Source organism: Bradyrhizobium sp. AZCC 2176 (genome assembly GCF_036924645.1).
Classification (GTDB): domain Bacteria; phylum Pseudomonadota; class Alphaproteobacteria; order Rhizobiales; family Xanthobacteraceae; genus Bradyrhizobium.
The window spans coordinates 2,689,525-2,803,299 of sequence record NZ_JAZHRX010000001.1; the positions used below are offsets into that span (position 1 = coordinate 2,689,525).

Annotated in this window: 100 protein-coding genes, 1 tRNA gene and 2 pseudogenes (2 of these 103 cut by a window edge); 49 read left to right on the plus strand and 54 right to left on the minus strand. The window is 63.5% G+C overall.

Features of this window, described 5'->3' with window-relative positions; translation table 11 throughout:
- A protein-coding gene (gene rimP / locus V1288_RS12440; RefSeq protein ID WP_334357313.1) for a ribosome maturation factor RimP crosses the window boundary here: on the minus strand, window positions 1-178 show its 5' end (the start). 611 nt of this gene lie to the left of the window's left edge; the window shows 178 of its 789 coding nt (coding positions 1-178); it begins with the start codon at window positions 176-178; its stop codon lies off the left edge, out of view.
- A gap of 335 nt (window positions 179-513) precedes the next feature.
- On the opposite strand from rimP, the gene V1288_RS12445 reads away from it, so the two are divergent.
- Entirely contained in the window at window positions 514-1,584 is a 1,071-nt protein-coding gene (locus tag V1288_RS12445) for a DUF2336 domain-containing protein (RefSeq protein ID WP_334357314.1), read from the plus strand.
- 1 nt (window position 1,585) lies between these two features.
- On the opposite strand, the gene trmB is transcribed toward V1288_RS12445, so the two are convergent.
- From trmB to murJ, 16 genes are all read right to left on the minus strand, one after another.
- A complete protein-coding gene (gene trmB / locus V1288_RS12450; RefSeq protein ID WP_442894023.1) occupies window positions 1,586-2,326 on the minus strand; it encodes a tRNA (guanosine(46)-N7)-methyltransferase TrmB in 741 nt (246 codons plus the stop codon).
- The gene (locus V1288_RS12455; RefSeq protein WP_334357316.1) at window positions 2,326-3,453 is read right to left on the minus strand and encodes a M20 family metallopeptidase; all 1,128 of its coding nucleotides are present in this window, start codon (window positions 3,451-3,453) and stop codon (window positions 2,326-2,328) included. The genes trmB and V1288_RS12455 overlap by 1 nt, the downstream gene beginning before the upstream one ends.
- 146 nt (window positions 3,454-3,599) lie before the next feature.
- Window positions 3,600-4,016 carry a helix-turn-helix domain-containing protein gene (locus V1288_RS12460; RefSeq protein ID WP_334357317.1) on the minus strand — a complete coding sequence of 139 codons (417 nt, stop codon included), beginning with the start codon at window positions 4,014-4,016 and terminating at the stop codon, window positions 3,600-3,602.
- 246 nt (window positions 4,017-4,262) lie between these two features.
- Window positions 4,263-5,873, minus strand: coding sequence for an apolipoprotein N-acyltransferase (gene lnt, locus V1288_RS12465; RefSeq protein ID WP_334357318.1), 1,611 nt, complete (start codon window positions 5,871-5,873; stop codon window positions 4,263-4,265).
- Window positions 5,870-6,988, minus strand: coding sequence for a hemolysin family protein (locus V1288_RS12470; RefSeq protein WP_334357319.1), 1,119 nt, complete (start codon window positions 6,986-6,988; stop codon window positions 5,870-5,872). Before V1288_RS12470 ends, lnt begins: the two co-directional genes overlap by 4 nt.
- 1 nt (window position 6,989) lies before the next feature.
- The gene (gene ybeY, locus V1288_RS12475; protein ID WP_334357320.1) at window positions 6,990-7,511 is read right to left on the minus strand and encodes an rRNA maturation RNase YbeY; all 522 of its coding nucleotides are present in this window, start codon (window positions 7,509-7,511) and stop codon (window positions 6,990-6,992) included.
- Between the two features lie 83 nt (window positions 7,512-7,594).
- The gene (locus tag V1288_RS12480; protein ID WP_334357321.1) at window positions 7,595-8,650 is read right to left on the minus strand and encodes a PhoH family protein; all 1,056 of its coding nucleotides are present in this window, start codon (window positions 8,648-8,650) and stop codon (window positions 7,595-7,597) included.
- 4 nt (window positions 8,651-8,654) lie between these two features.
- On the minus strand, window positions 8,655-10,085 hold the full coding sequence (gene miaB / locus V1288_RS12485) for a tRNA (N6-isopentenyl adenosine(37)-C2)-methylthiotransferase MiaB (protein ID WP_334357322.1): 1,431 nt from the start codon (window positions 10,083-10,085) through the stop codon (window positions 8,655-8,657).
- Between the two features lie 58 nt (window positions 10,086-10,143).
- Window positions 10,144-10,842, minus strand: coding sequence for an HAD family hydrolase (locus V1288_RS12490; protein WP_334357323.1), 699 nt, complete (start codon window positions 10,840-10,842; stop codon window positions 10,144-10,146).
- A gap of 5 nt (window positions 10,843-10,847) precedes the next feature.
- On the minus strand, window positions 10,848-11,297 hold the full coding sequence (locus V1288_RS12495) for a Fur family transcriptional regulator (protein WP_334357324.1): 450 nt from the start codon (window positions 11,295-11,297) through the stop codon (window positions 10,848-10,850).
- Window positions 11,298-11,350: 53 nt separating this feature from the next.
- Entirely contained in the window at window positions 11,351-11,836 is a 486-nt protein-coding gene (gene rimI / locus V1288_RS12500) for a ribosomal protein S18-alanine N-acetyltransferase (RefSeq protein WP_442893941.1), read from the minus strand.
- Window positions 11,833-12,534: a tRNA (adenosine(37)-N6)-threonylcarbamoyltransferase complex dimerization subunit type 1 TsaB gene (gene tsaB / locus V1288_RS12505; protein ID WP_334357325.1), complete on the minus strand. Its 702-nt coding sequence runs from the start codon at window positions 12,532-12,534 to the stop codon at window positions 11,833-11,835. Before tsaB ends, rimI begins: the two co-directional genes overlap by 4 nt.
- An 87-nt stretch (window positions 12,535-12,621) precedes the next feature.
- Window positions 12,622-13,191 (minus strand): NifU family protein, encoded by a 570-nt coding sequence (locus V1288_RS12510; protein WP_334357326.1) that lies wholly within the window; start codon window positions 13,189-13,191, stop codon window positions 12,622-12,624.
- Between the two features lie 129 nt (window positions 13,192-13,320).
- Window positions 13,321-13,815, minus strand: coding sequence for a universal stress protein (locus tag V1288_RS12515; RefSeq protein WP_334357327.1), 495 nt, complete (start codon window positions 13,813-13,815; stop codon window positions 13,321-13,323).
- Between the two features lie 92 nt (window positions 13,816-13,907).
- A complete protein-coding gene (gene trpS, locus V1288_RS12520; RefSeq protein WP_334357328.1) occupies window positions 13,908-14,960 on the minus strand; it encodes a tryptophan--tRNA ligase in 1,053 nt (350 codons plus the stop codon).
- A gap of 182 nt (window positions 14,961-15,142) precedes the next feature.
- The gene (gene murJ / locus V1288_RS12525) at window positions 15,143-16,687 is read right to left on the minus strand and encodes a murein biosynthesis integral membrane protein MurJ (protein WP_334357329.1); all 1,545 of its coding nucleotides are present in this window, start codon (window positions 16,685-16,687) and stop codon (window positions 15,143-15,145) included.
- A gap of 220 nt (window positions 16,688-16,907) precedes the next feature.
- On the opposite strand from murJ, the gene V1288_RS12530 reads away from it, so the two are divergent.
- From V1288_RS12530 to V1288_RS12555, 6 genes are all read left to right on the plus strand, one after another.
- Window positions 16,908-17,909 carry an adenosine kinase gene (locus tag V1288_RS12530; RefSeq protein ID WP_334357330.1) on the plus strand — a complete coding sequence of 334 codons (1,002 nt, stop codon included), beginning with the start codon at window positions 16,908-16,910 and terminating at the stop codon, window positions 17,907-17,909.
- Window positions 17,910-18,036: 127 nt separating this feature from the next.
- On the plus strand, window positions 18,037-20,775 hold the full coding sequence (locus V1288_RS12535) for a type I restriction endonuclease subunit R (protein WP_334357331.1): 2,739 nt from the start codon (window positions 18,037-18,039) through the stop codon (window positions 20,773-20,775).
- A 40-nt stretch (window positions 20,776-20,815) separates the two neighbouring features.
- Window positions 20,816-21,076, plus strand: coding sequence for an antitoxin (locus tag V1288_RS12540; protein WP_334357332.1), 261 nt, complete (start codon window positions 20,816-20,818; stop codon window positions 21,074-21,076).
- Window positions 21,073-21,480, plus strand: a complete 408-nt coding sequence (locus V1288_RS12545) for a type II toxin-antitoxin system VapC family toxin (RefSeq protein ID WP_334357333.1) — start codon at window positions 21,073-21,075, stop codon at window positions 21,478-21,480. The genes V1288_RS12540 and V1288_RS12545 overlap by 4 nt, the downstream gene beginning before the upstream one ends.
- On the plus strand, window positions 21,477-23,006 hold the full coding sequence (locus V1288_RS12550) for a restriction endonuclease subunit S (protein WP_334361286.1): 1,530 nt from the start codon (window positions 21,477-21,479) through the stop codon (window positions 23,004-23,006). The genes V1288_RS12545 and V1288_RS12550 overlap by 4 nt, the downstream gene beginning before the upstream one ends.
- A complete protein-coding gene (locus V1288_RS12555; protein WP_334357334.1) occupies window positions 23,003-24,457 on the plus strand; it encodes a type I restriction-modification system subunit M in 1,455 nt (484 codons plus the stop codon). The genes V1288_RS12550 and V1288_RS12555 overlap by 4 nt, the downstream gene beginning before the upstream one ends.
- Window positions 24,458-25,276: 819 nt before the next feature.
- Here V1288_RS12555 and V1288_RS12560 read toward each other — a convergent pair.
- Entirely contained in the window at window positions 25,277-26,464 is a 1,188-nt protein-coding gene (locus V1288_RS12560; protein ID WP_334357335.1) for a serine hydrolase domain-containing protein, read from the minus strand.
- 105 nt (window positions 26,465-26,569) lie between these two features.
- On the opposite strand from V1288_RS12560, the gene V1288_RS12565 reads away from it, so the two are divergent.
- The 3 genes from V1288_RS12565 to V1288_RS12575 all read left to right on the plus strand — a co-directional run bounded on the left by V1288_RS12565 (window position 26,570) and on the right by V1288_RS12575 (window position 28,906).
- Complete coding sequence (locus V1288_RS12565; protein ID WP_334357336.1) at window positions 26,570-26,854, plus strand: hypothetical protein; 285 nt, start codon at window positions 26,570-26,572, stop codon at window positions 26,852-26,854.
- The gene (locus V1288_RS12570) at window positions 26,835-27,155 is read left to right on the plus strand and encodes a hypothetical protein (RefSeq protein ID WP_334361287.1); all 321 of its coding nucleotides are present in this window, start codon (window positions 26,835-26,837) and stop codon (window positions 27,153-27,155) included. The genes V1288_RS12565 and V1288_RS12570 overlap by 20 nt, the downstream gene beginning before the upstream one ends.
- A gap of 254 nt (window positions 27,156-27,409) precedes the next feature.
- Entirely contained in the window at window positions 27,410-28,906 is a 1,497-nt protein-coding gene (locus tag V1288_RS12575; protein WP_334357337.1) for an NAD-dependent succinate-semialdehyde dehydrogenase, read from the plus strand.
- 21 nt (window positions 28,907-28,927) lie between these two features.
- Here the strand turns inward: V1288_RS12575 and V1288_RS12580 are convergent, their stop codons facing one another.
- The 4 genes from V1288_RS12580 to V1288_RS12595 all read right to left on the minus strand — a co-directional run bounded on the left by V1288_RS12580 (window position 28,928) and on the right by V1288_RS12595 (window position 34,026).
- The gene (locus tag V1288_RS12580) at window positions 28,928-31,126 is read right to left on the minus strand and encodes an SLC26A/SulP transporter family protein (RefSeq protein WP_334357338.1); all 2,199 of its coding nucleotides are present in this window, start codon (window positions 31,124-31,126) and stop codon (window positions 28,928-28,930) included.
- Between the two features lie 103 nt (window positions 31,127-31,229).
- On the minus strand, window positions 31,230-32,036 hold the full coding sequence (locus V1288_RS12585; protein WP_334357339.1) for a crotonase/enoyl-CoA hydratase family protein: 807 nt from the start codon (window positions 32,034-32,036) through the stop codon (window positions 31,230-31,232).
- 88 nt (window positions 32,037-32,124) lie between these two features.
- Window positions 32,125-33,039 carry a phosphoribosylaminoimidazolesuccinocarboxamide synthase gene (locus V1288_RS12590; RefSeq protein WP_334357340.1) on the minus strand — a complete coding sequence of 305 codons (915 nt, stop codon included), beginning with the start codon at window positions 33,037-33,039 and terminating at the stop codon, window positions 32,125-32,127.
- A gap of 69 nt (window positions 33,040-33,108) precedes the next feature.
- The gene (locus V1288_RS12595) at window positions 33,109-34,026 is read right to left on the minus strand and encodes a pirin family protein (RefSeq protein ID WP_334357341.1); all 918 of its coding nucleotides are present in this window, start codon (window positions 34,024-34,026) and stop codon (window positions 33,109-33,111) included.
- A 222-nt stretch (window positions 34,027-34,248) separates the two neighbouring features.
- Here V1288_RS12595 and V1288_RS12600 point away from each other — a divergent pair, with 222 nt between their 5' ends.
- The 3 genes from V1288_RS12600 (at window position 34,249) to V1288_RS12610 (ending at window position 37,525) form a co-directional block, all read left to right on the plus strand.
- On the plus strand, window positions 34,249-34,815 hold the full coding sequence (locus V1288_RS12600; protein ID WP_334357342.1) for a GNAT family N-acetyltransferase: 567 nt from the start codon (window positions 34,249-34,251) through the stop codon (window positions 34,813-34,815).
- Between the two features lie 73 nt (window positions 34,816-34,888).
- Window positions 34,889-35,947, plus strand: a complete 1,059-nt coding sequence (locus V1288_RS12605) for a helix-turn-helix domain-containing protein (RefSeq protein WP_334357343.1) — start codon at window positions 34,889-34,891, stop codon at window positions 35,945-35,947.
- 147 nt (window positions 35,948-36,094) lie between these two features.
- Window positions 36,095-37,525: a serine hydrolase domain-containing protein gene (locus V1288_RS12610; RefSeq protein WP_334357344.1), complete on the plus strand. Its 1,431-nt coding sequence runs from the start codon at window positions 36,095-36,097 to the stop codon at window positions 37,523-37,525.
- A gap of 71 nt (window positions 37,526-37,596) precedes the next feature.
- On the opposite strand, the gene V1288_RS12615 is transcribed toward V1288_RS12610, so the two are convergent.
- Complete coding sequence (locus V1288_RS12615) at window positions 37,597-38,967, minus strand: MmgE/PrpD family protein (RefSeq protein WP_334357345.1); 1,371 nt, start codon at window positions 38,965-38,967, stop codon at window positions 37,597-37,599.
- 135 nt (window positions 38,968-39,102) lie between these two features.
- Here V1288_RS12615 and V1288_RS12620 point away from each other — a divergent pair, with 135 nt between their 5' ends.
- Window positions 39,103-40,206 (plus strand): FUSC family protein, encoded by a 1,104-nt coding sequence (locus V1288_RS12620; protein ID WP_334361288.1) that lies wholly within the window; start codon window positions 39,103-39,105, stop codon window positions 40,204-40,206.
- 20 nt (window positions 40,207-40,226) lie between these two features.
- On the opposite strand, the gene V1288_RS12625 is transcribed toward V1288_RS12620, so the two are convergent.
- From V1288_RS12625 to gyrB, 4 genes are read right to left on the minus strand one after another with little or no spacing between them, the layout of a single operon-like run.
- A complete protein-coding gene (locus V1288_RS12625; protein WP_334357346.1) occupies window positions 40,227-40,697 on the minus strand; it encodes a DUF2867 domain-containing protein in 471 nt (156 codons plus the stop codon).
- Window positions 40,694-42,100: an MATE family efflux transporter gene (locus V1288_RS12630; RefSeq protein WP_334357347.1), complete on the minus strand. Its 1,407-nt coding sequence runs from the start codon at window positions 42,098-42,100 to the stop codon at window positions 40,694-40,696. Before V1288_RS12630 ends, V1288_RS12625 begins: the two co-directional genes overlap by 4 nt.
- Before the next feature lie 48 nt (window positions 42,101-42,148).
- Window positions 42,149-43,447, minus strand: a complete 1,299-nt coding sequence (gene murA, locus V1288_RS12635; RefSeq protein WP_334357348.1) for a UDP-N-acetylglucosamine 1-carboxyvinyltransferase — start codon at window positions 43,445-43,447, stop codon at window positions 42,149-42,151.
- Between the two features lie 15 nt (window positions 43,448-43,462).
- Complete coding sequence (gene gyrB / locus V1288_RS12640) at window positions 43,463-45,898, minus strand: DNA topoisomerase (ATP-hydrolyzing) subunit B (protein WP_334357349.1); 2,436 nt, start codon at window positions 45,896-45,898, stop codon at window positions 43,463-43,465.
- A gap of 334 nt (window positions 45,899-46,232) precedes the next feature.
- Between gyrB and V1288_RS12645 the strand changes: the two genes are divergently transcribed.
- The gene (locus tag V1288_RS12645; protein WP_334357350.1) at window positions 46,233-48,119 is read left to right on the plus strand and encodes an acyltransferase family protein; all 1,887 of its coding nucleotides are present in this window, start codon (window positions 46,233-46,235) and stop codon (window positions 48,117-48,119) included.
- 9 nt (window positions 48,120-48,128) lie between these two features.
- Here V1288_RS12645 and V1288_RS12650 read toward each other — a convergent pair whose 3' ends face one another.
- The 4 genes from V1288_RS12650 to dnaA form a co-directional block, all read right to left on the minus strand.
- Window positions 48,129-50,324, minus strand: a complete 2,196-nt coding sequence (locus V1288_RS12650; protein WP_334357351.1) for a hypothetical protein — start codon at window positions 50,322-50,324, stop codon at window positions 48,129-48,131.
- A 141-nt stretch (window positions 50,325-50,465) separates the two neighbouring features.
- Entirely contained in the window at window positions 50,466-51,605 is a 1,140-nt protein-coding gene (recF, locus tag V1288_RS12655; protein ID WP_334357352.1) for a DNA replication/repair protein RecF, read from the minus strand.
- A 76-nt stretch (window positions 51,606-51,681) separates the two neighbouring features.
- Window positions 51,682-52,800 carry a DNA polymerase III subunit beta gene (gene dnaN / locus V1288_RS12660; protein ID WP_334357353.1) on the minus strand — a complete coding sequence of 373 codons (1,119 nt, stop codon included), beginning with the start codon at window positions 52,798-52,800 and terminating at the stop codon, window positions 51,682-51,684.
- A 261-nt stretch (window positions 52,801-53,061) separates the two neighbouring features.
- Complete coding sequence (gene dnaA, locus V1288_RS12665) at window positions 53,062-54,492, minus strand: chromosomal replication initiator protein DnaA (RefSeq protein WP_334357354.1); 1,431 nt, start codon at window positions 54,490-54,492, stop codon at window positions 53,062-53,064.
- Window positions 54,493-54,511: 19 nt separating this feature from the next.
- Here dnaA and V1288_RS12670 point away from each other — a divergent pair, with 19 nt between their 5' ends.
- Window positions 54,512-54,799, plus strand: a complete 288-nt coding sequence (locus V1288_RS12670; RefSeq protein WP_334357355.1) for a hypothetical protein — start codon at window positions 54,512-54,514, stop codon at window positions 54,797-54,799.
- A gap of 1,023 nt (window positions 54,800-55,822) precedes the next feature.
- On the opposite strand, the gene rpsT is transcribed toward V1288_RS12670, so the two are convergent.
- Complete coding sequence (gene rpsT / locus V1288_RS12675; protein WP_334357356.1) at window positions 55,823-56,089, minus strand: 30S ribosomal protein S20; 267 nt, start codon at window positions 56,087-56,089, stop codon at window positions 55,823-55,825.
- Between the two features lie 371 nt (window positions 56,090-56,460).
- On the opposite strand from rpsT, the gene V1288_RS12680 reads away from it, so the two are divergent.
- From V1288_RS12680 to V1288_RS12695, 4 genes are all read left to right on the plus strand, one after another.
- Complete coding sequence (locus V1288_RS12680; protein WP_334357357.1) at window positions 56,461-56,778, plus strand: hypothetical protein; 318 nt, start codon at window positions 56,461-56,463, stop codon at window positions 56,776-56,778.
- 135 nt (window positions 56,779-56,913) lie between these two features.
- Complete coding sequence (gene msrA / locus V1288_RS12685; RefSeq protein WP_334357358.1) at window positions 56,914-57,567, plus strand: peptide-methionine (S)-S-oxide reductase MsrA; 654 nt, start codon at window positions 56,914-56,916, stop codon at window positions 57,565-57,567.
- 149 nt (window positions 57,568-57,716) lie between these two features.
- On the plus strand, window positions 57,717-58,448 hold the full coding sequence (locus V1288_RS12690; protein WP_334361289.1) for a polysaccharide biosynthesis/export family protein: 732 nt from the start codon (window positions 57,717-57,719) through the stop codon (window positions 58,446-58,448).
- Window positions 58,449-58,801: 353 nt separating this feature from the next.
- Complete coding sequence (locus V1288_RS12695; RefSeq protein ID WP_334357359.1) at window positions 58,802-59,806, plus strand: Bug family tripartite tricarboxylate transporter substrate binding protein; 1,005 nt, start codon at window positions 58,802-58,804, stop codon at window positions 59,804-59,806.
- 126 nt (window positions 59,807-59,932) lie between these two features.
- Here V1288_RS12695 and V1288_RS12700 read toward each other — a convergent pair whose 3' ends face one another.
- The 3 genes from V1288_RS12700 to V1288_RS12710 form a co-directional block, all read right to left on the minus strand.
- Window positions 59,933-60,604, minus strand: coding sequence for a dienelactone hydrolase family protein (locus tag V1288_RS12700; protein ID WP_334357360.1), 672 nt, complete (start codon window positions 60,602-60,604; stop codon window positions 59,933-59,935).
- Window positions 60,605-60,666: 62 nt separating this feature from the next.
- Window positions 60,667-61,011 carry a hypothetical protein gene (locus tag V1288_RS12705; RefSeq protein ID WP_334357361.1) on the minus strand — a complete coding sequence of 115 codons (345 nt, stop codon included), beginning with the start codon at window positions 61,009-61,011 and terminating at the stop codon, window positions 60,667-60,669.
- Window positions 61,008-61,811 carry an alpha/beta fold hydrolase gene (locus V1288_RS12710; protein WP_334357362.1) on the minus strand — a complete coding sequence of 268 codons (804 nt, stop codon included), beginning with the start codon at window positions 61,809-61,811 and terminating at the stop codon, window positions 61,008-61,010. The genes V1288_RS12705 and V1288_RS12710 overlap by 4 nt, the downstream gene beginning before the upstream one ends.
- 321 nt (window positions 61,812-62,132) lie before the next feature.
- Between V1288_RS12710 and V1288_RS12715 the strand changes: the two genes are divergently transcribed.
- From V1288_RS12715 to V1288_RS12725, 3 genes are all read left to right on the plus strand, one after another.
- Complete coding sequence (locus V1288_RS12715; RefSeq protein ID WP_334357363.1) at window positions 62,133-62,624, plus strand: (2Fe-2S)-binding protein; 492 nt, start codon at window positions 62,133-62,135, stop codon at window positions 62,622-62,624.
- On the plus strand, window positions 62,621-64,903 hold the full coding sequence (locus tag V1288_RS12720) for a xanthine dehydrogenase family protein molybdopterin-binding subunit (RefSeq protein WP_334357364.1): 2,283 nt from the start codon (window positions 62,621-62,623) through the stop codon (window positions 64,901-64,903). The genes V1288_RS12715 and V1288_RS12720 overlap by 4 nt, the downstream gene beginning before the upstream one ends.
- A 372-nt stretch (window positions 64,904-65,275) precedes the next feature.
- Window positions 65,276-66,373, plus strand: a complete 1,098-nt coding sequence (locus tag V1288_RS12725) for an HD-GYP domain-containing protein (RefSeq protein ID WP_334357365.1) — start codon at window positions 65,276-65,278, stop codon at window positions 66,371-66,373.
- 134 nt (window positions 66,374-66,507) lie between these two features.
- On the opposite strand, the gene V1288_RS12730 is transcribed toward V1288_RS12725, so the two are convergent.
- From V1288_RS12730 to V1288_RS12740, 3 genes are all read right to left on the minus strand, one after another.
- Window positions 66,508-68,199 carry an amidohydrolase gene (locus V1288_RS12730; protein ID WP_334357366.1) on the minus strand — a complete coding sequence of 564 codons (1,692 nt, stop codon included), beginning with the start codon at window positions 68,197-68,199 and terminating at the stop codon, window positions 66,508-66,510.
- A 75-nt stretch (window positions 68,200-68,274) separates the two neighbouring features.
- Complete coding sequence (locus tag V1288_RS12735; RefSeq protein WP_334357367.1) at window positions 68,275-69,855, minus strand: AMP-binding protein; 1,581 nt, start codon at window positions 69,853-69,855, stop codon at window positions 68,275-68,277.
- A gap of 200 nt (window positions 69,856-70,055) precedes the next feature.
- Window positions 70,056-70,475: a VOC family protein gene (locus V1288_RS12740; protein WP_334357368.1), complete on the minus strand. Its 420-nt coding sequence runs from the start codon at window positions 70,473-70,475 to the stop codon at window positions 70,056-70,058.
- A gap of 151 nt (window positions 70,476-70,626) precedes the next feature.
- Between V1288_RS12740 and V1288_RS12745 the strand changes: the two genes are divergently transcribed.
- The 6 genes from V1288_RS12745 (at window position 70,627) to V1288_RS12770 (ending at window position 74,168) form a co-directional block, all read left to right on the plus strand.
- Window positions 70,627-71,604: a Bug family tripartite tricarboxylate transporter substrate binding protein gene (locus tag V1288_RS12745; protein ID WP_334357369.1), complete on the plus strand. Its 978-nt coding sequence runs from the start codon at window positions 70,627-70,629 to the stop codon at window positions 71,602-71,604.
- An 83-nt stretch (window positions 71,605-71,687) separates the two neighbouring features.
- A complete protein-coding gene (locus V1288_RS12750) occupies window positions 71,688-71,942 on the plus strand; it encodes a DUF3551 domain-containing protein (RefSeq protein ID WP_442893942.1) in 255 nt (84 codons plus the stop codon).
- Between the two features lie 154 nt (window positions 71,943-72,096).
- The gene (locus V1288_RS12755; protein ID WP_334357370.1) at window positions 72,097-72,567 is read left to right on the plus strand and encodes an ArsR/SmtB family transcription factor; all 471 of its coding nucleotides are present in this window, start codon (window positions 72,097-72,099) and stop codon (window positions 72,565-72,567) included.
- Entirely contained in the window at window positions 72,567-72,908 is a 342-nt protein-coding gene (locus tag V1288_RS12760; protein ID WP_334357371.1) for an SRPBCC family protein, read from the plus strand. The genes V1288_RS12755 and V1288_RS12760 overlap by 1 nt, the downstream gene beginning before the upstream one ends.
- A gap of 15 nt (window positions 72,909-72,923) precedes the next feature.
- The gene (locus V1288_RS12765; RefSeq protein WP_334357372.1) at window positions 72,924-73,652 is read left to right on the plus strand and encodes a DUF899 domain-containing protein; all 729 of its coding nucleotides are present in this window, start codon (window positions 72,924-72,926) and stop codon (window positions 73,650-73,652) included.
- A 153-nt stretch (window positions 73,653-73,805) separates the two neighbouring features.
- Window positions 73,806-74,168 carry a DUF1428 domain-containing protein gene (locus tag V1288_RS12770; RefSeq protein ID WP_334357373.1) on the plus strand — a complete coding sequence of 121 codons (363 nt, stop codon included), beginning with the start codon at window positions 73,806-73,808 and terminating at the stop codon, window positions 74,166-74,168.
- Between the two features lie 29 nt (window positions 74,169-74,197).
- On the opposite strand, the gene V1288_RS12775 is transcribed toward V1288_RS12770, so the two are convergent.
- Together V1288_RS12775 and V1288_RS12780 are read right to left on the minus strand one after the other, a co-directional pair.
- A complete protein-coding gene (locus V1288_RS12775; protein WP_334357374.1) occupies window positions 74,198-75,319 on the minus strand; it encodes an amino acid ABC transporter permease in 1,122 nt (373 codons plus the stop codon).
- Window positions 75,320-75,323: 4 nt separating this feature from the next.
- Window positions 75,324-76,511, minus strand: coding sequence for an amino acid ABC transporter permease (locus V1288_RS12780; protein ID WP_442893943.1), 1,188 nt, complete (start codon window positions 76,509-76,511; stop codon window positions 75,324-75,326).
- Between the two features lie 103 nt (window positions 76,512-76,614).
- On the opposite strand from V1288_RS12780, the gene V1288_RS12785 reads away from it, so the two are divergent.
- From V1288_RS12785 to V1288_RS12800, 4 genes and pseudogenes are all read left to right on the plus strand, one after another.
- Entirely contained in the window at window positions 76,615-77,490 is an 876-nt protein-coding gene (locus tag V1288_RS12785) for a MurR/RpiR family transcriptional regulator (RefSeq protein WP_334357375.1), read from the plus strand.
- Between the two features lie 5 nt (window positions 77,491-77,495).
- A complete protein-coding gene (locus V1288_RS12790; protein ID WP_334357376.1) occupies window positions 77,496-78,845 on the plus strand; it encodes an aspartate aminotransferase family protein in 1,350 nt (449 codons plus the stop codon).
- Window positions 78,846-78,858: 13 nt separating this feature from the next.
- Window positions 78,859-79,873 (plus strand): annotated as a pseudogene (locus tag V1288_RS12795) (amino acid ABC transporter substrate-binding protein).
- A 145-nt stretch (window positions 79,874-80,018) separates the two neighbouring features.
- Window positions 80,019-80,720, plus strand: a complete 702-nt coding sequence (locus V1288_RS12800) for an aspartate/glutamate racemase family protein (RefSeq protein WP_334361292.1) — start codon at window positions 80,019-80,021, stop codon at window positions 80,718-80,720.
- Between the two features lie 147 nt (window positions 80,721-80,867).
- On the opposite strand, the gene V1288_RS12805 is transcribed toward V1288_RS12800, so the two are convergent.
- Entirely contained in the window at window positions 80,868-81,179 is a 312-nt protein-coding gene (locus V1288_RS12805) for a hypothetical protein (RefSeq protein ID WP_334357377.1), read from the minus strand.
- A 211-nt stretch (window positions 81,180-81,390) separates the two neighbouring features.
- On the opposite strand from V1288_RS12805, the gene V1288_RS12810 reads away from it, so the two are divergent.
- Entirely contained in the window at window positions 81,391-83,088 is a 1,698-nt protein-coding gene (locus V1288_RS12810; RefSeq protein ID WP_334357378.1) for a methyl-accepting chemotaxis protein, read from the plus strand.
- Window positions 83,089-83,296: 208 nt separating this feature from the next.
- On the opposite strand, the gene V1288_RS12815 is transcribed toward V1288_RS12810, so the two are convergent.
- The gene (locus tag V1288_RS12815; RefSeq protein WP_334357379.1) at window positions 83,297-84,445 is read right to left on the minus strand and encodes a transporter; all 1,149 of its coding nucleotides are present in this window, start codon (window positions 84,443-84,445) and stop codon (window positions 83,297-83,299) included.
- A 342-nt stretch (window positions 84,446-84,787) separates the two neighbouring features.
- Between V1288_RS12815 and V1288_RS12820 the strand changes: the two genes are divergently transcribed.
- Together V1288_RS12820 and V1288_RS12825 are read left to right on the plus strand one after the other, a co-directional pair.
- The gene (locus V1288_RS12820; protein ID WP_334357380.1) at window positions 84,788-85,300 is read left to right on the plus strand and encodes a copper chaperone PCu(A)C; all 513 of its coding nucleotides are present in this window, start codon (window positions 84,788-84,790) and stop codon (window positions 85,298-85,300) included.
- A 613-nt stretch (window positions 85,301-85,913) separates the two neighbouring features.
- On the plus strand, window positions 85,914-86,135 hold the full coding sequence (locus tag V1288_RS12825) for a hypothetical protein (RefSeq protein ID WP_334357381.1): 222 nt from the start codon (window positions 85,914-85,916) through the stop codon (window positions 86,133-86,135).
- A 101-nt stretch (window positions 86,136-86,236) separates the two neighbouring features.
- Here V1288_RS12825 and V1288_RS12830 read toward each other — a convergent pair whose 3' ends face one another.
- A complete protein-coding gene (locus tag V1288_RS12830; RefSeq protein WP_334357382.1) occupies window positions 86,237-86,788 on the minus strand; it encodes an alpha/beta fold hydrolase in 552 nt (183 codons plus the stop codon).
- Between the two features lie 351 nt (window positions 86,789-87,139).
- Here V1288_RS12830 and V1288_RS12835 point away from each other — a divergent pair, with 351 nt between their 5' ends.
- Window positions 87,140-87,352 (plus strand): hypothetical protein, encoded by a 213-nt coding sequence (locus V1288_RS12835; protein WP_334357383.1) that lies wholly within the window; start codon window positions 87,140-87,142, stop codon window positions 87,350-87,352.
- The gene (locus tag V1288_RS12840; protein WP_442894183.1) at window positions 87,333-87,668 is read left to right on the plus strand and encodes a type II toxin-antitoxin system PemK/MazF family toxin; all 336 of its coding nucleotides are present in this window, start codon (window positions 87,333-87,335) and stop codon (window positions 87,666-87,668) included. Before V1288_RS12835 ends, V1288_RS12840 begins: the two co-directional genes overlap by 20 nt.
- Window positions 87,669-87,775: 107 nt before the next feature.
- On the opposite strand, the gene V1288_RS12845 is transcribed toward V1288_RS12840, so the two are convergent.
- Window positions 87,776-87,852 (minus strand) — tRNA-Arg (locus V1288_RS12845).
- 68 nt (window positions 87,853-87,920) lie between these two features.
- Entirely contained in the window at window positions 87,921-88,667 is a 747-nt protein-coding gene (locus V1288_RS12850; RefSeq protein ID WP_334357384.1) for a GntR family transcriptional regulator, read from the minus strand.
- 153 nt (window positions 88,668-88,820) lie between these two features.
- Here V1288_RS12850 and V1288_RS12855 point away from each other — a divergent pair, with 153 nt between their 5' ends.
- The 4 genes from V1288_RS12855 to V1288_RS12870 all read left to right on the plus strand — a co-directional run bounded on the left by V1288_RS12855 (window position 88,821) and on the right by V1288_RS12870 (window position 92,489).
- Entirely contained in the window at window positions 88,821-89,828 is a 1,008-nt protein-coding gene (locus V1288_RS12855; protein WP_334357385.1) for a TRAP transporter substrate-binding protein, read from the plus strand.
- 74 nt (window positions 89,829-89,902) lie between these two features.
- On the plus strand, window positions 89,903-90,451 hold the full coding sequence (locus V1288_RS12860) for a TRAP transporter small permease (protein WP_334357386.1): 549 nt from the start codon (window positions 89,903-89,905) through the stop codon (window positions 90,449-90,451).
- A 26-nt stretch (window positions 90,452-90,477) separates the two neighbouring features.
- Window positions 90,478-91,788, plus strand: a complete 1,311-nt coding sequence (locus V1288_RS12865; RefSeq protein ID WP_334361294.1) for a TRAP transporter large permease — start codon at window positions 90,478-90,480, stop codon at window positions 91,786-91,788.
- 224 nt (window positions 91,789-92,012) lie between these two features.
- Window positions 92,013-92,489: a universal stress protein gene (locus V1288_RS12870; protein WP_334357387.1), complete on the plus strand. Its 477-nt coding sequence runs from the start codon at window positions 92,013-92,015 to the stop codon at window positions 92,487-92,489.
- Window positions 92,490-92,522: 33 nt separating this feature from the next.
- On the opposite strand, the gene V1288_RS12875 is transcribed toward V1288_RS12870, so the two are convergent.
- Window positions 92,523-92,930 carry a YccF domain-containing protein gene (locus V1288_RS12875; protein ID WP_334357388.1) on the minus strand — a complete coding sequence of 136 codons (408 nt, stop codon included), beginning with the start codon at window positions 92,928-92,930 and terminating at the stop codon, window positions 92,523-92,525.
- 138 nt (window positions 92,931-93,068) lie between these two features.
- Between V1288_RS12875 and V1288_RS12880 the strand changes: the two genes are divergently transcribed.
- Window positions 93,069-94,148 carry an LLM class flavin-dependent oxidoreductase gene (locus tag V1288_RS12880; protein ID WP_334357389.1) on the plus strand — a complete coding sequence of 360 codons (1,080 nt, stop codon included), beginning with the start codon at window positions 93,069-93,071 and terminating at the stop codon, window positions 94,146-94,148.
- Window positions 94,149-94,300: 152 nt separating this feature from the next.
- Complete coding sequence (locus V1288_RS12885; protein WP_334357390.1) at window positions 94,301-96,235, plus strand: patatin-like phospholipase family protein; 1,935 nt, start codon at window positions 94,301-94,303, stop codon at window positions 96,233-96,235.
- On the opposite strand, the pseudogene V1288_RS12890 reads toward V1288_RS12885, so the two are convergent.
- The 3 genes and pseudogenes from V1288_RS12890 to V1288_RS12900 all read right to left on the minus strand — a co-directional run bounded on the left by V1288_RS12890 (window position 96,151) and on the right by V1288_RS12900 (window position 102,315).
- A pseudogene (locus tag V1288_RS12890) lies at window positions 96,151-99,229 on the minus strand (bifunctional diguanylate cyclase/phosphodiesterase). The gene V1288_RS12885 and the pseudogene V1288_RS12890 overlap by 85 nt on opposite strands.
- 205 nt (window positions 99,230-99,434) lie before the next feature.
- Window positions 99,435-101,210, minus strand: coding sequence for a putative bifunctional diguanylate cyclase/phosphodiesterase (locus tag V1288_RS12895; protein ID WP_334357391.1), 1,776 nt, complete (start codon window positions 101,208-101,210; stop codon window positions 99,435-99,437).
- Between the two features lie 142 nt (window positions 101,211-101,352).
- On the minus strand, window positions 101,353-102,315 hold the full coding sequence (locus V1288_RS12900; RefSeq protein ID WP_334357392.1) for a sensor histidine kinase: 963 nt from the start codon (window positions 102,313-102,315) through the stop codon (window positions 101,353-101,355).
- 181 nt (window positions 102,316-102,496) lie between these two features.
- Here V1288_RS12900 and V1288_RS12905 point away from each other — a divergent pair, with 181 nt between their 5' ends.
- Together V1288_RS12905 and V1288_RS12910 are read left to right on the plus strand one after the other, a co-directional pair.
- Window positions 102,497-103,339: an SDR family NAD(P)-dependent oxidoreductase gene (locus V1288_RS12905; protein ID WP_334361295.1), complete on the plus strand. Its 843-nt coding sequence runs from the start codon at window positions 102,497-102,499 to the stop codon at window positions 103,337-103,339.
- Window positions 103,340-103,350: 11 nt separating this feature from the next.
- Window positions 103,351-103,851, plus strand: a complete 501-nt coding sequence (locus tag V1288_RS12910) for a cupin domain-containing protein (RefSeq protein WP_334357393.1) — start codon at window positions 103,351-103,353, stop codon at window positions 103,849-103,851.
- Window positions 103,852-103,964: 113 nt separating this feature from the next.
- Here the strand turns inward: V1288_RS12910 and V1288_RS12915 are convergent, their stop codons facing one another.
- From V1288_RS12915 to V1288_RS12925, 3 genes are all read right to left on the minus strand, one after another.
- Window positions 103,965-105,341, minus strand: coding sequence for a cytochrome P450 (locus V1288_RS12915; protein WP_334357394.1), 1,377 nt, complete (start codon window positions 105,339-105,341; stop codon window positions 103,965-103,967).
- A 236-nt stretch (window positions 105,342-105,577) separates the two neighbouring features.
- On the minus strand, window positions 105,578-106,819 hold the full coding sequence (locus V1288_RS12920; RefSeq protein WP_334357395.1) for an LLM class flavin-dependent oxidoreductase: 1,242 nt from the start codon (window positions 106,817-106,819) through the stop codon (window positions 105,578-105,580).
- Between the two features lie 256 nt (window positions 106,820-107,075).
- Window positions 107,076-108,047: a formylglycine-generating enzyme family protein gene (locus V1288_RS12925; RefSeq protein ID WP_334357396.1), complete on the minus strand. Its 972-nt coding sequence runs from the start codon at window positions 108,045-108,047 to the stop codon at window positions 107,076-107,078.
- 225 nt (window positions 108,048-108,272) lie between these two features.
- Between V1288_RS12925 and V1288_RS12930 the strand changes: the two genes are divergently transcribed.
- Together V1288_RS12930 and V1288_RS12935 are read left to right on the plus strand one after the other, a co-directional pair.
- Window positions 108,273-109,679, plus strand: coding sequence for an MFS transporter (locus V1288_RS12930; RefSeq protein WP_334357397.1), 1,407 nt, complete (start codon window positions 108,273-108,275; stop codon window positions 109,677-109,679).
- Window positions 109,680-109,805: 126 nt separating this feature from the next.
- Window positions 109,806-111,017, plus strand: coding sequence for an extracellular catalytic domain type 1 short-chain-length polyhydroxyalkanoate depolymerase (locus V1288_RS12935; RefSeq protein WP_334357398.1), 1,212 nt, complete (start codon window positions 109,806-109,808; stop codon window positions 111,015-111,017).
- A 26-nt stretch (window positions 111,018-111,043) separates the two neighbouring features.
- Here V1288_RS12935 and V1288_RS12940 read toward each other — a convergent pair whose 3' ends face one another.
- The gene (locus tag V1288_RS12940) at window positions 111,044-111,718 is read right to left on the minus strand and encodes an MBL fold metallo-hydrolase (protein ID WP_334357399.1); all 675 of its coding nucleotides are present in this window, start codon (window positions 111,716-111,718) and stop codon (window positions 111,044-111,046) included.
- Between the two features lie 159 nt (window positions 111,719-111,877).
- On the opposite strand from V1288_RS12940, the gene V1288_RS12945 reads away from it, so the two are divergent.
- On the plus strand, window positions 111,878-112,693 hold the full coding sequence (locus tag V1288_RS12945) for an RMD1 family protein (RefSeq protein ID WP_334357400.1): 816 nt from the start codon (window positions 111,878-111,880) through the stop codon (window positions 112,691-112,693).
- A 194-nt stretch (window positions 112,694-112,887) separates the two neighbouring features.
- Here the strand turns inward: V1288_RS12945 and V1288_RS12950 are convergent, their stop codons facing one another.
- Window positions 112,888-113,775: the 3' portion of a vWA domain-containing protein gene (locus V1288_RS12950; RefSeq protein ID WP_334357401.1), read on the minus strand. Its footprint extends 231 nt past the window's final position; 888 of the gene's 1,119 nt are visible here — the last part of the coding sequence; the start codon falls outside the window, past its right edge; its stop codon occupies window positions 112,888-112,890.

The following is a 113,775-nucleotide window of genomic DNA, read 5'->3' on the forward strand; positions in this document are numbered from 1 at the left end:
TGATCTGGACGGTGCAGCCGGCCTCGCCTGAAATCTTGATCCGGACCAGCCGGTAGCCCATTCCCTGCAAAACCGGTCCGGCCACCGCCGACACCCGCGCGGCCGCGCCCGGCTCGACGACGAGACGGGGCTCGGCCAGCAACTCGGCATCCACGGAACCAGCAGTTGGATCGGTCATGTCCAGTGTCAAAAGCGTCTTACTTGCATGGGTTTAGGCCGGGTCTAGCCGCGATCCGGCCGGTTCCCTGAGCCGCGCCTGCCGCCCATTCTGGGCAGGGCAGGTTCAGGTAATAAAAAAGAGCGGGTCCCGCGGGGCCCACTCTCAATACGCGATCGTATGAGAACCATAAGTTGCCGCGGATATAGCGGTTTTTCCGCAATCCGACAAGGCCCGCGATCCCGTTAAGTCCGATTTTGCCAAGCTGCAAGAGGGGGATGAAATCTAACCCTTCATTCATGAACGCTGCCTAGATTTCCCGAAAACCAGCCAATTCGGCCGGTTTGGATGGGTTTATGATAATTTCACCATCGCTGATCCCGGAACTCGACGACATTGTCAGTCGTGGCGACCCCAAGCGCCGCGCCGATGCCGCGCGTCGTATCAGCGAGCTTTTCCTGCAGGGCGCGGCGAGCTTCCGCTCCGACCATGTCGAGCTGTTTGACGATGTACTGACCAGTCTCGTCCCGCATGCCGAGATTGAAGCGCGCGCCGAACTGGCTGAGCGCTTGTCGATGCTGGCGAACGCGCCGCGCGGTCTGGTCGGCCAACTCGCCCATGAAGATGAAATTGCCATCGCAGGCCCGCTGCTGCGGCGCTCGCCGGTCATCGACGAAAAGATGCTGGTCGAAATTGCTTCCGTGAAGGGCCAGGATCATCTGCTGGCGATGACGGAACGGCCCACGCTTTCAACCGATCTCACCGACGTCATCGTCGCCCGCGGCGACCGCGACGTTGTCAGGCGCGCCGCCGGCAATGCAGGCGCCGCCTTCTCGTCGAGCAGCTATTCGACGCTGATCAAGCGCGCAGGTCAGGATGGCGTGCTGACGATCAGGCTCGGCCAGCGCGACGATCTGTCGCCTACGCAATTGAAGGAGCTGCTCTCCGGCTCCATCGACGTCATCCGCCGCCGCCTGTTCCAGGTCGTCAAACCCGAACGGCAGGCCGACATCAAGCAGGCAATGACCGCGATCACCGGCCCGTCCGAACGCGAGGAGCGGCGCGACTTTGCGCCGGCACAGCGCACGGTGCTGAAGCTCCACCGCGAGGGCATGCTCGGCGAAGGCGCCTTGCTCAACTTTGCCAAGGCCTTCAAATACGAGGAGTCGGTCGCCGCGCTGTCGGCGATGACCGGCGTCAAGATCGAAACCCTCGACCGCCTGATCAGCGGCGACCGCTATGATCCGATCCTGATAGCCGGGAGGTCCATCGATATCGAATGGGCAACGGTGCGCGCGCTGATTTTGCTTCGGCTCGGTCCGAACCGGACGGCATCTCCCGCCGACATCGAAAACGCGCGGGTCAACTACGTGCGCCTGATGCCGTCGACCGCCCAGCGCGTCGTCGCATTCTGGAAGACGCGGTAATCTACCCAACCCGCCGAAACCGCAAATACGCCGCGACGCGTCCCTCGCGCTCCGCTTTGCGGCCGTAGCGCGTCATGGTGTAGCCGTCCCACGGCTTTTGCCAGTCGGCAGCGCGCTCCGCAGTCCAGAGAAAATCCGCCGAGCGCAACAGGTGCGCCAGCGTCCATGCAACATAATCGTCGATGTCGCTGACGAAACGAAACTCGCCGCCCGCTTTAAGGATGCGCGCCATCGCGTTGACCGTCGCGTCCTGCACGAAGCGCCGCTTCCAGTGCCGCCGCTTCGGCCAGGGATCGGGATGGATCAGGTCGATCCGCGCCAGCGATCGCGGCGGGGCCCAGGCCAATAGCTCCGCGGCGTCGCCGGCATAGAGGCGGATGTTGCTAATGTTGTGGACCTCGATCTGGGTGAGGATCTTGGCCATGCCGTTGACATACGGCTCGCACCCGATGAACCCGATATTCGGATAGGCCTGCGCCTCCGCGATCAGATGCTCGCCGCCGCCGAAACCGATTTCGAGCCTGACATCCTCGATTTCGCCTTCGAAGAGATCGGCAAGATGTTCCGGCGCGGGCGCCCCGATATCGAGCGCCAGATGCGGCAGCAGATGATCTATCAGCTCGGCCTGGTGGATGCGGAGCTTGTGGCCCTTGCGGCGGCCGAAGAACGAGCCGCGCGCATGTGCCGACGCGCCGTCATCCGGCGTCGCCTCGCGGTCGCCGGTATCGCGCGGTGAGACCATCATCGCAGCGTCTGGTACAGCCGGTACAACAGCCGCGCCCTCGGCTCGATCGAGGAGATGTACATCTGCTCGTGATGGGTATGCGCGCCCTGGCCGTCGACACCGAGCCCGTCCAGCGTTGCGGTATGCGGCGCGGTGAAATTGCCGTCAGAGCCGCCGCCGGTCGACGTATCGACCAGATCGAAACCGATCTCGGCCGCAATCGTCCTGGCATGCTCGTAGAGCGCGGCGCCGGCGTTGCTCTTTTCGTAAGGCGGACGGTTCAACTCGCCGATCACCTTGACCGTGACGCCCTCGGTGCGCGATTTCAGATTGAGGATTTTGGCGGTGATCTCCTCGGAATCCGATATCGTCGGCACGCGCAAGTCGACCTCGGCATAGGCGTCCTCCGCAATTACGTTCGGCCTTGTGCCGCCTCTGACAACACCGACATTGACGGTGATGCCGCGCGCGAGATCGTTCATCGCCTCCAGCGTTTGAATGACGTTGCCGAGTTCGCGGATGGCGCTGCGGCCGTCCTCGGGCCGGGTGCCGGCGTGCGAGGGCACGCCCTTGATGAAGACCTCAAAGCGCCCGACGCCCTTGCGCCCCGTCACGATCTTGCCGCCGTCGCGCGCCGGTTCAGTGACCAGCACATATTTCGCCTTTTTCCCCTCGGCCTCGATCAGCGCGCGCGAGGTCGGGCTGCCGATCTCTTCATCGGAGACATAGAGCTGGGTGATGCCGAGCGGCGGCCGCGCGCCCTCAGTGCAGACCTGCCGAAACGCATGATAGGCGAGATAGGCGCCGCCCTTCATGTCGTAGATGCCCGGGCCGAACGCGCTGTCACCATCGATCCGGAAAGGCAGGCGCTCGATGAAGCCAAGCGGATGCACCGTATCGAGGTGGCTCAGCACCAGTATTCCCGGTTCGTCCTGCCCCCATGACGAGCGCGCCACCAGATGATCGCCGCAGCCGGAGTGCCCGGCGATCCGCTCCACCGTCGCAGGCATGCCGCGATAACCCTCAGCGACGAGATCGGCGAGCTTGTTAACCTGCGCGGGTGCTTCGGTGGGGGTCTCGATCTCGACCCAGCGGCGGATGCCCTCGAGGATCGGCGTGGAATCGAACGGATTGGTTATCGTCATGTCGTATCCGATACGGCGTCATTCCTCGATGTGCAATTGCGTATCGCGTGCCCGGGCCAACGCGGGCCTCAGATGCGCAATAAAGCACACCGGGAATTATGGCATATTCCAAAATACGAAATTCTCAAACCGACACGGGATGAAAATCAGCGCGGGTCCGGGCCATCGCGCGATGCAATCTGCTCGACCAGCTCGACGATCGAGCGGCGCATCTTGGAATCGCTGATGCGCGTGAACGCGCGCGTCAGTGCGAGACCCTCCGATGTGGCGAGAAAATCGGACACGTAGGCCGGGGAGGCGCCTTCGCCGAAGCCCTCGCCATTCACCGCGCCGCTCGGCCCGCCATCGAACAGAAACGACACCGGCACCTGCAATATCTCGGAAATCTGCTGCAGGCGGCTGGCGCCGACCCGGTTGGTGCCTTTTTCGTATTTCTGAACCTGCTGGAAGGTGAGGCCGAGCGCTTCGCCCAGCTTTTCCTGGCTCATGCCCAGCATGATGCGGCGCATCCGGACGCGGCTGCCGACATATTTGTCAACCGGATTGGGCGCTTTGGTGGACATCTAGATCACTCCTGGGATCGCGCGCCGGGAATGAGGCAGTGGAAAGACGATGCCTCAGGCGCGCCGTGACCGTCATATCCTGCTCGGAGGATCGGGTAGAATTGCGGGACGATCTGAGCAATGAAGTGACTGGTTGTTGTTCTTGGCTTGCAACCGCAGAAAGCGAATCGCAGGCTGTCTGTCAACTGGTGGAACCGCGCAGTCAGCTTTTTTAGTAAACCAGCAACAGCCAGCGATGAGCAAATCTCAGGCAGCCTGCTTTGCAGCGCGGCGCCTGACGACTAACAGCAGGGCGGCGGCCACGATGATGGCGGCCGGGATATCTCCAAGACGAGCATAAATCGTCGGCGGCAGCGGCGACGGCAGGCCGGCGTCCAGCACACCTTCGATGCCGAGGCCGAGCCGTGCCACAATCCGCCCCGAAGGATCGATCACCGCCGAGATGCCGGTGTTGGCGGCGCGCACCATCGGCAGCCCTTCCTCGATCGCACGCAGCCGCGCCTGCTGCAGGTGCTGATGGGGGCCGGTCGAATTTCCGAACCAGCCGTCATTGGTCAAATTGACGATCCAGCCGGGGCGATCGTCACGCGCTGCAACATTTCCGGGAAAAATCGCTTCGTAACAAATCAATGGTAGCGCGCGCGGCGCGTTCGGTATCTCCATCGCGCGCCGCCGCGTGCCCGGAATGAAGCCGCCATGCACCTTTGTGAGTTGCACGAAGCCGAGCTTTTCCATCCACTCCTGAAACGGCAAATATTCGCCGAACGGCACCAGATGCAGCTTGTCGTAAACCGACAGCACGCCACCGTCATGGTCGATCACATATATCGAGTTGTAGGCACGGCTGACGCGGGCGCCGGGGGGGCCGTCGGGCGCGCGCACCGATCCGGTCATCAGCACAGTGCCTTTGGGCAGCAGCTCGGCGATCTGCGCCATCGCGTCCGCCTCGCGGGTCAGGAAGAACGGGAAAGCCGATTCCGGCCAGATCAGGATCTGCACGTCGCGCACGCCGGTGGATTGCGGTCCTGAAGCGCGGTCGGAAAGCGTCAGGTATTTCTGCATCACCTCCGCCTTGGCGGCGTAGTTGAATTTGACGTCCTGCTGCAGGTTCGGCTGCATGATGCGCAGCTTGACCTTGGTCAACTCGGTCGGCTGCAGCGACAGCCGTGCGGCGCCGTAGGCCCCCATGGCAACGAGCAGCGACAGCGCCGCCACCGGCGCGATCCAGGGTTTTCGGCCGCGCGAAGACCCGTCGATCAGCGCCGCCGGGCTGGCAAAGATCGCGACGCTGAGGAAGGTCATGCCCCACAGTCCGATCAGCGACGCGGCTTGCGCCAGCGCCAGGGGTTCCGACAGCGCGTAGCCGAAGGCATTCCAGGGGAAGCCCGACAGCACATAGCCGCGCAGCCATTCGCTGACCGTGAGCCCGATCGCGAGCGCCAGCACCCGCGAAGCATCCCGCGTCCAGATCAGCCGCGCCAGCGCGAAGCCGACCGCCGGAAATAAGGCAAGATAGGCCGGCAGGCCGAGCACCGCGAACGGCATCAGCCAGGCGAAAGTCGGCGCGTCGACCAGGAAGGCGTTGCCGATCCAGTAGAGCCCGGGCACAAAATAGCCGAGCCCGAACCAGAAGCCCGACATCGCCGCCGCCGGCACGCCGCGCCGTTTTCCGGCCGCCGCCCCGTCGATCAGCCAGACCACGACCGGAAAGGTCACGAACAGCACCGGCCAGGCATTGAACGGCGCCATCGCAAGCGCCGACAGCATGCCGGCGGTAAGCGCGATCACCGCGCGCTTCCAGCCCCAGGCCAGGATGATCGAAAGTCCCGCGAGGCGAAATCTGCTGGATGAAATCACTGCGAGCCGGCTCCATCGCCGGAGCTCGGCGGTGTATTGTCATTGGTCGGCGGCACGCTGCTGTCGGGCGCAGCCTCGCGGCGGCTTCGTTCGCGCGTCGCGCGCGGCGCCGGCCGCTCTTTCCGGATCCCGATCCGCAGCCGCTTGACCCGCCGCGGATCGGCATCGAGCACCTCGATCTCGAAATTGCCCGGGCCCGCAATGACCTCGCCGCGTACCGGCAGGCGGCCGACCTGCGCCACCAGGTAGCCCCCCAGCGTCTCGACTTCCTCGCCGGCCTCGCCGGTGATGAATTCCTCGCCGATCATCTTGCGCGCATCCTCGAGGCTGGCGCGGGCGTCGGCGATGAATGCATTATCTCCCTGCCGGATGATCGACGGCGGCTCGTCGCTGTCGTGCTCGTCGTCGATCTCGCCGACGATCTGCTCGACGATGTCCTCGATCGACACCAGCCCGTCGGTGCCGCCATATTCGTCGACCACCAGCGCCAGGTGGATGCGCGAGGCCTGCATCTGCACCAGCAGGTCGATCGCCCGCATCGACGGCGGCACATACAAAAGCTTGCGAATAATGTTGGCGTCGGCGAGCGGCGATGCGAGGTCGACCGCGCGCAGGTCGAGGCCCGCCGGGAACGGCTTCTTGCGCTTGGGCTTGGTCGTATCGCCGACCCGCGCCTTCGCGGTCATGAACGCCAGGAGGTCGCGGATGTGAACGATGCCCTCGGGGTCGTCGAGCGTTTCGTTGTAGACCACGAGCCGCGAATGCGCCGCGCTCTCGAACAGGCTCATTAGTTCGCCGAGCGGAATATCCCGCTTCACCGCGACGATGTCGGCGCGGTGCACCATCACGTCGGCGATCCGCCGCTCGTTCAGGCCGAGGATGTTGCGCAGCATGGTGCGCTCGATGGCGGAGAAGCCGACATCATCCGGGGTGGAGGCGTCGAGCACGACCTGGAGATCGGCGCGGACCGATCCTGCCCTCCAGCCGAACAGCGTGCGGATCGCGCGCATCAGCCAGCTATCGGCGGTCGGACGCAGCACCTCGCCTTCCTGCACCACCACTGGCAGGTTGCGCGTATCGCGCGGGTTGTCCTGTATCGGGTCGGAGTCCGGCATTTCAGTCCATCCGCTCCCGGTCCGCATGGGGATCTCGATCCGCATACGGATCCGGAATGCCGAGCTGGGCGAGAATCTCCCGTTCGAGACCTTCCATGGTGTCGGCGTCGTCGTCTTTCTCGTGATCGTATCCGATCAAATGCAGGAACCCGTGGACCGCAAGGTGGCTGAGGTGATGATCGAACGGCTTTTCTTCGTCATCGGCCTCTTTCCGCGTGGTCTCATAGGCGATGGCGATATCGCCGAGCATCCGCGGCGCATCCGCCGGCGCGCCCGCGGTCGCCTGCAACGCCGGAAACGACAGCACGTTGGTCGGCTTGTCGATGCCGCGCCAGTTGTTGTTGAGCGTGCGGATGCCGGCGTCGTCGGTCAGCATGACGGCGAGCTCGGCCTCGCCGACATCGGCATCGGCGATTTCGGCCGCGGCATTGATGGCGCGATGGATCACCGCCTCGGCTTCCGGCTCCGTCTGCCAGCAATCGGCGACGACGAGAACCTCGGTAAGGGGAAGGGCGGACGACACGGGCGTTCCAGCGCTTTGCATTTCAGAGTTGGGGTTACGGCCGCGGCCTGCCTGCGGCAGGTCCACGGCCGAAGATTGTTGGGTCAAGATTTTCCGGTCGCCGGTTTCTGCGGCAACCCCTCGTAGGCGGCGACGATCCGCGCCACCAGTTCATGGCGAATGACGTCTTCCGCAGTGAATTTCACCTGCGCAATGCCCTCGACGCCGTCGAGCAGCTTGACCGCTTCGGCAAGCCCCGACGCCTGTCCGTTCGGCAGGTCGACCTGCGAGGGATCGCCGGTGATGATCATGCGGCTGTTCTCGCCAAGCCGGGTCAAGAACATCTTCATCTGCATCGAGGTGGTGTTCTGCGCTTCGTCCAGGATGATGACGGCGTTGGTCAGCGTGCGGCCGCGCATGAAGGCCAGCGGCGCGATCTCGATCTCGCCGGCCTGCAGCGCGCGCTCGACGATGCGCGAATCCATCAAATCGTACAGCGCGTCGTAGATCGGCCTTAAGTAAGGATCGACTTTTTCCCGCAAGTCGCCGGGCAGGAAGCCGAGTCGCTCGCCGGCCTCGACCGCGGGCCGCGACAGGATGATGCGATCGACTTCCTTGCGTTCGAACAATTGCGCGGCATGCGCCACCGCCAGCCAGGTCTTGCCGGTGCCGGCGGGGCCTACGCCGAACACCATCTCGTGGCGCTTCAACGCGCGGATGTAGGAATCCTGCGCCGCCGTGCGTGCGCGCACCGGGCGTTTGCGCAAATTTATGGTTTCGAACGACGATTTGGCGGTCTTGGCGTCGTATTCGAATAGCGAGCCCTGCGCGAGCACGGCGCGGATCGCACCCTCGACTTCGCCCTGCGAGAGGTCGTGACCTTGCACGGCCTGTGCATAGAGCGTCTCCAGCACGCGCCGCGCGGCGTCGCAGCCGTCGCGGCTGCCGGCGATGGTGATGTGGTTGCCACGGGAATCGACGACGACGCCGAGCCGCCGTTCGACCAGCGCGAGGTTCTGGCCGTAGGGGCCGACAAGCGCTGAAGCAGCGCGGTTGTCGTCGAAGTCGATGACGACCTGGGTCTCGGGCGGAATTTGCATGTCGCGATCAAATTTGCGGCTAGGAGCGAGCGAAGATGAATCCGATGCGCTTTTTGGCAAGGGTTCAGGCTCCCTGAGTTTCTTGAGAAGGATTGGTTTCTTGAGAAGAATTGGTCATGGGTGAACGCGTCGACGGCACAGCGCGTGCTCCGGCAAGTTCGCCAAGCAGGCTGTAGCGCTCCAGGCTCCCGATCGTAACCGGCAGCACCTGTCCGATGATGTCAGGCGAGGCAAAGACATGCGCGGGCTGAAGGTACGCGGTGCGGCCGACGATCTGGCCGGGATTGCGGGCCGCGCGTTCGAACAGCACATCGACGGTTTCGCCAATCATGGCCTTGTTGAAGGCCGATTGCTGACTGTCGATCAATTCCTGGAGCCGCACCAATCGCTCGTCCATTTCAGCCGCTGACGCCGTCTCCTGCATGTCCGCCGCCGGCGTGCCGGGCCGCGGCGAATATTTAAACGAATACGCCGCAGCGTATCCGATTTGCATGACAAGCGCGAGGGTCGCGGCGAATTCTCCCTCGGTTTCGCCGGGGAAGCCGACGATAAAATCCGATGAAAAAGCAATATCTTGGCGGGCCTCACGAAAACGGTCGATGACGCGACGGTAATCATCGGCGGTATGCTTGCGGTTCATGGCGGCCAGGATCCGGTCGGACCCGGATTGCACCGGAAGGTGCACGAACGGCATCAGCGCGGCGAGATCGCGATGCGCCGCGATGAGCGAATCGTCGACGTCGCGGGGATGGCTGGTCGAGTAGCGCAGCCGCACGATACCTTCGATTTCGGCAAGCCGGTGCAGCAGCTTGCCGAGCGGCCACGTCCGTCCGTCGGGTCCTTCGCCGTGATAGGCGTTGACGTTCTGCCCGATCAGGGTGATCTCGCGGACGCCGTTGTCGGCCAGCCGCTTCACGTCGTCGACGATCTTTGCCACCGGGCGCGAGACTTCCGCGCCGCGCGTATAGGGCACCACGCAGAAGGTGCAGAACTTGTCGCAGCCTTCCTGCACAGTGACGAAAGCGGAGATGCCGCGCGCGCGGATCGCATCCGGTTTGGGGGCGGGGAGGAAACCGAACTTGTCCTCGACCGGGAATTCGGTCTCCAGCGCACGGCCCTCGCTTTTCGCGCGCGCCAGCAATTGTGCCAGATGATGGTAGCTCTGCGGCCCGACCACGACGTCGACGGTCGGCGCGCGGCGGATGATCTCCTCGCCCTCGGCCTGCGCGACGCAGCCGGCGACCGCGATGCGCATATCGCGCCCGTTGCGGGCGGCTTCATCCTTGGCGACGCGAAGCCGCCCAAGTTCGGAGTAGACCTTCTCGGAGGCCTTCTCGCGGATGTGGCAGGTGTTGAGGATCACCAGGTCCGCATCCTCGGCGCTTTGAGTCTCGACAAAGCCTTCCGGAGCCAGCGTGTCCACCATGCGTTGCGCATCGTAGACGTTCATCTGGCAGCCATAGGACTTGATATGCAGCTTGCGCGGCGGCTTCATGGAACCTGTAAGTGCTGGTATTGAATGGCGCCAATCCGGCGCGAGGCTTAGTTATAGGCTAAACCGCTGGAAATCCAGCGATCTGGCCCGGTTTTTGGCCCATTTGCGTGATCAAAACGGGCAATTGCCGCATATCGTTGAACGTCGCAGTGGCCCCGGCCGCGCGCAGGCTGTCGCCATAACCGGGGCGGCAGTGGCTGCCGCCGTGAAACCCGAGCACGGGCATCCCGGCGGCGACGGCGCCCGCGATGCCGGCGACGCTGTCCTCGATCACGAGGCAACGCGCAGGCGCGGTCTGCATCTGCTCGGCGGCAAACAGAAACAGATCCGGCGCCGGCTTGCCATGGCGCACCTGTACCGCCGAAAAAATGTGCGGCGCAAATCGATCGTACAAGCCAACGTGATTGAGGCTGGCGCTGATTTTCTCCGGCGGCCCGCTCCATGCGACGCAGACGGGCAGTGCAATCTGGGCCAGCGCTTCGCCGATATGGGGCATGGCTTCCAGCGAAGTCGCAAACAGTCGGAAAATCTCGGCGTACGTCTGGGACTGAAAGTCGTCGGGCAGACTGCGGCCGAGCTCGGCTTCAACTTCGACCGTCGCCTGGCGCATCGAGCGGCCGAGAAACCGCTCGAGCACCTGTTCCGCCGTGATCGGATAGCCATGCCGCGTCAGCGTCTCCGCATGCGCGCGGCATGAAATGACTTCGCTGTCGACCAGCACGCCGTCGCAATCGAAGATGATGAGATCAGGATTCACGAAAACTAGGTTTTGTCATCGTCGAGCGGGACGCAGTACAGTTCCAGCCGGTGATCGACCAGCTTGTAGCCGAGCTTGCGAGCGATCTCGGCCTGCAATTTCTCGATCTCCTCGGAGGTGAATTCGATCACCTTGCCGTCGCGCAGATTGATCAGATGGTCGTGATGGCTGTCGGGCATCTGCTCATAGCGCGCTCGCCCCTCGCGGAAATCGTGCCGCTCGATGATTCCGGCATCTTCGAACAGCTTGACGGTGCGATACACCGTCGAGATCGAGATCTTGTCGTCGACCGCGACACAGCGCCGGTAAAGTTCCTCGACATCCGGATGATCGACCGAATCGGCGAGCACGCGCGCGATGACGCGGCGCTGTTCGGTCATGCGCATGCCGGTGGCGGCGCAGCGGGCCTCGATACCGGTATTCTTGTGCGCAGACGGGGATTTCAGTACGGGCATGGTCTCGAGGCCTTGGGACGTCAGGTCGGGGGTGTTTTGCCACCCGGTACATATTACGACAAGTCACGCCGCATCAGAAGCGCATTCAATTGCTCGCCGCCGGGCTGCTGATAATAGCGTTCCCGGTGGCCAACCACCTCAAATCCGGCCCATTCATACAGGCGCCGCGCGGGCTGATTGTTTTCTTCGACCTCGAGGAACACCTTGCCTACGCCGCGGCCCGCGAGGTGACCGAGATGCGTCAGCAACAGGTTGCGCGACAGGCCGCGGCCGCGTTGGGTCGCATCGATGGCGATCGACAACAGCTCCGCCTCGTCAGCCGCCATGCGCGACACCGCAAAGCCGATGATCTTGCGCCCCTGTCGGAGCCGGTGAACGAGCGTGTTGCGCTCGGTCAGCATGACCTCGAATTCGCCTTCGCCCCAACCGCGGTGAAACGATGCGCCGTGCAGTTGCGCCAGGCGCGCCGCGTCGCGCGGGCCGGCCGGTTCGATCACGGCCGTGCCGCCGCCCCACCAATCGGAGAGCCATGTCATCATGATGCCGGCGGCTGCGCGGGGCCGGATAGCGGATCCTTCGGCGGCTTGGCATCGGGCGCGCGCAGGTAATAGGGCCGTGCCGGTGAACTCTCGGGACTGACGGCGGCGCCGAGCCACGCCACCCAGGCGATGTCGGGCGCTGCCTGCTGATCGATCTTGAAAGGCGGCGGCGCCTCGGCCGGCCAGCGGTCGGCCAGAATCTTTGCTGCATTGCCGACCAGATGTGGCGCCCCGAAGCGCGCTGCGTCGAGCGCTTCCGCGATCGGCGCCACCTTCGGCTTGATCAATGAACGGCCGTCGCCGGCCACCGCCTGGAAATAGACGTGATCATGCCGCGCGTCGATGACTGATATGACGGGATGCTGTTCGTCGTTCTTGCTGACCATGGGGGCGGCAAACGCGGTCAGCGTCGTCACGCCGACGACCGGCTTGCCGGCGGCGAGCGCAATGCCGCGAGCGGCGGAAAGGCCGACCCGCAATCCGGTAAAGCTGCCGGGACCGGTCGTCGCGGCGATGCGGTCGAGCGCGGCAAACGCAACGCCTGACGCCTTCATCACGCGGGCGATCAGCGGCATCAGGGCTTCGGCATGACCGCGCTTCATCGGCTTCGATTCCCGCGCGACGACCCCGCCTGCGCCGGTGTCGAGCACGGCAGCGGCGCAGGCATCGAGCGCGGTATCGATGGCGAGGATCAGCATGGAAAGGCGAATGGCGAGCGGCGGATAGCGAATAGATTATCGGTGTTCGTCTCTATTCGCCACTCGCTGCTTGCCATTCGCTTTTTCTCACACCGGCCGGACTTCGACCACGTCGGGCACGAAGTGCCTCAAGAGGTTCTGGATGCCGTGCTGCAATGTCGCCGTCGAGGACGGGCAGCCGGAGCAGGCGCCCTTCATGTTGAGATAGACGACGCCGTCCTTGAAGCCGCGGAAGGTGATGTCACCGCCGTCATTGGCGACCGCCGGCCGCACCCGCGTCTCGATCAGGTCCTTGATGGTCGCCACCGTATCGGCGTCGGCCTCGTTGAAGAATTCGCCCTCTTCGTCCGCCGCCTCGTCATTGCCCGCAGTGCCATCGGCGAGCAGCGGCGCGCCGGACATGTAGTGCTCCATGATGGCGCCGAGGATCGCGGGCTTGAGGTGCTGCCAGTCGCCATCCGTCTTGGTCACGGTGACGAAATCGTAGCCGTAGAACACGCCGGAGACGCCGGGCACGCCGAACAGTCTTTCGGCAAGCGGGGAGCGGGCGGCGGCTTCGCGGTTGGCGAATTCCATCGTGCCGGTATCGAGCACGGTACGGCCCGGAATGAATTTCAGGGTGGCGGGATTGGGCGTGGCTTCGGTCTGAATGAACATGGTTTTTCTCCGGCGTCGCCGGTTCAAGGCCGGCGCGTGGGGTCTCCTGTAGCAGATGGCGACCGCCAGCGCACGATCAAGGGGCGCAAACCAGCAATTCTGTAAGCGTATCAAGCCTTAAGCAAAGGCCTAAGAAAGCCCGTCGATGTCCGAATCGCTTAAGTCGCCGGGGACGATGACGACGGGAATCGGGAACGAGCCCGCGGCCTGCGCCATCATGCTGATCAGCGGGCCGGGCCCCTCGGGGCCCGGATTGGCCGCCAGCACCAGCATCGAAATATCGACGTCCTTGTCGATCACGTCGAGGATCTGGGTGGTCGGGTCGCCCTCGCGAATCACCCGTTCCGGCGTGATCGCGGCGATGCCGTTGGCGCGCCCCGCGGCGCGATCGAGCGCCTCGTTCGCAGCGTCCTCGGCCTCGGCGCGCATCAGGTCGGCAACGCCCAGCCATTGCTGGTTCTGATCTTCGATTTCGATGATGCGCAGCATCACCACGCCGCCGCCGACGCGAATGGCCCAGCGGCTGGCATAATAAACCGCGCGGTCCCATTCCGCGGTGTCGTCAACGATGACAAGGCATTTTGGCTTGTGACCCGTCTCGTAGCTTCGTCGCTGGGTGGTCATGCATATCCCGGTGCTGCGCCAAACCGCCGCATGCTGCCACGGCGCAGCCGCCTTCGACAAGCGGCGTCGCTGTTGTCAGGCTACAAGGAAAGCTAGCTTTTTCGGATGAAGCCGACGATGTCCTTGGCCGCCCGCATGGTTTCATCGGCGATGACGCGCGCCCGGTCGGCGCCGTCGACCAGGATCTTGTCGACATGGCCGGGGTCGGCGACCAGCCGTTTCATCTCGGAAGCGATCGGCGAGAGCTTTGTGACGCAAAGTTCCACCAGCGCGTTCTTGAAGCTGGAGAACTGCCCGCCGCCGAACTCCTTCAGAACGTCGGCCTTGCTGCGCTCGGACAGCGCGGCATAGATGCCGACGAGGTTGTCGGCCTCGGGCCGGTTTTCCAGGCCCCTTTCTTCCGACGGCAGCGGTTCCGGATCGGTTTTGGCTTTGCGGATTTTTTGCGCGATCGTGTCCGCATCGTCGGTCAGGTTGATCCGCGAATTGTCCGAGGCATCCGACTTCGACATTTTCTTGGTGCCGTCGCGCAGGCTCATCACCCGCGTCGCCGGTCCGGTGATCAAAGGTTCCGGCTGCGGAAAGAACAGGCCGTCATTGTAGCCGCGGCTGCGAATCGAATCGCCGAAGTCGTTGTTGAACTTCTGCGCGATGTCGCGAGATAGCTCCAGATGCTGCTTCTGGTCCTCGCCGACCGGCACATGCGTGGCGCGATAAACCAGAATGTCCGCCGCCATCAGCACCGGATAATCGTAGAGACCCACGGAGGCGTTCTCGCGGTCCTTGCCGGCCTTCTCCTTGAACTGGGTCATGCGGCTGAGCCAGCCGACGCGCGCGACGCAGTTGAAGATCCATGTCAGCTCGGCATGGCCGGTGACCTGGCTCTGGTTGAACACGATGTGCTTGTTCGGATCGATGCCGGCGGCGATGAAGGCCGCGGTGACCTCGCGGGTGTTGCGGGCAAGCTCCGCCGGGCCGCCCCAGACGTCGAGCCCCATCGTGATCGCGTGCATGTCGACGACGCAATAGATGCAGTTATGGGTTTCCTGCATCTTCACGAAGTTGACGATCGCGCCGAGGTAATTGCCGAGATGCAGATTGCCGGTCGGCTGGACGCCGGAAAAAACCCGTTCAACAAAAGCCATTTTAAGCTTCCCGAGGATGCCTGTTTCGCGCCGTCGTTTGCCACGCAGGGGCTGTCAGCGCAAGCCGCCAGATGGGCCTCCGCCGTCATCCTGAGGCGCGAGCGCAGCGAGCCTCGAAGGATGGGCCACGGGCCATACTCATCCTTCGAGGCGCGCAAGGGCGCGCACCTCAGGATGACGGTCTAGCCATTTGTTTGCCTGATCCCGTTGACCGCCTCGCGCCAGCCGGTGACGCCGAAAAGCCTTAAGAACAGGCCGTAGAAGGCGATTCCCGCCGATATCACGGCCAGTAGCAGAACGGCCTGCACGAGCCCATGCGCGCCCGAACTGAGCGCCGGCAGCGACCGTGTCGCCAGCCACAGCAGCGCGGCCATCGCGAGCGCTGCCAGCATGATGCGCGGCAGCCGCCGCTTCGCGCTAGCATCGATCGAGAATCCAAATGTCTCCGCACCGCGGCGGATCAGGCTGAGCGCCATGCTCCAGGCGCCGAGCGCGATCGCCGCCGCAATGCCGTCGGCGCCGTACCAATGGCTGAGCACGAAGGCCGCAGCGACCGCCAGCACCACGCCCTTTAGCGCGGCGATCAAAGGCGTCAGCGTATCCTCGCGCGCGAAAAACGCCGGTGACAGCGCTTTGACCAGCACATGCGCCGGCAGCGCCAGCGTCAGCCACATCAGCGCGCGGGCGGTCGCCGCGCTATCATCAGCCGTGAAGGCGCCGTGCTCGAACAACAGCCGCACGATCGGCTCGCTGAGCACCATCAGCCCGAGCGTGGCGGGCAGCGCCAGGCCGACGGCGAGTTCGAGCCCGCGCGATTCCGCATCTGCCGTGGCGGCGTGATCTTCGCTGCGTACCGCGCGCGATAATTCCGGGATCAGCACCGTGCCCATGGCGACGCCGACAATGCCGAGCGGCAGTTCGACCAGGCGGCCCGCGAAATAGAGCCACGACACCGCCGAGGGCGACGAGGAGGCGATGATCGCGCCGGCCACCATCAGCAACTGCGGAGCGCTCGATGCCATCATGCCGGGCGCCGCCTTGCCGAGAAAGCCGCGTAGCTCCTTGTCGAAGGAAATGCGCAGCGGCGTTGCAATGCTCTCGCCACGGCGCAGCACCAGCACGGAGAGCTGCAACAGCCCGGCGATGCCGACGGTGGCTGCGATGATCTGCGCGGCCCGGGCCGGCTCCGGCTTCGCGACCAGCAGCACGGCCATGACGCTGATCAGCGCAATGTTGAACAGCAGCGGCGAAAACGCCGTCAGCGCGAAACGGCCCTGCGCGTTCAACAGCGCCATCATGACGGTCACGGGACCCGCGAAGGCGAGGTACGGCAGCATCAGCCGGGCATTGTCGGTGGCGAGTTGCATCGTCTCGCGCCCGGCAAATCCCGGCGCCAGCACGGCGATGACCAGCGGCATCACCAGCGCCAGCAAGGCGGTCGCAACGATCAGGATCGTTGCGATGGTGCCGAGCACGCGCCCCGCGAACGCCGCCGCCGCCACAGCGCCGCCGGCTTCGCGCACCCGCAGCCATGCCGGCACCAGCGCGGCGTTCAGCCCGCCCTCGGTCAACAGCCGCCTGATCACATTGACCAGTTGAAACGCCGCCAGGAACGCGTCCGCAACCGCGCCAGCGCCGAGCAGCGCCGCGAGCACGGAATCGCGCACGAATCCAAGCAGCCGCGACGCCAGCGTTCCCGAGGAGACCGTGAGAAAGGAGCGGATCATTGAGGGCCTTATATCAGCAGCCTAGCTTGCTGCCAGCAGACCCTCATCCTGAGCAGCCGCGGAGCGGCGTCTCGAAGGATGCGGCCACAGACGGGCCTGCATCCTTCGAGACGCAGCGCGAGCGCCGCTCTTCAGGATGAGGAACAGGCAGCCTTGCTGCCGCGGGCCCCGCCGTGGTAGCCCGACCCTCATCGCAAACAGCCGTAAACAGGACGCAACGATGACTGACGCAAAATACGACGTTCTCGGGATCGGCAATGCGATTTTCGACGTGCTGGTGCAGACCGACGAGGGCTTTCTCGCCCGCCACGGCATGACCAAGGGCGGCATGGCGCTGATCGACGAGGCCCGCGCTGCAGCGATCTACCAGGAGATGGGCCCGGCGACCGAGATGAGCGGCGGCTCCGGCGCCAACACCATCGTCGGCGTCGCCGGCTTCGGCGCCCGCACCGCCTTCATCGGCAAGGTCAAGGCCGACCAGATCGGGACCCTCTACAGCCACGACATCCGCGCCGCCGGCGTCGCCTTCGAAACGAAGGCGGCGGAAAGCGGCCCCGCTACCGGCTGCTCCTACATCCTGGTGACGCCGGACGGCGAGCGCACCATGAACACCTATCTCGGCGCCGCGCAGGATCTTAACGCATCAGACATCGACGAAGCGCAGATCGCCGCCGCGCGCATCGTCTATCTCGAAGGCTATCTCTGGGACCCGAAGAACGCCAAGGAAGCCTTCGTCAAGGCGGCCAGCATCGCGCACTCTGCCGGCCGCCAGGTGGCGCTGACGCTGTCGGATTCCTTCTGCGTCGATCGCTACCGTGACGAGTTCCTCGACCTGATGCGCAAGGGCACCGTCGACCTCGTATTCGCCAACGAGGCCGAACTGCATTCGCTCTACCAGACCTCGGATTTCGAGGGCGCGCTGAAGCAACTCCGCGAGGATACAAAACTCGCCGTCGTCACCCGCAGCGAAAAGGGCTGCGTGGTCGCAGGCCACGACGGTGTCACATCGGTGCCCGCGTTTCCGATTCAAAAGCTCGTCGACACCACAGGCGCCGGCGACCTGTTCGCCGCCGGCTTCCTGTTCGGACTTGTGCGTGACGCGGGCTACGAGGCGGCGGGCCGGCTGGGCGCGCTGGCGGCGGCCGAGGTGATCCAGCACATCGGGGCACGGCCGCAGGTTTCGCTGAAGGAGTTGGCGGGGCAGAACGGGCTGCCGGCGTAGGGCTGGGAGAGGGCGCGACCTCTCCACCGTCATGCCCGGGCTTGTCCCGGGCATTCACGTCTTGTCTTACGTGCCACGCGAGGTCTGCGGGCTTCCGGTCAGGCTCAACTTCGCTTAGAAGTTGATCATGGGTGATTTCGCCTTCCATCCCGAGGACAAGGCCCGGTCATTGATCGACAAGCGTCTTCTCGCTTGTGGGTGGTTGATACAGTCCAAGGCCGAAATGAACCTTGGCGCCGGGCTCGGCGTGGCGGTACGCGAATTCCAGACGGCCTCTGGCCCCGTGGACTATGGCTTGTTCGTCGGGCGCAAGCTCTGCGGCGTGATCGAAGCCAAGGCCGAAGGCAGCACGCTTTCCGGCTTTTCGGAGCAGGCGTCGCGCTATATCGCCGGCATGCCCAAGCACCTCGTCCATGACGAAGGTCAGGTTCGTTTCGAATATGTCGCGTCGGGCTCCGAAACCATCTTCCGGGATCACGCCGATCCTGATCCGGCTTCGCGCCATGTCTTCACCTTCCATCGGCCGGAAACGTTGGAGCGTCTGCTAAGGGAGCCGCTCACTGTGCGGGGCCGGCTTCGGGCCATGCCGCCATTCATCACCGATGGTTTGCGCGCCTGCCAGATCGACGCCGTGTCCGCGCTCGAAGGCTTGATGGGACAAAATCGTCCGCGCGCACTTGTGCAGATGGCGACTGGTGCCGGGAAAACCTTCACCGCCTGCACGCTGAGTTACCGGCTGCTGGCACATGCAGGGTTCAAGCGAATTCTGTTCCTGGCCGATCGTGCCAATCTCGTTCGCCAGACGCGCGATGAATATCTCGCCTATCGCCCGCCCGGCACCGGACGCTCGTTTTCCGAAATCTACAACGTGCAGAAGCTGGGGGCGGGCGGATTGGATAAGTCGGCGCAGATCGTGATCGCGACGATCCAGCGCGTCTATTCCGTTTTGACCGGCAAGGAATTGCCGGAGGAAGAGGAAGAGGCCTCGTCCTTCGAACTATCGAGGGCCGATACCGAGCGGCTCGTTTCCTACAATCCGTCGATCCCGATCGAAAGTTTCGACCTCGTCATCACGGATGAATGCCACCGTTCGATTTACGGCACATGGCGGCAGGTGCTGGAGTATTTCGACGCCTTCACCGTCGGTCTCACCGCGACGCCCTCGCTGCACACGCTCGGTTTCTTCGGCAAGAATCTTGTCGCGCAATATCCATATGAGCGCTCTGTCGTCGATAGCGTCAACGTCGGTTTCGAAATTTTCCGCATCCGCACCGAGATCGGCGAACGCGGCAGCACGGTGAAAGCGGGCTACGATCTGCCCGTTCGCGACAAGCGCACCCGGGCGGAGCGCTACGAGACGCTGGACGCCGATTTCAGTTACACGCCCGACCAGATCGACCGCACGGTGCTGGTCCCGAATCAGATCCGCACCGTGCTCGAAACGTATCGCGATTCGCTGTTCACCGAGCTGTTTCCTGGCCGCACCGAAGTCCCGAAAACGCTGATCTTTGCCAAGGACGATCACCATGCCGAGGAGATCACCGGAATCGTTCGCGAGGTTTTCGGCAAGGGCAACGACTTTGCCAAGAAGATCACCTACAAGACCGACGGGCAGGACCCGGAAGAACTGATCCGCTGCTTTCGCAATGACTACAATCCGCGGATCGCTATCACGGTCGACATGATTGCCACCGGTACGGATGTGAAGCCGCTGGAGGTGCTGATCTTTCTGCGCGACGTGAAATCCGAACTTTATTTCGAGCAAATGAAGGGGCGCGGCGCGCGCACCATATCCGCAGAAAAATTGCGCGAGGTGACGCCCGATGCCGAGGCAAAGACCCGCTTCGTGCTGATCGACGCAGTTGGCGTGTCGGAAAGTCTCAAGACCGTATCGCAGCCGCTGGAGCGGGATCGTGCCGTCTCTTTCGATAGGCTGATCGATGAAATCGCGGCCGGCCGCCGGGATGATGACGCCTTTGCCACATTGGCGGCACGCCTCGCGGCCCTCGACCGGCGGATCGGGGACAAGGACCGCGCGGCAATCGTCAAAGCCTCGGGCGGTGTCGATCTTTCCGGTATTGCTTCACGCCTGCTCGACGCCATCGATCCCGATGCGTTGGCCCAGCGTCTGCCGGCCGACGCCACGGAACCGGAGCAAAAGAAGGCGCGTGAAGCCGCAAAGGATGCGGCAGCGATTATTTTCGACGATCCCAAGCTGCGAGCCTTGCTGAAGGACGTCAAGGCTGCCGCCGACATCCGCATCGACACCATCTCGACAGATGCCGTGGTCTCCTCGGGCTGGGACGAGAAAAAGGCCACCGACTCGGTGCAGCGATTTACGCGTTTTCTGGAAGAACGCCGCGACGAGTTGGCTGCGCTGCAAATCCTCTATCGGCTGCCGTATGCGCAGAGGCGATTGACCTATGAGGCGGTGGACGATTTGAAGGAGGCCCTGAAGCGCCCGCCATGGCTGCTGGAGCCCGTCGACATCTGGCGCGCCTACAAGCGGCTCGCATCCGACAAGGTGCGCGGCAATCCGGCCGGAACGCTGGCTGACATCGTCATGCTGGTGCGCTATGCGCTTGGACAAGCGGAATCGCTGGAGCCGATGTCCTCGCTCGTCGCCGGTCGCTTCAACCTATGGCTTGGCCGCGAGGAAAAGGCAGGCCGCACTTATACCGACGCACAGCGGGGCTGGTTGATGGCGATCCGCGATCATCTTGGCGTCAATATCGAAATCAGGCCCGAGGACCTGATGGATGCGCCGGAATTTTCCGCGCGCGGCGGCATCGTCCGGGCGCGGGCGTTGTTTGGCGCGCGGCTGCCGGCCCTGCTGGACGAGTTGACGGACACGCTGGTCGCGTGATATATATCATTGGTATCTACCGTATTGAAGGAGGCGGATGATGAGTGGAACCGCCAAATTGTTCATGCATGGCCGCAGTCAAGCGGTGCGTCTGCCTAAGGAATTTCGTTTCGAGGGCAGCGAAGTGCTCGTCAGCAAGGTAGGCGACAAGGTGATCCTTGAGCCCCTCAAGAAGCAGCCCGTCGATCTCGACAAGTTCTGGGCCGAACTCGACGCGCTTGGAGCGAGGGACTTCCTGCCGGACGGCATCCCGGACGAAGCGCCGGCCGAGTCGGACCCGCGTGTTTTCTTCGAAGAATGATCTGTCTCGATACCAACATCGTCATCGCGATCGTGAACGGACGCAGTTCGTCGCTTCGCCATCGGCTCGGAGAGCAGATGCGGGGAGGCACGGCGATCGCGCTGCCGGTCGTCGCGCTGTTCGAAATGCGCTACGGGCTTGCCAAGAGCGGCCGACGTGAACATAACGAGCGCCTGCTCGAAAAATTTCTTGGTCTCGGGGTCGATGTTCTCCCTTTTGAGGTGGAGGACGCCGCGCATGCCGGCGATATCCGTGCTCGGCTGGAAAGCGCGGGCACGCCGATTGGCCACTATGACTATCTGATCGCCGCGCAGGCCCGTCGGCGTGACGCCGCTTTGGTGACGCTCAATGTCAGGGAATTTTCGCGCGTGCCGGGATTGATTGTAGCGGATTGGGCGGCGTGATGGCGGACGGTGGGGCGGTGGTGGAGAGGGTGAAAGATCTGGCGGAGGCGGAAGGGCCGTGGATGCTTCCGGAGGGGTGGGCTACGACGAAGCTTGAACAAATTGTTGAGCGTCTGACTGATGGAACCCATCAGCCTCCGAAGTTCACAGCAAGCGGAATTCCGTTTGTGGTGATCGGTAACGTTTCAGGCGATGGAATAGATTGGTCGTCTATTAGCAAATGGGTGTCGCCCTCGACCTACTTAAGCGAATCCAAGCGCCTGCGTCCTTCGCGAGATGACGTCCTATACACAGCAGTGGGAAGCTATGGTCTTGCGATAAGAGTTCTTGATGATCGCGAATTCATGTTTCAGCGCCACATCGCATATTTGCGACCCGACAAGGCGCTCGTTGATCCCACCTATCTCTGCTACGCGCTGAACTCCCCGGTACTGCGACGACAAGCCGACCGAGCGGCGAGAGGTGTGGCACAAAAAACGGTTACTCTAGGGTCTTTGCGCGAATTTGATATTCCCCTAGCGTCCCTCGCAGAACAACGCCGCATTGCGGCGCGAATGAATGCGCTATTTGCTGAGATTGCCGACGGCGAGGCGGCGCTGGTAGCTGCGAGGAAGGGTCTCGACATCTTCCGCCGTGCGCTGTTGAAAGCTGCGGTCACTGGCGAACTCACGAAGGGCTGGCGTGCGGCGAACCCCGCGTCCGAAACCGGTCATGACGTCCTTGCCCGGATCGCAAAAGCTCGTGCGACGAAGGCTCCCGCTAAGGGCCGAACCGGTCACAACGTAGATGCCTTGTCGCTAGATATTAGCGCGCTCCCGACGCTCCCGGAGAGCTGGGCTTGGGCAAGAGTCGGCGAGGTGATCTCACAAATGGAGTACGGAACATCGGAAAAATGTGATTTCGGTTATAGCGGGATTCCGGTCCTGCGCATGGGCAATGTCGATTTCGGCTCGCTCCTCTACACAAAGCTGAAGTATGCACCCAAGGATACCGCGCTACCCATACTGCAGGTAGGCGATCTCGTTTTTAACAGGACCAACAGCGCTGAACTCGTTGGGAAATGCGCTGTATACAAAGGTGAAGTCAGCCCATGTTCGCTTGCCTCTTATCTCATAAGGCTGCGATTCGATGGTATTTCGCCTGACTTCGCCGCACTTTGGATCAACTCCGCTTATGGCAGGAAATGGATTGCAACAAACAAGTCGCAACAAGTAGGCCAAGCTAACCTCAGCGGCGGAACTTTGAGAGGCATGTCCATTCCCATTCCACCCCCCGATGAAGCCGAAGAAATCCTCCGCCGCGTCGCAGACGCGCTCACCGCCACCGCCGATACGTTGACGTTGCTCGACGCGGAAGCCGCCGATGCCGCCCGGTTGAAGCAATCTACCCTCAAGGCCGCCTTTGAGGGGCGCCTCGTATCACAAGATCCCCTCGACGAACCCGCAACCGCGTTGCTCTCGCGCCTCGCTGCTAATTCACTCGCTATGCGCGCCAAGCGCGGGCGGGCCAGAAAGTCCACCGCATGAACGCCCAAGCCCTCGTTGCCAAAGTCTGGAACTTCGCGCATGTGCTGCGCGATCAGGGCGTCTCCTATCAGGCCTACATCAGCCAGATTTCCTATCTGCTCTTCCTCAAGATGGACGAGGAGCGCGTTACGCAGATCGGTGAAGCGTCGATGTTGCCCAACGGTGCTCGCTGGGACGACATCAAGGACCTCTCTGGCGAAGCGCTGAATGCGACGTATGTAAAGTTGCTCGACAAGCTGTCGAAGCAGGGCGGCATCATCGGCGCGATCTTCCTGAAAGCGCAGAACGAGATTCAGGACCCGGCGAAACTCAAGCGCCTGGTTGGCCTGATAGACGGCGAGGTCTGGCTCGGCCTTCCCGTCGATGTGAAGGGCAACATCTACGAAGGCCTGCTGGCCCGCAACGCGGAGGATGTCAAATCTGGGGCGGGGCAATACTTTACGCCGCGTCCTCTGATCGAGGCCGTGGTTGAGGTTGTCGACCCCGAGCCGCATCAGACCGTGCACGATCCGGCCTGCGGCACCGCGGGCTTTCTGCTCGCCGCATGGGATCGCATGAAGCAGCATACGAAGGCGCGCGACCGCGGTGTCTATTCGGCTCTGAAGAACAAGTTTTCCGGTGTCGATATCGTGCCGGAAGTCGTGCGCCTCGCGGCGATGAACCTCTATCTGCACGGCATCACCGGCGTCGATTCGATCGTCGAGGCCAAGGACGCGCTGTTGGGTGCGGGTGGCAAGAGCTACGACGTCATCCTCACCAATCCGCCGTTCGGCAAGAAGCAGAGCTATCGCATCGTTCGCGACGACGGCGAGATCGACAGCGAGCGCGAGGATTACGACCGGCAGGATTTTTTCGTCACCACGTCGAACAAGCAGTTGAACTTCCTGCAGCACATCATGACCGTGCTCGCTCCGAACGGCGAAGCCGCCGTGGTGCTGCCGGACAACGTATTGTTCGAGGGCGGTGCAGGCGAGACGATCCGGCGCAGATTGCTCAAGAACTTCGATTTCCACACGCTGCTGCGGCTGCCGACGGGCATCTTCTACAAGCAGGGCGTGAAGGCGAACGTGCTGTTCTTCGATAAGAAGCCGCCTTCGGAGGCGTCTGCCACAAAGGATCTCTGGATCTACGACCTGCGTACCAATCAGCGTTTTACGCTGAAAGAGCGTCCGATGGTGCGGGCCGACCTCGATGATTTCATAGCCTGCTATAAGTCCGGGAATCGCGCGAAGCGCGAGGAGTCCGAGAAATTCAAACGCTTCCCGCTGGAAACCTTGCTGGCGCGCGACAAGGTCAATCTCGACATCTTCTGGGTCAAGGATCACGCGCTCGACGATCCCGATCTGCTGCCGCCGCCCGACGAAGTCGCCGCCGAAATCGTAGAAAGTCTGGAAACGGCACTCGATCGCTTCCGCAATGTCGCGAAGGCGCTTGGAGAAGGTCCAGCGTAAGGGCGCGTCTGGAGAAATCTATTCCCTGTCGCCCCAGCACTGATTTGCCCGACACCACAAATCAAAAAACGATCTTCCGAAAAAATAATCCGCTTCGCGTTTCCCCCAAATCACCCTTACAACTTCCGCCATCCCGTCCCCCAGAGAGGGGCGTTTCGCGATCGTCACTAAACGCGGTGCGGTGGACGCGGCAGCGTCGGGCGCGCAGACGTCGTCGCAGGGCGGGCTCTTCCCGAGTTCGTGAGCGAAGGGACGGCACGCAGACGACCGATGCTAAAGCGCTTCGCGCGAGACTTCGGTGGGTATCAAGCCCGTCGAGGTTTTGGCGTAGGGCGTGCCGCGTACGGCCAAGTCGTGTGGTCCTGGCACCCGTTGCTGGTGTCAAGTCCGCGGAGGATGTGCCGGCCCGACCGGGCAGGCCCTATCCGTCAATCCGCGGATGACGGTGGCTAAAGGAATTCGCACACCGGGGAGAGCACGAAGTACGCCGTAAAACCATTGCGCAGGGAAGGCCGGATGCTCTCCGCTGGACCTGTATGCTCGTGTGCGTGCTTTTTGCGCAAATTGCACACGAGACCGCGGGTGCAGCGCGCACCCGGTCTTCCCTGCGCCCTCTTTCTCAAGGGAGGGCGAACGAAGATGCAAACCTCGGGCAGTTTCATGTCGCGAGATCGCGAAATCATGTCAGCCGTTGTAACCATCGAAGGTGCGTCAATCACAGCCGTCATTGCGAGCGCAGCGAAGCAATCCATCGTGCCACATAAAGAAAGAATGGATTGCTTCGCTTCGCTCGCAATGACGGTCTCTAACGGATGCTCCTCACGCCGCGCGCTGGCCGCTGCCGGCATCGAGCCCGGCATAGATCCCGCTCTCGAAGCCCGCAAAGGCTTCCAGCGCCTTGACGTCGGCGAACGGCAACAACTGCATCAGGATCACGCCTGCGACGTCGCGCGCGGGGTCGATCCAGAAATAGGTGTTGGCAAGGCCGGCCCAGGCGAGGCTGCCGGCGCTGCGGCCCTCCGCCGTCTTGGCGGTGTTGATCAGGAACGAGAGCCCCCACTTCTTGACGATGTCGGGGAAGAGATCGACATCGTTGGTATAGATCGGCATCACCGTTGTCATCTTGCCCATGGTGAGATCGCCGATGTGGTTCTGGCTCATCAGCGCCACCGTCTCGGGCTTCAGCACCTGGTTGCCGTTGCCGCGGCCCTGGTTGAGGATCATCTGGGTGAACTTGATGTAATCGGCCGCGGTGCCGTAGAGCCCGCCGCCGCCCATGTGAAATTCCGGCGCCTGTTCGAGTTCGAACGGGATCGGTGCGAGCGATCCGTCCTCGCCGCGCGCGTGCATGCCGACCAGCCGCTGGCGCATGCTGTCGGTGATCTTGAAGCCGGTGTCGTTCATGCCCAGCGGTGCGAGCAGGTTCTCGCGCAAGTAGACATCGAGCTTCTTGCCGCTGACGGCTTCCACCGCCTTGCCGACGAAGTCGATATTGATGCCGTATTCCCAGCGCGTGCCGGGATCAGACGCCAGCGGCGTCGTCAGCGCGGCGTTCAGGCAGGAGATGACGCCGGGCGTGCCGGTCTTCTCCATGTATTTCCCCATGTCGCCGTTCCACATCTCGTAGCAGAAGCCGGCGGTATGCGTCATGAGATGCCGCAGCGTGATCGGCTTCGTGGCGGGGCGCAGCTTTGGCTCACCGCTGGCGTCAAAGCCTTCCAGCACCTGCGGGTTGGCGAGATCGGGAAGGATCTTGCCGATCGGCTCGTCCAGCGAGAGCTTGCCCTGCTCGACAAGCTGCATGCCGGCCGCCGCCGTAATCGCCTTGGTCATGGAGGCGATCCAGAACACGCTGTCGGCGGTCATGGGGTCGTCCTTGCCGAGGTCGCGCTTGCCGAACGCGCCTTGATAAATCACCTCGCTGCCGGTCGCCGCCATCGCGACCACACCGGGAATCTCCTGGGCCTCGCACTTCTGACGCAGAATCTGATCGATCTGGGCTTGCATGGGTCACCTCCCGCTTTGATTTTTATGGAGTGGCGCGATCTTCCTCCCGGCTGTGCGATCCGGCAAGCGGCCGCGGATGGCCGCCGCCGCTGTCGCGATCTCGTGATGGGCAAACCGCGTGGGCAGCGGTGGCGCGGTATGGGCGGCACCGAACTGCCACACCTCGCCACAATCCGCGGTGGACGATCTCGTCCGTCGGTGACCGGCTTAACCATCCACGATAACGTGATTTCGCCACGATTCCCGTCGCCGATTTTTTGCAGTAAAGCGTTCAGATTCCAGCACAAACGTTGCTCGTCGGCTGGACCAATTGACCAAAATTATCTCATTTTCCGCTTGTGCGAAGGTGCGCGCGATGATTTCGACTTCGATGATTTCGACCTGGAGTGAATGGAAGCGGTATCCCCGTGCCGGACGGGGCGAGAATATCGAGGCGCCGATCACCCCCGGCCTCTATGAAGTCCGCTATGCCGGCACCGGCGCGCTGCACTCCTTCGAGGCGGTCGATAACGTCGCCCAAGCACTGGCGCGGCTTTCGGTCGGGTCCAAATCCTGGTTCGGCCGCCGTGACAGCGCCAAGCTGCCCGATCTCGAATACCGGACCTGCGCGACCTCCTCGAAAGCCGACGCCAAGGCCGCCGCGCAACGCATGATCGGTCGCCGCGAAACCTATATGAGCGGGGCGGCGTGACCTACGTCGTCATTCCGGGACGCGATTGAGGTCGTCATTCCGGGATGGTGCGTTAGCACCAGACTCGGAATCTCGAGATTCCCCGGTGTGCAATTGCACACCTGAGGTTCGGTCCTTCGGACCGCCCCGGAATGACGGTGGTCCCCATTGCCTTCAACATTCGTTGACGCAGGCCTGCCGTAGAGAGCGGTGCATTGCTGACGATACGGGCCTATACTCGGACCAATCTCTCAAGAAAATCCGAGGAGTACGCCATGACCCCGCCCGTCGCCGCACGCGCTTCGAAAACCTCCCACCCCTCGCTGCACGACCGCCTGAAAGACCCCTCGCTGCTGCGCGACCGCTGCTACATCGACGGCGCCTGGGTCGGCACGCCATCGCGCCCGGTCACCAACCCGGTCAATGGCGTGGAACTGGCAAAGGTGCCGGCGTTCAGCACGGCGGAAGCCACGCAAGCGGTCGAAGCCGCCGAGCGCGCGTTCCCGGCCTGGGCCAAGCTCACGGCCAAGCAGCGCTCCAACATTTTGCGCAAATGGTTCGATTTGATCGCGGCGAACCGCGAGGACCTCGCGCTGATCCTGACCTCAGAGCAGGGCAAGCCGCTGGCCGAAGCGCTCGGCGAGGTCGATATCGGTGGCGCCTATGTCGAATTTTTCGCCGAGGAAGCCCGCCGCGTCTATGGCGAAACCATCCCGACCCAGCGGCCGGATGCGCGGCTGCTCGCGATCAAGCAGCCGATCGGCGTCTGCGGCGCGATCACGCCGTGGAATTTTCCGTGCTCGATGATCACCCGAAAGGTCTCGCCGGCGCTCGCCGCGGGCTGCACCGTCGTGCTCAAGCCCGCCAATGAGACGCCGCTGACCGCGCTGGCGCTGGTCGCGCTCGCCGAAAAGGCCGGTGTGCCGAAGGGCGTGTTCAACATCCTCACCGGCAATTCATCTGCCATCGGCAAGGTGCTGTGCGAGCACCCGGCCGTGCGCTTCATAGGCTTCACCGGCTCGACCGAGGTCGGCAAGATTCTTTATCAGCAGGCTTCAGTGGGCGTGAAGAAGCTCGGCCTCGAGCTCGGCGGCAATGCGCCGTTCGTGGTGTTCGACGATGCCGATATCGATGCCGCGGTCGAGGGCGCCATCATTTCGAAGTACCGCAACATGGGCCAGACCTGCGTCTGCGCCAACCGGATCTACGCCCAGGACAAGATCTACGACCAGTTCGTCGAAAAGCTCTCGAAGAAGGTCGCGGCGATGAAGATCGGCGACGGCACGGAAGCCGGCGTCACGCAGGGCCCGCTGATCAATATGGCTGCGGTCGACAAGGTCGAAAAGCACATTGCCGACGCGGTCAAGGGCGGCGCGAAGATCGTCACCGGCGGCAAGCGCCATGCGCTCGGCGGCAGCTTCTTCGAGCCGACCGTGCTTTCAAATGTGAAAGCGGACGCGCTGGTTGCGCATGAAGAGACCTTCGGCCCCTTGGCGCCGGTGTTCCGCTTCAAGGACGAGGCCGACGTGATCGCGATGTGCAACAACTCGCCGTTTGGCCTGGCGTCGTACTTCTACGCGCGCGATCTCGGCCGCGTCTGGCGCGTCGCCGAAGCGCTGGAAGCCGGCATGGTCGGCGTCAACACCGGCCTCATCACGACGGAAGTGGCGCCCTTCGGCGGCGTGAAGGAGAGCGGGCTTGGCCGCGAGGGCTCGCATCACGGCATGGAGGAATATGTCGAGATCAAATACGTGATGATGGCTGGGGTGTAGGAATCACCCGGGCCACGTTCGTTACCGCCGCAGCACGGCGATGGTGCGGTTTGCGAACGAGAGCCGCTCCGCCATCACGGAGACAAAGTACGTCAGGAGCTTTTGGCTCAGTTCGGGATCGTCGGTCTTGATCGCTTCGAATTGATGCGTGTTCAGCACATAGAGCACGCTGGCGACCTCGGCCTGGATCGTCGCGCTGCGCGGCGCGTGCGAGACGAGGCCCATCTCGCCAATCGTGGTGTAGCGGCCGAGGCTGCGCACCCGCGTGGTGCGGCCATCATCGGCCGGCACCATGATGCCGACACGACCGTCGAGGATGAAATGCATGGAATCGGCGGCGTCGCCGACGCGCACGATGGTCTCGCCGGTGTTGACCTCGATGCGCTGGCAGCGGCGGATCAGCTCGTCGGCATCGTCCTCGCTGCCTAGAATCTGGACGAACCAATCGCGCAGATTGGCCGATTCCCGTGCGAGTCCCTGATGCTGGGTGATGAGCTCGTTCTCGCACCATTCCAGCGCATGATCCAGTTCGGGAATGACATTCACCTCGTTCGAGATGAACTCGCTCGACCGCAAGACCTTCTCGGCGGTGGCGGAAAGATGCACCAGTACCAGCTTGACGCCGAGGTCGTGCGCGCTGCGCTTGATTTGCGCAAAACTGTAGGCGGCCGATGAATCGATGCCGGTGACGAGCTTGAAATCGAAAATGAGATAGCGGCATTCGGGACAGCGCTGCAGCAACGCCTTGACGTGCTGATAGAGCCGGTTGGCCGAGCCGAAGAACAGATAGCTCTGCAGGTTCAGCCCCTGGATCTTGCCGCCATGCGCCAGCAGCACCTGCTGGTCGCCGCGCGAACGATCCAGCGAGCTGCGGTATTCCGAACCGTCAAAGCTGTATTTGATCGATTTGATCCGCGCCGCGCTCAGCGCGAAGGTCGCGCAGCCGATCACGACGCCGATCAGCACGCCGGGGACGAAGCCCCACCCCACGATTATGACGATGATCGCCAGCAGCGATACATATTCTGTCTTCGAAAGCCGCTTACGCGACTCGACGATCCATCTATGCAACTGATCCGCACCGAGATAGATCAGGAGGCCGCCGAGAACGAATTTGGGCATATAACCGAGCAGATCCGGCGCGACCGCCAGCATTAGCGCGGAAATGGCTGCAGCCGTGAGGCCGGAAAGGCGGCCGCGGCCGCCGCTTCCGAGATTGAGAACGGAGCGGCTGATCGAGACGCAGCCGGGATAGCCCGCCAACGCGCCTGCCAGGATATTGGCGAGGCCGGTGACGTTCAGTTCACGTTCCAGATCGGCCTCGCGATGGACGGCGACTTCGATACCGGTGGTGTTGAAAAGCGTGCTCGAGGCGGTGACGAAGATGACGGCAATCAAATTGCCGAGCAGGTCCGGTATTGCGTACCAGGGATAGTGGCGGATTTCGCCTGCGCTCCACGGCAGCCTGAAGTGGGTCGGTGGTGGCGGCTGGAAGGTCCAGCCTGACGCCTGAGCCACTTCCGGCGAGATGCCGAAGATCCAGAATGCAAGGTGGGCGGCGATCACGCCGCCGATCAAAGTGGCCGGCAACCCCAGCGAATGGCGCGAACGGCGCCAGGTCAAATACAGGATCAGCGCCATGGCGCAGGCGGCGCTCAATTCGGACAGTGTGACGATGTTTGCGAACTGGTCAAACGTTCCGAATTGCAATTGGTGACCCGTGATCACTCGGATCGCGCCCAGAACGATTAACAGGCCAGTCGCGCCGAGAAATCCGCCGACCACGGGATAGGGCACATAGCGGATGGCCCGGCCCAGCCGCGTCACGCCAAAACCGCAAAGCACGACGCCGGTTGCCATGGTGGAAAGGCCGAGCGTGATCAGCACGGGCGCGAGCAATGGCGCCGAGGGGTCGGTCGCGGCCATGCGTTCGACCAGCGAAGCGGCCAATATGCCCGTGATTGCCGCCGTCGAGCTCTCAGGACCTCCGATCGCAAAGGGCAGCGAGCTGCCCAGCGCAAGCGCGGCGGCGAGCACGGCCGACGTGATGAACGTGGCGGCGACGCCATAGGACAGATAGGGCGTCAGCGGCCCGGCAAAGATCAGCAGCGCGTAGGAAAGGCCGAACGTAATGCTCAGAATGCTGGCGGCGCCACCGCCGAGAACATCACCAAGTGCGCGGCGCGCCCGCGGACCAAAATTAACAAATCGACTGACCATTTGCCCCTTGCTTCCGCTGTCAGTCGTAGACGACAGCGGAGCAGGGCGCCAACAAGATTTTCATGACAACGAACCCCCGGATGGCGTCAGCGCCAGTCCCGCGTCAACCATTCCCGACGTCGCCGCCGAACGCGCCATGGCGGCCAGCGCCGGACGCAAAGCGCGTCGCGCCGGACAGCGTCTCGCCCGAGGCGATCACCTCGAGCCCGCCGCGCATTTCATTGGCGATCGCCTCCTCCTCGGAAAGGTCCCATTGCCGCAGCGCCGATAGCCGATCTGCCCGTAGGCAGGTCTGCGGGAAGCGCGCGATCTCCTTGGCCAGCGCGATCGCATGCGCGCACGCCTCGCCACGGCCGACAACACGGTTGGCGAGGCCCATGCACAGCGCCTCCTGCGCGCCGACCGGGCGGCCGGTGAGGATCAGATCGATCGCCTGCGAGTGACCGATCAGCCGCGGCAGGCGGATGGTGCCGAGATCGATCAGGGGTACGCCGAAACGGCGGCAGAAAATGCCGAAGGTCGCATCCTCTGCGACCACGCGCATGTCCGCCCACAGCGCCAGCTCCATGCCGCCGGCCACCGCAAAACCTTCCACTGCGGCAATTACGGGCTTCGACAGCCGCAACCGGCTCGGCCCCATCGGCGCAATCGAATCATGCCCGCCGAACTCGCGCCGCTTGTTCGGATCGCCCGCCGCCACTGCCTTGAGGTCCGCGCCCGCGCAGAAATATCCGGCGGTGCCGGTAAACACCGCGACCGATGCGCTCTCGTCGGCGTCGAAGGCAAGAAACGCATCATACAGCTTCCGCGCGGTTGCGCCGTCGACGGCGTTGCGGCAATGCGGGCGGTTGATGGAAACGATGGTCACGGCACCATCGCGTTCGACGAGCACGGCGTTGGCTTCGGTCATGAGGCGCTCCCTCTGCATTTTTCAGGGAACGAGCTTCGCACCGGATGGGTCTAATGGGCAATCCTGTATGTGCTCGGCTATGACGGTGCTAGACTTGCAGCTCACTCCCCGTCACACGCCGGTATGCTTCGAGATACCGCTTGCTGGTCGCATCGATCACGGTCGCCGGCAGCGGTGGGGGCGGGGCGTCGCCGTTCCAGCGGCCGGCGCGGCGCTCGGCGTCGAGATAGTCGCGCAGCGGCTGCTTGTCGAAGGAGGGCTGCGGCCGGCCGGGCTTGTAGACGTCGGCGGCCCAGAACCGCGAACTATCCGGCGTCATCACCTCGTCGATCAGGATGATGCGGTCGTCCGCGGCGCGGCCGAACTCGAACTTGGTGTCGGCGATGATAATGCCCTGATGACGGGCAATACGCTCGCCGAAATTATAGACCGTGCGCGCCATGCTCTCGAGCTTCCCGGCGACGTCATCGCCCAGCAGTTCGCGCACCCGGGTGACCGTGATGTTTTCGTCATGGCCGGTTTCGGCCTTGGTGGCCGGGCTGAAGATCGGCACGTCGAGCTTCTCGCTTTCAACCAGGCCGGGCTTCAGCTCCTCGCCGGCGAGCGTGCCGGATGCGGCATATTCCTTCCAGGCCGAGCCGGAGATGTAGCCGCGGATCACGCATTCGACCGGGAAGACGGTGGTGCGCCGGCACAGCATCGCGCGGCCGACAATATCGGCGCGGTGATCCTTCAGCGCGGGCACTTCGCGGATGATCTCGTCGGCATCGGCGCTGATCATGTGATGCGGCACCACGCCTTCGAGCTGGCGGAACCACCACGTGCTGATCTGGGTCAGCACCGCGCCCTTCATCGGAATGGTCTCGGCCATCACGACGTCGAACGCGCTGATGCGGTCGGTGGTGAGCAGCAGCACGCGGTCGTCGCCGACGGCATAGATATCGCGGACCTTGCCGCGGCCGATCCGCGGCAGGGGCAAATCGCTGGCGAGCATCGCGTTCATCAGGTCTTGCTTTCGGGCAGGCGTGCCGGCGCAGGCGCCAGCGCGCAAATGAGAAAGCGGAGCAATAGCCTACTCCGGCAGCGGAATGAACTCATGTTCCTGCGGAACGGCGGCGAACCGGCCGGTTTTCCAGTCCTGTTTGGCCTGCTCGATCCGCTCCTTGCTGGAGGAGACAAAATTCCACCAGATATGCCGCGGCCCCTCCAGCGCGTCGCCGCCCAGAAACATCATCCGCGTCGGCCGGACGGCCTTTACGGTGATGCGGTCGCCCGGCCGGAAGATCAGGAGGCGCGGCCCCTCATAGCGCTCGCGCGCAATCTCGACCTCGCCGTCGACCAGGTAGATCCCGCGCTCCTCATGGTCGGGGTCGAGCGGCACGATGGTCCCGGCCCGCGCCGTCACTTCGCTATAGAACCACGGTGACACCATGCTGACCGGCGATTTCACGCCAAAGCCGTGGCCGGCGATGATGCGCGCGGTGAAGCCGCTCTCCTTCACGGTCGGCAGCGCTTCGGCGGCGTAGTGCTGGAACGACGGCGCGATCTCTTCCGACCCCGCGGGCAGCGCGATCCAGCTTTGCAGGCCGAGCATCTTCTGGCCGTCGCGGCGCTGCACGTCGGGCGTGCGTTCGGAATGCGCGATGCCGCGGCCCGCCGTCATCAGGTTCATCGCGCCGGGCTGGATCTCCTGGATGTTGCCCTCACTGTCGCGGTGCATGATCGAGCCGTCGAACAGATAGGTGACCGTCGCAAGGCCAATATGCGGATGCGGGCGCACGTCCATGCCCTTGCCGGCCATGAACTGCACCGGGCCGAAATGATCGAAGAAGATGAAGGGCCCGACCATCTGTCGCCTGCCGTGCGGCAATGCGCGCCGCACCGCAAATCCATCGCCGAGATCGCGGGTGCGCGGCACGATGATGAGATCAAGTGCGTCGCAGGTCTTGGGATCGCCGAGCACGGGATCGTTGGAGGGTTGCCAGCTCATGGGAGACTCCTTGGCGTTTTGTGCGAGTATAACAGCAATTGCCGGGGCGGGTTCAAATGCCTCATCATGTCGTCCCTGCGAAACGCAGGGACCCATACGCCGTGTCCTATCGTTTGGCACCAATGGTAGATATCGTCCCCAACAATCGAAAACGGTGGTTATGGGTCCCTGCGCCCGTGCGCAATTGCGCACTAGGCAGGGACGACGCAGGATGAGAAACTCATGATCCCTCCGCTCAAGCCCGGCGCCAAACTGTTGAAGGTCGACGGTCCCGTCATCGAGACCGCGCGCCTGATCCTGCGGCCATGGCGCAGCGACGACATTGCGGCGAATACAGCGATGCTGTCCGATCCCGGCACCGCGCGCTACATCACGCCCGACGGTATCGCGATTACCAGCGAGATCGGCGGCTGGCGCAACGCCGCCGTGATATCGGGGCATTGGGCGCTGCATGGCTTCGGCATGTTTGCCGTCGAGGAGAAATCGAGCCGCCGATATATCGGCCGGGTCGGACCGTGGTGCCCGCCGGGATGGCCGGGCTTCGAGGTCGGCTGGGGCATCGATCGTGAACACCGTGGCAAGGGTTATGCAGTGGAGGCGGCGCGGGCGTCGGTCGACTGGGTGTTCGCGAGTTTCGAGGCCGACGAGATCATCCACTGTATCGAAGCCAGCAACGAACCGTCCAAGAGCGTCGCGCGGCGGCTGGGCGCGCGGAAGGATGGCGAAGTCGATCTATTCGGCAAGACCAGTGAGCGCTGGGTGACGTCGCGCGCGACGTGGAAGGGTTGAGGCAAATTGAACCACGCGACGATTCGCACTAGATTGATGCTGCGCCGATGACCGCGCGAACGGACCTGACCGGATGATGCTCTCCACCATCGACATCGCATTGCGCAGCGCCACCGTGGCGCTGCTGTTGGTGTTGGCGGCGTCGCTGTTTCGCGGCTTCGGAACGGTGCTTGGCGGGCGATTGGCCGCGGCTTTTGCGCTGGGGTCGGCGGCGCATGCCGTGAGCAATTGGATTGGCGCCACCTCGCCGATTTCGATCTCGAATGCGCCTGTGATCGCGCTGTCGACCGGCAACGCCGTTGTGTTCTGGCTGTCCACGCGGGCGCTGTTCGACGAGACGTTCCGGCCGCGCTGGTGGCACGCGCTGATCTGGGCGGCCGTCGCAGCTTTCAGTTTTGTCAATTGCATGTGGCTGGCGCCGGCATCCGGGGTGCGGCTGTCCATCATCGCGGTCAATCTGCTGGCGCTCGGCTTTATCGTCCTGGCCGTCGCGCAGACCATCGCGTCCTGGTCGTCGGACCTGGTCGAGGGTCGCCGCCGCGTCCGCGTCTTCATCGTCAGCGCGGCGGCGCTGTATGGCGGGCTCAATGCGGTGCTGCAGATTTCGATGTTCGGCAGCGGCGCGGCCGAAATTGCCAACACGGTGAATTCGGCCGTGTTGGCCGGCGTGGTCGCGGCAATCTCGATTGCGATGATGCGCGTCGACGGCGCCGATCTGTTTCCGGCGGCGCCTGAGGTTCAGGCCGAGGCAAGCGAAGCGGCCGTGGTTGAATCCAGCGCCGATCAAAAGCTGATCGATGCGCTGATGCGCCTGATGGGCGACGAGCGCATCTACCGCCACGACAACATCACCGTCGGCACGCTGGCGACCAAGCTCGCCATTCCTGAATACCGGCTGCGGCGGCTGATCAACCAGCGGCTCGGCTACCGCAATTTCAATGTGTTCCTCAACGAGCACCGGATCGCCGAGGCCAAAGCCGCGCTGGCCGATCCCAGCCAGGTCGAGGTCCCCGTGATTACGATCGCGATGGATGCCGGCTTCCAGTCGCTTGGGCCCTTCAACCGCGCCTTCAAGGCCGTCACGGGCGTCACGCCGACCGAATACCGCCGGCTCAAGGCCAGCGCGGCCTGATCGGCATGATATTGTAATTACTGTGTAATTCTGGAATCGGCGCGGCGGTTTCAGCTTCGGCCAACGCGATTTTGAAATCCGGCGAGCGGCCAATGGCAACCTCGCCATCATCCCGGCACGCGCTGATGCGTCCTGCCGGAGGCCCTCGTGAAACGACGAAAGCTCATCCTTATCCTCGCCGCGACAGCCGCTCTCAGCGCCCTCGCGCTGTCGGCCGCCCGCGCCCGCGATGTGGCGAAAGTCGCGACCGGCTTTGTCGCCAACGTGCTCTGCACCGATACCTTCGTCTCAGGCCTCGACCCGGTGCGGGTGTTTACCGAAACCACATCGGCGATGCCGGGAGCCGGACTGATTGCCTGGGCGCTCGACTACCGCGTCGATCGCGCGCGCAAGGACGTCACCGTGACGCTGTTCGGATTGGGCCGAAGCCACGCGGTCCACCGCGGCGAAGGTCTCGGCTGCTATCTCGATCACGGCGGCGCCGTGGCCGACATCACACTGCCGCCAGCGGAGGCCGGGCCGGCGCGGCTGCCTGACATCGCCGGCCCCTCGATCGTCGCGCCGCAAACGTCGAAACTGGCTGCCGCGCTCGACCGTGCCTTTGCCGAGCCGGACAAATCGACACCGCGCAACACCCGCGCGGTGGTGATCCTGAAGGACGGGCATGTCATTGCCGAGCGCTATGCCGACGGCATCGCCATCGACACGCCGTTGCTCGGATTCTCCGCCACCAAATCGGTTATCTCGGCGCTTGCCGGCATCCTCGTGCGCAAGGGTGCGCTGCGGCTGCATGAGCCCGTGTCCATTGCGGCGTGGCAGGCTAACGGCGATGCCAGGCGCACCATCACGCTCGATCATCTGCTGCGCCATACCGCGGGGCTCGCGCTTGGCAGTTCGCTGCAGGCGTCGCTGGCGTCCGCGCTTGAGCCGGTCAACCGGATGAAATTCATGGAGCCTGACATGGCCGCCTATGCGAAGAGCATGCCGCTGGAAACCGCGCCGGGTGCGGTGTGGAACTATCACGACGGCAATACCGTCATCCTCGCGCATCTGATCCGCCAGGCCACCGGCGGCAGCGCATCCAACATGATGCGCTTTGCGCGGCAGGAGTTGTTCGAGCCGCTCGGCATGCACAACGTGACGCTCGAGTTCGACGCGTCGGGCAGTGCGGAAGGATCAAGCCAGTTGCTCGCCAGTGCGCGCGACTGGGCGCGGTTCGGCCAGCTCTATCTCAATGACGGCACGGCCGGCGGAAAACGCATCCTCCCCGAAGGCTGGGTAAAATATTCGGCGACGCCGACGCCGCACGCCTGGGTCGGCCAGGGTGCCGGCTTCTGGACCAATCTCGGCGACAGCTTCGGCGCGACGTATCGCATCGAACGCGGCTGGCCGCGCGATGCGTTCTTCGCCAAGGGCACGGTCGGGCAATACGTCATCATCGTGCCTTCCGAACGGCTCGTCATCGTCCGGCTCGGCCGTTCGCCGAACTGGCCGCCGGAAGCCGATGGTGTGTTCGACCTCGTGCGCGACGTGGTCGCGGCGACGGGAAGCAAGGCAAAGCTCGCCGGCGCGAATTGAACGCGATGCGGAGAATCCTCCTTCTCCCCTTGTGGGAGAAGGTGGTACCGCCGATGCTGCGCTAGCTCAGCCTACTGCCTTCCCAACTGCGTGGCCTTCTCGACGCGATCGAATCTCTCCAGCGACAAGATCGCGTCGGCGAGCTGGTCGGCGCGGTTGTTCAGCACGGGGCGGGCGAGCGTGAGGAATTTCTGCTGCATCGCCTGCGCGTCCGGAAATGTATCCGGCTCGCCCGAGGGATCGGCATAGAGCCGCTCATGCACGCCGTCCTCGGTGGTAATCGAGACGCGCGCGCCGAACGGATGGGTGCGGCCGACCTCCAGGCGATCGTCCTGCACCACGTCGAACTTGTCGGCGAGCGCATTGACCGCGGCATCGCCGAGCCGGCCGTAATCGTCCCAGCCGAAACGGCCCTGGTCCAGCGCCAGCGCGCCGGTGAAGAACATCGAGAATTGCCCGCCGACGATCGACGTCGGATGGCGCTTGGTGGCGGCGTCACCCGTCAACGTGATGCCATTGCGGTGCAGACCGATCTCGACGCGCTTGATCTGGTCCGGCGTCAGATTGTGCTCCCGTCGCATCGCGATCAGCGCATCCAGCGCCGCATGGGTATAGCGGCAGCTCGGATACGGCTTTACGCCGATTTTCAGTGTCTCATAGGTCTTGCCGAGGCCGGCGGTCGCCTTGTCGGGATGAGAGTCGTCGCTGTAGCCGACCAGGAGGCCATGCTTGCCCTCGATGGACTCACTCGAGCCTACAAAATCGTTGCGCGCCAGCGTGGCGGCGATGACGCCGTTCATCGCCGCGGCGCCAACCTGGTAGCGCTTGTTCCAGGCGCCGTTGACGAGAAACTGCAGCGAGCCCGCGGCCTGGCTGCCGGAAACGCCGAAGGCGGATATGATCTGATCCCTGGACAGACCAAACAATTTTCCCGCCGCCGCCGCGGCGCCATAGGTTCCCGCTGTTGCGGTCGGGTGGAAGCCGCGCGCATAATGCGAAGTCGGATCGAGCGCGTTGCCGAGCCGGCAGCACACTTCATAGCCGGCCACGATCGCGGTCAGCACATCGCGCCCCGATGCGCCGACCATTTCGCCGACCGCAAACGCCGCCGGCACCACGGGCGCGCTCGGATGCAGCGAGGAGTCCGCGTGGGTGTCGTCGAAATCGAGCGAATGGCCGAGTGCGCCGTTGAGCAGCGCCGCTACCGCGGGCGTCCAGGTCTTGGTGTCGCCGAACACAGTGGCCTCGCCCTTGCCGTCCAGCGCCAGCGCTTCCAGCATCCCGAGCAGCGAGGGGGTGGATTCCGCATCGCGCCGCGCCCGGATCGTGCTGCCGAGAAAATCCAGCGTCAGCACCTTGGCGCGTTCCAGCACCTTCGACGGGATGTCCTCGAATTTGAGGCCGGCGACATAGGCTGCAAGCGTTGCGGTTTCGTTGGCCATCGTGTTTCCTCGTTTTGCCGGGCAGGGTAGGCGGGCGGATCTGAGCTTTCAAGTCGCCTTCCCGCCGCGGGCATCAGCCATGCCGAACGTCGTCTAGCACGGGCACGGCGGGCAATTTCCGGAAAGCGGCGCATGATGGCCTTCGCAAAACGCATGCTTGGATCGCTCCGCGGCCGCAAGACGCAACTGGCACTGGCGGTCAGGCTCGCCGTCGCCGCGGTCGCGGCCTACGCGATCGCCCGAGCGCTGCATCTGATGCTGCCGCTATGGGCGGTACTCACCTCGCTCATCGTCACCCAGATGAGCGTCGGCCGATCGTTGAAAGCGACCCGAGACTACATGCTCGGCACGGTCGGCGGCGCAGTCTATGGCGGCGCCATCGCGATGCTGATCCCGCATTCCGGCGAGGGTGGCCTGCTGGCACTACTGGTGCTGGCGGTGGTGCCGACGGCCTTCATCGGCGCCATCAATCCCAGCCTGAGCGCCGCTACGGTGACGGCCGTGATCGTGCTGCTGGTTCCGGCGATGAACCACGCCAACCCGCTGGATTCCACGATCGACCGGCTGTTCGAGGTCACCGTTGGCGCGCTTACCGGGCTTGTGACTTCATTTCTCGTGTTGCCATCACGGGCGGTCAGCCAGATTCGTATCAATGCGGCGCAGCTTCTGGAGCTGCTGGCAGCCGCGTTCGCCGAGCTGCTCGCAGGCCTGACGCGCGGGCTCGACAACGACGCCCTGCACCGCATCCAGGATGGTATCGGCACCGCGATGGCGAGCCTCCATGCGACCGGCCTGGAAGCCGAGCGCGAGCGCGCGGCGCATTTATCGTCGGGACCCGATACCGGCCCGTTGCTGCGCACCATCCAGCGCTTGCGCCACGATGTCGTGATGATCGGGCGCGCCAGCGTCGTGCCGCTGCCGGCCAATGTGCAGGCAAGGCTAGCGCGGCCACTGTCCGATGTCAGCAAAGCGATCGTCGACTATATGCGCGCGGCGGCGGTATCGTTGCAAAACGGCAGTGGCGCCGTGGACATCCGGCCTGTCGATGCGGCGCTGCAGGCCTATGCCGCTGAAGTCGCCGCGTTGCGCAGCGAGGGCCTGATCCGCGGCGTGCCCGTCGATGTCGCGGAGAGATTCTTCGCGTTGGGATTCTCGCTGGAACAGATGCGGCAGAACCTGAACGATCTCGACCGCTGCAATGCCGACTGGTGCGGGAAGCCGGCCGGCGCGACGGGCTAGCGGGCTCCTCGCAATGACGTTCAGCCCACTTGGCGGAGCAGGGCCGGCACGATCAGCCGGTGAAACGGCATGATGATCGCAAGATAAGTCCGGCCGAGCCAGTTGTGCGTCTTGACCAGCGTCGTCGCGGTGACCTGCCTGACGCTGCCGGGCGGCGTCAGGTCCACCACGACGCGAAAGTCGAGATGGCGGTCGTTGAAGCCGGCGATCAGGCGCTCCGGCGTTTCGCTGACGACCGGAAATATTCCGATCATGTCGCGGGGCGCGGCGTGTCCTGCGCCCGACGTTTTCAGCCCGAGCGGCGCGACCAGCAAATTGCGCAGCGACAACAGCGCCTCGGCCCATCGCGGCTGCCGTGCCATCATCCGCTCGGCCGCCCGGCGGGCGTCGAGATGGCGGTCGCCGATGTCAATGCAAAAAGCGTCGGCGAATTGTGCGCCGGCCAGCAGCGCATCGGCATCGACGGCAGGGGTAACTTCGCGGACGGTCATGGGAATGCGAGCTTGCTGGCGAGGACGCGGAAGCGCAACAGCAGAAGAACCGCATAAATTGCGGTTCCGATCGACAGCCCGATCCACACGCCGACCGCGCCTGATGGCGTCCGGAAGCCGAGCCAGCAGGCGCAGGCGAAACCGATCAGCCAATAGCTGAGAATCGCGAACAACAGCGGTACCCGCGTGTCGTTCATGCCGCGCAGCGAACCGGCGGCGACGGTCTGGATAGCGTCGGCGATGAAGAACGTCGATCCGACCAGCAGCAGCGTCGCCGAGAGTTCGGCGGTCGCGTCGGTGCTTTCGCCCAGAAAGACTTGCGCGATGCCGAAGCGGCTGACGATCACGGCGAGCGTCAGGATGGCGACGAGCGCGATACCGAGCCAGGTTGCGACATAGCCCGCGCGCCGCACCGCGCCGGCGTCGCCGCGGCCGATGGCGTGGCCGACGCGTATGGTAGCGGCCATGCCAATGCCGAACGGCACCATGAACAGGATGGCCGCGACCTGCAATGCGATCTGGTGCGCGGCCAGCGCGGTCGTGCTGATCAGGCCCATGAGGAGACCCGCGGCGCCGAACAGGCCGTATTCGAGCAGAAAGGAAAGTGAGATCGGCGCGCCGATGACGATGAGTTGCCACATCAGCCGCCAGTCGATGTGCCAGAAATAGCCGAACGCATGATACTTCCGGAACGGCCGGCGATATGCGGCAAACCACAAGGCCGCCAGGAACGTGCCGAGATTGACGATGGAGGTCGCCAGCCCCGCGCCGAACAGGCCGAGCTGCGGCAGGCCGAACGCGCCATACAGCAGCAAATAGACCAGCAGCGCATTGGCCGGGATCGCGGCCAGCGTGATCCACAGGATCGGTTCGGGGCGGTTGATCGCGCTCATGAAGCCGCGGATCGCGAGGAACCACAGGGCCGGCAGGATGGTCCAGACCAGACCGGCGAGATATTCCTGCGCAAGATGCGCGGTCGTGGGCGCCTGTCCCAGCATCAGCAGGACCTGCTCGGCCCAGAACCGCAGCGCCATCAGCGGCAGCGAGATCAACAGCGCAGCCCACAGGCCGACGCGGAGGGAACGCCGGATCAAATGCGGCTTGCGCGCACCAAAAGCCTGTGCCGCCAGTGGAGCTACTGCCGACACCAGGCCCATGCCGAAGGTGAAGCTGACGAAAAGCACGGTGTGCGCCAGCGACGCCGCAGCCACGGCCTCGGCGCCGAGGCGGCCGATCATGGCAATGTCGGTCGTCATCATCGCGATCTGCCCGAGCTGCGTCAGTGCGATCGGCACCGCGAGCTTCAGCGTCTCGGCGAGTTCAATTGCGAGGTGACGGCCGGGCACGGCCGCAGAAGGGCGCTGCGCAACGGTTGCGCGTTCGATTTTGTCGAGCGAGGTCATTGCAACAGACTACCACCGCCGAGGGTCGAAAAAGTGACGCGCTGCGGCCTATCCGCCGCCTCGTTCCGGCACACGCGTGATCTTCGCACCCAGCGCATTGAGCCGCTCTTCGATGCGCTCATAGCCGCGCTCGATCTGGTCGGCGTTGTTGATGGTCGAGGTGCCTTCGGCGGCGACCGCTGCCAGCAGCATGGCCATGCCGGCGCGGATGTCGGGCGAGGTCATTGGCGCGCCGTGCAGCCGGCTCGGGCCGGCCACGATCGCACGGTGCGGATCGCACAGCACGATGCGGGCGCCCATCGAGATCAGCTTGTCGACGAAGAACATCCGCGACTCGAACATCTTCTCGAACATCAGGATCACGCCGTCGCATTGCGTGGCGGTGACGATCGCAATCGACATCAGGTCGGCCGGGAAGGCGGGCCAGGGCTGGTCCTCCAGCTTCGGCACGTGGCCGCCGAAATCGTCGTGGATCTTCATGGTCTGGCCGGACGGCACCACGAGGTCGTCGCCTTCGACGCCGCAGACGATGCCGAGCCGCTCAAAGCCCATCCGGATCGAGCGCAGATGCTCGACGCCGGCCTTCGCGATGCGCAGCGGCGAGCGCGTCACGGCAGCGAGCCCGATCAGGGAGCCAACCTCGATATGGTCGGGCTGAATCGAATAGCGCGTGCCGCCGAGCGTCGCCGGGCCGTGCACGATGATGGTGTTGGTGCCGATGCCTTCGATCTTGGCGCCGAGCGCGACCAGGAAATGCGCGAGGTCCTGCACATGCGGCTCGGAGGCGGCGTTACGCAGATAGGTGGTGCCGTGGGCCGCGACGGCTGCGACCAGCGCGTTTTCGGTGGCGGTGACGCTGGGCTCGTCGAGGAAGACGTCCGCGCCCTTCAATCCGGTCGCACGGAATTCCAGCCGGTGCGTTGCGGTGACGGTCGCGCCCAATTGCTCGAAGGCGAGGAAATGCGTGTCGAGGCGACGGCGGCCGATGACATCGCCGCCGGGCGGCGGCAGCGCCACCTCGCCGCAGCGGGCGAGCAGCGGCCCGGCCAGCAGGATCGAGGCGCGGATCCGGGCACAGAGCTCGGGATCGAGATCGGCGGCGCGGACGTCCTTGGCGTGGATATCAAGCGTATTGCGCTCTCTCCATTCGGCCGAGGCGCCGACCGAGCGGATCAGTTCGACCAGCGTCTCGGTGTCGCGGATGCGCGGCACGTTTTCCAGCGTGACCGGATGCTCGGTGAGCAGGGCGGCGGCGATGATCGGCAGCGCAGAATTCTTGTTGCCGGACGGCTCGATCGTTCCCGCAAGCCGGTGGCCGCCTTCAACGATGTATTGAATGGGCGACACGGGTTGCGTCCTGCCTCACACGTCGACATTGGCGCTGAGCGAATTATCCTGGATGAATTCGCGGCGCGGCTCGACCACGTCACCCATCAGCTTGGTGAAGATGTCGTCGGCCTCGTCGACCTCCTTGATCTTCACCTGCAGCAGCGAGCGCTCGTTGGCGTCGAGCGTGGTTTCCCAGAGCTGGCCGGGGTTCATTTCGCCGAGACCTTTGTAGCGCTGCAGCGCCACGCCCTTGCGACCGGCGTCGGTCACCGCCTCGAACAGGCTGACCGGTCCGTGGATCACGGTCTCGGCATCCTTGCGGCGCAGCACGCCGGGCTTGGGATAAGCCTCCTGCAGCTTCGCAGCGTAATCATCGAGCTTGCGGGCATCGGCCGAGCCGAGCAGGGCGTCGTCGATGATGGCGACATCCTTGACGCCGCGGATGGTGCGCTCGAAGAAGAAGCCTTCGCCTTCGGTAAAGCGGCCGGCCCAGCCGCGCTCGACTTCATCGGCCAGTGCATCGAGGCGCTTGGCGATGTAGTCGGCGGCCGCATTAGCGGTCTCGATGTCACTGGTGATCCTCGGGCTCAGGACGCCCGCGATCGCCGCCTGCTCCACAACCTTTCGGTTATAACGGCTATGCAGATTGTGCAGGATGCCGCGGATGACGCGCGCGTCCTCCACCAGCGACAGCAGGTCGCGGCGGGCGCGTTCCGACCCCGTCGCCGGCTTGAAGACGCAGTCGTCGAGGCCGGTAGCGATCAAATAATCTTCCAGTGCGCGCTCGTCCTTCAAATACTGCTCGGACTTGCCGCGCGTCACCTTGTAGAGCGGCGGCTGAGCGATATAGAGGTGGCCGCGGTCGATCAATTCGCGCATCTGCCGGTAGAAGAAGGTCAGCAGCAGCGTGCGGATATGAGCGCCGTCGACGTCGGCGTCCGTCATCACGATGATCTTGTGGTAGCGCAGCTTGTCGGCCGAGAAATCGTCGCTGATCCCGGTGCCGAGCGCGGTGATCAACGTGCCGATCTGCTCGCTCGACAGCATCTTGTCGGTGCGGACGCGCTCGACATTGAGGATCTTGCCGCGCAGCGGCAGCACCGCCTGGAATTCCCGGTTGCGGCCCTGCTTGGCGCTGCCGCCTGCCGAGTCGCCCTCGACGATGAACAGTTCCGACTTGGCCGGATCCTTTTCCTGGCAATCGGCGAGCTTGCCTGGCAGCGAGGAGACGCTGAGCGGGCTCTTGCGGGTCAGTTCGCGCGCCTTCCGGGCGGCTTCGCGCGCCGCAGCCGCCTGGATCACCTTGCCGACGATGACTTTCGCCTCGGTCGGATGCTCCTCAAACCACGCTGCGAGGGCCTCGTTGAGGACGTTCTCGACCACCGGGCGCACTTCCGAGGACACCAGCTTGTCCTTGGTTTGCGACGAAAACTTCGGGTCCGGCACCTTCACCGACAGCACGGCGGTGAGGCCTTCGCGGCAATCGTCGCCGGTCAGCGCGATCTTTTCCTTTTTCGCATTGGCCTCTGCATAGCCGTTGACCTGGCGCGTCAGCGCGCCGCGGAAGCCGGCGAGATGGGTGCCGCCGTCACGCTGCGGAATGTTGTTGGTGAAGCACAGCACGTTCTCATGGTAGCTGTCGTTCCACCACAGCGCCGCTTCGACGCCGATATCGTTTAATTCCGCCCGCACCATGATCGGGGCGGGTACGATCGCCTTCTTGTTGCGGTCGAGATATTTCACGAACTCCTCAATGCCGCCGGCATATTGCATCACCTCGCGCTTTTCGACCGCGTGACGCATGTCGGAAAGCTGGATGTTGACGCCGGAATTGAGGAACGCGAGTTCGCGCAGCCGATGCTCCAGCGTCGCGAAATCATATTCCACATTGCTGAAGGTTTCGGCCGAAGCAAAGAACGTCACCTCGGTGCCGCGCTTGCCGTTGGCCTCGCCGACGACCTTGAGCGGGGCGACCGCGTCGCCATGGGCGAATTCGATGTAATGCTCCTTGCCGTCGCGCCAGACCCGGAGCTGCAGCTTGCTCGACAGCGCGTTGACGACAGAGACGCCGACGCCGTGCAGCCCGCCGGAAACCTTGTAGGAGTTCTGGTCGAATTTTCCGCCGGCATGGAGCTGGGTCATGATGACCTCGGCCGCGGAGATGCCTTCGCCCTTGTGGATGTCGACCGGAATGCCGCGGCCGTCGTCGCGCACCGTCACGGAGTTGTCAGCGTTGAGGATGACCTCGACGGCGGTGGCGTGGCCGGCGAGCGCTTCGTCGATGGCGTTGTCGACGACCTCATAGACCATGTGGTGCAGGCCGGAACCGTCATCGGTGTCGCCGATATACATGCCCGGCCGCTTGCGCACGGCATCGAGGCCCTTCAGCACCCGGATCGATTCCGCGCCATATTCGACCGGAATGGGATGCTCAGTTTCGGCAGGGGTCTGCCGGGCAGGTTCTGTCATGTGAGGCCTTCGAGGATGTCCCGAATCAGCGGCGCAATATGAGGCGCTGATTGATCTATTTGTGCCATGAAAGAGGCATCGCGCCTAGCGCAATCTCTCTGTCCACAAGTCATTGAATAAATGGTGGTTTTTTACCCTTTTTCAAGGTCTCCAAAGGCCGATTCCGGAGGCTTCGAAAAGCGCGATTCGACGGCTGATTCTGCGCCTCGGCGTGCGGATTTTTGGCAGCCGTCGCGGCGGCAAATGGCAGACCGGCGCGGATCTGCTAGAGAAGGCGGCGCGGCGGCTTGTCGTCGTTTTCTGCCGTTCGCAGCGATCCCGGGTCAGCTCTCCATTGTTCCAGCCTTCAGCAAAATATCGGCCCGATGTCGACGGCCTGCGGGCCATTGCCGTGATGCTGGTGCTGAACTTCCACGCGTTCCCGGACGCCATGTCGGGCGGCTTCATCGGCGTCGACCTGTTCTTCGTGATTTCGGGCTTCCTGATCACGGGCATCATCACGCGCGAATTGGACCTCGGCCGTTTCAGCGTTGTTGAGTTCTACAACCGACGGATCCGGCGCATCTTCCCGGCGCTGATCGTGGTGCTCTGCGCGACATGGATGCTGGGCTGGTTCTGGATGCTGCCGCAGGCCTTTGCGCAGCTCGGCAGCGACACATTGGCCAGCGCGGCGTTCCTGGCCAATATCGCGCTGTTGCTGCAGTCCGGCTATTTCGACATCGAATCCGCCAAAAAGCCGCTGCTGCATCTGTGGTCGCTCGGCATCGAGGAACAATTCTATCTGTTCTGGCCGCTGCTCTTGATGCTCGCCGCACGCTTTCGAATGAGCATCATGGCGACGGCTGCGATGCTGGGCATCGTCTCGTTCCTGCTCAACGTGACATGGATCGGCTCACATCCGATCGCGACCTTCTATCTGCCGTTCACGCGCGCGTTCGAATTGCTGAGCGGCGCGGTGCTGGCCTGCGGCTGGATGAACGTCAATCCGTCCAGCGTGGCGAGCAACCGGCGCGCCTGGATCGGCGTGGCGCTGATCGCTGGGGCGGCCGTCATGCTCGACAGCCACCGCGCCTTTCCGGGCTGGTGGGCGGTGCTGCCGGTCGCAGGTAGCGCGCTTCTATTGTCTGCGCCGGCGGCGTGGGTGAACCGGGTCGTGCTGGCAAGTCCGCCGCTGGTGTGGATCGGTCTGATCAGTTACCCGCTCTATCTCTGGCACTGGCCGCTATTGGTGTTCGGCGGGATCATCAAATTCGGTCCGCTGACGCTGCCTGAGCGCGAATTGATATTGCTCGCAAGCGCGCTGTTGGCCTGGGCTACCTACCGGTTCGTCGAGATACCGTTCCGTTTCGGCCTCCCGAGCCGGCGCAAGATGGTCAGCCTCGGGGCCGGCATGGCGATGATCGCGGTCGCCGGGTCCGCAGTCATTTGGGGCCGCGGCTTCGACTTCCGGCTGCCGCCGGAAATCCGCGCCATGGCCAGCGTGCAGACGGAGAGCTTCAAGTGGCGGTTTCATGAATGCTTGCTTGATCTCGGCCGGGAAACGACGTTTGCCGACACCTGCGTCGAGCGCGATCGGCGCCCGCTGGTGCTGATATGGGGCGATTCGACTGCCGGCGCCCTGCTGCCCGGCCTGCGCAAAGCGCAGGAGGCGCGAGGCTTCGGCATCGCGCAGCTCACCTCCAGTTCCTGCATTCCGGCGCTGAACGCCGACATCGTGAGCCCGCCCAATTGCCGCGCGATGAATGACAAGGTTTTTTCGTTGCTCCGGCAGATCAAGCCCGACATCGTTCTGCTGCATGGGACCTGGGAACAACATCTCGGCAACGTGGCTGAAACGGTGGTCGCGCTGAAGAAGGAAACCCATGCCCGTGTCGTCGTTCTCGGCGGAGTGCCGGCATGGCGGCGCGGGCTTCCGTCCGAGGTGCTGAGGTATTTCATGCTTCATCGCGCGCTGATCCCGGAGCGTTCGCCCAATGCCGCACCACCCACCGCCTACGATGCCGTGATGCGCGCCCGGCTCGAGCCGCTCGGCGCGGAATTCATCTCTGCGTCGGATGTCTTTTGCAATGCGCAGGGTTGCCTGACGCGCATTGGGGACGCGGCAGCGGACATCACCGTCAGTGATCAGGTGCACCTGACCGAAAAGGGATCGGTCTTTCTGATCGACTCGATCATCGACCGCTTGCTCGCCGGCGAAGCCTCTGCGAGCAAGCCGAGATAGGGCCCGCGCTCAATACATCTGCAGCGGCAGCACGTCGCCGCCGGGCCCGATCATCACGCCCCAGGTATCGCCGGCGCCGATCTCGATCTGGTTGTTGCGCGCCGGCCCGCCTGCGATTTTCAGCGCATACTGGTATTTGCCCGGCGGCAGATCGATCATCGGAGGCCTCGGCGATTGCGGACCGCCGGCACCCGCCGCGATCTTGATCGTCTGCTTGTTGATCGAAACCGTAGCGTCGCTCTTGCCGATATTGCCGAACATCAGTTTGGACTGGCCGGGCTTCGGCACGACGTCGGCCTTGGCGGCTGCCGCCGGATATTTCTGGGCGAGATTGATCGAGGTCGCGCCCTTGTTGCGGTTGAGTTTCAGCGTCGCCGGTCCGTCGGGCGAGGCAAACGTTAGCAGCATCTGGTCAGGTTTCACGATGGCGCCTTCCGCCGTCTCCCGCCAGCCGCGTTTGCTAAGTTCGCTGCGGTAGAAGACCAGCACCGAATTGAGGGTGGCGGGAACGCTGGCCTCGAGCTCCCTGCGGAACGGTGCGTCGCTGCCCGGCATCTTTCCGGTTCCGATCGAGCGCATGGTGCGTTTGCTCGGCACCGGCAACGGTGAATCGGCCTCCGGTTCGAGAACCTCGTCGGCGGCTTTGGCGCCCGGTTCGTTGGCCTCCGGTTCGTTGGAGGCCTGAGCGGACGATCCGTCAGCCCTGGCGGCCGTTTTGGCGTTCGCCATCACCAGGCCGGTACCATCGGCGTTGACCTTGACCTTGGGCCCCATCTGCATGGCGGTGAGCGAGAACGCCTTGCCGTCTTTGGAAAAATCCATCACGACCATGTTGGCCTGGTTGATGACCGAAGGCCGCTCCTTCCAGCCCTGCGACTTCAGCACGCTGCGATAGAATGCGGCGATCGCCCTCACGCTGGAGGCGGAATCGAATCCGAGCCGGCCGTCGGCACCGTCGAATTTCACGTTTTCCGCGTTCTCCGGGAGCGGCACCGGCGTCTCGCTGTCCGCCAATGCGCGCAGCGGCGCATCCGAGAGGTTGGCGGCCTGCGCGACCCGCCGCGACTCGTCGGCGGCGATCACCTGCTTGGCCATCGCTGCGGCATCGCTCATGAACCTGGCGTCGGCCTCCTTCTTCGCCCTGGCGCGCGCGGCCAGCGCCGCCTCCTTCATCTGCGTGACGAGGCTGACGACGGTCAGGTCGTATTTGCGGCTGAGCTTTAGGACAGCGGTCTGTTCGGGCGAGGAAAAATTCAGCGTGACGTTATCCGGCGTGACGACCGCACCGGCTGTTTCTTCCATCCAGTTGCGGTCTGCAAGTTCGCGGCGATAGAACGCGAGCGTAGCAGGTAGCTCGGCGATGACGGCGACCTCGATCTCGCGGCGGATAGAGTCCGACCCGCCGGAACTTTTCGCTGTCTTGGTCGGCTTCGGCCGCGGCAGGCCGGCCATCTCGGAATCGGCCTCCAGCGCATCCGGGAGCGCAAACGGCGCGACCCGGATTTCCACGCCGGTCCGGCCGTCATCACGGCGCAGCAGCGTCAGCATGATCGGCCGCTGCCGATAGAAACCGTCTCCGTCATCATGGGTGTAATAGGCGCGCACGCCGCTCTCGACCTTTTCGTTCAGTTCCGAGTTTGGCCAGCGCGCGGCCGCATCGGCGGCGGTGAGCGGTTTCCAGCCGATCGCGGCCAGCTCCTTGCGGAAGAAATCGATCGTCGCGTCGAAGGCGAGAGGCGCAATGCAGCCGAGATACGGCCGGTGCTGATCGAACACGATATCGGTCGCATCTGGCGGGAACGGCACGTTGGAGGTGATCCGATCGGCAGTGTAGTACACCACCGATTGATCGGGCCGGCCGAGGCCTTGTGTGAAATGAACGTTCAGTCCCTGCTGGGCCTTCTTGAAGGTAAGCAGGCTGCTCTTCTCATCGAGCGGCCGCAGGAATTGCACCCAACCGTCGGCGGCGAGCAGCTTCTTGGTGGCCGCTGACGTCACCGGGACCACGGTCGGAACGCCGTAGCTCATACTGTAGGATTGCGTGCGGGAAGTATCTTCGACGGCGCCTTCCAGGCGCGGCAGCGTGCGGACGTCCACGATGCCTTTGTCGGCTCTCGCCGATAGCGGTGCGCCGACAGCGAGCAGGAAGATCAGCGGCAGCAGGCGCTTTCCGGCCGGGACGATCCCGCGCGCGATCTCAGGCATTTTCGTCTCCTGTATTTGCCGGCGTATTGGCCGCAGGACCGCAAGGGCCGCGGCGTCGCTGACGCCATTTCCGAAAACTAGTCGCGCCGGCGCGGGATTAGGTTCAAACCGGCCCTTTCCGCCGCGCTCAGGCGCGGCGGCTCAGGTACGACGCTTCACTTGGCCGGATTCCACGTCGAAAATCTCGCCGGCCGCGCCGATGTCGACGAAGCCGGCCGGATCGGCGCCGGTCATCCAGACCTGCGCGCCGAGCTTGGCGAGTTCATCGAACAGCGCCTTGCGCCTGTTGGGATCGAGATGCGCGACGACCTCGTCGAGCAGCAGCAGCGGCACGATGCCGGTCATTTCGGCAACGAGAGTGGCATGGGCCAGCACCAGCCCGATCAGAAGTGCCTTCTGTTCGCCGGTGGAGGCGTCGCGCGCCGGCATGTTCTTCGGCGCATAGACCACCTGGAAATCGGTGAGGTGGGGACCGTCCAGCGTGCGGCCGGCCGCGGCGTCGCGCGCGCGGCTCGCACGCAGGATCTCGCGGTAGCGATCCTCGACCGCGGTTGCGGATTCATTGACCAATGCGTTTTCCATCCAGCCGTCGAGCATGATCTGCGCTGACGGAAAGGCGGAAGCCTGCCCACGTTCGCGCAGCATCGCCGCCAGTCGCGTCACCGTTTGTCCACGAGTCGCGGCGACCGCAACCGCAAGCTCGGCGGTTTCGCGCTCGATCGCATCGCACCAATGGTCGTCATAGTTGCGCACTTCTAACAGGCGGTTGCGCGAGCGCAGCGATCGCTCCAGCGCCGAGACGCGGCTGGAATGTTCGCTGTCGATCGCCAGCACCAGCCGATCGAAGAAGCGCCGCCGTTCGGACGCCGCGCCGAGGAATAGCCCGTCCATGGCGGGCGTCAGCCACACCATGCGCAGATGGTCGCCAAAGGCGGTTGCCGAGCTCACGGGCTCGCGGTCGATCCGGCAGCGCCGGCTGGTTGACGCCGCCTCCGCGGCCGGCGCATCGATACCGGTGCCGAGCGTGGCAAGCCCCAGCGCGCCCTCGACCTCGGCCGACACCGCCCATGAGCCGTCGCCCTGGTTGTCCGCGACATCCTCCAGCGTCGCGCGCCGCAGGCCGCGGCCAGGCGAGAGAAACGAGATCGCCTCCAGACAATTGGTCTTGCCGGCACCGTTCGGCCCGACCAGCACCACGACATCACCGCGCGTCTGCACGCTTCCCGCGCGGTAATTGCGGAAATGCGTGAGATTGAGGCGATGGATGCGCGAGGGGGTCATTAGGGCAGCGTCGGTCTTTTCTTCGCCTCTCCCACAAGGGGAGAGGGAGAATCGGGGTCCGTGTCGCCAGAAACCGTCACACCCGCATCGGCATCAGCACATACAGTGCGCCCTTGCTGTCCTTGTCCTGCACCAGCGTTGGCGAGCCGGGGTCGGCGAGGCGCAGCACGGCGACTTCGCCCTCGATCTGGGCGGCGATGTCGAGCAGGTAGCGCGAGTTGAAGCCGATATCGAGGGCATCGGAGGCGTATTCGACTTCCAGTTCTTCGGTGGCGCTGCCGGAATCCGGATTGGTCACCGACAGCACCAGCTTGCCCGAAGACAATGCGAGTTTCACGGCGCGGCCGCGCTCGCTGGAAATGGTCGAGACGCGGTCGACCGCTGCCTCAAAGTCCTTCTTGTCGACGACCAGCTCCTTGTCATTATTCTGCGGAATGACGCGGCCGTAATCCGGAAAAGTTCCGTCGATCAGTTTCGAGGTCAGCACGACGTTGCCGAGTGTGAAGCGGATCTTGCCTTGCGACAGCTCGATTTTGACTTCGGCCTCGTTGTCCTCGATCAGCCGCTGCACCTCGCCGACGGTCTTGCGCGGCACGATCACGCCGGGCATGCCGGTGGCGCCGGAGGGCAGCGCCAGGTCGATCTGCGCCAGCCGATGCCCGTCGGTCGCTACCCCGCGCAGCGTTGCGGCCTTGGCGCTGCCGGCCGTGTGCAGATAGATGCCGTTGAGGTAGTAGCGGGTCTCTTCGGTCGAGATCGCAAACTGCGTGCGGTCGATCAGCCGCTTGACGTCGGCAGCCGCAAGCGAGAACGAGTGCGTCATGTCGCCGGCGGCGAGGTCCGGGAAGTCGCTTTCGGGCAGGGTCTGCAGTGTGAAGCGCGAGCGGCCGGCGCGGATCGCCATCACCGAACGGTCGCCGTCGGCTTCCAGCACGATCTGCGCGCCATCGGGCAGTTTGCGGACGATGTCGTAGAACATGTGCGCCGGCACGGTGGTGGAGCCGCCGGTCGCGGTTTCCGCCGCCAGCGTTTCGGTCACCTCCAGGTCGAGGTCGGTCGCCTTCAGCGACAGCCTGGCGTTTTCGGCGCGGACCAGCACGTTGCCGAGGATCGGGATGGTGTTGCGGCGCTCGACCACACGATGGACGTGGCCCAGTGATTTCAGCAGTTGCGCGCGTTCGACGGTGACCTTCATTGCAATACCCGCCAGAGATGGAAAAGCCGGGCGGCCTGTAAAGGCAGCGCCGCGGCATTGGAAACCCGAAAAGCCGGATCAGGATCGGATTTGATCAAACCCCCGGGGGGACCGCAAGGTGGCGCGGATGGGGCGCCGGTGCAAGGGAGACGGCACCCCGTTCCCCACTTTTGCGGCAGAAAATGGCGGCAGAAAAAAATTCTCCCGCCCTGATCAGGGCGGGAGAGGCTGGGGAGGAGCCAGATCCTGTTCCTGCCGCCACTATTCCTGCAATTGCCGCTTCAGCGACTCGACCTCTTCGGACAGCGCGATATCCCGGGCCACCAGTGCCTCGATCTTGCGCACGGCGTGCAGCACCGTGGTGTGGTCGCGCCCGCCGAACCGGCGGCCGATCTCGGGCAGCGAGCGCAGCGTCAGCGTCTTCGCCAGATACATCGCGACCTGACGCGGCCGGACCACGTTTGCCGTCCGCCGCGACGAGAGCAGGTCCGAACGGCTGACATTGTATTGCCGGGCGACCACCCGCTGGATGTCCTCGATCTTGATCCGCTTCGGCTCCTGCGGACGGATCAGGTCGCGCACCTCGCGCTCGGCCATTTCCAGCGTCACCGGCTGGGCGTTGAGCTTGGAATGGGCGAGCAGGCGGTTGATAGCGCCTTCGAGGTCGCGGCCGTTATGGGTGATGGTGCGCGCCAGATAGTCCAGCACCGCCTCCGGAACGTCGAAGCTCGCGTGATGAGCGCGGGCGGCTGCCACGCGCGATTTCAGGATTCCGAGCCGCAGTTCTTCGCCGAGCGAACCCATCTCCACGACAAGGCCACCGGCCAGCCGCGAGCGCACGCGATCGTCGAGGCTCTCGAGGTCGGACGGCGGACGGTCGGCGGCGATCACCACCTGGCGTCCGGCATCGATCAGCGCATTCAGCGTGTGGCAGAACTCGGCCTGGGTCGACTTGCCCTGCAGGAACTGCAGATCGTCAATGACAAGCACGTCGATGCCGCGCAGCGCCTCCTTGAACGCCAGCGCCGTCTGCGTCTTCAGCGCGGCGACGAAGCCGTACATGAACTTCTCGGCGGTGAGATACAGCACCTTGCGCTCGCTGCCGGAATTGCCGGCCCACGTCACCGCCTGCAGCAGATGGGTTTTGCCGAGGCCGACGCCGGCGTGAATGTAGAGCGGGTTGAACATCACGGGATCGCCGCGGCGCCCTTCGGCGACCTGGCGTGCGGCCGCATGCGCCAGCGTGTTGGAGCGGCCGATCACGAAGCTTGCAAAGGTCAGGCGCGGGTCGAGCGGCGAACCGCCGAGCGCGTCATGGCTGGCGGATACCGGCGCGGTAGCAGTCGCGCGCAATTCAGGCGCGGGCCGGCCATTGGCCTGCTCGATGCGGCGCTGATCGGCCGGTGCGGTGACTTCCTTGGCGGGTGCGGCGTTGCGCATCGCCGTGCGCACGGTGAGGTCGATGCGGTGCACTTCCGGCATCTCGGCCTGCCAGCAGGTCAGGACGCGATCGGCGTAATGCGCCTGGATCCAGCTCTTGAGGAACCGGGTCGGCACCGACAGATGCACGCTCTCGTCCTGCACGCCTTCCAGATCCATGCGCGCAAACCAACTCGTGTAGACATCCTCGCCCACACTCGTCCGCAACCGCCCCTTCACGCGCGACCAGCGATCCTGTTCCATATTTGTCATTGCCTGAGAACTTTTCTGAATGAGTAATGATGTTTTTACGAAACGACTGACAGGCTGCCTTGCAGGTTTTCTGCCAGACGCGACCTCGACGCGCGGCTTCAGCCACCACCAGGCATGGATCAGGCGTTCGGCGGAATCGCCGCTTGCTCAGATCAAAGGCTGGATGGGTGAGAGGCTACCGCGAGGTCAGCGCGTACTCGACGGTCTGCCCGGAGTTCGCGTAGGAGGTCGGTTGGAAACGTTGTTCAGGGATTCAGAAGCGGTTTCGATGGAAATGAGCGTGCCGAATGTCGCGTTGATTCCGTAAAGCATAGTACCTCCCCCTCTCGCCGCGAGAACGCGCGGCGAGCAATCAGATCACCAGTGTTTTCAAAGCCAGTCTGCCGCTACCGAACATCCGCTTGCTCGACCGCTGCGCCGCCGCGTACCTCAGTCTGTCGTCTTCAACACGTTCACGCGCTCCGCGTTCCCAATCGTTGCATCGTCGGTAAGCATCTCATTCCCCTTGTCCGGAGCGCGCTTGATACGTGAGCGCCACGCCGGGAAATTTAGACACAGAACAGCCGTTCTCATATTGCTATGAGTTACCAACTCAGCTTCGCTTGGAAAGCGTCGCTAACGCGCACACCGCCGCCGATTTGCACGTCCGTTCTTGGGTCTCATACCGCGCTGGTCAGGAGAGCCTTGAGCGTCGCGAACGAGTAACAAATACACCAAGCGCGATTTCTGACAATCCGTGATTCGTCGTCGTTGCCCGACTCTTCGGCTGTGTTGCAACGCTGCAATTGCGATACTCCACACCAAGTTTTTGAATCAGCGCGCAGAATCGCGCGGCGCCGACGCGCGTGACAATTTTCGCTGCACTCGCAAAATTTTTTAAGAAACCGTTACAATCGTGGTTACCGGGGCCAATTTTCAAAACGCTTGTGCTCGCTATGTGGATAAGTGATTAGCGAGACGAAGTTTTTCGGAATTGTTTTTCAGGGTAACCCTGCGCGGCAGTGATCTGGGCGGAAGAAGCTGGCGTCGGATTGGTCGGCCGCTGCGGCCGCGCTTCTCGCAACTGCGCATAGCAACGCCGGTGCAATAAATTGCACGCCGTAAAATTACGGGCGTTAGAAATGTGACACGTAAGTCGGTGTTCAGCAACGGGACAATTGAATTGTCACAGTCGCTCGAGAGTGAAGCCTTTCAGTGTGAGCCCGAAATGCAACAGGATGCAGGTGCGTGGTGAAGTGGATTTTGGGTTCGCGCGCGCACGTCCCCGGCGTGACAGAAAAAGAAAAGCCCGGCGAAGCCGGGCTTTTGACGAATATCTATTTCTGTCAGTTCACTTCGCGAGCTTGGCGATCGCGTGCGACAGGCGCGAAACCTTCCGGCTCGCATTGTTCTTGTGAATGATGTTGCGCTGCGCGGCTTGCATCAGTTCCGGTTCCGCGCGCTTCATCGCTTCCAGCGCGGCGTTACGATCGCCGCTCTTGATCGCTTCCTCGACGGTGCGGACCGCGCCGCGCATCTGCGTGCGGCGCGACTTGTTGACGATGGTGCGGCGCGCAATCTTGCGGGTCGCCTTTTTGGCGGAAGTGGTATTGGCCATGTTCTCAACTATCCTTCGGCTGTCATCGCTCGGGTGGTCGGGCTTGAGCGCGCCGGCCGTTCAAATTGCGTGATCGACGCTGGTTGTGTTTTCCAGGGTGTTCTGACGTAGCCGTTCTTGAGGATGCCATGGACGGAAGCCAAATTACTCCCGAGAGCGGCGCTGCTCAAAGAACAGCGGCGGCGGGATTGCGCCCGCCGCCATTGGGGGTCTTATAGAGGGCGCGTCCGGCACCGTCAACGCTTTCCGCCCTACCCGAAAGGCCGGGAAGGGGGCGAAAATGGCCTGCAAGGTGCTGATGAGGTTGAATTTCCGGGGTGCCCCCGGTATTGGCTGACGGCCTTTTGGGGCGATAGATATTAAGGTGACGCATGATCCGCGGTTTTTTCCGGCTAATCGGCCTGCTGCTCCTGGCCGGCGGATTCATCTTCATGGTCTATGACGGCGCCCGTTTCGTCGCCGACCAGACCCTGCGTTTCACCCGTTTCGGACAGTTCTGGAACGACATCCATCAGTCCAGCCAGCTTGCGTTCCGGACCTGGGTCGAGGGTACCGCGCCCTGGCTCTGGAACAGCGTGGTCAAGGTCCTGCTTGATCAGCCGGTTTTCGCCGTGCTGGGCGTGGTCGGCATTCTGCTCATGATCCTGTTCCGGCCCCGCAAGCCGCTGATCGGCTATTCGCGGGACTGACCGGAGGGCCTGCCGCGCTCCAGGGGCTGCGTAACAGGGCTGCGGCCTCCGGCGTAAAGACTTATATAGAATATAGAAGTCCAACTGGCAGATGCCGTAGCCTGCGTCGGCCGATGTCACGCCTGGAGGTACTCCATGTTCATGCGCAAGACCACCGCGTTGCCGAGTGCAGCCGAAGCGCTGCCGGGACGTGCCAGCCCGATCCCGACCGCCACCACGCATTTCGTCAACGGCCGCAAGCTGCAGCCGCCCTATCCCGCTGGCCTCGAGCAGGCGGTGTTTGGCCTCGGCTGCTTCTGGGGCGCCGAGCGCAAGTTCTGGGAACTCGGTGACGGCATCTATGCGACCGCCGTCGGCTATGCCGGCGGACATACGCCCAATCCGACCTATGAAGAGGTCTGTTCGGGCCGCACCGGTCATACCGAAGCTGTGCTGGTCGTGTTCGATCCGAAGAAGATCTCTTACGAGCAGCTCCTGAAGACGTTCTGGGAAAATCACAACCCGACGCAGGGCATGCGCCAGGGCAACGATGTCGGCACCCAGTATCGCTCGGCAATCTACACCTTCGGCGATGCGCAGCGCCAGGCTGCCGACGCGTCGAAGGCAACTTACCAGAAGGCGCTTTCCGCCAAGGGTCTCGGTGCCATCACCACCGAGATCGCGCCGTCGGGCGAATTCTATTACGCCGAGGACTATCATCAGCAATATCTCGCCAAGAACCCGGCGGGCTATTGCGGACTGGGAGGCACCGGCGTGTCGTGCCCGATCGGCGTCGGCGTGAGTGCCTGATCGGCTGCCTTCTTGTTTCCTCGCCCCGCAAACACGGGGGCGAGGGCGCCTCGTTCGCGCTACCCTGAATCGCAAAAAACCCTTTGTTAACCATACCCGGTGCAAGACTAGAGCTGTCTCGCTTTGAGGGATGGGCTCCGGTGCGGGTTGTGCGCGCGTTTCGAATACCGATCACTGCGATCATCACCGCGCTCGCTCTGTCGGGCTGCATGCGCACGACCGGGCCGGTTGCGGTCACGCCGCAAGGCGATCTCGATTCAATGGCCTATGGCCACGCCAACAGCCCGCCGCCGCAGGCGGTTGCGGCCGATTCCGGCGGCGGCGCCATCGGCGCGCTTCGCGCGGCCTTTGCCGCAGCACCAACCCCCATCGTCATGGCCGCACCCGCGGCCCATGTCGAATCCGCGCCCGTGCGACACGACGCGGCCTATCATCTCGATGCCGGCGACAGGCTGCGCGTCGTTATCTACGGTCAGGAAGGTCTGACCAATACCTACGCGATCGACGCCGGCGGCTCGATCACGATGCCGCTGATCGGTTCGGTGCCGGCGCGCGGCCGCACCACGGCCGGACTGGCGGCGGAGATATCAGCGAAGCTGCGCCGCGGCTTCATCAGGGAGCCGTCGGTCGCGGTGGAGATCGAAGCCTATCGGCCGTTCTTCATTCTCGGCGAAGTCGCAGCACCCGGGCAATATCCGTACGTGCCCAACATGACGGTCGAGAGCGCGGTGGCGATCGCCGGCGGTTTTTCGCCGCGCGCCCTGCGCGATCGTGTCACGATCACGCATACCGACGCGTCGGGAACGGCGCGCTTCGTCGTTCCGCCCGGCAGCGCGATCAGTCCCGGCGACACCGTGCTCGTCAGCGAGCGCTGGTTCTAGGGCGTGAAGCCCTTCATCGAGCCGTCATCTGAGTCAGTTCTTTTCTTGAGCATTTGTGTCAGGCAAATGCCTCGCATTTGACCAAGAAAATTCATCATCGGTTTCGCACCAGCGGAGGTCTGCGTTCTGCATCTAACTTGCAGTGGCGGACATGCGGCTTCGCACGTGTCTGGAAGTCTTTGTTGACGCCGGTGCATCGGCATCGAGCCGCTTTGGTTGCGATAAATTAGCGCTATGCGCTGACCGCATTCGAAACCTTATTCCAAGTTGCACTGCAGCGATGTAGAAGAACGACGTCCAAATCTAGGCGCGCCGGTTTGTTCGGTTAAGTGCCTGCAATCCGGAGTATGACCATGAACTATCATTTGCCGGTTCGCGTGGCGCGCGCGGCGACCGCGGCAGCGTTGCTCGCTTCCATCGCCGTGACGGCCTTGTGCGCCTCGTCGCATCAGGCATCGGCGGATTCCTATCCGAGCCGGCGCATCACCTTCGTCGTGCCCTATCCGGCGGGCGGCGCCACCGACGTCCTGGCCCGTTTGCTTGCCAACAAATTGTCGGAGTCATGGAAGCAGACCGTGCTCGTGGAGAACAAGTCGGGTGGCGGCGGCGTGGTCGGCAACGATTATGTGGCGAAGGCGCAGCCCGATGGATACACCGTGCTGGTCGGCATTACCCAGATCATTCAGGCGCCGAGCCTCGTTGCGAAGCTGCCCTACGATGTGTTCAAGGATCTCGCGCCCGTCACCCAGATCGCCTTGTCGACCATCGTTCTGACGGTCCCCGAGCAGCAGCCGATCAAGTCCGTCAAGGAACTGATCGACTATGCCAAGGCAAACCCCGGAAAGCCTTACGGCACCTTCGGCAACGCCACGACATCTCACCTCTACGGCGAATTGCTCAAGAAGACCGCCAATATCGACATGACCCATGTCCCCTATCGCGGCTCGGCTCCTCTCACGAACGACCTGCTCGCCAACACCGTGACGTCGGCTTTCGTCGACCTGACCACGGCCAGCGCGCAAATCAAGGCGGGCAAGCTCAGGCCGTTGGCGGTTGGCGGCGAGAAGCGCAGGACCGCGTTGCCCGACGTGCCGACGATGGCCGAACTTGGTTACCCCGGTTTTGAGATCGAAGGCTGGCTTGGCGTGTTCGTGCCCGCCGCAACGCCCAAGGAGATCGTGGCGAAGCTTTCCGAGGAACTCGCCCGCATCATCGCCTCGCCCGAGGGCGTCGCCGGGATCGAGACGCTCAGCCTCGTGCCGGTGGGCGGATCGGCCGAAACGTTCGAGAAAGTCCTGCGCCGCGATTACGAGCGGTGGGCCGATGTCGTAAAGGCAACCGGCGTCAAGGGCGAGTGAAGTAAGAGCAGCAAGCGTTGGCTTTAGCCACTTCCGTCATTCCGGGGCGTGCGATAGCACGAACCCGGAATCTCGAGATTCCGGGCTCGATGCTGCGCATCGCCCCGGAATGACGCCCTCCGGGCGTCACTTCAAATGCTTCGCGAAAAACGCCAGGCTGCGCGGCCAGGCGATGTCGGCGCTGGCCTTGTCGTAGCTGGCGCGCTCGTCGCAGTGAAAGCCGTGCTGCGCGCCGGGATAAATGTGGACTTCGACATCAGGCCGCTTGGCCTTGATGGTTTCGACGTCGGTCAGCGGAATGCCTGCATCCTTTTCGCCGAAATGCAGTTGCGTCGGCACTTGCGGCTTGTCGTCGGCAAAGCGGACCACGGCGCCGCCGTAATAGCCGACCGCGGCCGATAGACCCGACAGCTTGGTCGCCGCCGCATAGGCGATGCTGCCGCCGAGGCAGAAGCCGATGATGCCGACCGGGCCGACATCCTTCACGGCATCGATCGCGGCCTGGGTATCGCGCAGCATCGCGGCCCAATCGGGATTGGCGATGAACTTTCGCGCGGTCGCGATCTCGTCCGGCGAATAGCCGCACTGGAAGTCCGGCTGGACGCGATCGAAGATCGACGGCGCGATCGCGACATGGCCTTCGGCCGCCAGCCGATCGCACACCGAGCGGATGTGGTGATTGACGCCAAAGATCTCCTGGATCACCACGATGGCCGCTTTTGGCGCGCCCGCGGGATCGGCGCGATAGCCGCCCGGTTTGAAGCCGTCCGATGCCGTCAGTTTGATATCCTGTCCCACGGGTCATCCCTTCTTGTTTTGGGTCGCACGAAGTCGGTTGCGTGAATGTGCGGAGCCGAGAGCTACTGCCACATCCAGTTGTGGCCCCAGTCGCCCTTCCAGCCGGCCAGCCGACCTTTGCGGAATTGCAGATAGAGCCGGTCCTTCTTGTAGAACAATCCGCTGCCGCCGATGTTGCGGAATACGAGGAAGATTTCCTCGCCCGGTCGTCCCCGGACATAATTCAGCGGGGTGCCGAGCGCCCGCGCGGCTTCGTCGGCGTCCATGCCGAACGCCAAGGGTGTGTTGTTCGACAGCGTTTCGGTGAAAGGCGGCGGATAGGGGTCGCCGATCGGCGGCAGTTTTTGCGCGGCAGCCTGCGCAAAGCTGCCTGCGAGCAGGGCGAGGGCCACAGCGGCTATCTTCATGACGCGGCCTTTGTCGTTGCCGTTTCTCCGGTTGTCTTGGCATCGAGGCCGTCGAGGAACGGCAGCACGGCGTCGATGAAGGCCTGCGGCTGGTCGATGTTGACGGCGTGGCCGGCGGCCGGGATCACCACCTTCTGCGCGCCGGGAATCTTGGCCGCCATGTAGTCGGAAGCGGCGAGGAACGGTGTATCGTCGGCGCCGACGACGATCAGGGACGGCACCTTGATATCGGGCAGGGACTCGATCACGCGGGCATCGCGCTGGGTCAGCATGCCGCGCGCGGCGCGCGCCAGTCCCGACGCGTCGCGATGGGTGACGCTGGACCGTTCCCGGCTGGCCGATTTCAGAACCTCCAGGCCCTCGCGCTCGAAGCGGTCGCCGGTGTCATGCGCGCGCTTATTCCAGACCTCGCGGGCCTCGTCCTTCTTGAAGCCCGGGCCGGTGTCGATGATCAGCAGTGCGCGGACGCGGTGCGGATGGGCCCGGTAGAACGCCAGCGACATGTAGCCGCCGAGCGAGAGCCCGCCGACGATCGCCTTTCCGGCGCCGACGGCGTCGAGCAGCGCCGCCATGTCGCCTACCGTCAGCGCCTCGCTATAGGCAGCGGTATCCTCGGGGTAACCGGACTGGCCGTGACCGCGCATGTCCCACAACACGAGCTTGTGATGTTTCGACAAGGCCGCGATCTGGCCTTGCCACATCCCGCTCGTCGACGAATAGCCATGGGTCAGCAATAGAGGTGGGCCGGCGCCGTGAACCTCGTAGTGGATCCGGACTCCGTCGCGATTGATTGTCGGCATTCCTGTTTTTCCCGAAGCAAACGACGCCCCATACCGCCCTCGCACTATCCTAGCGCGATCCGTTCGCCGTTGGGAAATGCGGAAACAGAAGGTGCGTCTGCGGCGACGCCGTTCATTGACGTGTCGGCGACAAAGCCTTGCCGCAGCGCACAAGCAGCCCTTCAATGTTTTATTCTCTTCGAACGATTCCAAATTGGATTGCCTCCGGGAAAGTTCGGTATCATTCTGCGCGCCGACTGGCATCGACCCGGTGGGTGCCGGCCAATACCCAAAAGTGAGATGCCGCCGTAAGCGGCTTCCGACACCGGAAGGGAAAACGCGATGCCAAATCTCAATATCAACGGACGGAATATGTCCGTCGAGGCGGCCGGCGATACGCCGCTGCTCTGGGTCATCCGCGAGCAATTGCAGATGACCGGTACGAAATTCGGCTGCGGCGCAGGTCTCTGCGGCGCCTGCACGGTTCACGTCAACGGCGAAGCCGTTCGTTCCTGCCAGACCCTGGTCAGCGACGCCGTCGGGAAGAAGATCACCACCATCGAAGGTCTGTCCGCCAAGGGCGATCATCCCTTGCAGAAGGCCTGGATTCTCGAGCAGGTCCCGCAATGCGGCTACTGCCAGTCGGGCCAGATCATGCAGGCGGCATCGCTTCTTTCCAAGAATCCGAATCCGACCAAGGATGAAGTGGTCGCGCATATGGACGGCAATCTGTGCCGTTGCATGACCTATTCGCGCATTCAGAAGGCGATCATGCGCGCCGCATCCGAAATGCGTACTGCCTCCAACGCCGGCACCGAGCGGAGGGCCACATGAATACGCACGTGAAAATCACCGATAACGTTCCCACCGATCTCAGCCGCCGCTCATTCCTGGTTGGCTCGGCCGCCACCGGCCTCGTGCTCGGCTATGCCGGCGTTCCCGGCATCGATCAGGCTTTGGCGGCACCCTCCGCTTTCGAGCCCAGCGTCTGGTATTCGATTGGGCCCGACGGTCTCGTCACCGTCACCTGCGGCAAGGCCGACATGGGCCAGCACATCGCCTCGACCATGGCGCAGATCGTTTCCGAAGAGCTCGGTTCGAACTGGAAGGACATGCGGGTCCAGCTTGCCTCCAACGATCCGAAGTTCAACGACCCCGTGCTCGGCGCGCAGATTACCGGCGGTAGCTGGAGCACGATGATGAACTTCGATGCGATGAGCCGCGCGGGCGCCGCGGGACGTATCGCGTTGACCGAAGCCGCCGCCAGCGCGATGGGCGTGCCGACCGGCGAGTTGGTGGTGCGTAACTCTACTGTCGCGCATCCGAAGTCGAAGAAGTCGATGACGTTTGCAGAAATCGTCAAGAGCGGCAAGATCACCAAGACCTTCACGCCGGATGAACTCAAGGCGATCAAGCTCAAGACACCCGATCAGTACACGATGGTCGGCGTCTCGGTTCCGCAGCTCGACATCCCCCCGAAGGTCAACGGCACGGCCAAATACGGCATCGACGTCATGCTGCCGGGCATGGCCTACGGCAAGGTGGTCACGCCGCCGGTGCGCTATGGCGCCACGGTGAAGTCGGTCGACGATTCTGCTGCCAAGAAGGTGCCGGGCTTCATCAAGGCGGTGACGCTTGATGACAAGACGGGTAGCACGACCGGCTGGGTGGTGGCGGTCGCCAATACCTATGCCAACGCCCGCAAGGCGGCCGACGCGCTGAAGATCACCTATGACAACGGTCCGAACGCCAAGCTGTCGAGCCAGTCGTTGCTCGACGAAGCCAAGCGGCTGCAGGCGCTCGACGATTCTGGACAGTTCTTCGTCAAGGACGGCGACACGGCGGCGGCCTTCGGGACCGCGGCCAAGGTGCTGGAGGCGGAATACACCACCAGCATCAACATCCATGCACCGCTGGAGCCGATGAACGCGACTGCCGAGTTCAAGGGCGACATCCTGCACATCTATTCCGGCAATCAGTTCGCGACGCGCTCCGGCGCGATCGCGGCGGGGGCTGCCGGGATCGATCCCAAGTTCGTCGTGATGCATCAGATGTGGCTGGGCGGCGGCTTCGGCCGGCGTCTCGACGCCGACATGATGGTGCCCGCGGTGCAGGCGGCGAAAGCCGTCGGCAAGCCGGTCAAGGTGATCTATTCGCGCGAAAATGACATGACCATGGACTATTCGCGTCCGCTGACCTTCCAGAAGGTGAAGGCGGGCGTGGACGGTGACGGCAAACTGATCGCGCTCAACCACGACGTGGTCTCGGCCTGGCCGACCGCGCGCTGGGGAATCCCCGATTTCCTGACGCCGTCGGTCGACAAGAAGGGACCGCTGGACTCGTTCACCGTGAATGGTGCGGACTTCTTCTATTCCGTGCCCAATCACAATGTCCGCGCGATCAAGAACGAGATGGCGCATACCGCCACCCCGTCGGGACAGTTGCGCTCGGTCGCGCCTGGCTGGACCTTCTGGGCGGTCGAAAGCATGATCGACGAACTCGCCCACGCCGCCGGCAAGGATCCCGCCGAGTACCGGATCGCGCTGCTGGACGGCAAAGGCAAGAACGACGGCGGTGCGCAACGCCTGCGCAACACGCTGCTGGCGGCGATGGGCATGGCCGGCTACGGCACCACCAAACTGCCGAAAGGCGAGGGCATGGGCGTCGCCTGCGTCTCGTCGCAGGAGCGGGCAACCGCAAGCTGGACCGCATGCGTGGCCCACGTCGCGGTTTCGCCGTCCGGCGATGTCAAGGTCAAGAAATTGACCGTTGCCACCGACGTCGGCATGCAGGTGCATCCCGACAACATCCGCGCCCAGGTCGAGGGCGCGGCGCTGTGGGGCCTTTCGCTCGCCATGTATGAAAAGGCGACGCTGAAGGACGGTGGTATCGAGCAGACCAATTTCGATACCTACACGCCACTGCGGATGAGCCAGACGCCGGAAGTCGCCGTCAACGTCATCGCCAACGGCGACAAGCCGACCGGCGTCGGCGAGCCGGCAGTGACGGTGATCGCGCCCGCGCTCGGCAACGCCATCTTCAACGCCTGCGGCGCGCGCATCCGCTCGTTGCCGATCACGGCGGAAGCGGTGAAGGCGAACATGAAGGCGTAAAGACAGGCGCATCATCGATCGATGAATGGTCCGCCGGGGGCATGCTCCCGGCGGATTTGTCTTGTGAGCCCACGACGTCATGCCCCGCCAACGGGTCTCGCCTTCGGCGAGCCCGATGACAGGCGGCAGGGCATCCAGTACGCCGCGGCCGTGGCGACTTCACAGTCGTCGCGGCGTACCGGATCATCCGCCCCAGTGCGCACTTGCGCACAAGGCGGATGATGACAGGCGCGGGTGCGTCGCGTCACGAACCAGATCGCTAAAATTTTAGCGTTTATGGTAGTTCGCCTTCAGCATCCCTCTTAAGTCCCGGGGAACCCATTCTCCGCTAGCATCGGTTGCACGTCGTCAATGCTAGGGGTCTGGGGTTTCATGACATCGGTAGCCAACAAGACTTCGACCAAGCGCCGGCTGCTGCTGGCTTCGGATCGGGGCGATCAAAGCAGCGAACTCGCCAGCATTCTGCGGTCCGTCGGTCAGGTCGACACGATCGCGACTTCTGATATTCCCGACGCGCCGGAGCGCGACCTGGCGGGAATCGTGGTCGACATCAACTTGCGCTCCGCCGAGAGCGTGCAGTTGGTACGCAACAAGCTGCGCGCCGAGGCCTATCGCGAAATGCCGCGGCTGTTCGTGCTGGCGGATGCGTTGCATCATGGATCGATGCAGGCCTGGGCGCTCGGCGCCACCGACACCATCGCGCGGCCCTTCGACGCGCAAGGAATCCTGCAGCGAATTCGCGCGGCGTTTCCGGACAGCGATGGCTTTGACGAGACCGATCGCGGCAAGGCCCTCAACCGCGGGGTCGAGGCGGCGCATGCCGTGATGGTCAAGATCTTCGAAAAGCTCCCGGCCGGCGTTCCCCTGAAATTCACTGACATCGTCGAGGCCGAGAACAAGATTCTCAAGGCGATCAGGCATTCATCCTTGCGGGAATGGTTGACGACGGTCGGCTGCCATCACAGCGGCAGCTATCGCCATTGTCTCTTCGTCACCGGTTTTGCGGTCGCCTACGCGCAGCATCTCGGCATGCGCGAGGACGACCAGCGTCGTCTCGCCCGCGCCGCCCTGCTCCACGACGTCGGCAAGGCCTTCATTCCGGTGGCGATCCTGGACAAGCCGGGCCCGCTGACGCTGGAAGAAATGGAAGAGATGCGCCAGCATCCGCGCCGTGGCTACGACGCGCTGTCCGCGCAGGGCGGTTTCCCGCCCGAAATGCTCGATGTGGTGCTGCACCACCACGAGTTCCTCGACGGCACCGGCTATCCCAACGGCCTGAACGGCAAGCAGATCAGCGACATCGTGAGGCTGACCACGATCGTGGATATCTATGCGGCTTTGGTCGAGAAGCGTGCCTACCGGCTGCAGTTCACCCACGCAAAGGCGTTCGGCATGATGGAAGAAATGGGCGACAAGCTCGACCAGCATTTGCTGCACGCCTTCCGCCCGGTGGCGTTCGGGTATTATTGATTTTCCGTTCGTGATTCCGAGGCGATGCGAAGGCCCCGTAGGGTGGGCAAAGCGAAGCGTGCCCACCACTTCTGGCGCTGCTCTTGATGGTGGGCACGCTGCGCTTTGCCCACCCTGCGCGACTACGCTACGAACTAGCGCATCTCCGCAAACGGCGGCGCCGCATACACCACCTTGCCGCCGACCATCGTCAGCACCGATTTGATCTTGCCGATCTCCTTCACGGGCGCGGTCATGTAGTCCGCCGACAGCACCGCGAGGTCGGCGAACTTGCCGGCCTCCAGCGTGCCGCGTTTGTCGTCGTCATTTGCCATGAAGGCGGTGTTGCGGGTGTACATCTCCAGCACTTGGCGACGGCTGGGCGCTTCCTCGTCGCCGCGGGTCTTGATGCCACCGATCGTGGTACCGTCGAGATACCACTGCAGCGACACGAAGGGATTGTAGGACGACACGCGATGTGCGTCGGTGCCGCCGCCGACCACGAGCCCGAGCTTCATCGCGGTCGCAATCCGCGGCATCGCCTTGGCGTGTTCGACGCCGACCTCCTTCTGCAGCCGCTCGCCGCCGAAATAGAGCCCATCCTGCACGCCCCAGACCAGGCCGAGCGCCTTCATCTGTTTCAAGCTGGCTTCAGAGGCATTGTAGAGATGCAGCACGGTCCAGCGCAGGTCGCGCACCGGAAAATCCTTGTTGATGTCCTCGACCACGTCGAGCAGGTCGTGCACCGTGCGGTCCGGGTTCCAGTGTAGCTGGATGGTGTAGCGCCTTGACGCCGCCCAGCGCAGCAACTCGGCGAGCTTCGCCTTGCCGTCTGGCGTGATGTCGCCGTCGGTCCAGTCGGCCCAGATCAGGATTTCGCCGGGGCCGTTGAAGTGCAGCATGGCATCGCCGAATCCTGGTGGCGAGAGTTGCGTCAGGTTTTGCAGGTCGGCGAGCTCGCTGCCGGGCTTTGGCGCGCAGAGGTGATAGGCGACGCGCACCGTGAGCTGCTTGTCCTGCCACAGCCTGAACACCGCCTGGTAATTCGCCGGATACATGCTGACGCCGCCGCCATCGACGATGCCGGTAATGCCGAGGCTGTTCATCTCGCGGAAGAACTTCCTGGAGCCATCGATTTGCTGCTCCATGGTCGGTTTTGGCAGCTTGTCAAAAACCTTGCCGAGCGCAGCGCCGCCGGCTTCGATGATGCCGGTCGGCTTGTTGTCGCTATCGCGCGCGAGCTTGCCGCCGGGCGCCACATCGTTGTCGTCGCGGATGTTGAGCGCCTCCATCGCCTTCGTCGACAGCAGCAGCCAGTCATAGAGATGCTGGATGTAGACGGGATTGTCGGGCGCCACTGCTGCGACTTCCGCCGGTGTCGGCCGGCGCTTCTCGGCAAACTGCTCCTCGGTCCAGCCGCCGGCGACGACGATCCAGGATCCGGGCTTTTGCGCCCTCGCAGCTTGACCGATCTTCTCCAACGCGTCCTTCAGCGTGGGCACGCCGATCCAGTTCACCTCGGTGCCGAATGTCAGCGCGGCGCGGATGCCGTGGATGTGTCCGTCGGTGAGCCCGGGAATCACGGTGCGACCGCCAAGGTCGACCAGCTTCGCGGTCTTGCCGGCAAGCTTCTTCATCGCGGCAGAAGTGCCGGTCGCGAGGATCCTGCCATCCCCGACCGCGATTGCCTGCTGCGTGGAGAAATCCTTGTCGACGGTGAGGATCTTGCCGTTGAAGAGGATCGTGTCGGCGGTTTGGGCTGACGCGATGCTGACCGGTGATGTCACGATGAAAGCCGCCGCAAAATAGCAAGAAAGCCTCACGGAATTCGACCTCAGCTCCGACATGACGCGCTCCCCTTGTGATTCTATGTTATTGTTCTGCTCCCCCGTCATCGCTTCGCTCGCAATGACGGAGCAAGTCTACTCCAGCATCTTGCGCAATTCCGCCTTCGCCACCTTCTCCAGCGTCGAGCGCGGCATGTCGTCGACGAGATGAATCTCGCGCGGCACCTTGAAGTCCGCTAACGAAGTGCGGCAGGCGGCCATCACCGCGTCATGCAGATCGGCGGGTGCGCCGGCGACGCCGGCCTGCGGAATGATGAAGACGACGGGCACTTCATCCAGCATCGGATGCTTCTTCGCCACCACCGCGGCCTCTCGCACGCCGGGCACGATCGCAATTACCTGCTCGATCTCGGAAGCCGCGACATTCTCGCCGCCGACCTTGAGCATATCCTTGGTGCGGTCGCCGAATTTTATGAAGCCGTTCTCCAACAGCGTGACGCGGTCGCCGGTAATGAAATAGCCGTGTTCGTCAAAGCTTTCGCCCGTGGCCTTTTCGTTGTGCAGATATTCTGAAAACAGCGACAGGCCGGGGATGCCCTTGATCAGGAGATCGCCGGTGCCGCCGACGGGCGTAGGCCGGCCGTCGTCCCCAACGATGCGGATCTGATATTCCGGCGCGGCGCGCCCGATCGACATCGGCGTATTGGGCTGGTCGATCTCGCCGACGATGCCATGAGTAATGGTTTCGGTCATGCCCCACCAGCCAATCGTCTTGACGCCGAAGGCGGCAAACGGCGGCGGCTCGGATACGGCGGTGCCCCAGAGGCGGAATTTATGGTTTTTCGGATTCTCATGTTCCAGCAGCGCCTTCATGCAGAAGGGGATCGTCGAGGTCCAGGTGCAGTTGTGCTCCAGCGCCACGCCCCAGAAGCGGCTTGCCGAAAACCGCGGCTGGATCACGCAGGTGGCGCCGACCCACAGCGTCGCCAGCATCGAATAGGCCAGCGCATTGGTGTGAAACAGCGGGAGATAAGTCTGGTGCACGTCGGCGGCGTGGAGGTCCTCATGCGCGGCATTGATCTTGGCGCCCCACAGCGCGTTGGCATGCGTCCACAGCACCGCCTTCGGCCGCGACGTGGTGCCTGAGGTGTACTGGACGCTGCACGGCGCGAACGGGTCGGCGGCCCGGCGTGGCCGGTCGGCACTGTCGGCGAACAGTTGCTCAAAACTGTCGCCGCGCGGTACAGCTTGCGCAGGCCGGCCGCCCGCATCATGCGAGATCACGGCGATCCAGCGCAGGCCGCGGCAATGGGTCGAGATCAGTTCGGCATATGCCGGCTGGGTGATGGCGGCGACCGCGCCGCAATGGCCGGCGAAATACTCCATCTCCGCTGCCGCCGAGCGGGTATTGGTGGTGACCGCGATCGCGCCGAGTTCGACGCAGGCAAACCAGGCCAGGACAGCTTCGATGCAATTGTCGAGATGGATCAGCACATATTCGCCGGGCTTGACGCCGCGTTTGACAAGGCCGGCGGAAAGGGCGCCGACGCGCTCGTGAAATTCGCCGTAGGACCAGCTCCGCGCCGGAGCCTCGAACGGTGCCCAGATCAGGAACGGATGGTTGCGGCGGCTTTCGGCGCGCATCCGTAGCAGCCACGGCACGTCGAGGCCTGCGAATGGTCCGACAATGCCCGGCGCGGCCTGTGAATCGATCATTGGTCCTCCCGTGCAGCTTCATCGGCTGCCTTGGTTTTTGCTTGGGAGTAGTTCTGCCATCGGATGGCGCGATGGGCAAATCGGGAGTGCCGTCCCCTCCGCGTCATTGCGAGGAGCAGGGCGACGAAGCAATCCATCCATCTGTTATGCCGCGCGATGGATTGCTTCGCTTCGCTCGCAATGACGGGGAGGGAGGGGTGCTAGCCCCCGCCATCCTCATACGACGAAATTTCGATCAAACTCCCGTCGGGATCCCGGCAATAAACCGATCGCAGCGTGCCGCGGGCGCCCTGCTTTGCAACGGGGCCTTCCTCGATCGCGACCGCGTTGGCTTTCAGGTGCGCTACCACTTCGTCCGGCGCACTTGACGTCAGGAAACACAGATCGTCGCTCCCGGCGGTCTCGTGGTCGGCGGTGAACCACTCGACCTTGTCGGCGTCGCGCGGCCGCACATTGATTTTCTGGTTACCAAACATTAGCGAGGTCCGCGGCATTTTGCCCGGTCCGGGATCGAACACCTTGACCTCCATACCAAGAATTTTCCGGTACCACTCGGCGGAACGCGCCACATCGGACACATTGATCACGAGATGATCGAGTGCATTAACCCTGACGGACATGCCTTATCCTTTCGTCGCGGTCGGCGGCGCCCCGTCGCACTGGCCGCCCCTGACTTTGTTTGTTACAACGCGGGCCGCGTTCGGTTCAATAGAACCGCACCTCAATAGAAACGGACCGGGCTCTGAATCCCGGCCTCCAAGGAGAAGTTCTATGATTTCACGTCGCATCGCGATTTGTCTGGCCGTCGTCGGTCTTTCCACTGCCGCTTCGATCGGCAATGTTTCGGCGGCGGATTATCCGACCCGGCCGGTGAAATGGGTCGTCGGATATCCTCCGGGCGGCGCGACCGACATCATCGCACGGCTGATCGGCCAGCGGCTTTCCGAGCGGCTCGGCCAGCAATTTGTGATTGAGAACAAGCCCGGCGCCGGCAACAATATCGCGACCGAATCCGTCATCAACGCCGAGCCCGACGGCTACACCGTGCTGCTGGTCAATCCGGCGAACTACATCAACGCCACGCTCTACGGCAATTTGAAGTTCAACGTCGTTCGTGACATCGCGCCGGTCGCGGCGTTCAATCGCGTGCCGAACGTGATGACGGTCAACAAGGACGTGCCGGCCAAGACGGTCGCCGAGTTCATCGCCTATGTGAAGGCTAACCCCGGCAAGGTGAACCTGGCCTCGTCGGGCAACGGCACGTCGGTGCATCTGTCGGGCGAAATGTTCATGGCGATGTCCGGCGCCAAGATGCAGCACGTGCCCTATCGCGGTGCTGCGCCCGCGATCACCGATCTGCTCGGCGGCCAGGTCCAGGTGATCTTCGACAACATGCCTTCCATCCTCCAGCATGTCCGTGCCGGCTCGGCGCGGGCGCTCGCCGTCACCAGCACGACAAGATCGTCGCTGTTGCCTGACGTGCCGGTCCTTGCCGATACCATTCCGGGCTATGAAGCGAGTGCGCTGTTCGGCATGGGCGCCCCGAAGAACACCCCGAAGGAAGTCATCGCCAAGCTGAACAAGGAGATCAACGAGATACTCGCCGAACCCGCGATCAAGGCCAGGCTGGTCGATCTCGGCGGCGAACCGCTGATCGGCCCGCCGGAAGCATTCGGTGCGATGATCGCGGCCGAAACCGACAAGTGGAAGAAGGTGATCGAGGAAGCGAAGGTCGAAAAGGTGCAGTGATCTACCTCACGGAACATTGGCGCGGCCGCGGTGTTTTATGGCAAAGGCGACGCGGCTTTTGCGTCACGTGAAGGAGATCGATGATGCGCAATGCAATGTTAGCGGTATTGGCGCTGTCGGCCGCGACAGTCGCCACGGTGGCGGGCAGCTCGCCGGCGGCGGCGTACGATTATCCCTACTGCCTCCAGGGCCGGGGCATCGGCGTCCCCGGCGACTGCTCCTACAGCAGCTATAGCCAGTGCATGGCGTCGGCGTCCGGACGGGCGCTTTATTGCAACGTCAATCCCCGCGTTGCCTTCGGACAGCAGCGGCGGATGCGGGTTTATCGGGACTATTGACCGGACCTCGCGAATCCTTCCCGGGATGGCCGGACTGACGCGCGAAAGCTAGTTGCGCGGAATGATCCGGCCATCCGCATTTCCATCCTCACAACTCTCAACTTCGTGATGCAAACGGCTTGACCGCGGTTCGTTTGCGTCTATACTAAACCTGATGGTTAAGTATCAGGAACACGTTCTGGACCGCACGTTTGCCGCGCTGTCGGATCCGACCCGGCGCGCACTGCTGGCGCGGCTCGGCGACCGCGAAAGCCTTTCGGTCAGCGAGCTGGCGCAGCCGTTCTCGATGTCGCTGCCCGCGATCATGAAGCATCTCGATGTGCTGTCGGACGCCGGCCTGATTGCGCGCGAAAAGACCGGCCGCACGGTCGCGTGCCGGTTGACCGCCCAGCCGATGGAGCAGGCGATGGAGTGGCTCAATCGCTACCAGCGCTTCTGGTCCGATGCTCTCGACCGCCTTGCCGCTTTTGTGGAGGAAGACCCATGGCCACCCAGTCAAGCCTTGCCAAGCACGACCCTGCCCGCGACGCCGAACTCGCTGCGCGGCCAAGCCTCACGCTCACGCGACGTCTCGCCGCGGCGCCCGAAAAAGTCTACGCCGCGTGGGCCGACCCGCAAAGGCTAGTGCAATGGTTCGGGCCCGGATCGGTCGAGGAAGGCTCGGTCAAGGCCGACATCAATCTGCGCGTCGGCGGTCGTTATCGCATCAGCTTCAACGCCAACGGCACGTACAACGAGGTCGGCGGCGTCTATCGCGAGGTCGTTCCGAACCAGCGTCTCGTTTTTAGCTGGGCGTGGCATTCGACGCCGGAGCGGGAATCGCTGGTGACCCTAACATTGAAGCCCGACGGTGCCGGCACACTGCTAACCTTCCATCACGCGCAGTTCGCGGATGCGACCGCGCGCGACAATCACGAGCGCGGATGGATGGAACTGCTGGCCAAGCTCGAAAGCTATCTGGCCTGAACGGAGGAGTCGCCCATGCACGCCATCGTTTCCCGCGAGGAATGGATCGCCGCCCGCAAGGCCCACCTTGCGCATGAGAAGGAATACACCAAAGCGCGCGAGCGCCTGGCCGAGGAGCGCCGCGCGCTGCCATGGGTCAAGGTCGACAGGGATTATGTGTTCGACGGGCCGAATGGAAAGGCGTCGTTGGCCGACCTCTTCAAGGGACGCAGCCAGCTCGTGGTTCAGCACGTCATGTTCGCGCCCGACTGGAACGAGGCCTGCAAGAGCTGCTCGTTCTGGGCCGACGGCTTCGAGCGCATGATCCCGCATCTGGCCGCCCGCGACACCACTATGGTCGCGGTCTCGCGCGCGCCGCTGCAAAAGCTCGTCGCCTTCAAGCAGCGGATGGGCTGGACGTTTGACTGGCTGTCGTCAGGCTCAAACGAGTTCAACTACGACTACGGCGTTTCGTTTACGCCGGAGCAAATCGAGCGAGGCGGCAACTACAATTTCGGAACCACTCGCTTCGGAGGCGAGGAAGCGCCCGGAATCAGCGTGTTCTATCGCGACGAGGCCGGGAACATCTTCCACACCTATTCCTGTTACTCGCGCGGCCTCGACATGATGAACGCCGCCTACCATTACCTCGACCTGACGCCGCTCGGGCGTCATGAGGAAGGCCTGCCCTATCCGATGGACTGGGTGCGGCTACGTGACCAATACCAGCCGGCGCCGGTTCAGGCATCCTGTTGTCATAGCTGAGTGAGTGTTTGTCCTCGTCATTCCGGGGCGATGCGAAGCGTCGGACTATAGTGCGCGATTGCGCACGTGAGGTCTGGCGCCAACGCACCATCCCGGAATGATGGCAAACATCCGCTCCTGATAACCAGGGAAAAACAACGGAGAGCAATCCCCATGCCTTACGTCGATGGCTTCATCGTCGCCGTGCCGAAGAAAAAGCTCGCGGAATATGTCGCGCTATCGAAGAAGTGCGGCAAGCTCTGGCGTGAATACGGTGCGCTTGATTACCGCGAATGGGTCGCCGACGACGTCAAGGTCGGCAAGCGCACCTCCTTCCCGCGCAGCGTCAAGCTCAAGCCGGGCGAGACCGTGATATTCTCCTGGATCACCTACAAGTCGCGCGCCCAGCGCGACAAGATCAACGCCAAGGTAATGGCGGACCCGCGGCTCACCTCGATGATGGATCCGAAATCGCCGCCGCCGTTCGACGGCAAGCGGATGATCTATGGCGGGTTCGAAAGCCTGGTGAAGGTGTAGCGGCGCTGACGCGCCGCCCATCGCCGCTGTCAACCCGGCCGGGCCTGCGCCTCCAGACGCCGGCTGTAGCGCGACATCGCGAAGCAGAACAGGAAGTAGATCACCGCTACGAATATATAGACTTCGATGCTGAACGGCTGCCAGGCGGGATCGATGATCGACGTCTTCGCCGTCGTCAGCAGGTCGAAGATGCCGATGATCAGCACCAGGCTGGTGTCCTTGAAGAAGGCGATGAACGTGTTTACCAGCGGCGGGATCACGTGGCGGATCGCCTGCGGCAGGATGATCAGGCCGTTCTTCTTCCAATAAGTGAGCCCGAGCGCGTCGGCGGCGTCGTGCTGCCCTCTCGGAATGGCCTGCAGCCCGCCGCGAATGACTTCGGCGAGATAGGCGCCGGCATACAGCACGAACGCGATCTGCGCCCGCAGCAATTTATCGATGTTGACGCCGTCGGGCAGGAACAGCGGAAACATCACGCTCGCCATGAACAGCAGGCTGATCAGCGGGACGCCGCGGATCAGTTCGACATAGAGCACGCAGAGCGAGCGGATCGCAGGAAGTTTCGAGCGGCGGCCCAGCGCCACGACGATACCGAGCGGAAAGCCGAAGGCGAGCCCGAACGTGGCAAGGATCAGCGTCACCGGCAGCCCGCCCCAGCGGTCCTGCGACACATAGGTCAGTCCTGCGATGCCGCCCCACATCAGCACGCCGATCAGCGCCAGTGCGGCCGCCCAGATCAGCACCAACTCCTTGCGCCACCAGCTCCGCCGGCTCGACACATAAAACAGTGCAATGAATGTCAGGCACACCAGAGCCGGCCGCCATTGCTCGCTGAACGGATAGGTGCCGAACAGGATGAAGCGGTATTTTTCGGGGATCACGGCCCAGCAGGCGCCGAGCCCGCGGATCGACCGGCAGGCGCCGGTCTGGTCGCTGGGCACCGACCAGACCGCATTCCAGTAGCCCCATTGCACGAGGCTCACCAGCGCCTTGCCGAGCAGCGCGATCAGGAGCACGCTGATGACCGAGGACGTGACCGAGGCGAACAGGTTGGTGCGCAGCCAGCGGATGACGCGCCTGCCCAGGACTTTGCGCGAACGCGCGCCGTTGAACGGCAGCGGATTTTGCGGAGCGTCTGATATCGACGTCATGGGATCAGCGCTCCACCAGCGCGATGCGCGCATTGTACCAGTTCATGAACAGGCTGATACCGAGGCTGATCGTCAGGAACACCATCATGATGAGCGCGATGGCTTCAATGGCTTGGCCGGTCTGGTTCAGCGTCGTGTTGGCGATCGACACGACGTCCTGGTAGCCGACCGCGACGGCCAGCGAGGAATTCTTGGTGAGGTTGAGGTACTGACTGGTCATCGGCGGAATGATGACGCGCAGCGCCTGCGGCAATACGATGCGCTGGAGCACAAAGCTCCGGCGCAGACCGAGCGCGTTTGCCGCATCCCATTGGCCTATGGGAACGGACTGGATGCCGCTACGGACGATCTCGGCGATGAAGGCCGACGTGTAGGTAACGAGCGCGATCAGCAGCGCGAAATATTCCGGCGCCAGCGTCAGCCCGCCGACGAAATTGAAGCCGCGCAATTCCGGCATCGTGATGGTCCAGGATGCACCGAGGCTGAACGACACCAGCGCCGGAAATCCGACGACGAGCGCCAGCGCGTAGGGCCAGAGATGGCGTACCTTGCCGTCGGCCATCTGCCGCGCCATCAATTGCCGCCGCAGTAGATAGAGCGCGGTCAGCCCGGCCACGACGGCTGCGATCACCCAGAGGTTTGCTTCCGCAATCGGGATTGATGGAAGCACCAGGCCCCGGTTGGAGAGAAAGACACCCTCGATCGGCTTCCATGCGGTCCGCGCCGCCGGCAATCCCTGCATCAGCACGTACCAGAACAACAATTGCAGCAGCAGGGGAATGTCGCGGAGCAGTTCGACATAGGCGGCGGCGAGCCGCGACAGCAGCCAGTTCGACGACAGCCGTGCAATGCCGATCAGCGTGCCGAGCACGGTGGCCAGCACGATGCCGATCACGGCGACGCGGAGCGTATTGACGATGCCGACAATGAAGGCGCGGACGTAAGGGTCCTTCGGGCTGTAGGCGAGCCAGGTGTCCGCGATCGGCATCCCGGCTTCGCGGCCGAGAAAGGCAAAACCGGTCGAAATCCGGCGTACCGACAGATTGTGCAGGGCGTTCGACCACAGGAAGGCGACGATCGCGACCGCGATCCCGATCACCACGACCTGCCAGAGGAGGCCGGTGATCTGCTGGCGGTTCAGCGAGAAGCGCAGTTGCCTGCGGCGGCGGAACTCGGGCGTCGATATCGTCACAGCACAAGGATCCTTCTGGCAACAGCGATCTTCGGCCATGCGCCCCCGGGGCGGGCGCATTTCAAATGTTGCACCAAAATTGGATATATGCAACATATGTTTCATGGCGCAACCGCACCCGAAATCTTCGCCGCTCAACGAATTGTGCAGTGCGTTGCCGTCGCTTCCGGCGCGGCTGCAGCAGGTCGGGCGCTTCGTCGCCGCCAATGATTACGACGCCACCACGCGTTCGATGCGCGATCTGGCCGCCGAGGCCGGCGCCGATCCCGCCGCCTTCACGCGTCTGGCGAAAGCGTTGGGCTATTCCGGATGGGATGAGTTGCGCGCCGCGTTGACCGAGGCGCGCCGGCCGGCACCGGCCCAGCCCTTTTCGGCTCGCACCCGCGGCGGCCGCAAGGGCCCCCACGCCGAGATCTCGCTGGTCGCCGACAAGCTCGACGCCGAGGCGGCAGGCCTTGCGCGCATTTCCACTGGCTCAGTGGCCGAAGCGGCCACGGCCTTGCACGCCGCGCGGCGAATCTGGATCGCCGGGTTTCGAAGCTGCCGCAGCGTGGCCGAACTGCTCACTTATCAGCTCCGGCTGTTCCGCTCTGACGAAGTGCAACTGGTCGGCGGCTCCGGGCCGGAGGATCTCGACCTCGGCGCCTTCCAGCGCGGTGACGCGGTCGTGGTCATCGGCTTTGCACCCTATTCCAGGGCCAGCGTGTTGTCGGCGCGCGCGGCGCATGATTCCGGCGCCACGCTGGTCGCGATTGCCGACGCGATCACTGCGCCGATGGCGGAGGGTGCCGATCATCTGCTGCTCTATGAGGCCGCCGCATCGCCGGGATTCTTCCCGAGCCTGACCGGCGCCATTGCGATTGCGCAGTCGCTGGCCGCGGTCAGCTTCGTGCTCGGCGGCGCCAAGGCAAAGCGCCGCCTTGAGGAAACCGAAGGCCGGTTGGCCGCGATGTCGCAATATGTCGCCGAGGAGGGTTGACCATCATGGGTGCGAGCCGAAGCCGGGTGCTGCATCGAAGCCTGCGTGAAAGCCCGCCGAAGGCGATCGGCGGCGAGGGCGTCTGGCTGATTGGCGAGAATGGCCGGCGGATTTTGGATGCGTCCGGTGGCGCTGCCGTCTCCTGTCTCGGCCATCAGCATCCGCGCGTGCTCGAGGCCATGGCGCGGCAAGCCTCGAAGCTCGCCTATGCCCACACCAGCTTTTTCTCGTCGGAGCCGGCCGAGGCGCTGGCCGACAAGCTCGTGGGTCACGAGCCCGGCGGGCTCGCTTACGCCTATCTCGTCAGCGGCGGTTCGGAAGCGATCGAAGCCGGCATCAAACTGGCGCGGCAATATTTTGTCGAGATAGGCCAGCCGCAGCGCCGGCACTTCATCGCGCGCCGCCAGGGCTATCACGGCAATACGCTGGGTGCGCTGGCTGCCGGCGGCAACGCCTGGCGTCGCGAGCCCTATGCTCCGCTACTGTCAACGGCCTTCAGCCATGTAACGCCGGCATTCGCCTATCACGAAAAACGCGACAGCGAATCCGAGGCGGATTTTGTGGCCCGCCTCGCGGCCGAGCTGGAGACGGAATTTCAGCGTCTTGGCCCGGAGAGCGTGGCCGCGTTCATCGCCGAGCCGGTGGTGGGCGCGACCGCCGGCTGCGTGCCGGCGCCGGAGGGATATTTCCGTGCCGTTCGCGAAATCTGCGATCGGCACGGCGCGCTCGTCATCCTCGACGAGGTAATGTGCGGCATGGGCCGCACCGGCACCCGCCACGCCTGGGAACAGGAAGGCATCGCGCCCGATATCCAGGCGATCGCCAAGGGACTGGGCGGCGGCTATCAGCCGATCGGCGCCATGCTTGCGAGCGGGCGCATCGTCGATGTCATCCGCGACGGTTCGGGTGCGTTCCTGCACGGCCATACCTATCTGGCTCATCCGCTGGCCTGCGCTGCGGCGCTGGAAGTGCAGCGGGTGATCGATGACGAGCAACTGCTCGACAGGGTCAAGAGCCTCGGTGCGCAGCTCGAGCGACGGCTGACCGAGCGTTTCGGCAATCACCGCCATGTCGGCGACATCAGGGGCCGCGGCCTGTTCCAGGCCATCGAACTGGTCGCCGATCGCGCCACCCGCGCGCCGTTCGATCCTGCGCTGAAATTGAACCAGCGGATCAAAGCCGTCGCGTTCGAAGGCGGGCTTGGCTGCTATCCCGCCGGCGGGACCGTGGACGGCCGCAGCGGCGATCATGTCCTGCTCGCGCCGCCCTATATCGCGACGTCGGACGATATCGACATGATTGTCGACCGCTTGGGGCGCGCGGTCGACAGCGCGTTGAAGAGTGTGGGTCATTAGCAGGAGGAGCAGTATGAAGAAGATTGTTATCGCTATAGGCTTGCTCGCGGCGTCGTGCCTGACCGTGCAGGCTGCAACGCTGGATACGGTCAAGCAGCGCGGCACGCTGGTGTGCGGCGTCAGCATCGGCTTTGCGCGGCTTCTCGACGCCGGACTCGCAAGGCAATTACAAGGGGCTCGACGTCGACTATTGCCGCGCTTTGGCAGCCGGCGTGCTCGGCGATGCCAAAAAAGTGCGATACGTCGCGCTCACGGCGCAGAACCGCTTCACCGCGCTGCAGTCGGGCGAAATCGACGTGCTCTATCGCAACTCGACCCAGACCTATCTGCGCGGCGTGACGCTTGGGTTGCGGCAGGGCCCGGTCAATTTCTACGACGGCCAGGGGTTCGTCGTGCGTGCCGATGCCGGCGTGAAGGACCTCAAGGGCCTGAACGGCGCCACCGTCTGCGTCGCGCAGGGCACGACCCACGAAGTCACGCTCGGCGATTACGGCCGCGCCAACGGCATCGAATGGAAGCCGCTGGTGTTCGACCGCACCGACACCATGTACCAGACCTTTTTCGGCGGGCGCTGCGATGCCATGACCCAGGACGCGTCCGCCCTGGCGGGCGCCGTCACCACGGCGGCCTCGAACCCTGCCGACTATGTCGTTCTGCAGCAGACCATCAGCAAGGAGCCGCTCGGTCCGTTCACCCGCAACGGCGACGAAGCGTGGACCGACATCATCGCCTGGCTGCACTACGGCCTGATCGAGGCGGAAGAGCTTGGCGTCACCGCTGCCAATGCCGACGAGATGGCGAAGTCCAGCAGCATTCCGGCCATCCAGCGGCTGCTCGGCACGTCAGGCGATCTCGGATCGCGGTTGGGCCTCGACAACAAGTGGATGCTGCAGGCGATCAAGGCGGGCGGCAATTACGGCGAGATCTTTGAGCGCAATGTCGGCAAGGCGAGCCCGCTGAAGCTCGATCGCGGCCTGAACGCGACCTGGAGCAAGGGCGGCCTGATGTATGCGCTGCCGTTCAAGTAAAAGCGCATAGCGTTTTTTTGAGCGAAAGCCTGCCCCGGACTTGATCCGGGGTGGTTACCGGTTCGCGTAAGGAAAACGCGTCAAACAAAAAGCCGCTGCGGTGCGTCGGGTTGACACCGGCCGCGCCGCAGCCAGACTGATCCGCATGCGCATTACCCTGATCCACGCCCTGAAACATTCGATTGTGCCGATCGAGGCCTCCTTCGCCAGGCTTTGGCCGGACGCCCGCCTGATGAACCTGCTCGACGACAGCCTGTCGGCCGATCTGGCGCGCGACGGCGGGCTCACCGACGCCATGACCGAGCGCTTCCTCCGGCTCGGACGCTACGCGGCCGGCACCGGATCGGACGCGATCCTGTTCACCTGCTCCGCGTTCGGCCCCTGCATCGAAGCGGTTGCGCGCGCGCATGCCCCGATGCCGGTGCTCAAGCCCAATGAGGCGATGATCGAGCAGGCGGTCGCGCGGGGCCGCAAGGTCGGGCTATTGTCGACGTTTCCGCCGACGCTGGTCTCGATGCCGCCGGAGTTTCCGCCGTCGATCGACCTGGTGCCGAAACTGGTGGAAGGCGCGATGGCCGCGCTCGACCGCGGGGACCGCGCGACCCATGACCGCCTGGTGGTGGAAGCGTCAAGAGACCTGCGGGAATGCGACCTCATCGCGCTCGCCCAGTACAGCATGGCGCCGGTGGCAGCAGAGGTCACTGAGGCGACGGGACGGCCGGTCCTCACCACGCCTGACAGCGCGGTGCAGAAGCTGCGGAAGATGCTGGGCGTTGCGCCGGGCCAGAGCGGGATTCATCAGCGAGTCGTCCCTGCGGACGCAGAGACCCAAAACCACAGGGCGTAATTTTTTAAAGAATATGTTGGCCGTCGTTTCGACACGACGGCCGCGGCGTATGGGTCCCTGCATTCCGCAGGGACGACGTGTTGAGAGAGCCGCGCGAAATCGCCGCCCCCTTGAATTCGCAATGCGGCGCGACGTCTAGCCTGGTGGCTAGGCTTCTTTCTTCTTGGCGGGCTTTTTCGCCGCCTTTGCCGCTGCGGCTTCCTCGGCCGCGTTCCTGATCGCCCGGGCGTAGCTGTCGGCGGTGTTTTCCGCCGAATTTTGCAGCCGCTTGGCCGCGGCGGTGCCGAGCAGCATCGTGCTCTTGGCGATCAGCCGGAACTGGTCCCGGGTCTCCTTGTCCTTGGCCTTGGCCGCGCGGGCCATGATCTGGTCGCGCCGCTTCTTGACGGCGGCCATCAGGCTCTTGTTCTGCGTTTTTGCGATTTGCCGGATGACGACGTCGAGATCGGCTTCAGCCATGATGGATCACTCTTATACCGCACCCTGCGATTCCGTACGGTGCGGGGATCATCGGCGCGTCAGGTTTGAAGGATAGGCGGCATTGTGTCGCCGCGGCGCCGCCATTTCAAGCGCGATTCTCCGCGATCGGGCGCGGCGCGGCATCCGCGCCGATAACCGTCGATTAACGTTGTATTGCTACGAGTCGTCAACCAGCAGGATGACCAGCAGCATGCGTAACCTCTCCGTCTATCAGCGTTTTGCGATGATCATCGCGGCGCTGACGATCGTGCTCTTTGCAGTCTCTGCCTTGCAGATCCTGGTCTTGCGCGATGCGGTCCTGGACGAGCGGCGCACCACCGTCCGCGATCTCGTCGAGGCCGCGACCAAGGTTCTCGCCCACTATGACGGCGAGGCCAAGGCCGGCAAGATCGAGCCGGATAAGGCGCGCCAGATGGCCTTTGCCGCAATCAGTTCGATGCGCTGGGGCGAATACTCGGACTATATCGGCGTCTACGGCACCGGAAGCGCCGACGCCGGCGTCACCTACGTGCATGCCAATCCCAAATACATCAACGTCAACCGCTGGGAGTTCAAGGACAAGAGCGGCAAGCTGTTGATCCAGGACATCGTGCGGACCGCGCGCGGCGGTGGCGGCTTTGTCGAGTATCTGGCGCCCCGGTCGGCCGGTGGCGCCGAACTCCGCAAGGTCTCCTATGTCGGGGCCTTTGGCTCCGGCGACAAGCTGCTGGCGCTTCAGGCGGGCGCCTATGTCGACGATATCGATGCCGTGGTGTTTCGCCGGATGATCTGGGCGGGGATCGCGGGGCTGGCCGGTCTTGCATTCGCGGCATTCGCGGCATTCTGGCTTGGTCGCGGCCTCGTCGGTCCCCTCAACAAAACCTGCGCGGCCATGGACCAACTGGCCAAGGGCAATCTTGCCGTCGACATTTCGTTCGTCGACCAGACCAACGAGGTCGGCCGGATTGCGCGAAGCCTGCAGGTCTTTAGGGATCATCTGGTCGAAACCACGCAGCTCCGCACCGAGCAGGAAGCGATGAAGACGCGGTCCGCCGAGGAGCGGCGGACGGTTCTGTCCCGAATCGCCGACGACTTCGAGCGCAGCATCGGTGGGGTGATCCGGGGCACCGCCACCGCCGCCGACGAACTGCAGGATTCCGCTTCGTCAATGTCCACGATCGCGGTCGGGACGACGGATCAGAGCGCCAAAGTCGCGGCCGCGGCCGAGCAGACCGCATCGAACGTTCAGACGGTTGCGGCCTCGGCGGAGGAATTGTCGTCCTCGATCCAGGAGATCGCGCGGCAGGTCACCCAGTCTTCGTCAATTGCCCAGAATGCGGTCGGGCAGGCCAACCGGACCGAGGCCATGGTCGGACGCCTGGTCGAGGCCTCGCAAAAGATCGGCGAGGTCATGTCGCTGATCCAGACCATCGCCGGACAGACCAACCTTTTGGCCTTGAACGCGACCATCGAGGCCGCCCGGGCCGGCGAGGCCGGCAGGGGTTTTGCCGTCGTCGCCAACGAGGTCAAGGCGCTGTCGTCGCAAACCGCCAAAGCCACCGACGAAATCACCAGCCAGATCCAGGAAATTCGCGATGCGACCGGCTCCACGGTCAATGCCATCCGCGAGATCGGCACCACGATCGGGCAGATGAACGAAATCACCGGCTCTATTGCGGCCGCCGTCGAAGAGCAGGGCGCTGCGACCAACGAGATCGCCCGCAGCGTGCAGCAGGCGGCACAAGGCGCCCAGGAGGTGATGCAAAACATCACGGGTGTACGCGAAGCGTCGAGCAAGGTCGACGCTGCCGCGACCCTCGTCCTGAATGCAGCAGCCCAGCTCACCTCGCAATCCGAGCAGCTCGAGACCGAAACCGGCAAATTCCTCGGCAACATCCGCGCGGCGTGACGGGCATTTCGCGTCTAGCTCGTCATGCCCGGCCTTGTGCCACGTTCTTGCTTCACTTCGGTCAGAAAGACGTGGATGGCCGGGCATAGGCGAGCGGAAGCGACGCCGTCCTTCGGACGGCTATGCCCGGCCATGACGGAAAATCGAGTCCCTTTCAAAAGCTGCTGGAAGCCGAGCAACCCGGCAGCTCTTTCGGCCGGCCTCCGGCTCAGTTCAGCCGCGCGCCGATCCCGGTGAGCACGCGATAATCCGGCTTGGACTGAATGCCGTTGTGCTGGTTGATGACCGGCACGCCGACCGAGACGAAGCCCGAGAAGCGGTCGAAGCCCACGCGCACGCCGGGCGAGAGATAGACCGTGGTGCCGCCCGAATTGGGATCCGGAATGCCGGCGATCCGCTGCTTGTCGTGCCACTCGCCATTGAGCTCGAGAACGAGGTCGAGCGTGTAGGGCGTCTTCTTCATGTCGCTGTGGTCGTGATTGGCGTGATAGAGGCAATGCTCCTGCAACTGGTTGCGGGGCTGCATGCAGTATTCGTGCAGCTCCATCTCTTTCGACGAGCCGGTGGCGCCGACCAGGCGATACGACACGGCGGTGCCGAACAGGAAGCGGTCGCCGAGATTGGTGTTCTGCGTGCCCGTGCTGATCAGATAATAGAGGCCGCTGACGTCGAACGACCAGCGGCCGGTGCGCTTGGTGAAGGCGGCGCCGAACAGGCCGTCCCACGAGCCCGAGCCCGGCTGAAACTGGGCTTCGAACAGTTGGCCGAAATTGTCGCGCTGGCTGGTGCTGCCGGTCGGCGCCTTGAAGCCGAAGAGCACGGCAGCGGACGTTCCGGTCTGCGCATTGTTGTGGAAACGATACTGCCCGAGCATGGTCACGTCGCCGAACCCTGCCGAGTTGCCGCGCCGGTTGATGCCGTCGGGGCTCATTAGGCTGTTCATGTCGCTCGCATTCATCATGCCCATGTGGCCGCCGCTCAGCATGTCCTCGCCGGGTTCGCGGATATCCGAGCGGCGGACGCCCGCGGCGCGCACGGCAACGGTCAGGTCATTGGTGATGCCGTAGGCGACCGAAAGCGAGACGGCGTCGATCGAGCGGATCGAATGCGCGTGCGTGCCGTTAGCTGCGGCGGCGAGCAGGTCGGCGTCACTGAGTTGGCCTAGTCGGATGAATTCGTAGCGGACCGATGCTGCGATCAGTCCTTCGGAAAGCGTGTCCGCCGAGATGGTGTTGATGGGGCCGCCACTACCGGTATTGCCGCCGCCGCCGGGATGATGCGCTTCTGCAGGAGCTGCGAGAAAAAGCATGATGGACGAAAAGACACCGGCAGCCGGCCTTGCAATATACGCGCGCACATACGCCCCCTTTACTCATTGTCGGACGATTAGCCATTGCAATCTGGCGCGAGATTGACTGGATCGTGCGAGAAGCGCGGCTCGCTGGCGACGGAAGGGAAGCGGAAAAGCGAAGACATCATCGCGAGCGCGGCATCTGTATGGCCGTCGCGTGTTGGGCAAATGGTGAAAGAGCTGCGGCCCGGCTGCTTGGTTGTGCGTCCGATTTTCTTCGCGTCGTGACGCGGCAGCCGCAATCACGTCCGGCAGCAGCCGCAATCACGGCGAGCACCAGCCGTAATCGCGTCTGATTGTTTCTCTACACGCCTTATGGTCCAGCGCGCGTATCGGAGTAGGACAACTATGACAACGATCGCCAGAGATATCTTTGTATTTGTCGCCGCGGCCATTTTTGTCGCAGCGAGTGTGCTCATTGCGACCGCGGCCGGCGCGCACGAATTCAAGGTCGGCGCCCTCGACATCGGGCATCCCTGGTCGCGCCCGACCCCGAAAGACGCAAATATTGCGGGCGGCTATCTCACCATCACCAACAAGGGAAAGACCGCGGATCGCCTGATCGGAGGCGACTCACCCGCGGCGAGCCAAATCGAGGTACACGAGGTGGTCGACGTGGACGGCATGACGAAGACGCGCGCGCTCGCGAACGGCATCGAGATCAAGCCCGGCAGGACCGTCGAGCTGAAACCCGGCTCGTATCGTATCCTGCTGCTTGGGCTCAAGGAGCCATTCCAGATCGGCCAGAAGATCAAGGGCACGCTGGTGTTCGAGAAGGCCGGCCCTGTCGAGATCGTCTACAACGTCGAGGAAAATCCCGGCGCCGCAGTCAGTGGCGTCATGCAGCACAAGCACCATTAGGGTGCGCCTGCGTGCTCTGCCCGAAGGGCTCTCCGTCATTGAGCATCGAATAGCTCTCGGCAGATCGCGCGATGTCCGCGAGCAGCGCGTAGCGCTGTGTTCGGCGTCGCGCGCCGGACCAACAACGCCGGGTCACCGCGATCGACGGTGGCTGGTTTCGAACTCCTCATTCTCCGGTCAGGATCCTGAGCAGTGTCCAGCTCGAACCAAATGTCAGCCGCAGCCGCCAGTCTGCAGCCCTCACCGCAGAGAAGACGAGTGAGCTGGCCGTTCGCTGCCACGATGTTGTGCGCATCGCTGCTCGGGATCGGACTGGCATATTGTGCCCGCGCATTGTCGATCCCGGTATGGGGACTTGATGGAGGCAGCGCACCTTCCTTGAACGACGTCGTCTGTTTGAACGGGAATTCCTCCAAGTCACCGGAGACGTCTCGCAGGGACGAGTGAAACGGTCGAGCTTGCCGATGCCGAGGGAGCCGTACCACATCCGACCGTTGAGCGTCTGCCGTCAACAGTTCGGAAACCACACGATCTCACTTCTGCTCCCGCTAACTAATCGAAAATCGTTCTGCCGCAAGTTCGTGCCCGGGAAAAGGAATGGGGAGATCCTGATATGAACGGCTTGGCTATCATGGAAAACGTTCGCCGATACCGCACCATCGCGTCGTTGTACCGCCAAACCGCGGCCTTCCGGCCGCTTCATAGCTGTTCCCTCCTGGCGCAAGCCAAGGAATGGGAGCATCGCGCCGTTGCGGAACTCGAAGCCTACTATGAGGCTTTCTGTTCCGCGGCTTCCGGCAATACCCGGATCCACTCCGCAAGCTGCGCAGCATGAGCTGACGGCAGGCGCGCGGGAGGCGGGGAAGCCGCAAATTTCCGCAGGCCAAATCCGGGACCAAAGTGGGGCGGCGCAGGCTTCGGCTGGGCAGGCCCGCCTCATGTCAAAGCGCGGACACCAGCGGCGACCTCGGCCAAGTCGTCGTTGAGCTGATGGTTGCGGCCGTGGAGCCGATGCACGATCGCGCCAGGTATCGCTCCCTCGTAAAGATCGACATGCCCAATCGGCGCAGTGTCGTCCTTGCTGCCGTGATAGAGATAGATCGGCGTCCTTGGAGGCAGTCGCCGGCCGAAGTCGGCGGTTGGCTTGATGTCCTCACTCGGCCAGCCGCCAGCGCCAACAAAGGGCGCTGCGATGAGAAATACGCCAGCAAGCTTCCGATTCGGCGGCGCCTCCGCGAGTGCGTTGATCAGAATCGTTCCACCAAGCGAGTGGCCTATCAGTATCGCGCCATCGTCGAGGCCGGCGATCTCTTCCGCGAGCGCGGCCTTCCACACGGCATAGCTGGGATTCGCCTCGCTCGGCATGCGCGGGTAGCGGACGTCGTAGCCGGGCCCAAGTTCTCGCCTCAAGCTATCGACGAGCTTGTTGTCCCATTCATCATGAGCCCCTGCGCCTCCGCCTTGAATGAACAGGACTTGCTTCTTCATGGTCGAAGTCCTTGCACGGCAGCATAGCGCGCCGCCTTTTGCGTCGCAAAACCGAACCGTTGCGGACACTTATCGCCGCTGCGAGCGTGGAATAGGCGACTCTCGACGTTCGCAGTTTGGCATGAAATGGCGCGCCACGGCCGATGAAGATGCGCACTATTGCTTCGCCGTGGCGCTACGGGCAAATGCGACTAAGCGCGCGGGCATACCCAAAGTCCCGGCGAATACCGCAGCTTACTGCGCCTTGTCGGCTTCGCCGGAGGCGCCCCGCGGGCCTGGGATCTCGCCCCGACCCTTGCGCCTTCATCTGTAACGCGTTACATTGTCACGCGTTACAGATGGAGGAAGCCTATGGCGGCGCCAGCCGAGAGGATGAAGATGATGCGGCAGCGGCGGCGCGCACGGGGGCTGCGCGAGTTGCGTCTCGTTATTGCCGACCCGCGCTCGCGGGCGGTGCGACGACGGGTGGCGAAGCAGGTCGCCGGTCTCGACCTGGATCGCGAGCGCGACGCGTTGAAGTGGATCGAATCGGTCTCCGAGTTTGATGCAGATGCGACGCGGTGATCTGGTGACCGTTGCGGCGGCCGGTGACTATGGCAAGCCCCGTCCCGCCGTTATCGTGCAGACTGATGCCTTTCCGGAGAGCCACGCTTCAGTGGTGATCTGCCAGTTAACTTCCGATCTGGCCGATGCTCCGGATTTTCGCATCACCATCGAACCTAACCCCGAAAACGGATTGCGGCTCAAATCGCAGGTGATGGCCGACAAGCCGGTCACCGTGAGACGCGAACGGATCGGGCAGAGGATCGGGCGTCTCGGCAACCAAGACATGGCTCGGCTCGGAATTGCTTTGGCGTTTGTCTTGGGGCTCGCGGATTAGCGATGCTTCTCGTCCAGGCGACGGACAGCAAGATTGACGTACGGTTGTCGGCGGCTTGATGCGGCATTTTCCGACGCCCGGCAACAATATCGTGCAAAATCGTAGAGTGGCGCACCCGACACGATTCGAACGTGTGACCTTTGCCTTCGGAGGGCAACGCTCTATCCAGCTGAGCTACGGGTGCATCAGGGGTTCATTTAGCCGATTGGCCGGGCAGGGGCAACGGCCCCGCAGGAATCGTTTTGGGGTGTGTCAGGCGCCTGCGCCGTCGCCAAAGCGTTGCCGGTAGGCACGGATATAGGCCTGCTCTGCCGGCTTGAGGTGGCGCCTCGTCAGCATGATCAGTTCGTCGCGGCGCGAATGCCGCAAGGCCTCGATCATCGCAATATGGTCCCGGCGGGCGTCGTTCAGCGCGCCCGGATTGGCGTAGGCATAGGAGCGGATACCGGAGACCTTTTGCGCCAGATTCTCGATGGTCTCGATCAGGCAGCCATTGCCGCATAGCCCGAACAAGGCGCGATGGAATTGCACGTTGCTGTGGAACACGGCCAGGAGGTCGCCGGCGTCGACGGCCTTGCCGTGCTCGCGCTGCACGGCTTCCAGCCTGACAATATCGGCGTTCGCGACCGGAAACGGCAGAATCCGCACCGCCATCACCTCGAGTTCCTCGCGCACACTATAAATCTCGCTCACCTCCCGCGGCCTGAGATCGCGCACGATCGCGCCCCGGTTCGGGATGCGCTCGACGATACCGCGCTTTTCCAATTCAAACAGCGCAAGCCGGATGTCGCCGCGATGGGTGTCGAAGGCCGCGCACAGGTCCTGCTCGACCAGGCGCTCGCGTGGATGGCGCCTGCCCAGCACGACGTCTTCCTCGAGCTTCCTGGCAATTATATGCGCGGTCGGTTCGCGCTGTGCCTGGGCCGGGGAGGGAATCCCGGCGATTGTCGCAACGCCGCGGCGAGTAGGCAGTTTTTTCGAGGTTTTGGCGGTCGCCATGGGGGTAATCTGCCATCGGCCCAGATAGTATACAATCTAAAAGACTATCTTGTTAACACGCTGGCTTCGGTCATAATGGACGGACGCCGGGGGCCCCATGGGCGCTGGCGACAAATCAGTCCGCAAAAGCGGCGAAGCAGGGGAGGAAAGTCAATGTCCGTTTCACGGTATCTGCCGTTTGCGCGCGGCATTCTGCTGGGCGCCGCCATTGCGATGGCGTCGTCGGCGGCATCAGCCCAAAAGCGCGAATTCTCGTTCGCCTACGACCAGCCCAAGAACAGCGGCTACGGCATCGGCGCCGAAATCTTTAACAAGAAGCTGGCCGAACTGAGCAAGGGCACGCTCTCGATCAATCAATATCCCGGCGCCCAGCTTGGCACCGAGGCGCAGACCCTGCAAAAAGTCCAAACCGGCGACATCGATTTCGTGATGCTGTCGACCGCCAACGCCTCGACTGCGCAACCGGAGTCTGGCGTGTTCTCGCTTCACTATATCTTCCGCGATGGAGCGCACGCCATCAAGGTGCTCGGCGATCCCGCGGTCATCGCGGCGATGAAGGAGTTATATGCGGCCAAGATGAAGGGCGCGCATATGCTGGGGCTGGGCTCGCAAGGCCTGCGGCACATGTACGGCAAGAAGCCGGTGCAGACGGTCGCGGACCTCAAGGGCGTCAAGGTGCGGGTGCAGGCCACCGTGACCGAAGACACCCTTTTCCCGGCCTACGGCGCCCAGGTCGTGCATATGCCGTTCGGCGAAGTCTACACCTCGCTGCAGACCGGCGTGGTCGACATGGCCGAGAACGGCATCAACAACTATCTCGTCAACAAGCATTACGAACCCGCCCCAGTGCTCTCGCTCACCGAGCACGAAGCGAACAATGCCGCGCTGTTCGTCAGCGACAAGGTATGGAGCAGTCTCAGCGACGAACAGAAGAAATGGGTGCAGGCGGCCGCCGACGAGGTCAGCCGCAACGAGCCGACGGCCGCCTTCAAGCTTGAGCACGAAGCGCAGGCCAAGCTCGAGAAGATCGGCGTCAAGGTCGTCAAGACCGTCGACAAGAGCGGCTTTATGGCCGTCAGCAAACCGATCCAGGACAAGCTGGCGTCCGACCTCGGACCGAACGCCGTCAAGGTCCTCGGCATGGTGCGCAGCGTTCAATAGGCAGAGAACTCGCGCGGCGGGAAGCGGTGGCTTCCCGCCGCGCTGTTTCCTCATCGTGGATTCGAGAATCGACCATGCCCGGATTCAATAGCCTCGTGCTGGAGGAGCAGCGCTATCTGAAGTGGCGCGCGCTTGACTGGCTCGAACAGGTCCTGATGATTCTCTGCGGTATCGCCATAACCGCCTTTTCGGTTCTGGTGATGTGCGACGTTGTCACCCGCACCATCGGCCACCCCTGGCTCTGGCTCCAGGAGGCGACGATGACATTCTTCATCTATGGCATCTTCATCGGCGTCGGCGCGGCGACGCGGCGCAACGATCATCTCTACCTCGCCGTGCTGGCGGAATCGCTGACCGGCAACGCGCGGCTGTTCTTCGAGATGTTCAACCGGCTGGTGGTGCTCGGCGTCGCCGTCTGCATGATCTATTTCGGGTACTTGAACTTCCTCGACGGCTTCAAGAGCCTGCGCATGCCGTCGATGACGCCGCTGTCGAGCTTCTACGCGGCGATTCCGCTGTGCGGCCTGCTGGTCGCCATTTTCACCGTCGAGCAGATGATCAACGGCTGGAAGAACGGCTTTGCCGGGACGTCGCACGCCGATGAGAAGAGGAAAGCGCTGTGACGACCAATGGCGCACTCATCTTCCTGATGGGATTTCTCTTTCTGTTCCTCGGCTATATGGGCGTGCCGGTGGCCTTTGCCCTGATTGCGGCCGTGCTGGTGGTGACGGCGTTCACGCCGGTCAGCCTCGCCTCGATGATGGCCCAGCTCTTCAACGGAATGGACACCGAAGCCCTGCTCGCGGTGCCGTTCTTCCTGCTGGTCGGCGATCTCATGACCTCGGCGAACGTCACCGTCCGCATGATCAAGTTGTCGCAAACGATGGTCGGACATTTGCGCGGCGGTCTGGCACAGGTGGTGACGATATTCAGCATGTTCTTCGCAGGCATTTCGGGTTCGTCCGCCGCCGACGTCGCCATCCTGTCGCGAACGCTGGCGCCGGAAATGAAGCGGGAAGGTTACGACCTCGCCTTCACGGCGGCGCTGATCGCCTCAGCCTCGACAATGGCCAATCTCATTCCGCCCAGCATCATGGCCGTGGTGTATGGCGCGACTGGCAACGTTTCGATCGGCGGGTTGTTTCTCGGCGGCGTGGTGCCCGGCGTCTTCGTGGGCATCGGGCTGATGATCTACAGCTTCTTCTTCGGGCCGGTCGGCATCAAGCGCGAGCGCGCAACGTTTGGCGCATTCGCGACCGCCACGAAGGCGGCCGCCGTGCCGCTGATGATCCCGTTCATCATCATGGGCGGCATCCTGGGCGGACAGTTCACGCCGACCGAAGCCGGCATCATTGCCGTGGCCTACATCGTGTTCGTGGCGATCCCGTTGCTCAATCGCCGGCATTACCAGCACTTGCCGCGCGACATGGCGATGACCGGACTGCTCTATTCCATTCCGCTCATCACCATCGGCGCCGCCTCGGTGTTCGGCTGGATGCTGGCCTATCTGCGCGGTCCGGCCGTGGTATCAGGCTGGATTTCGTCGGCGGCCGGCGGCGATCCCTTCCTGATCATGCTGTTGCTGGTTGCCCTGTTCGTCGTGGTCGGCGACTTCATCGATGCGATCCCCGCGATCATCATTTTCATGCCCATCATCGATGATCTGAGCAAGAACGCCGATATCAATCCGGTGCACATGGGCGTCGTCATCATCGTCACGCTGGCATTCGGGCTGATCACCCCGCCTTACGGGCTTGCGCTGCTGATGGCGTCGAAATTCGTCGGGGTGCGCTTTAGTCGGGCGATGGTGGCGTCGTTCCCCATTTACATCGTGTTCTTTGCCGCGATCGCGTTCTGCATCTTCTTTCCCGAAGTCGTACTGTGGCTGCCGAAGCACCTGCTGCCGGAATCGGTCGGCTGTTTCAAGAACCCCAGCGGTGCCGGTTATATCTGTCCCTAGCACACGCTTGCGCAGCCATTCGCCCGGCGAGGCCGCAATTGAGGCAGCATCGTCTGTTCCTCATCGGGGCCCCCCTTGATCGCGGCCGGGCGCGGCAACCGGCGGCGAATAGACCAAGGTGGCAGGGCGCGCGGCCTTGTCCTCCGTCAAAATTCTGATCCGCTCCGGCGAATTGGTGCTAGTCTTGACGCGTTGATCTTCTAGACCATGGATGGGGACGTCCGATGTATAAGAAGGTTCTTCTCGCCTATGACGGTTCGGTCGAGGGGCGGCGCGCGTTGCGGGAGGGCGCAAAGCTCGCACAACTCTGCCGTTCCGAGGTTTTTTTGCTCGCCGTCGTCGAGGTCTCCTCGATCATGACGCCCGAGGCTGGGCTTACGATCCCGATCGAACTGCAGACCGAGGACTACAAGGCCATCCTGAACGAAGGCACCGAGCGGCTGAAGGCGCTGGGGTTTTCGCCGACCGCGCGGCTCGAGGTCGGCGATGCCGGGCAGAAAATTGCCGAGGTTGCTGAAGAAATCGGCGCGCATCTCGTCGTCGTCGGCCACCGCCCGCAGGGGGCGCTGGCGCGCTGGTTCGGCTCGATCGGCAGCTATCTGGTCAAGCGCCTGCGCTGCAGCGTGCTGGTGGCCCAGACCGAGGTTAGCGACGCCGAGTTCGAGCGGCTGAAGCCGGCGGAAACGGCGGCCTCGGGATAGTAGCTCCAAGGCTTATTTGGGCTGACCCTGAACTTAAGCCGTGGGAACGATGATCTTGCCGATCGGCCATAGCGCGATTCCGGCAAGCTTCAGATGCGCCCAGGCAAAGGGAATCCCGATGATGGTTACGGCCAGCAGCACGGCCGTGACGACATGCCCGAGCGCCAGCCACCATCCCGCCAGCACCAGCCAGATGATGTTGCCGATCACCCCGAGCGGCCCGGTGCCGATGTCCTCCTGGCCGGTATAGGCGTCGCGCGAAATCGCCGTGAAGCCGAACGGGAACAGGGTGTAGGCCGCGATGTTGAACGCCGCCCGCGCCCAGGGAATTCCGATGATCGTGATCGCCATCACGACGGCGGCAACCAGCCAGCCGAATGCCATCCAGGCGCCGCCGAGAACGATCCAGATGATATTGAGCAACAGTGAGACCGGTGACATCCGAAAATTCTATCTGGCCGTGCGCGCGATTGAAATCGAAAACCCCGCCGCAAGCGGAACCCGATTGCCCCGGGCACATCAGGCGCTAAACTCATCGCCGAACGACCCGGCAACAAGTGTCGACAGGGAGAAACCTCGATGCGTCCGCTCGAATTCGGCTGGTATCTGCCCACGCATGGCGACACCACGGCGTATGGCCTGATGGATGCGCAGATTCCAGGCTCCCCCGAACTGTGCGACCGCGTGGTGCAGGCGGCGGAAGCGGCCGGTTTTGAATATCTCCTGATCCCGGTCGGCTCGGTGTGCTGGGAGGCCTGGATCACGGGCGCGTTCATGGCGGTGCGGTCGTCATCCATCAAGCCGCTGATTGCGGCGCGGCCCGGCTATATCAACCCCGTGCTGCTGGCGAAGATGATCTCGACCTTCGACCAGATGTCGGGCGGGCGCATCTGCATCAATCTGATCGCCGGCCAGAACGAGAGCGAGGTCGAAGGCGAGGGCGTGCGCTATCCAAAGGAACAGCGCTACGAACTGATGGAAGAGGAGGTCTCAATCCTCAAGGCGCTGTGGACCACGCGCGGACCGCTCAACTTCGAAGGAAAGTTTCATAAACTGTCCGGTGCGCATATCCGGCCGCGCCCGCACCAGCAGCCGTTTCCAAAATTCTATCTCGGCGGCGGCTCGCGCCAGGCCTGGGAATTGTCGGCGAAGCATTCCGACGTGCATCTGTTCTGGGGCGACCTGCCGGAAAAGATCGCCTCGAATATCGCCGAGATCAGGGAGATGGCGCGTGCGCATGGCCGCGAAAACGACATCGGCTTCGGCATGCGGCTGCAGGTAATCTGCCGCGAGAACGAAGCTGACGCTTGGGAAGCCGCCGATCAACTGGTGCGCCACGCCACGGAGCGGCAGAAGCAGGAAATCCAGACGCTCTACAACAAGTCGGAAGCGAACCTGCGCGTGCAGCAGCTCGCCCGCGAGCATGGCGACCTCCTGCTGCCGCACCTGTGGACCGGCATCACCAAGGTCCGTCCGGGCGCCGGCATTGCCGTCGTCGGCAATCCCGTCCAGTGCGCCGACACGCTGCAGCAATTCATCGACGCCGGCTGCCATTCGTTTTGCCTGTCCGGCTATCTGCATGACGAGGAGGCCGAGCGCTTCGGCCGGCTGATCCGGCCCATTCTCGCCGAGAATAATCGCGGCCGGTGGGCGGCGTAACGCAGGGACGGACGCGGCGTCTATGCTGCAGTGCGTCCGTTTGACGCCGGGTGCATTTGCTGCAGTGCGCTCGCATCCAGCCTTGATATCGCTCGCGGTGGTGTGGGCCCGGCGCTAAAGTTGGGCCTGAGAATTCAACCGGGTACCGCCAAATGAGTGGATCGAGTTCGGTACTTGCGTGGAGCTCCGCCCTGGAGGACTTCGCGCTGTTTCGAACGCTCAGTGCCGAACAGCGGCTGCAGGCTCTCAATGCCATGGTCCGCCAGGATCTGGTGCGCGGGCAGATGCTGGTCGCGCAAGGCGGGCCGTCGGATTCGCTTTTCTTGGTGCTGCACGGCGCGCTCGCGGTACGCAAGACCGGCTATCTCGAACCGATCGCCGAGCTTCGGGCCGGCGAACTGGTCGGCGAGATCGGCTTCTTCGCCGATGTCCCGCGCACGGCCGATGTGATCGCCATCCGCGACACCAGCGTGCTGGCATTGACGCGTCCGGCCTACCAGAAGCTCGTCGAGGAAGCTCCCGCCATCGTCGAGGCGCTGCTCGCAGCACTGGCGCGGCGATTTGCCAAGGAGACCGCGCGCATCGCGCCGTTCCGCACCTCGCCGAAGGCGCGCACCGTGGCGCTGATCGACGGCGGATTGGAGCCGCTGCCGGGTACTTTTGATCGCCGGATGCGCGAGGGGCTCGCCGCGATTCATGCCGAAATTGTCGACGCCGCCCGCTTGCATGCGCTGTTTCCCGGTCGCGCGCTCGATGCCCACGAAGTCACCGAATGGCTCAACAAGCTCGAACACACCGCGCCGCTCGTGGTTTACCTCGGCGGCGGCGAAGCCTCGCCATGGGCACGCAAGGCGATCCGCCAGGCCGACATGGTCGTATTTGCGTGCCGCGGGGACGCGCCTGCGGCAGCATTGACTGACATCGAGGCCTTCGCATGCGAGGTCCATTCCGTCTCGGCCCGGCGCCTCGTTCGCGTTCATGATAAGCGAAGCGGCGAGGTCAGCGGCACCGCCGGCTGGCTGGCCCGGCTGCCGGCCTTCATGCATCACCATGTCGCCCTCGAAGACCAGGTCGATATCGACAGCCTGATCCGTTTTTTGTGCGGCCGGGCGGTCGGCTTCGTCGCCGCCGGCGGCGGCAGTTTTGGCACCGCGCATGTCGGAATCTACAAGGCGTTTCGCGAACGCGGCGTGATGTTCGATATCTTTGTCGGCACCAGCGTCGGCTCCGCCATGGTGGCCGGCTTTGCCAAGAATCTCGAAGCCGAGCATCTCGAGCGCGGCACGCACGAAATCTTTGTCAGGAGCAGAAGCTTTCGGCGGCCGACCTGGCCGCGCTATGCGTTGCTGGATCACAAGGCATTCGATCGCGCGCTCGCCCATCAGTACGGCCCCGACTGCCGGATCGAGGATTGCTGGCGGCCTTTCGCGGCGGTGGCCACCAATCTTTCGACCCACAATCTCGAACTGATCCGGACGGGACCGCTCTGGCAGGCGGTGCGCGCATCGAGTGCGATTCCCGGGCTGTTGCCGCCGTTCTACACGCCGGAGGGCGCGATGCTGGTCGATGGATGTCTCATTGACAATGTCCCGCTGGCGTCGATGCACCAGCTCAAGAGCGGTCCCAACCTGGTGGTGCATTTCGGCGAGCCCGCGGCGGAGATGTTCGACGTCGATTATGCGGCGCTGCCAGGGCGGTTCGAGCTGATAGCCGCCATGCTGACGCCGTTCCGCAAGAAGCTATTACCCGCGGCGCCGAGCGCGGTGAACGTGCTGTGGCGAAGCTTGGTGGCGCATCAGCGCTACGATACGTTGCCGGTCGGACCGTTCGATACGGTGATGCGGCCACCGCTTCCGCCCGGGATCGATCTTACGGATTTCGATCGCCACACCGAAATCTTTGATGCCTCCTACCTCTGGGCCAAGGAGGCCATCGCGGCGCTGGAGGCGGGAGGCAGTTCGGCCATTGCGGCCATCCTCGACGCCGGCGCGCTGGAACGGCGTCAGGCGACGGCCGTCGCGGTCTCCAGTCGCACGCCGAGCAATCGCCTCGCCTCGGCCGCCGGCTTCGGCGCGCTGAACAGATAGCCCTGCATCTGCGTGCAGCCGAGCTGGCGCAGCATCTCGCGCTGCTGCTCGGTTTCGACGCCTTCCGCGGTCGTGGTCATGTTGCGGGCCGCTGCGATGTTCACCACCGCCTGCACGATCGCGGCCGAGCCGTCGACCTCGATGTCGCTGACGAAGCAGCGGTCGATCTTGATCTTGTCGAATGGAAACCGCTTCAGATAGCTCAACGAGGAGAAGCCGGTGCCGAAATCGTCGAGCGCGATGCGCACGCCGATGGCGCGAAGCTGATGCAGGATTTCAAGCGCGGTTTCGTCGTCATGGATCAGCACCGCTTCGGTGATTTCGATCTCGAGCCGATCAGGCGACAGGCCGGAGGCGGCAAGCGCGCCCGTGATCCGCAGCGCCAGCGTCGGCGACTTCAACTGGATCGGCGAAACGTTGACGGCGAGCCTGACCCGCGATGGCCAGCCGGCCGCTTCGGTGCAGGCCGTCTGCATGACCCAGTCGCCGAGTTCGTTGATCAGGCCGGTGTCCTCGGCGACCGGAATGAATTCCGCGGGCGAGATCATCCCGCGCTCGGGATGGCGCCAGCGCAGCAGCGCCTCGCAGCCCGTCACCTCGCCGCTCGCGAGATCGAGCAGCGGCTGGTAGTGGATATCGAAGCCGCCATCGGCCAATGCTTGCCGCAGGTCCTGCTCCATGGTGAGCCGCGCCTTGGCGCGGGCATCCATGGCGGGTTCGAAGAAGCGATGGACACGGCGTCCCTCGGCCTTGGCGGCGTACATCGCGAGGTCGGCGTGCTTGATCAACTGGTCGAGTTCGATGCCGTCCTTGGGCGCGAGCGCGATGCCGATGCTGGCGTCGGTCGAAAGGTGATGACCGAGGCATTGATAAGGCTGGCGTATCGCCTCGTAGATCCGGGTCACGAATTCCTCGACCTCGGCGCGGCCGCTGATGGCGGTCTGGATCACCGCAAATTCGTCGCCGCCGAGGCGGGCGATGAGGTCGCCCGGCTTGGTGCAATCCTTGAGGCTCGCCGCCACCGCCTTCAAAAGTTCATCGCCGACATGGTGTCCGAGCGAGTCGTTGATGCCCTTGAACTCATCGATATCGATATAGAGCAGCGCGAATTGTTGGCCGCTGACGGCCTTGCGGAGTTCGCGCTCGATCTGCTCGCGGAACAGTACCCGGTTCGGAAGGTCGGTCAGCGCGTCGTAATGCGCCAGATGCGCGATCTTCTCGTTGGCAAGCCGGCGCTCGGTAACGTCGTCGACGACGTTGATGATGTACCGCGCCTGACCCGCCGAACTGCGAATTCCGAGCCGTTTGGAGGTGATGTAGCGCGGGCCCATCCCCTGGGTTTCCCAGACGTGCTCGTCCTTGAACAGGCCGTCGGGAGATTGCAGCGTTTTCTCTTCGTCGGCGGCGATGATTTCGGCGGCGGCCCGCGGAAAGATGTCGGCAGCCGTCTTGCCGATGATCAGGTCGCGCGAAATGCCGAACTGGGCTTCCGCCACGCGGTTGACCAGCAGATAGCGGCGGTCGTGCACGTCCTTCACGGTAATCTGGGAGGGGATGTGATCGATGATCTGGCTCAGGAAGGCGTAATTGCGGTCGCGCTCCTGCTCGAGATTGCGTCGCTCGGTGATATCTTCCATGGTGGCAACCCAGCCGCCATCCGCCAGCGGCTTTCTCATCGTCAAGAATGTGCGGCCGTCGGCGCATTGGATGACACTGTGGCTCGCCTGGCCGCGCTCGATGTTCTGTAAAGACCGAATCACAGAACTCATCGATATCGCCATCGAAAGAGCCGCGGTCCTTACGATGCTGCATCAGGTCGCGGAAATGACAGCCGGGCTTGACCACGTCGGTCGATAGATTGTGCATGTCGACATAGCGCCGGTTGAAGGTGACGAGCCGCGCCGATGCGTCGAACGTCACCAGTCCCTGGATCATGTTGTTGAGCGCGGTATCGAGCCGGCCCCTTTCCGCTTCCAGCCGCTGCTGTGCCTCGCGGCTCTGCCTTGTGATCTGCCTGATGATCAGGAACAGCATCAGGGCGATCACCGCCGCCGACAGCGTCGCCGCGATTACGAGGAATCTGGTTTGCGCATGCCAATCCTGCAGCGCGGCGCTGGTCGTGTTGGTCGCGACCACAACGCCCGGATAATGCGCGAGCGAGGCTGCGGATCCCAGCCGGTCGGTCTGGTCGATCGGGCTTTGCACGCGCAACGTCTGCCGCCCGCCATGTTCGCGGACACGCTGCAGCAACGGCGCCTTTGCAAAATTCTGTCCAATCAATTCATCGACGCGGGGATAGCGCGCCAGCAGGGTGCCATCGGCATGAAACATCGAGACCGCGGCACCCGTTCCAAGCGCTACGGATGCAAAGAATTTTTCGTAGTTGACCGGATTGATCCGCCGCGTCATCACGCCGAGAAAGACGCCGTCCTCGCCGCGCAGTCGGTGGGCAATGACCGAGTTCAGGTTGCCGGTGAGGTAGCTGCGAACCGACTCGGTCAGAATGGATGGCGATCGCGAATCGAATTTGAAGCTCTTGAAGTAGGCCCGCTCGGAAATGTTGAGGGTCGGCGCCGGTAGCGGCCGCGACCAGTTGACAATGTCGCCATTGGAATCGAAGATGGAGATGTCGCCCAGATAGGACAGCACCCCGGCCTTGGATCTCAGGATTTCATGGGCTTCCGGGCTTGCGATGCGCTCCCGGAAATCCTTCTCCGAGGCGAAGCCCGAAATTTGCAGCCGGGAAATCACGTCCTCGGCGATGGTGTCGGAATCCTCGAACTGCTGGTCGAAGTGGCGGGTGAGCAGGAGAACGGTGTTCTCCAGCTCGCGTTCGCTGTTGAGAAGCGCCCGCTCGCGGAATTCACCGGCCATCATGATGGTGCCGACGAAAATCGCCGCCACCAGCAAGCCGCCGCAAAGCGTCAGCCATAACACCGGCCCCCGGATGGTTGCGGCAAGGTGTCGGCCGGTGGCCGCGGTTCGGGCCTTCATGCCATGCAGGTGGTGAAACAGACTGCGCATTGTCCCTTCTCCCCGCCAACATGCATACAATGAGCAGATGTCATAAGCCGTTAGGAAACCCGGTTACCCAAGGCTTAATCGCGTGTCCTTCGGGACGCGATCGCGAGAGGAAGCGGCATTGTGCTGCTTCCGCCGTTCTGCCGGCGGGAGATGAAGCGCTTCTCAGCGGCAGGCCTTAGCGGCGATAGCCGCCGCCGCGCGAGTAGGCGGGGCGGGTCTCTGGGACAGGGCGGCTGACGAGGCCGGCGCGCGCCTCGCTGGTGCGCGGTGTCGCCAGCTTGAGGTCTTCCAGGAAAATCGGCTTCGAGAAGTAATAGCCCTGGGCGTAACGGATCCTGGTCGCAGCCTGCAGATAGGCCAGTTCCTCGAAGCTTTCGAGCCCTTCGGCGATCACGGTCATGCCGAGCGCTTCGCTTAAGGATTCGATCGCCCGCAAGATGCCCTGGCTGCGGGGACGCTTATGGATATCGGTGATGAAGGAGCGATCGATCTTGATCTCGTCGGCGGTAATGTCGGCCAGCGCCGACAGCGACGAATAGCCGGTGCCGAAATCGTCGATCGAGATCTTGACGCCAAGCTTGCGGAAGATCGGCAGGATCTCATGCTGGAAATGCGCCTTGGTGACGAAGGCATCTTCCGTTACCTCGATCATGAAGCGCTTGGGAAATCCGGTGGCCTCGATCGCCTCGGCGAACGGCCGCATGAATTCGGGATTGCCGGCCTGTTTGGCGGCGACGTTCATGCTGATCGCGGTGTCGGGCCCAAAGGTCTCGTTGATCAGGTCGATCGACTTGACGATTTCCGCCAGCACCAGATGCGTCAGTTCGTCGATCAGGCCGAGTTCAGTGGCAAGATTGATGAAGGTGCTGGGCGCCTGAATCACCCCCTCGTCGTCGCGCAGGCGCACCAGCGCCTCGACGCCCGTGACTTCCTGGGTCCGGATATCGACCTTGGGCTGGAAGGCGCAGCAAAAGCGCTTTTCCAGGATCGCCAGCCGCAGCGATTGCTCGATCTTCATTCGCGCCAGCGCCTCACGCTCCATGCTGGCATCGAAGAACGCCGCGTCGCCCTTGCTGCCGTTCTTGACGCGGTACATCGCGATGTCGGCGTTCTGGCGCAGCACCTCATAGCTGCGCCCGTGTTCGGGATAGAGGCTGACGCCGATCGATGTCGAGGCGAATATCTCGGATTGGTCGATGAAGAACGGCGCCTTCAACCGCTGCAGGATGAAGCGGACGAACTCTTCGACCTCGGAATCGTTCTGGATCGGGTTGAGCAGCAGCACGAACTCGTCGCCGCTGATCCGCGACAGGATGTCGGATTCGCGCAGGTCCAGGCCCAGCCGCTTGGCCATCTCCACCAGCAGCGCGTCGCCGACCGCGTGTCCGTAATAGTCGTTGATGTGCTTGAAATTGTCGACGTCGAGAAAGGCCAGCGCGAAACGGCCCTGTCCGTTGTCGTACTTCAGGAGACTGTTGACGCGGTGCTCGATCACGCGCCGCGTCGGCAGCCCGGTCAATTCGTCGTAATAGGCGGAGCGGAACAGGTGATCCTCGAACGCCTTCTGTTCAGAGATGTCGGTCGAACTCGAGATCAGCAAATTGCGCCCGGCGATCTGGGCGGGCCGATGCGAAGTGAGAAACACCTGCTTGGCCGGACCGTCGGCAATGGCTTCTTCCAGCACGGCTGGGCGGCCGGCACGCAGCAATTCGAGGCAGGTTTCGCGGCGATCGCTCAGTTGCGAGGCCGATGACGCCGCAGCCGCCGCCTCCAGCAGGGCAGCCGCGGCATCGTTCATCAGCACGAACTCGCCGTGCTCGTCCTGAACCGTCACACCGGTCGGAAGCTGCTTGAAGACATCCCGCAGGATGTTCAATTCGGATTCAAAATGGCTTTCATCGTCGGCCTGCGTCGCCGCCGCCTGAAAGTCGCGCTTGTAGGTACTATGCATGCCACGGAGCTTGGCAAAGTCCCTTGTAGTATTGGTTAAGCGGAACTGCGAAAAACCGGGACAACCATACAAGTCGGCGATTTCCAACGGCATCGCGCTCGATCGTCATTAACAGAGTGTCAACGCGGAAGGAGACGGTCGGCTAACTCGCGGGAATCCGGCACTGCATCGTGCAATGCGCGCCGGTCTTGAGGAAACGGATATCGGTCTTGCCGTCGAACGCGCGCAGCGCCGATTGTAACAGCTTGGTGCCGAAGCCCGCGGGGCCGACGCTTTCGATCACGGGACCTTCGGTTTCGTCCCAGGTGACGTTGAGGCGATCCTCCGACACCGACCACGACACCTGCAACAGCCCGCGCGCCGAAGAAAACGCGCCGTACTTGCCTGCATTGGTGGCCAGTTCGTGGAAGATCAGCGCCAGGCTGACCGCCAGCTTGGCCGGCAGGAACAGTGGATCGCCGTTCAAATTGAACCGGACGTGGCCGTACGGCCCAAGTTCGGCATGCAGCATGTCCTTGATGTCGCAGCCGCTGCCGTCCAGCCGCGCGATCAAGTCGTCGGTCGCCGACAGCGCACGCAGGCGGCGATCGATGCTGCCCCAGATCTGCGGCTGGTCCTGCAGCACCTGGTGCAGCACGGCGTGGATCGTCGACGTCTTGTTCTTGAGCCGGTGCTGCAATTCCTCGACCAGGAGCTTGCGGTATTCTTCTTCCCGGATCAGGCGTTTCGAATCTTCCCGCTGCTGCGCCACGATCGTCCGGTAATGCTCGACGCCCCAGATGGCGAAGCCGCAAACTGCCCAGAACATCAGCAGCAACGCAAACCGCGCGGAATCCGCAATAGAGCTATCAAAATTGACGGTGACGCCGAGCAGGCCTCCTGCGATGGCCGCCGCGATCCCGATCCGGGCGCCGCCGATGGCGGTGGCCAGGAACACGGCCGGGAAGTACGGCGTGAAGAATACGTCGGGGCGGATCTGGGCCACGCCCCACCGGGCGATCGTCGACAAGGCGAGGCAGCCGGCCGCGAAGGCCGTGCTGAAAAGCAAGGAAGGCTGGGAGATTCCCTGCCATCCGCGCCTGAATTCGTCGATCAATTTCTTCATCGGTATCGTCACTTCACGTGATCAGCGAATCCAAAATAAGGCCGATCATAGCGAAATTCGGGTATTTCGGGGTCGCCGATGGCAGCAAAGCCGGATGATCGCGATGGAACAAGCTCGCTTGCGTTGTCCGCGACAGGCGAGGATATTGACGTCAACCGATATCGACAGAGGGGAACGCTACATGGGACGGCTGGACGGCAAGGTCGCGGTCATCACCGGTGCGACAAGCGGCATCGGATTGCACACCGCGGAGATCTTCGTCGCCGAAGGCGCAAAGATCGTGATTGCTGGGCGGCGCGCGCCGGAAGGCGAGGCGCTGGCCAAAAAGCTCGGCGCCAACTGCATCTTCCGCCAGACCGACGTCACGGTCGAAGAGCAGATGAAGGCACTGATCGCCCTTTCGGTGGAGAAATTCGGCCGGATCGATTGCCTGTTCAACAATGCCGGCGGACCGGCGCAGACCGGCGGCATCGAAGGCCTCGAGGTCGACCGCTTCGACGCGGCGATGGCGACGCTGATTCGCAGTGTCATGCTCGGCATGAAACATGCCGCGCCCCATATGCGCAAACAAGGCTCCGGGAGCATCATCAACAATGGCAGCATCGCCGGCACGCTGGCGGGCTATTCGTCGTCAATGGTCTACAGCGCGGCGAAGGCCGCCGTTATCCACTTGACCAAATGCGTCGCGATGGAGCTCGGCGAATCCAACATTCGCGTGAATTCGATTTCGCCCGGCGCGATTGCGACGGGCATTTTCGGCAAGGCGCTGGGCCTGTCGGTGGAGGCCGCCGAAAAGACGCCTTCGGTCATGCGCGAGGTCTACAAATCGGCGCAGCCGATCCCGCGTGCCGGCCTGCCGGAGGATATCGCGTATGCCGCGGTGTTCCTGGCGAGCGATGAATCCTCCTTCGTCAACGGCCACGATCTCGTGGTCGATGGCGCCATGATCGGCGGCCGCAACTGGAGCCAGCAACAGCAGGGTTATGTGACCCTGCGCAAGGCATTCGATCAGGGTGCCGGGTAAGGGAGACGCAAATGTCTGCAACATTCCGCCCGTCACCGATATTGGAAGGTCGTCCGTTCTACCTCGCCATCATCGCGGGCCTCGCCTGTGCTATCGTCATCGGCAAGACGCTGCCATCGACCATGGACGCGATCTCGGCAGTCATCGAGCCGCTCTGCGCCAATAGTGTCTCGTCGGGCTCGACACAGGACGTCGTCGAGCCGATCAGCTCGCATGCATTGCCGAACGTGCCGGGCAAGCGTGTGACGATCGTGCGCGTGTTCTACGGCCCCGGCGGGTTCACGCCTGCGCACCGGCATGCCGGTTCCGTCACCGCCTATGTCACCAAGGGCGAAATCCGTTCGCAATTGGCGGGCGGTCCGGTCGAGACGTTTGGGGTCGGTCAGTCGTTCTTCGAGCCGCCCGGCGCCGTGCATCTGGTCTCGGCCAATGCCAGCATGACCGAGCCCGCCGAATTGATCGCGGTGTTCGTGGCGGACGAGGGCGCGCAACTCACGACGCTCGTGGATTAGGGTTGGGGCTGCGGCCACGATCCCAACTCGTCATGCGCGGGCTTGACCCGCGCATCCATCGAAAGAATCAAGCGAAGCGCGATGGATTGCCGGGCCAAGCCCGGCAATGACGGTTAGACCGGCTTCAGCACCACCCGTAGCCCATCTCGCGGTTTCGGGATCGGCCACATCTGCCAGTCCGGCTTATAGCCTGGCTCCAGCGAGACCTCGAGATTCTGCAGGAAATGCCGCGCAAAACATTTCGCCTGCATGTAGGCGAAGTGCAGGCCGAGGCACATATGCGCGCCGCCGCCATACGGCACCCACGCGAAGCGATGGCGGGTGCGCTGCGCCTCGTCGGAGAAACGCGTCGGATCGAACTTATCCGGCTCAGACCAGATCTCCGGCATATGGTGCGTGAACAGCGGGTTGACGCCGACCAGCGTGCCGGCAGGAACGTCGTACCCCTTGAACGAAAAGTCGCGTACCGCGCGGCGCGGCATCGACGGCACCGGCGGCTTCAGTCGCAGCGCTTCCTTGAACGCCATTTCCGACAGCGGCATCTTATCGAGATTGTCGATGCTGGAGGGATCGTTGGCCTCGATGCCGAGGCCTTTGACTTCCTCGCGCAACTGCTGCTGCCATTCGGGGTGGGCGGCAAGCTCGCCGACAAAGGAGGTCAGCGACGATGTCAGCGTGTCATGCGCCGCCATCATCAGAAAACTCATGTGGTCGATGATGTCCTGGGTCGACAGCAGCGCGCCGTCCTCGTGCGTCGCCTGGCACAGTTGCGAGAATAGGTCATAGCCGCCGCCCCGCGCGCGGCGGATCGGAATCTGCTCGGCGAAGTAGGCAACGATCCGCTTGCGGCCTGCAACGCCGCGGCCCATCTGCGTGAACGGCAGTGGCCGCCGGATCGGCGCCACGGCTGCGGCCACCATGTCGATGAAGGCGCGGGTGATCTCGTCGACCTCAGGCCCGATGTCGGCGCCGAGGAACGACGTCGCCGCCAGATCGAGCGTGAGCTGCTTCATCGCCGGATACATCAGCATCTCGCCCGGCCGCGCCTTCCACCGCTTGACCCGCGTGGCAATGCCGCGGTCGAGATCGACGAGGTAGGACTTCATCGGCCCCGACTTGAACGCGACCGACAGCGCGCGACGGTGCAGGCGGTGCTCTTCAAAATCCAGCAGCATCAGCCCGCGCGGAAACAACAGGCCGAGGATCGGTCCCCAGCCATGGGTAGAGGAGAACAGGCGCGCCTGGTCGAACAGCACGAGCTCGTTGGCCTCGGGCCCGAGCATCGTCACGCTGGTCTCGCCGAACAGATGGGTGCGGTAGATCAGACCGTATCTGGCGGCCGATTTCTCAATCCGTCCCTTGGGGTCGGCCAGCACCGCCAGCGTGTTGCCGATGAACGGCCAGCCCTCGTTACCGGGAATGTGCCGTAACGCCTTGGGGTTCGGCGGCACCGGGATATTGGCGGGAGAAGCAACACTCTGCATCGACATGGCAATTGCTCCGGCTGAACTCGAAAATCGAAAATATTATCCACCGGATCAGTGGCTTTGTCGCGGCCTGAATATTGGCTTAGCGGCCCGGGCATGGCCCGGATCGGTAAATAACTCTTTGTTTCCTTGCAGCAAATGTGAAGCTGGCGGCGTCATATGGGACGCCATCCAGAAATATTACGGGAAGTTGACCTTATCAGAAGAGGCAGCGCGGAGCGCACTCCGCGCTGGTCCCATCATGCCTTGCGCTTGGCCGCTTCCTTCTGCAGGTCCGGCGCGTTGATGGTCGGGATCGCGACGCGGCCCGGGCCGGTATGGGCAAGGGCTGCTGCGGCCTTTTCGTTTTCCATGATTTTCGCCATCACGGCCTGGCCCGCCCGCTCGAACACCGCGCGGTTCTCGACCAGGAATTTCTGCGACTCGCGCAGTTTCGCGGCGTAGCCGTTGATCTCCGGAATCACGTAGCGCGCGACCATGTCCCAGCTTCGGCGGGTGTTTTCCGGGTTGGCCCAGTCGTGCACGAAGCCGATGATGGCGCCGACGCCGCCCGAGACATGCATCAGGTTCTTGATGGTTTTGACGAGGTCATCCGGCGTGCCGATGGTGGACGCGGCGTTCTCGCCGCCCGCGGTTTTCTCGACCGCATCCTCCGGCGAGTTGAACGGCTCCAGCTCCGGCCGCTGCAGCGTGCGGACGTTATATTCGTTGTGCCAGCGCATCAGGCCGGGACCGGCCTCGCGCTCTGCCTGTTCGCGCGTCTCTGCGATGTGCCAGCTCAAGAGCACGCGCCAGTCGGATCGGCTGACGGTGGTGCCGGCCTTCTTCGCCGCATCCTCGGCAAAGCCCCATTGCGTCGGCAGCGCCATCAGGCCCTGCGTCGACATCGAGCCGAGCGAGATGATGCCGATGCCGTATTTGCCGGCGAGCGTCATGCCCGATGGCGAGATCTGCGACGCCACGACGAACGGCATGTCCTCCTGAAGCGGAAGCAATTGCAGCGCGGCGTCCTGCATGGTGAACCAGTCGCTCCTGGCGGTGACGCGCTCGCCCTTGAACAGGCGGCGGATGATCGCGATCGCTTCATCCTGACGGTCGCGCTGGGTCATCGGGTCGATGCCGAGCGTGTGCGCATCGGAGGCCAGCGCGCCAGGTCCGGAGCCGAAAATGGCGCGGCCGCCGGTCATCCAGTCGAGCTGCACGATACGCTGCGCGACGTTGTACGGATGGTGATAGGGCAGCGAGACCACGCCGGTGCCGAGCCTGATGCGCTTGGTGCGTTCGCCGGCGGCCGCCAAGAACATTTCCGGCGAGGCGATCATTTCCCAGCCCGAGGAATGATGCTCGCCGCACCAGAATTCATCGAAGCCGAGCGCGTCGATCTGCTCGACGAAGTCGAGGTCGCGGCGGAACTGCAGCAGCGGATTCTCGCCGATCGGGTGATGCGGGGCGAGGAAAGCTCCGAATTTCAGACGCGCCATGGGGTTTTCTCTCCGGATTTATTGTTCTTCTGCATTGCTCGCGACCAAGTTACGGGGTGGGCCGGAGCAAGGCAATCCTCGCACCCCGCGGCCAGCGCATGGTTGTTGCGCGGGGTCGGTCGACATGCCGTCGTCCGGAATTAGCACCGCCTCCGAAGGCCAGACGATCGAGACAGCGGGGCGCGGGTATTCGCTTCAAGTTGCAGCAATCGGCCGATGGTTGCCTGATATGAGGAACCCAAGCGTGCAGCCGGCGTCACGGCTGCACGTTCAGCGTCCGCACCACGCGAAAGCTGTAACCGCCGCCGTCCACGATTCCGTTCTCGCGGTAGCCGGAGCGGACCATGTTGGCGGTCCAGTCCCAGGTGCCGCCGCGCAGCATGCGCTTGTTACAGTCGCCTTCCAGCCATGGCGAGCCGTCGGCCGGCGTGTCTTCATTGTAGCGCTTGTTGAAGCAATCTTCCGTCCATTCGAACACGTTGCCGTGCACCTGATACAGGCCGAACGGATTGGGCGCGTAGGAATCCACCACCGAAGGGCCCTTGCTGTCCAGGCCACGCGGCCCGTTGCCATAGGGAATTGACGCCTTGTAGCTGGCGTTCTGCCCGCTGATCGTATTTCCGAACCAGAACGGCGTGGTGGTGCCGGCGCGGGCGAAATATTCGCGCTCGGATTCGCTGGGCAGCCGATAGGTGCGGCCGACCTTCTTCGACAGCCAGGCCAGATAGAGTTTCGCGGCCTCGAAATTGATGCCCTGCGCCGGCATGCGGCCGCGGCCGAATCCCTTGTCGTCGCCCCTGATGCCGCCGCAGCCGCCGTCCGCGAGACAGGCGTCCCATTCGTCGAACGATATGGCGAAGCGGCCGACTGCGAACGGCCTTGCGAAGCTGACGCGGTGGATCGGGTCTTCGCCCTTGAAACGGTCCGGCTCGTTGGCTGGCGTGCCCATCATGAACGAGCCTTTCGGCACCACCACCATCTCGGGACAGACGTCGCATTCCCTAAAGCTCTCCTTCGGCTTAAGCGCTTGTTCGAGCTCCGGCGTCAGCGGCTGCACGCCCTTCTCGGCAAAGAACTGCCGGGGCAGGGGCGCCGGCGGGATTTGTGCCTTCTCCGCTGCAGATGCGGGGTTTGGTGACCGTCGGGGTTTGGCTGATGCATCACCGACGAGGAAAACGACGAGCGCTCCGACGAGCGGGGCGAGCAGCAATTTCGGTACCGCTGGCATGAGCCATCCTTCGCAGGCAACGTTGATGTTGCTTGGTCGCATCCAGACCAGGCCACGTTCACGAGGGGATTTGAAACAGTTAACCGGATCCTGCGGCGATGGCGGGCGTGCCGCTCTCTCCTTGGCGGCAGAGGCAGAACGGAATGCTTACCTCAGGGGTGATCGCCGGGATGACCAAACGCTGAGATCATGAGATGCAACGGTTTCCGGACAAGGCTCCTCCTGATGCATCAGATCGTCTCGGCTCCCCTCGATACGTCGCGCCGCTGGTGGGTGCTCGCGACTGTCGTCGCGGCGCAATTCATGTTCGGGGTCGATGCCTTCATCGTCAACGTCGCGATCCCGACCATTGCGGCCGAACTGCATGCGAGCGCGGCGCAGATCGAGGCGGTCATCGCGATCTACCTGATCGCCTATGCCACGCTGGTCATCACCGGCGGGCGGCTCGGCGATATCTACGGCACACGAAACGTGTTCATTGCAGGCGTGGCGGGCTTCACCGTCACCTCGCTGTGGTGCGCATTGGCGCAATCCGGCCCCGAATTGATCGCGGCACGGCTGGCGCAGGGCGCGACGGCGGCGTTGATGGTGCCGCAGGTGCTTGCCACCATTCATCTGTTGTTCGCGGATGCCTCGCGCGGACGCGCCTTCGGCATTTACGGCATCGTGCTCGGGCTTGCCGGTGCAGCAGGTTTCCTGCTCGGCGGCCTGTTGGTGACATCCGATCTGGCCGGGCTCGGCTGGCGCACGGTGTTTTTCGTCAACGTGCCGTTTGGCGCAATCATCATGGCCGCGGCCTTCAGGATCATGCCGACAGTGCCGCGCCGCGCCGGCACGCGGCTGGATATTCCCGGCGCCATCGTGCTGTTTCTCGGCCTGCTATGCGTGATCGGCCCGCTGCTGTTCGGCCATGATTTGCACTGGTCGCCCTCAGTCTGGCTGGCGATGGCGGGCGGCGCGGTCATCATCGCCGTCTTCCTGCGGCTGGAGCGCGCGGTCGCCCACAGCGGTGGCATGCCGCTGATCGACCTTTCGTTGCTGGCGGACAAGGCGTTCATGCGCGGGTTGGTGGCCGTGTTCTTTTTCTTCTTCGCCAACCTGTCGTTCTACCTCGTCATCACGATCTACCTGCAGAACGGGCTGCATATTCCGCCGCTGCAGGCCGGGCTGGTCTTCCTGCCTCTGGCGCTGACCTTCGTGATCGCCTCGCGGCATAGTGGTGTACGCGCCAAACATCGCGGCACGCTGGTGCTGATCGAGGGCTGCGCGGTGCAGATTGCCGGCCTTGCGGCATTGGTGACGGCGATCGAATGGATCGCTGCGCCGTCCGCAATGATACTGGCGCTGGTGCTGACGATCTTCGGTTACGGCCAGGGGCTCGTGATGGCGCCGTTGTCCAGCGCCGTGCTCTCGACCGTGAGGCCGGCCAGCGCCGGCGCGAGCTCCGGCATGTACGGCACGACGGCGCAAATCGCCAACGCGGCCGGCGTCGCGGCGATCGGCGCGGTCTTCTTCGCCATCGAATCAGCCCGGTCGGCTCGGCTGGCGCTGCTTGCCGCCTGCGCGCTGTTTGCGCTGTCGATTATCGTCTGTGCCGCATTACTGACATGGATGCGTCGGGTCACGGGATGACAAATTAACGTCAATTGCCAAAATTTGATTGTGGGGAATGACAGTGCACGGTCTTTTTATTTTGCAGTGCAGCAACTATCTGTTCTGGGTAAGGTTGATTCAAGAACAATCGCCCCAGGAGCCATCTTGTCGCTCGCGAAGAACGTCGAATTCTTGCGCCATTTCCCGAAGCTGAACGGGTTCAATGGCTTGGGAATCTATAGCCGAAGCACTTCGCCGGCGGGGCAGAGCCCGCTTGTTGAAATCAACGGATTCGGCACCAATCCCGGCGCGCTAAAAATGTTTGCCTATGTGCCGGAGCAGTTGCCACGCGCATCCGCGCTCGTCGTCGTCCTGCACGGCTGCGGCCAGACCGCCGCGGGCTATGACTTCGGCACCGGCTGGTCGACGCTCGCCAAGCGCTACGGCTTTGCGTTGCTGATGCCCGAACAGCAGGCCGCCAATAACGCCAACACCTGTTTCAACTGGTTCAATCCGGGCGATATCGCGCGCGGCCGCGGCGAAGCCGCGTCGATCCGGCAGATGGTCGCGCGGATGGTCGCCGATCACAAAATCGATCCCCGCCGCATCTATATCACCGGCCTTTCCGCCGGCGGCGCGATGACGTCGGTGATGCTGGCTGTCTATCCGGAAGTGTTTGCGGGCGGCGCCATCATCGCCGGTCTGCCCTACGGCATCGCGAGCAATGTCCGGGAAGCGCTCGGCGGCATGATGCAGTCGACATCGCGCCCCGCCGGCAAGTTGGGCGATCTCGTCCGCAAGGCCTCCAGGCACAGGGGGCCCTGGCCGAAAGTGTCGGTGTGGCACGGCAGCGCCGACCGCACGGTGAACCCCGGCAACGCCAACGAAATCGTCAAGCAGTGGCTCGACGTCCACGGCCTGCCCGCTGCGCCGATGTCGACAGGGGATGTCGACGGCCACCCGCGCGAGGTCTGGTGGAACGCCGACGGCGAGACCGTCGTCGAGTCCTACACCATCACCGACATGGCCCATGGTACGCCGCTGGGCTTGGCCGGCAATGATGAGCGTTATGGGGCTGAAGGCGCGTTCCTGATCGAAGCGGGCATCTCGTCGTCCTATCACATCGCCGATTTCTTCGGCCTGACCGGGCGCGTCAGTCCGGTCAGCGAAGCGGCCAAACCGGCGCCGGCGTCGAAGGTCGTTCTATCCGCTGCCACGGAATCTCTGCAGTCGTCCGATCTCGCCGCCACGCTCTGGTCGAGGTCCCACAAGCCGGTTCGCCAACCCAAGCCAGCGCCGCGCGAACCAAAGCGCCGCGGCATCGACGTCGGCGCCGTCATCACCCGCGCGCTGACGGCCGCGGGATTGATGAAGTAGCTGGGCCTGCCTTCAGCTCAGCGGAATTAAATTCCGATCTCGCCGGTGATGAACGGGTTGGTCAGGCGTTCCTGGCCGATGCTGGAGCCCGCGCCGTGGCCGCAGATGAAGCCGACATCGTCACCGAGCGGTAATAGCTTTTCCTTGATCGAATTGATCAGCGTGGCGTGGCTGCCGCCGGGCAGATCCGTGCGCCCGACCGAGCCGTTGAACAGCACGTCGCCGACATGGGCGAAGCGCAATTCCTTGTTGAAGAACACCACGCTGCCCGGTGAATGGCCGGGGCAGTGCAGGATGTCGAAGGTGAGATCACCGATCGAAACCTGATCGCCTTCATCGAGCCAGCGGTCCGGCCCGAAATTGCGCACTCCGGTCATGCCGAAGCGCTCGCCGCTGCTCACGACATTGTCGAGCAGGTACTTGTCGGCGATGTGTGGCCCCTCGATCTTCACCTGCAGCGCGTCGCGCAAATCAGCCGCGCCGCCGACATGGTCGATATGGCCGTGCGTCAGCCAGATTTTTTCGACCGTGACGCCGGTCTGCTTGATCGCCTCCAGGATCTTGGGAACGTCCCCGCCGGGGTCGACCACCACAGCCTTCTTGGAAGGCTCGTGCCAGATGATGGTGCAGTTCTGCTCGAACAGCGTCACCGGCACGATCATCGCGCCGGCCTTGGCCTGGGTCTCGGTTTTGTCATCCATGGCAGGCACCATATTCCACCTTGAAATGGGGTCAACACGGGCGGGAACCGATATGAGGTCCATTTCAGTCCGTGATAGGGTTTGCACGTCAGGATATTTAGTGGCGAAAGCCGGAAATCGCATCGGTCAGATCGCGATTTCGTTCGGGATGCGCAGTTGATGAACCAGGCCTCCAAATCGCCGCTCGGCGGGACCCGCACGACGGCCCGGGCATTTTTTGTCAGCGATCGCCTCACCACGTCGGGTCTCGAGCGCGGCGATGTTCTGGCAACGACGCCGCTGGCATTTCGCGTCAAGGAAAACGGCGTTGCGGTTCTCTTCCGCTATGGCGTGGTGGTTCTGATCGGGCTGAATGCGCTGGAAGAGGAGGAATTCCTTCGCGGCCTGGACCATCGCATGACGGGCAAGTTTGCGCGGCGCGACGAGGAAACCGCAATCATCGAGCTGGCTCCGGAAAAGGAGGACCAGATTCCCCCCGGCGGTCCGCTCTGCCTGCAAAGCCTGTCGCCTGACCGGCTGATCCTGATCAGCGAGGCGCTGGCGAAGAGCGTCGTTCTGGCTCGGCATGAACGCGAAGTTGCCAGCGTCTTTGACACGACCGAACCGTTCGCGCGGGAACTGGCGCAGAGTGGGCGCATGCGCGGCGGCCGCCGCTCGATCCTGAAAAATATCGGCAACGCGCTTCTGGTACGGCACCGGGTGTCGGGACCGGTCGAAGTGGAAGAAAAACCCGACGTGCTTTGGGACAAGCCGCATCTGGAGCGGCTGTATGCCCGGCTGGAAGACGAGTATGAGCTCAAGGAGCGCGCGGAATCGCTGAACGGCAAGCTCGCCGTGATCGCCGAGAGCGCGCAGGTGCTGACCGATATCATCGACACAAGGCGCTCGCTGCGGCTCGAAGTGATTATCGTGCTCCTGATCCTGTTCGAGGTGATGATGACGATCTATCAACTCGCCTTGGGTCGGCACGCCTGATCTCTGTCGTCCCGGCCAAGCGAGCAAAGCGAGCGCTGAGCCGGGATCCATAACCACAGGCGTGTGCTGTGCGACGGCTGTAGTTCCAGCCCGGCGCAACGACGCGCGCCGGTGATTATGGGTCCCCGCGCCCCGTGCGCAATTGCGCACCAGGCGGGGACGACTCGTTGAGGGGCCCTCGCGACGTCAACGACTTACCGCTTGATCTGCGCCTTCAGCGTATCCTCGACGACGCGATCGAACGACGACCCTTTCGGCGCCGCCTTGGCGCGCTGGTCGGCAACGTATCTATCGCGCTTGGCCACCAGTGCCGACAGTTTTTCGTTGAGCGCCCTGCGCTGGCCCATCTGCTTGTTGACCTCGTCCATGCGCTGTTCGGGCTTCAACGCGCGCAGATTGTCGGGCAGCTCTTCCTCGTTGATGGCGGAGAAGCTCTTGCGGCCGGCGGTTACGTCGGCGACGAGGTCGCCATTGCCGGTGACGGCCTCCGACGTCGCCTTGGAGCGCTTGTTGAGGTAGCTCGCCATCTCGGAGGCTTGCGCCGGCGCGACGGCGGCAACCTCGGACAATTGCTTGGTCTTGCCCTCGGTACGCTTCTGCAGATGTTTCGGTCCGTAAGGGATCACGGTGCCGTTGATCTCCCGCTGCAGGATGATGATCTCCTCGTCGAACGGCGTCTCGATCAAGACTACTTCGCCGCCGTCCTGCGGAATCGGAATGAAGCGGCCGTTGCCGTTCTGGGCGATGTCGCGCCAGATCCGCGCGGTGTCCTGGGCATTGCCGGCCAGCACGGCGTTGACGATGATGTCCTTCTGCTTGGCGACCGACAGCGTGACCGGATATTTGGTGTCCTGCGCGTAATCCATGTGCGGCGGCGCATCGCCGACCAGGAACACGATCCGCCTGGTGTCGCCGCCCGAGGTCCATTGCAGCTTGTTGACGGCGACATCGAGCGCCTCGTTGACGCTTTCCGGCCAGTCGCCGCCGCCGCGGGCCTTCAATTCCAGAAGCTGGCCGTAAAGATCCTGAATGTCAGTGGTGAGTTCGATCTTCCTGGTCACATAGTCGTCGCCGATGTCGCG

Excerpts from the sequence above, each read along its gene's own strand:
- V1288_RS12445 (WP_334357314.1), top strand. The coding sequence starts at position 514 with ATGATAATTTCACCATCGCTGATCCCGGAACTCGACGACATTGTCAGT.
- trmB (WP_442894023.1), bottom strand. The coding sequence starts at position 2,326 with ATGGTCTCACCGCGCGATACCGGCGACCGCGAGGCGACGCCGGATGAC.
- V1288_RS12455 (WP_334357316.1), bottom strand. The coding sequence starts at position 3,453 with ATGACGATAACCAATCCGTTCGATTCCACGCCGATCCTCGAGGGCATC.
- V1288_RS12460 (WP_334357317.1), bottom strand. The coding sequence starts at position 4,016 with ATGTCCACCAAAGCGCCCAATCCGGTTGACAAATATGTCGGCAGCCGC.
- V1288_RS12470 (WP_334357319.1), bottom strand. The coding sequence starts at position 6,988 with ATGCCGGACTCCGACCCGATACAGGACAACCCGCGCGATACGCGCAAC.
- miaB (WP_334357322.1), bottom strand. The coding sequence starts at position 10,085 with ATGAAGCCGCCGCGCAAGCTGCATATCAAGTCCTATGGCTGCCAGATG.
- V1288_RS12495 (WP_334357324.1), bottom strand. The coding sequence starts at position 11,297 with ATGCCCGTACTGAAATCCCCGTCTGCGCACAAGAATACCGGTATCGAG.
- rimI (WP_442893941.1), bottom strand. The coding sequence starts at position 11,836 with ATGATGACATGGCTCTCCGATTGGTGGGGCGGCGGCACGGCCGTGATC.
- tsaB (WP_334357325.1), bottom strand. The coding sequence starts at position 12,534 with ATGCTGATCCTCGCCATCGATACCGCGCTCGATGCCTGCGCCGCTGCC.
- V1288_RS12510 (WP_334357326.1), bottom strand. The coding sequence starts at position 13,191 with ATGTTCATTCAGACCGAAGCCACGCCCAATCCCGCCACCCTGAAATTC.
- V1288_RS12515 (WP_334357327.1), bottom strand. The coding sequence starts at position 13,815 with ATGACCACCCAGCGACGAAGCTACGAGACGGGTCACAAGCCAAAATGC.
- trpS (WP_334357328.1), bottom strand. The coding sequence starts at position 14,960 with ATGGCTTTTGTTGAACGGGTTTTTTCCGGCGTCCAGCCGACCGGCAAT.
- murJ (WP_334357329.1), bottom strand. The coding sequence starts at position 16,687 with ATGATCCGCTCCTTTCTCACGGTCTCCTCGGGAACGCTGGCGTCGCGG.
- V1288_RS12530 (WP_334357330.1), top strand. The coding sequence starts at position 16,908 with ATGACTGACGCAAAATACGACGTTCTCGGGATCGGCAATGCGATTTTC.
- V1288_RS12535 (WP_334357331.1), top strand. The coding sequence starts at position 18,037 with ATGGGTGATTTCGCCTTCCATCCCGAGGACAAGGCCCGGTCATTGATC.
- V1288_RS12540 (WP_334357332.1), top strand. The coding sequence starts at position 20,816 with ATGAGTGGAACCGCCAAATTGTTCATGCATGGCCGCAGTCAAGCGGTG.
- V1288_RS12545 (WP_334357333.1), top strand. The coding sequence starts at position 21,073 with ATGATCTGTCTCGATACCAACATCGTCATCGCGATCGTGAACGGACGC.
- V1288_RS12555 (WP_334357334.1), top strand. The coding sequence starts at position 23,003 with ATGAACGCCCAAGCCCTCGTTGCCAAAGTCTGGAACTTCGCGCATGTG.
- V1288_RS12560 (WP_334357335.1), bottom strand. The coding sequence starts at position 26,464 with ATGCAAGCCCAGATCGATCAGATTCTGCGTCAGAAGTGCGAGGCCCAG.
- V1288_RS12565 (WP_334357336.1), top strand. The coding sequence starts at position 26,570 with ATGGGCAAACCGCGTGGGCAGCGGTGGCGCGGTATGGGCGGCACCGAA.
- V1288_RS12570 (WP_334361287.1), top strand. The coding sequence starts at position 26,835 with ATGATTTCGACCTGGAGTGAATGGAAGCGGTATCCCCGTGCCGGACGG.
- V1288_RS12575 (WP_334357337.1), top strand. The coding sequence starts at position 27,410 with ATGACCCCGCCCGTCGCCGCACGCGCTTCGAAAACCTCCCACCCCTCG.
- V1288_RS12580 (WP_334357338.1), bottom strand. The coding sequence starts at position 31,126 with ATGGTCAGTCGATTTGTTAATTTTGGTCCGCGGGCGCGCCGCGCACTT.
- V1288_RS12585 (WP_334357339.1), bottom strand. The coding sequence starts at position 32,036 with ATGACCGAAGCCAACGCCGTGCTCGTCGAACGCGATGGTGCCGTGACC.
- V1288_RS12590 (WP_334357340.1), bottom strand. The coding sequence starts at position 33,039 with ATGAACGCGATGCTCGCCAGCGATTTGCCCCTGCCGCGGATCGGCCGC.
- V1288_RS12595 (WP_334357341.1), bottom strand. The coding sequence starts at position 34,026 with ATGAGCTGGCAACCCTCCAACGATCCCGTGCTCGGCGATCCCAAGACC.
- V1288_RS12600 (WP_334357342.1), top strand. The coding sequence starts at position 34,249 with ATGATCCCTCCGCTCAAGCCCGGCGCCAAACTGTTGAAGGTCGACGGT.
- V1288_RS12605 (WP_334357343.1), top strand. The coding sequence starts at position 34,889 with ATGATGCTCTCCACCATCGACATCGCATTGCGCAGCGCCACCGTGGCG.
- V1288_RS12615 (WP_334357345.1), bottom strand. The coding sequence starts at position 38,967 with ATGGCCAACGAAACCGCAACGCTTGCAGCCTATGTCGCCGGCCTCAAA.
- V1288_RS12620 (WP_334361288.1), top strand. The coding sequence starts at position 39,103 with ATGGCCTTCGCAAAACGCATGCTTGGATCGCTCCGCGGCCGCAAGACG.
- V1288_RS12625 (WP_334357346.1), bottom strand. The coding sequence starts at position 40,697 with ATGACCGTCCGCGAAGTTACCCCTGCCGTCGATGCCGATGCGCTGCTG.
- V1288_RS12630 (WP_334357347.1), bottom strand. The coding sequence starts at position 42,100 with ATGACCTCGCTCGACAAAATCGAACGCGCAACCGTTGCGCAGCGCCCT.
- gyrB (WP_334357349.1), bottom strand. The coding sequence starts at position 45,898 with ATGACAGAACCTGCCCGGCAGACCCCTGCCGAAACTGAGCATCCCATT.
- V1288_RS12650 (WP_334357351.1), bottom strand. The coding sequence starts at position 50,324 with ATGCCTGAGATCGCGCGCGGGATCGTCCCGGCCGGAAAGCGCCTGCTG.
- recF (WP_334357352.1), bottom strand. The coding sequence starts at position 51,605 with ATGACCCCCTCGCGCATCCATCGCCTCAATCTCACGCATTTCCGCAAT.
- dnaN (WP_334357353.1), bottom strand. The coding sequence starts at position 52,800 with ATGAAGGTCACCGTCGAACGCGCGCAACTGCTGAAATCACTGGGCCAC.
- dnaA (WP_334357354.1), bottom strand. The coding sequence starts at position 54,492 with ATGACAAATATGGAACAGGATCGCTGGTCGCGCGTGAAGGGGCGGTTG.
- V1288_RS12670 (WP_334357355.1), top strand. The coding sequence starts at position 54,512 with ATGAGTAATGATGTTTTTACGAAACGACTGACAGGCTGCCTTGCAGGT.
- rpsT (WP_334357356.1), bottom strand. The coding sequence starts at position 56,089 with ATGGCCAATACCACTTCCGCCAAAAAGGCGACCCGCAAGATTGCGCGC.
- V1288_RS12680 (WP_334357357.1), top strand. The coding sequence starts at position 56,461 with ATGATCCGCGGTTTTTTCCGGCTAATCGGCCTGCTGCTCCTGGCCGGC.
- msrA (WP_334357358.1), top strand. The coding sequence starts at position 56,914 with ATGTTCATGCGCAAGACCACCGCGTTGCCGAGTGCAGCCGAAGCGCTG.
- V1288_RS12695 (WP_334357359.1), top strand. The coding sequence starts at position 58,802 with ATGAACTATCATTTGCCGGTTCGCGTGGCGCGCGCGGCGACCGCGGCA.
- V1288_RS12705 (WP_334357361.1), bottom strand. The coding sequence starts at position 61,011 with ATGAAGATAGCCGCTGTGGCCCTCGCCCTGCTCGCAGGCAGCTTTGCG.
- V1288_RS12710 (WP_334357362.1), bottom strand. The coding sequence starts at position 61,811 with ATGCCGACAATCAATCGCGACGGAGTCCGGATCCACTACGAGGTTCAC.
- V1288_RS12715 (WP_334357363.1), top strand. The coding sequence starts at position 62,133 with ATGCCAAATCTCAATATCAACGGACGGAATATGTCCGTCGAGGCGGCC.
- V1288_RS12720 (WP_334357364.1), top strand. The coding sequence starts at position 62,621 with ATGAATACGCACGTGAAAATCACCGATAACGTTCCCACCGATCTCAGC.
- V1288_RS12725 (WP_334357365.1), top strand. The coding sequence starts at position 65,276 with ATGACATCGGTAGCCAACAAGACTTCGACCAAGCGCCGGCTGCTGCTG.
- V1288_RS12730 (WP_334357366.1), bottom strand. The coding sequence starts at position 68,199 with ATGTCGGAGCTGAGGTCGAATTCCGTGAGGCTTTCTTGCTATTTTGCG.
- V1288_RS12735 (WP_334357367.1), bottom strand. The coding sequence starts at position 69,855 with ATGATCGATTCACAGGCCGCGCCGGGCATTGTCGGACCATTCGCAGGC.
- V1288_RS12740 (WP_334357368.1), bottom strand. The coding sequence starts at position 70,475 with ATGTCCGTCAGGGTTAATGCACTCGATCATCTCGTGATCAATGTGTCC.
- V1288_RS12745 (WP_334357369.1), top strand. The coding sequence starts at position 70,627 with ATGATTTCACGTCGCATCGCGATTTGTCTGGCCGTCGTCGGTCTTTCC.
- V1288_RS12750 (WP_442893942.1), top strand. The coding sequence starts at position 71,688 with ATGCGCAATGCAATGTTAGCGGTATTGGCGCTGTCGGCCGCGACAGTC.
- V1288_RS12755 (WP_334357370.1), top strand. The coding sequence starts at position 72,097 with ATGGTTAAGTATCAGGAACACGTTCTGGACCGCACGTTTGCCGCGCTG.
- V1288_RS12765 (WP_334357372.1), top strand. The coding sequence starts at position 72,924 with ATGCACGCCATCGTTTCCCGCGAGGAATGGATCGCCGCCCGCAAGGCC.
- V1288_RS12770 (WP_334357373.1), top strand. The coding sequence starts at position 73,806 with ATGCCTTACGTCGATGGCTTCATCGTCGCCGTGCCGAAGAAAAAGCTC.
- V1288_RS12775 (WP_334357374.1), bottom strand. The coding sequence starts at position 75,319 with ATGACGTCGATATCAGACGCTCCGCAAAATCCGCTGCCGTTCAACGGC.
- V1288_RS12785 (WP_334357375.1), top strand. The coding sequence starts at position 76,615 with ATGGCGCAACCGCACCCGAAATCTTCGCCGCTCAACGAATTGTGCAGT.
- V1288_RS12790 (WP_334357376.1), top strand. The coding sequence starts at position 77,496 with ATGGGTGCGAGCCGAAGCCGGGTGCTGCATCGAAGCCTGCGTGAAAGC.
- V1288_RS12800 (WP_334361292.1), top strand. The coding sequence starts at position 80,019 with ATGCGCATTACCCTGATCCACGCCCTGAAACATTCGATTGTGCCGATC.
- V1288_RS12805 (WP_334357377.1), bottom strand. The coding sequence starts at position 81,179 with ATGGCTGAAGCCGATCTCGACGTCGTCATCCGGCAAATCGCAAAAACG.
- V1288_RS12810 (WP_334357378.1), top strand. The coding sequence starts at position 81,391 with ATGCGTAACCTCTCCGTCTATCAGCGTTTTGCGATGATCATCGCGGCG.
- V1288_RS12820 (WP_334357380.1), top strand. The coding sequence starts at position 84,788 with ATGACAACGATCGCCAGAGATATCTTTGTATTTGTCGCCGCGGCCATT.
- V1288_RS12825 (WP_334357381.1), top strand. The coding sequence starts at position 85,914 with ATGAACGGCTTGGCTATCATGGAAAACGTTCGCCGATACCGCACCATC.
- V1288_RS12830 (WP_334357382.1), bottom strand. The coding sequence starts at position 86,788 with ATGAAGAAGCAAGTCCTGTTCATTCAAGGCGGAGGCGCAGGGGCTCAT.
- V1288_RS12835 (WP_334357383.1), top strand. The coding sequence starts at position 87,140 with ATGGCGGCGCCAGCCGAGAGGATGAAGATGATGCGGCAGCGGCGGCGC.
- V1288_RS12840 (WP_442894183.1), top strand. The coding sequence starts at position 87,333 with ATGCAGATGCGACGCGGTGATCTGGTGACCGTTGCGGCGGCCGGTGAC.
- V1288_RS12850 (WP_334357384.1), bottom strand. The coding sequence starts at position 88,667 with ATGGCGACCGCCAAAACCTCGAAAAAACTGCCTACTCGCCGCGGCGTT.
- V1288_RS12855 (WP_334357385.1), top strand. The coding sequence starts at position 88,821 with ATGTCCGTTTCACGGTATCTGCCGTTTGCGCGCGGCATTCTGCTGGGC.
- V1288_RS12860 (WP_334357386.1), top strand. The coding sequence starts at position 89,903 with ATGCCCGGATTCAATAGCCTCGTGCTGGAGGAGCAGCGCTATCTGAAG.
- V1288_RS12865 (WP_334361294.1), top strand. The coding sequence starts at position 90,478 with ATGGGATTTCTCTTTCTGTTCCTCGGCTATATGGGCGTGCCGGTGGCC.
- V1288_RS12870 (WP_334357387.1), top strand. The coding sequence starts at position 92,013 with ATGTATAAGAAGGTTCTTCTCGCCTATGACGGTTCGGTCGAGGGGCGG.
- V1288_RS12875 (WP_334357388.1), bottom strand. The coding sequence starts at position 92,930 with ATGTCACCGGTCTCACTGTTGCTCAATATCATCTGGATCGTTCTCGGC.
- V1288_RS12880 (WP_334357389.1), top strand. The coding sequence starts at position 93,069 with ATGCGTCCGCTCGAATTCGGCTGGTATCTGCCCACGCATGGCGACACC.
- V1288_RS12885 (WP_334357390.1), top strand. The coding sequence starts at position 94,301 with ATGAGTGGATCGAGTTCGGTACTTGCGTGGAGCTCCGCCCTGGAGGAC.
- V1288_RS12895 (WP_334357391.1), bottom strand. The coding sequence starts at position 101,210 with ATGCATAGTACCTACAAGCGCGACTTTCAGGCGGCGGCGACGCAGGCC.
- V1288_RS12900 (WP_334357392.1), bottom strand. The coding sequence starts at position 102,315 with ATGAAGAAATTGATCGACGAATTCAGGCGCGGATGGCAGGGAATCTCC.
- V1288_RS12905 (WP_334361295.1), top strand. The coding sequence starts at position 102,497 with ATGGGACGGCTGGACGGCAAGGTCGCGGTCATCACCGGTGCGACAAGC.
- V1288_RS12910 (WP_334357393.1), top strand. The coding sequence starts at position 103,351 with ATGTCTGCAACATTCCGCCCGTCACCGATATTGGAAGGTCGTCCGTTC.
- V1288_RS12915 (WP_334357394.1), bottom strand. The coding sequence starts at position 105,341 with ATGTCGATGCAGAGTGTTGCTTCTCCCGCCAATATCCCGGTGCCGCCG.
- V1288_RS12920 (WP_334357395.1), bottom strand. The coding sequence starts at position 106,819 with ATGGCGCGTCTGAAATTCGGAGCTTTCCTCGCCCCGCATCACCCGATC.
- V1288_RS12925 (WP_334357396.1), bottom strand. The coding sequence starts at position 108,047 with ATGCCAGCGGTACCGAAATTGCTGCTCGCCCCGCTCGTCGGAGCGCTC.
- V1288_RS12930 (WP_334357397.1), top strand. The coding sequence starts at position 108,273 with ATGCATCAGATCGTCTCGGCTCCCCTCGATACGTCGCGCCGCTGGTGG.
- V1288_RS12940 (WP_334357399.1), bottom strand. The coding sequence starts at position 111,718 with ATGGATGACAAAACCGAGACCCAGGCCAAGGCCGGCGCGATGATCGTG.
- V1288_RS12945 (WP_334357400.1), top strand. The coding sequence starts at position 111,878 with ATGAACCAGGCCTCCAAATCGCCGCTCGGCGGGACCCGCACGACGGCC.